At 61.5% G+C, this 112,203-nt stretch carries 105 protein-coding genes, 1 pseudogene and 1 riboswitch (2 of these 107 running past the window's edge); of the genes and pseudogenes, 44 read left to right on the top strand and 62 right to left on the bottom strand.

The window, feature by feature from the left end; all coding sequences use genetic code 11:
- Both H7H48_RS19370 and H7H48_RS19365 read right to left on the bottom strand, forming a co-directional pair.
- Positions 1-1,238, bottom strand: partial view of a sugar ABC transporter ATP-binding protein gene (locus tag H7H48_RS19370; protein ID WP_229450786.1) — the 5' portion only. 337 nt of this gene lie to the left of the window's left edge; the window shows 1,238 of its 1,575 coding nt (coding positions 1-1,238); the start codon lies at positions 1,236-1,238; its stop codon lies off the left edge, out of view.
- Positions 1,239-1,248: 10 nt separating this feature from the next.
- On the bottom strand, positions 1,249-1,998 hold the full coding sequence (locus tag H7H48_RS19365) for an SDR family oxidoreductase (RefSeq protein ID WP_229450785.1): 750 nt from the start codon (positions 1,996-1,998) through the stop codon (positions 1,249-1,251).
- Positions 1,999-2,140: 142 nt separating this feature from the next.
- On the opposite strand from H7H48_RS19365, the gene H7H48_RS19360 reads away from it, so the two are divergent.
- The 5 genes from H7H48_RS19360 (at position 2,141) to H7H48_RS19340 (ending at position 7,287) form a co-directional block, all read left to right on the top strand.
- Positions 2,141-2,905 (top strand): IclR family transcriptional regulator, encoded by a 765-nt coding sequence (locus tag H7H48_RS19360; protein ID WP_229450784.1) that lies wholly within the window; start codon positions 2,141-2,143, stop codon positions 2,903-2,905.
- A gap of 113 nt (positions 2,906-3,018) precedes the next feature.
- Positions 3,019-4,143, top strand: coding sequence for an extracellular solute-binding protein (locus H7H48_RS19355; protein WP_229450783.1), 1,125 nt, complete (start codon positions 3,019-3,021; stop codon positions 4,141-4,143).
- A 199-nt stretch (positions 4,144-4,342) separates the two neighbouring features.
- Complete coding sequence (locus H7H48_RS19350) at positions 4,343-5,407, top strand: ABC transporter ATP-binding protein (protein WP_229450782.1); 1,065 nt, start codon at positions 4,343-4,345, stop codon at positions 5,405-5,407.
- Positions 5,400-6,281, top strand: coding sequence for an ABC transporter permease (locus tag H7H48_RS19345; protein WP_229450781.1), 882 nt, complete (start codon positions 5,400-5,402; stop codon positions 6,279-6,281). Before H7H48_RS19350 ends, H7H48_RS19345 begins: the two co-directional genes overlap by 8 nt.
- 190 nt (positions 6,282-6,471) lie before the next feature.
- Entirely contained in the window at positions 6,472-7,287 is an 816-nt protein-coding gene (locus tag H7H48_RS19340) for an ABC transporter permease (RefSeq protein ID WP_229450780.1), read from the top strand.
- Positions 7,288-7,581: 294 nt separating this feature from the next.
- Here H7H48_RS19340 and H7H48_RS19335 read toward each other — a convergent pair whose 3' ends face one another.
- On the bottom strand, positions 7,582-8,013 hold the full coding sequence (locus H7H48_RS19335) for an Lrp/AsnC family transcriptional regulator (protein ID WP_229450779.1): 432 nt from the start codon (positions 8,011-8,013) through the stop codon (positions 7,582-7,584).
- A 150-nt stretch (positions 8,014-8,163) separates the two neighbouring features.
- Here H7H48_RS19335 and H7H48_RS19330 point away from each other — a divergent pair, with 150 nt between their 5' ends.
- Together H7H48_RS19330 and H7H48_RS19325 are read left to right on the top strand one after the other, a co-directional pair.
- Positions 8,164-9,267: a saccharopine dehydrogenase family protein gene (locus H7H48_RS19330; protein ID WP_229450778.1), complete on the top strand. Its 1,104-nt coding sequence runs from the start codon at positions 8,164-8,166 to the stop codon at positions 9,265-9,267.
- A 96-nt stretch (positions 9,268-9,363) separates the two neighbouring features.
- Positions 9,364-10,299, top strand: a complete 936-nt coding sequence (locus tag H7H48_RS19325; RefSeq protein WP_229450777.1) for a DMT family transporter — start codon at positions 9,364-9,366, stop codon at positions 10,297-10,299.
- 14 nt (positions 10,300-10,313) lie between these two features.
- Here the strand turns inward: H7H48_RS19325 and H7H48_RS19320 are convergent, their stop codons facing one another.
- The 8 genes from H7H48_RS19320 to H7H48_RS19285 form a co-directional block, all read right to left on the bottom strand.
- Positions 10,314-11,342, bottom strand: coding sequence for a histone deacetylase family protein (locus H7H48_RS19320; RefSeq protein WP_229450776.1), 1,029 nt, complete (start codon positions 11,340-11,342; stop codon positions 10,314-10,316).
- 9 nt (positions 11,343-11,351) lie between these two features.
- Positions 11,352-12,317, bottom strand: coding sequence for an NAD(P)-dependent oxidoreductase (locus tag H7H48_RS19315; RefSeq protein ID WP_229450775.1), 966 nt, complete (start codon positions 12,315-12,317; stop codon positions 11,352-11,354).
- A complete protein-coding gene (locus H7H48_RS19310) occupies positions 12,310-13,611 on the bottom strand; it encodes an ArgE/DapE family deacylase (RefSeq protein ID WP_229450774.1) in 1,302 nt (433 codons plus the stop codon). The genes H7H48_RS19315 and H7H48_RS19310 overlap by 8 nt, the downstream gene beginning before the upstream one ends.
- Positions 13,612-13,963: 352 nt before the next feature.
- A complete protein-coding gene (locus H7H48_RS19305) occupies positions 13,964-15,586 on the bottom strand; it encodes an ABC transporter ATP-binding protein (RefSeq protein WP_229450773.1) in 1,623 nt (540 codons plus the stop codon).
- A 9-nt stretch (positions 15,587-15,595) separates the two neighbouring features.
- Complete coding sequence (locus tag H7H48_RS19300; protein WP_229450772.1) at positions 15,596-16,435, bottom strand: ABC transporter permease; 840 nt, start codon at positions 16,433-16,435, stop codon at positions 15,596-15,598.
- The gene (locus H7H48_RS19295; RefSeq protein WP_229450771.1) at positions 16,435-17,403 is read right to left on the bottom strand and encodes an ABC transporter permease; all 969 of its coding nucleotides are present in this window, start codon (positions 17,401-17,403) and stop codon (positions 16,435-16,437) included. The genes H7H48_RS19300 and H7H48_RS19295 overlap by 1 nt, the downstream gene beginning before the upstream one ends.
- A 76-nt stretch (positions 17,404-17,479) precedes the next feature.
- A complete protein-coding gene (locus tag H7H48_RS19290; protein ID WP_229450770.1) occupies positions 17,480-19,027 on the bottom strand; it encodes an ABC transporter substrate-binding protein in 1,548 nt (515 codons plus the stop codon).
- A gap of 85 nt (positions 19,028-19,112) precedes the next feature.
- Complete coding sequence (locus H7H48_RS19285; RefSeq protein WP_229450769.1) at positions 19,113-19,892, bottom strand: class II aldolase/adducin family protein; 780 nt, start codon at positions 19,890-19,892, stop codon at positions 19,113-19,115.
- Positions 19,893-20,106: 214 nt separating this feature from the next.
- On the opposite strand from H7H48_RS19285, the gene H7H48_RS19280 reads away from it, so the two are divergent.
- Positions 20,107-20,781 (top strand): GntR family transcriptional regulator, encoded by a 675-nt coding sequence (locus H7H48_RS19280; RefSeq protein WP_229450768.1) that lies wholly within the window; start codon positions 20,107-20,109, stop codon positions 20,779-20,781.
- 22 nt (positions 20,782-20,803) lie between these two features.
- Here H7H48_RS19280 and H7H48_RS19275 read toward each other — a convergent pair whose 3' ends face one another.
- The 3 genes from H7H48_RS19275 to H7H48_RS19265 all read right to left on the bottom strand — a co-directional run bounded on the left by H7H48_RS19275 (position 20,804) and on the right by H7H48_RS19265 (position 25,714).
- Complete coding sequence (locus H7H48_RS19275; protein ID WP_229450767.1) at positions 20,804-21,214, bottom strand: DUF4168 domain-containing protein; 411 nt, start codon at positions 21,212-21,214, stop codon at positions 20,804-20,806.
- 214 nt (positions 21,215-21,428) lie between these two features.
- Positions 21,429-24,515, bottom strand: coding sequence for an efflux RND transporter permease subunit (locus H7H48_RS19270; RefSeq protein WP_229450766.1), 3,087 nt, complete (start codon positions 24,513-24,515; stop codon positions 21,429-21,431).
- Positions 24,512-25,714, bottom strand: coding sequence for an efflux RND transporter periplasmic adaptor subunit (locus H7H48_RS19265; RefSeq protein ID WP_229450765.1), 1,203 nt, complete (start codon positions 25,712-25,714; stop codon positions 24,512-24,514). Before H7H48_RS19265 ends, H7H48_RS19270 begins: the two co-directional genes overlap by 4 nt.
- A gap of 169 nt (positions 25,715-25,883) precedes the next feature.
- On the opposite strand from H7H48_RS19265, the gene H7H48_RS19260 reads away from it, so the two are divergent.
- Positions 25,884-26,444 (top strand): TetR/AcrR family transcriptional regulator, encoded by a 561-nt coding sequence (locus H7H48_RS19260; RefSeq protein ID WP_229450764.1) that lies wholly within the window; start codon positions 25,884-25,886, stop codon positions 26,442-26,444.
- A 6-nt stretch (positions 26,445-26,450) separates the two neighbouring features.
- Here the strand turns inward: H7H48_RS19260 and H7H48_RS19255 are convergent, their stop codons facing one another.
- Positions 26,451-27,503 carry a LacI family transcriptional regulator gene (locus tag H7H48_RS19255; RefSeq protein WP_229450763.1) on the bottom strand — a complete coding sequence of 351 codons (1,053 nt, stop codon included), beginning with the start codon at positions 27,501-27,503 and terminating at the stop codon, positions 26,451-26,453.
- 249 nt (positions 27,504-27,752) lie between these two features.
- Here H7H48_RS19255 and H7H48_RS19250 point away from each other — a divergent pair, with 249 nt between their 5' ends.
- The 4 genes from H7H48_RS19250 (at position 27,753) to H7H48_RS19235 (ending at position 32,108) form a co-directional block, all read left to right on the top strand.
- Complete coding sequence (locus H7H48_RS19250) at positions 27,753-29,009, top strand: ABC transporter substrate-binding protein (protein WP_229450762.1); 1,257 nt, start codon at positions 27,753-27,755, stop codon at positions 29,007-29,009.
- A 225-nt stretch (positions 29,010-29,234) separates the two neighbouring features.
- Positions 29,235-30,113, top strand: a complete 879-nt coding sequence (locus tag H7H48_RS19245) for a carbohydrate ABC transporter permease (protein WP_229450761.1) — start codon at positions 29,235-29,237, stop codon at positions 30,111-30,113.
- Complete coding sequence (locus H7H48_RS19240; protein ID WP_229450760.1) at positions 30,110-30,988, top strand: carbohydrate ABC transporter permease; 879 nt, start codon at positions 30,110-30,112, stop codon at positions 30,986-30,988. The genes H7H48_RS19245 and H7H48_RS19240 overlap by 4 nt, the downstream gene beginning before the upstream one ends.
- A gap of 4 nt (positions 30,989-30,992) precedes the next feature.
- Positions 30,993-32,108 (top strand): ABC transporter ATP-binding protein, encoded by a 1,116-nt coding sequence (locus H7H48_RS19235; RefSeq protein ID WP_229450759.1) that lies wholly within the window; start codon positions 30,993-30,995, stop codon positions 32,106-32,108.
- A 12-nt stretch (positions 32,109-32,120) separates the two neighbouring features.
- On the opposite strand, the gene H7H48_RS19230 is transcribed toward H7H48_RS19235, so the two are convergent.
- The 7 genes from H7H48_RS19230 to H7H48_RS19200 all read right to left on the bottom strand — a co-directional run bounded on the left by H7H48_RS19230 (position 32,121) and on the right by H7H48_RS19200 (position 40,045).
- Positions 32,121-34,133: a S9 family peptidase gene (locus tag H7H48_RS19230; protein WP_229450758.1), complete on the bottom strand. Its 2,013-nt coding sequence runs from the start codon at positions 34,131-34,133 to the stop codon at positions 32,121-32,123.
- A 334-nt stretch (positions 34,134-34,467) separates the two neighbouring features.
- Positions 34,468-35,289 (bottom strand): carbohydrate ABC transporter permease, encoded by an 822-nt coding sequence (locus H7H48_RS19225; protein ID WP_229450757.1) that lies wholly within the window; start codon positions 35,287-35,289, stop codon positions 34,468-34,470.
- Positions 35,289-36,155, bottom strand: a complete 867-nt coding sequence (locus tag H7H48_RS19220) for a carbohydrate ABC transporter permease (RefSeq protein ID WP_229450756.1) — start codon at positions 36,153-36,155, stop codon at positions 35,289-35,291. The genes H7H48_RS19225 and H7H48_RS19220 overlap by 1 nt, the downstream gene beginning before the upstream one ends.
- Positions 36,156-36,327: 172 nt before the next feature.
- The gene (locus H7H48_RS19215; protein ID WP_229450755.1) at positions 36,328-37,659 is read right to left on the bottom strand and encodes an extracellular solute-binding protein; all 1,332 of its coding nucleotides are present in this window, start codon (positions 37,657-37,659) and stop codon (positions 36,328-36,330) included.
- A gap of 14 nt (positions 37,660-37,673) precedes the next feature.
- Positions 37,674-38,543 carry an ROK family protein gene (locus tag H7H48_RS19210; protein ID WP_229450754.1) on the bottom strand — a complete coding sequence of 290 codons (870 nt, stop codon included), beginning with the start codon at positions 38,541-38,543 and terminating at the stop codon, positions 37,674-37,676.
- The gene (locus tag H7H48_RS19205) at positions 38,540-39,223 is read right to left on the bottom strand and encodes a putative N-acetylmannosamine-6-phosphate 2-epimerase (protein WP_229450753.1); all 684 of its coding nucleotides are present in this window, start codon (positions 39,221-39,223) and stop codon (positions 38,540-38,542) included. The genes H7H48_RS19210 and H7H48_RS19205 overlap by 4 nt, the downstream gene beginning before the upstream one ends.
- A gap of 72 nt (positions 39,224-39,295) precedes the next feature.
- Positions 39,296-40,045 carry a GntR family transcriptional regulator gene (locus tag H7H48_RS19200; protein WP_229450752.1) on the bottom strand — a complete coding sequence of 250 codons (750 nt, stop codon included), beginning with the start codon at positions 40,043-40,045 and terminating at the stop codon, positions 39,296-39,298.
- A gap of 201 nt (positions 40,046-40,246) precedes the next feature.
- Here H7H48_RS19200 and H7H48_RS19195 point away from each other — a divergent pair, with 201 nt between their 5' ends.
- The 4 genes from H7H48_RS19195 (at position 40,247) to H7H48_RS19180 (ending at position 42,030) form a co-directional block, all read left to right on the top strand.
- Positions 40,247-40,660: an MbcA/ParS/Xre antitoxin family protein gene (locus tag H7H48_RS19195; RefSeq protein ID WP_065817894.1), complete on the top strand. Its 414-nt coding sequence runs from the start codon at positions 40,247-40,249 to the stop codon at positions 40,658-40,660.
- A complete protein-coding gene (locus tag H7H48_RS19190; protein WP_229450751.1) occupies positions 40,657-41,364 on the top strand; it encodes an RES family NAD+ phosphorylase in 708 nt (235 codons plus the stop codon). The genes H7H48_RS19195 and H7H48_RS19190 overlap by 4 nt, the downstream gene beginning before the upstream one ends.
- 61 nt (positions 41,365-41,425) lie before the next feature.
- Positions 41,426-41,713: a hypothetical protein gene (locus H7H48_RS19185; RefSeq protein WP_229450750.1), complete on the top strand. Its 288-nt coding sequence runs from the start codon at positions 41,426-41,428 to the stop codon at positions 41,711-41,713.
- Positions 41,704-42,030 (top strand): type II toxin-antitoxin system PemK/MazF family toxin, encoded by a 327-nt coding sequence (locus H7H48_RS19180; protein WP_223006497.1) that lies wholly within the window; start codon positions 41,704-41,706, stop codon positions 42,028-42,030. The genes H7H48_RS19185 and H7H48_RS19180 overlap by 10 nt, the downstream gene beginning before the upstream one ends.
- 12 nt (positions 42,031-42,042) lie before the next feature.
- On the opposite strand, the gene H7H48_RS19175 is transcribed toward H7H48_RS19180, so the two are convergent.
- Entirely contained in the window at positions 42,043-43,056 is a 1,014-nt protein-coding gene (locus tag H7H48_RS19175; protein ID WP_223006496.1) for a 1-aminocyclopropane-1-carboxylate deaminase, read from the bottom strand.
- A 144-nt stretch (positions 43,057-43,200) separates the two neighbouring features.
- On the opposite strand from H7H48_RS19175, the gene H7H48_RS19170 reads away from it, so the two are divergent.
- The gene (locus tag H7H48_RS19170; protein WP_229450748.1) at positions 43,201-43,680 is read left to right on the top strand and encodes an Lrp/AsnC family transcriptional regulator; all 480 of its coding nucleotides are present in this window, start codon (positions 43,201-43,203) and stop codon (positions 43,678-43,680) included.
- 23 nt (positions 43,681-43,703) lie between these two features.
- On the opposite strand, the gene bla is transcribed toward H7H48_RS19170, so the two are convergent.
- On the bottom strand, positions 43,704-44,588 hold the full coding sequence (gene bla / locus H7H48_RS19165; protein WP_229450747.1) for a class A beta-lactamase: 885 nt from the start codon (positions 44,586-44,588) through the stop codon (positions 43,704-43,706).
- Between the two features lie 167 nt (positions 44,589-44,755).
- Here bla and H7H48_RS19160 point away from each other — a divergent pair, with 167 nt between their 5' ends.
- Positions 44,756-45,631, top strand: a complete 876-nt coding sequence (locus H7H48_RS19160) for a LysR family transcriptional regulator (protein WP_229450899.1) — start codon at positions 44,756-44,758, stop codon at positions 45,629-45,631.
- Positions 45,632-45,640: 9 nt separating this feature from the next.
- Here H7H48_RS19160 and H7H48_RS19155 read toward each other — a convergent pair whose 3' ends face one another.
- Positions 45,641-46,435, bottom strand: a complete 795-nt coding sequence (locus tag H7H48_RS19155; RefSeq protein WP_229450746.1) for a crotonase/enoyl-CoA hydratase family protein — start codon at positions 46,433-46,435, stop codon at positions 45,641-45,643.
- 87 nt (positions 46,436-46,522) lie between these two features.
- Between H7H48_RS19155 and H7H48_RS19150 the strand changes: the two genes are divergently transcribed.
- Positions 46,523-47,125, top strand: coding sequence for a TetR/AcrR family transcriptional regulator (locus tag H7H48_RS19150; protein ID WP_229450745.1), 603 nt, complete (start codon positions 46,523-46,525; stop codon positions 47,123-47,125).
- On the opposite strand, the gene H7H48_RS19145 is transcribed toward H7H48_RS19150, so the two are convergent.
- The 7 genes from H7H48_RS19145 to H7H48_RS19115 form a co-directional block, all read right to left on the bottom strand.
- A complete protein-coding gene (locus tag H7H48_RS19145; protein WP_229450744.1) occupies positions 47,094-48,224 on the bottom strand; it encodes a M20/M25/M40 family metallo-hydrolase in 1,131 nt (376 codons plus the stop codon). The two genes, H7H48_RS19150 and H7H48_RS19145, sit on opposite strands and share 32 nt — an antisense overlap.
- Positions 48,225-48,344: 120 nt before the next feature.
- Entirely contained in the window at positions 48,345-49,508 is a 1,164-nt protein-coding gene (locus H7H48_RS19140; protein ID WP_229450743.1) for a M20 aminoacylase family protein, read from the bottom strand.
- A gap of 384 nt (positions 49,509-49,892) precedes the next feature.
- Positions 49,893-51,554 (bottom strand): ABC transporter ATP-binding protein, encoded by a 1,662-nt coding sequence (locus H7H48_RS19135; RefSeq protein ID WP_229450742.1) that lies wholly within the window; start codon positions 51,552-51,554, stop codon positions 49,893-49,895.
- Positions 51,555-51,860: 306 nt separating this feature from the next.
- Positions 51,861-52,715, bottom strand: coding sequence for an ABC transporter permease (locus H7H48_RS19130; RefSeq protein ID WP_229450898.1), 855 nt, complete (start codon positions 52,713-52,715; stop codon positions 51,861-51,863).
- 29 nt (positions 52,716-52,744) lie between these two features.
- On the bottom strand, positions 52,745-53,686 hold the full coding sequence (locus H7H48_RS19125) for an ABC transporter permease (protein ID WP_229450741.1): 942 nt from the start codon (positions 53,684-53,686) through the stop codon (positions 52,745-52,747).
- Between the two features lie 152 nt (positions 53,687-53,838).
- Positions 53,839-55,464: an ABC transporter substrate-binding protein gene (locus tag H7H48_RS19120; protein ID WP_229450740.1), complete on the bottom strand. Its 1,626-nt coding sequence runs from the start codon at positions 55,462-55,464 to the stop codon at positions 53,839-53,841.
- 87 nt (positions 55,465-55,551) lie between these two features.
- Entirely contained in the window at positions 55,552-57,084 is a 1,533-nt protein-coding gene (locus H7H48_RS19115) for a M81 family metallopeptidase (RefSeq protein ID WP_229450739.1), read from the bottom strand.
- A 212-nt stretch (positions 57,085-57,296) separates the two neighbouring features.
- Here H7H48_RS19115 and H7H48_RS19110 point away from each other — a divergent pair, with 212 nt between their 5' ends.
- From H7H48_RS19110 to H7H48_RS19085, 6 genes are all read left to right on the top strand, one after another.
- Positions 57,297-58,106 carry an IclR family transcriptional regulator gene (locus H7H48_RS19110; RefSeq protein WP_229450738.1) on the top strand — a complete coding sequence of 270 codons (810 nt, stop codon included), beginning with the start codon at positions 57,297-57,299 and terminating at the stop codon, positions 58,104-58,106.
- 716 nt (positions 58,107-58,822) lie between these two features.
- Entirely contained in the window at positions 58,823-60,073 is a 1,251-nt protein-coding gene (repA, locus tag H7H48_RS19105) for a plasmid partitioning protein RepA (RefSeq protein WP_229450897.1), read from the top strand.
- Positions 60,070-61,146: a plasmid partitioning protein RepB gene (gene repB, locus H7H48_RS19100; RefSeq protein ID WP_229450737.1), complete on the top strand. Its 1,077-nt coding sequence runs from the start codon at positions 60,070-60,072 to the stop codon at positions 61,144-61,146. The genes repA and repB overlap by 4 nt, the downstream gene beginning before the upstream one ends.
- 232 nt (positions 61,147-61,378) lie before the next feature.
- Positions 61,379-62,740, top strand: a complete 1,362-nt coding sequence (repC, locus tag H7H48_RS19095) for a plasmid replication protein RepC (protein WP_229450736.1) — start codon at positions 61,379-61,381, stop codon at positions 62,738-62,740.
- Positions 62,741-62,839: 99 nt separating this feature from the next.
- On the top strand, positions 62,840-63,211 hold the full coding sequence (locus H7H48_RS19090; protein WP_223006480.1) for an antitoxin Xre/MbcA/ParS toxin-binding domain-containing protein: 372 nt from the start codon (positions 62,840-62,842) through the stop codon (positions 63,209-63,211).
- A complete protein-coding gene (locus tag H7H48_RS19085; protein WP_229450735.1) occupies positions 63,204-63,716 on the top strand; it encodes an RES family NAD+ phosphorylase in 513 nt (170 codons plus the stop codon). The genes H7H48_RS19090 and H7H48_RS19085 overlap by 8 nt, the downstream gene beginning before the upstream one ends.
- Here the strand turns inward: H7H48_RS19085 and H7H48_RS19080 are convergent, their stop codons facing one another.
- Positions 63,717-63,953 (bottom strand): WGR domain-containing protein, encoded by a 237-nt coding sequence (locus H7H48_RS19080; RefSeq protein WP_229450734.1) that lies wholly within the window; start codon positions 63,951-63,953, stop codon positions 63,717-63,719.
- An 85-nt stretch (positions 63,954-64,038) separates the two neighbouring features.
- Complete coding sequence (locus H7H48_RS19075) at positions 64,039-65,211, bottom strand: tyrosine-type recombinase/integrase (protein ID WP_229450733.1); 1,173 nt, start codon at positions 65,209-65,211, stop codon at positions 64,039-64,041.
- A gap of 178 nt (positions 65,212-65,389) precedes the next feature.
- On the opposite strand from H7H48_RS19075, the gene H7H48_RS19070 reads away from it, so the two are divergent.
- The 5 genes from H7H48_RS19070 (at position 65,390) to H7H48_RS19050 (ending at position 69,611) form a co-directional block, all read left to right on the top strand.
- Positions 65,390-66,277 (top strand): DUF1403 family protein, encoded by an 888-nt coding sequence (locus H7H48_RS19070; RefSeq protein ID WP_229450732.1) that lies wholly within the window; start codon positions 65,390-65,392, stop codon positions 66,275-66,277.
- An 88-nt stretch (positions 66,278-66,365) separates the two neighbouring features.
- A riboswitch (TPP riboswitch) is annotated at positions 66,366-66,478 on the top strand.
- Complete coding sequence (locus H7H48_RS19065) at positions 66,472-67,080, top strand: Ykof family thiamine-binding protein (protein WP_229450731.1); 609 nt, start codon at positions 66,472-66,474, stop codon at positions 67,078-67,080. Its footprint overlaps the riboswitch before it by 7 nt.
- Positions 67,081-67,084: 4 nt before the next feature.
- Entirely contained in the window at positions 67,085-67,873 is a 789-nt protein-coding gene (locus H7H48_RS19060) for an ABC transporter permease (protein WP_229450730.1), read from the top strand.
- Entirely contained in the window at positions 67,870-68,619 is a 750-nt protein-coding gene (locus H7H48_RS19055) for an ABC transporter ATP-binding protein (RefSeq protein WP_229450729.1), read from the top strand. Before H7H48_RS19060 ends, H7H48_RS19055 begins: the two co-directional genes overlap by 4 nt.
- 2 nt (positions 68,620-68,621) lie before the next feature.
- Positions 68,622-69,611 (top strand): ABC transporter substrate-binding protein, encoded by a 990-nt coding sequence (locus H7H48_RS19050; RefSeq protein WP_229450728.1) that lies wholly within the window; start codon positions 68,622-68,624, stop codon positions 69,609-69,611.
- 115 nt (positions 69,612-69,726) lie between these two features.
- Here H7H48_RS19050 and H7H48_RS19045 read toward each other — a convergent pair whose 3' ends face one another.
- The gene (locus H7H48_RS19045; RefSeq protein ID WP_229450727.1) at positions 69,727-70,881 is read right to left on the bottom strand and encodes an ABC transporter substrate-binding protein; all 1,155 of its coding nucleotides are present in this window, start codon (positions 70,879-70,881) and stop codon (positions 69,727-69,729) included.
- 191 nt (positions 70,882-71,072) lie between these two features.
- Here H7H48_RS19045 and H7H48_RS19040 point away from each other — a divergent pair, with 191 nt between their 5' ends.
- Positions 71,073-71,960: a MurR/RpiR family transcriptional regulator gene (locus H7H48_RS19040; RefSeq protein ID WP_229450726.1), complete on the top strand. Its 888-nt coding sequence runs from the start codon at positions 71,073-71,075 to the stop codon at positions 71,958-71,960.
- 8 nt (positions 71,961-71,968) lie between these two features.
- Positions 71,969-73,285: a glutamine synthetase family protein gene (locus H7H48_RS19035; protein WP_229450725.1), complete on the top strand. Its 1,317-nt coding sequence runs from the start codon at positions 71,969-71,971 to the stop codon at positions 73,283-73,285.
- Between the two features lie 67 nt (positions 73,286-73,352).
- Here the strand turns inward: H7H48_RS19035 and H7H48_RS19030 are convergent, their stop codons facing one another.
- The 5 genes from H7H48_RS19030 to H7H48_RS19010 are packed head-to-tail and all read right to left on the bottom strand — an operon-like array spanning position 73,353 to position 77,429.
- Complete coding sequence (locus tag H7H48_RS19030; RefSeq protein WP_229450724.1) at positions 73,353-73,991, bottom strand: cysteine hydrolase family protein; 639 nt, start codon at positions 73,989-73,991, stop codon at positions 73,353-73,355.
- Complete coding sequence (locus H7H48_RS19025; RefSeq protein WP_229450723.1) at positions 73,988-75,043, bottom strand: branched-chain amino acid ABC transporter permease; 1,056 nt, start codon at positions 75,041-75,043, stop codon at positions 73,988-73,990. The genes H7H48_RS19030 and H7H48_RS19025 overlap by 4 nt, the downstream gene beginning before the upstream one ends.
- Before the next feature lies 1 nt (position 75,044).
- Positions 75,045-75,935, bottom strand: coding sequence for a branched-chain amino acid ABC transporter permease (locus H7H48_RS19020; protein ID WP_229450722.1), 891 nt, complete (start codon positions 75,933-75,935; stop codon positions 75,045-75,047).
- A complete protein-coding gene (locus H7H48_RS19015) occupies positions 75,932-76,654 on the bottom strand; it encodes an ABC transporter ATP-binding protein (protein WP_229450721.1) in 723 nt (240 codons plus the stop codon). Before H7H48_RS19015 ends, H7H48_RS19020 begins: the two co-directional genes overlap by 4 nt.
- Positions 76,647-77,429: an ABC transporter ATP-binding protein gene (locus H7H48_RS19010; RefSeq protein WP_229450896.1), complete on the bottom strand. Its 783-nt coding sequence runs from the start codon at positions 77,427-77,429 to the stop codon at positions 76,647-76,649. The genes H7H48_RS19015 and H7H48_RS19010 overlap by 8 nt, the downstream gene beginning before the upstream one ends.
- 141 nt (positions 77,430-77,570) lie before the next feature.
- Between H7H48_RS19010 and H7H48_RS19005 the strand changes: the two genes are divergently transcribed.
- The gene (locus H7H48_RS19005; RefSeq protein ID WP_229450720.1) at positions 77,571-78,356 is read left to right on the top strand and encodes an N-formylglutamate amidohydrolase; all 786 of its coding nucleotides are present in this window, start codon (positions 77,571-77,573) and stop codon (positions 78,354-78,356) included.
- Positions 78,357-78,385: 29 nt separating this feature from the next.
- Here H7H48_RS19005 and H7H48_RS19000 read toward each other — a convergent pair whose 3' ends face one another.
- Entirely contained in the window at positions 78,386-79,429 is a 1,044-nt protein-coding gene (locus H7H48_RS19000; protein WP_229450719.1) for a class I SAM-dependent methyltransferase, read from the bottom strand.
- 259 nt (positions 79,430-79,688) lie between these two features.
- Here H7H48_RS19000 and H7H48_RS18995 point away from each other — a divergent pair, with 259 nt between their 5' ends.
- Both H7H48_RS18995 and H7H48_RS18990 read left to right on the top strand, forming a co-directional pair.
- The gene (locus tag H7H48_RS18995; RefSeq protein WP_229450718.1) at positions 79,689-81,668 is read left to right on the top strand and encodes a bifunctional diguanylate cyclase/phosphodiesterase; all 1,980 of its coding nucleotides are present in this window, start codon (positions 79,689-79,691) and stop codon (positions 81,666-81,668) included.
- 116 nt (positions 81,669-81,784) lie between these two features.
- The gene (locus H7H48_RS18990; protein ID WP_229450717.1) at positions 81,785-83,263 is read left to right on the top strand and encodes a serine hydrolase; all 1,479 of its coding nucleotides are present in this window, start codon (positions 81,785-81,787) and stop codon (positions 83,261-83,263) included.
- Here H7H48_RS18990 and rbsK read toward each other — a convergent pair.
- The 6 genes from rbsK to H7H48_RS18960 all read right to left on the bottom strand — a co-directional run bounded on the left by rbsK (position 83,260) and on the right by H7H48_RS18960 (position 89,969).
- Positions 83,260-84,204, bottom strand: coding sequence for a ribokinase (gene rbsK / locus H7H48_RS18985; RefSeq protein ID WP_229450716.1), 945 nt, complete (start codon positions 84,202-84,204; stop codon positions 83,260-83,262). The two genes, H7H48_RS18990 and rbsK, sit on opposite strands and share 4 nt — an antisense overlap.
- A gap of 3 nt (positions 84,205-84,207) precedes the next feature.
- A complete protein-coding gene (locus tag H7H48_RS18980; RefSeq protein WP_229450715.1) occupies positions 84,208-85,314 on the bottom strand; it encodes an aldose 1-epimerase family protein in 1,107 nt (368 codons plus the stop codon).
- Positions 85,311-86,321 (bottom strand): ABC transporter permease, encoded by a 1,011-nt coding sequence (locus H7H48_RS18975; RefSeq protein ID WP_229450714.1) that lies wholly within the window; start codon positions 86,319-86,321, stop codon positions 85,311-85,313. Before H7H48_RS18975 ends, H7H48_RS18980 begins: the two co-directional genes overlap by 4 nt.
- A gap of 13 nt (positions 86,322-86,334) precedes the next feature.
- Positions 86,335-87,312: an ABC transporter permease gene (locus H7H48_RS18970; RefSeq protein WP_065817863.1), complete on the bottom strand. Its 978-nt coding sequence runs from the start codon at positions 87,310-87,312 to the stop codon at positions 86,335-86,337.
- 9 nt (positions 87,313-87,321) lie between these two features.
- The gene (locus tag H7H48_RS18965; RefSeq protein ID WP_229450713.1) at positions 87,322-88,818 is read right to left on the bottom strand and encodes a sugar ABC transporter ATP-binding protein; all 1,497 of its coding nucleotides are present in this window, start codon (positions 88,816-88,818) and stop codon (positions 87,322-87,324) included.
- 104 nt (positions 88,819-88,922) lie between these two features.
- Positions 88,923-89,969 (bottom strand): autoinducer 2 ABC transporter substrate-binding protein, encoded by a 1,047-nt coding sequence (locus H7H48_RS18960; RefSeq protein ID WP_229450712.1) that lies wholly within the window; start codon positions 89,967-89,969, stop codon positions 88,923-88,925.
- A 221-nt stretch (positions 89,970-90,190) separates the two neighbouring features.
- Here H7H48_RS18960 and H7H48_RS18955 point away from each other — a divergent pair, with 221 nt between their 5' ends.
- Positions 90,191-90,907 carry a DeoR/GlpR family DNA-binding transcription regulator gene (locus H7H48_RS18955; protein ID WP_229450711.1) on the top strand — a complete coding sequence of 239 codons (717 nt, stop codon included), beginning with the start codon at positions 90,191-90,193 and terminating at the stop codon, positions 90,905-90,907.
- Positions 90,908-90,937: 30 nt separating this feature from the next.
- Here the strand turns inward: H7H48_RS18955 and H7H48_RS18950 are convergent, their stop codons facing one another.
- The 10 genes from H7H48_RS18950 to H7H48_RS18905 all read right to left on the bottom strand — a co-directional run bounded on the left by H7H48_RS18950 (position 90,938) and on the right by H7H48_RS18905 (position 101,258).
- Positions 90,938-92,026 carry an ABC transporter ATP-binding protein gene (locus H7H48_RS18950; RefSeq protein WP_229450710.1) on the bottom strand — a complete coding sequence of 363 codons (1,089 nt, stop codon included), beginning with the start codon at positions 92,024-92,026 and terminating at the stop codon, positions 90,938-90,940.
- Positions 92,027-92,028: 2 nt separating this feature from the next.
- Positions 92,029-92,814 carry an ABC transporter permease gene (locus H7H48_RS18945; protein ID WP_223022786.1) on the bottom strand — a complete coding sequence of 262 codons (786 nt, stop codon included), beginning with the start codon at positions 92,812-92,814 and terminating at the stop codon, positions 92,029-92,031.
- Complete coding sequence (locus H7H48_RS18940) at positions 92,811-93,797, bottom strand: ABC transporter permease (RefSeq protein WP_229450709.1); 987 nt, start codon at positions 93,795-93,797, stop codon at positions 92,811-92,813. The genes H7H48_RS18945 and H7H48_RS18940 overlap by 4 nt, the downstream gene beginning before the upstream one ends.
- A gap of 106 nt (positions 93,798-93,903) precedes the next feature.
- A complete protein-coding gene (locus tag H7H48_RS18935) occupies positions 93,904-95,013 on the bottom strand; it encodes a PotD/PotF family extracellular solute-binding protein (RefSeq protein WP_229450708.1) in 1,110 nt (369 codons plus the stop codon).
- Between the two features lie 89 nt (positions 95,014-95,102).
- Positions 95,103-96,194 carry an NAD/NADP octopine/nopaline dehydrogenase family protein gene (locus H7H48_RS18930; RefSeq protein ID WP_229450895.1) on the bottom strand — a complete coding sequence of 364 codons (1,092 nt, stop codon included), beginning with the start codon at positions 96,192-96,194 and terminating at the stop codon, positions 95,103-95,105.
- A 41-nt stretch (positions 96,195-96,235) separates the two neighbouring features.
- Entirely contained in the window at positions 96,236-96,811 is a 576-nt protein-coding gene (locus H7H48_RS18925) for a peroxidase-related enzyme (RefSeq protein WP_229450707.1), read from the bottom strand.
- Positions 96,808-97,314 carry a CMD domain-containing protein gene (locus tag H7H48_RS18920; RefSeq protein WP_229450706.1) on the bottom strand — a complete coding sequence of 169 codons (507 nt, stop codon included), beginning with the start codon at positions 97,312-97,314 and terminating at the stop codon, positions 96,808-96,810. Before H7H48_RS18920 ends, H7H48_RS18925 begins: the two co-directional genes overlap by 4 nt.
- A 7-nt stretch (positions 97,315-97,321) precedes the next feature.
- Entirely contained in the window at positions 97,322-98,833 is a 1,512-nt protein-coding gene (locus H7H48_RS18915; RefSeq protein WP_229450705.1) for an NAD(P)-binding domain-containing protein, read from the bottom strand.
- Positions 98,830-99,807, bottom strand: a complete 978-nt coding sequence (locus H7H48_RS18910) for a LysR family transcriptional regulator (RefSeq protein ID WP_229450704.1) — start codon at positions 99,805-99,807, stop codon at positions 98,830-98,832. The genes H7H48_RS18915 and H7H48_RS18910 overlap by 4 nt, the downstream gene beginning before the upstream one ends.
- A gap of 110 nt (positions 99,808-99,917) precedes the next feature.
- Positions 99,918-101,258: a sodium-dependent transporter gene (locus H7H48_RS18905; RefSeq protein WP_255664153.1), complete on the bottom strand. Its 1,341-nt coding sequence runs from the start codon at positions 101,256-101,258 to the stop codon at positions 99,918-99,920.
- 516 nt (positions 101,259-101,774) lie between these two features.
- Here H7H48_RS18905 and H7H48_RS18900 point away from each other — a divergent pair.
- From H7H48_RS18900 to H7H48_RS18870, 7 genes and pseudogenes are all read left to right on the top strand, one after another.
- Positions 101,775-102,443, top strand: a complete 669-nt coding sequence (locus H7H48_RS18900; protein ID WP_229450702.1) for an SMC-Scp complex subunit ScpB — start codon at positions 101,775-101,777, stop codon at positions 102,441-102,443.
- A gap of 204 nt (positions 102,444-102,647) precedes the next feature.
- Positions 102,648-103,712, top strand: coding sequence for an ABC transporter ATP-binding protein (locus tag H7H48_RS18895; RefSeq protein WP_229450701.1), 1,065 nt, complete (start codon positions 102,648-102,650; stop codon positions 103,710-103,712).
- Between the two features lie 124 nt (positions 103,713-103,836).
- Positions 103,837-105,153 carry an ABC transporter substrate-binding protein gene (locus H7H48_RS18890; RefSeq protein ID WP_229450700.1) on the top strand — a complete coding sequence of 439 codons (1,317 nt, stop codon included), beginning with the start codon at positions 103,837-103,839 and terminating at the stop codon, positions 105,151-105,153.
- Between the two features lie 74 nt (positions 105,154-105,227).
- On the top strand, positions 105,228-106,157 hold the full coding sequence (locus H7H48_RS18885; protein WP_229450699.1) for a carbohydrate ABC transporter permease: 930 nt from the start codon (positions 105,228-105,230) through the stop codon (positions 106,155-106,157).
- A gap of 11 nt (positions 106,158-106,168) precedes the next feature.
- Complete coding sequence (locus H7H48_RS18880) at positions 106,169-107,071, top strand: carbohydrate ABC transporter permease (protein WP_229450698.1); 903 nt, start codon at positions 106,169-106,171, stop codon at positions 107,069-107,071.
- Between the two features lie 25 nt (positions 107,072-107,096).
- Positions 107,097-107,996: pseudogene (gene ltnD / locus H7H48_RS18875) on the top strand (L-threonate dehydrogenase).
- A 128-nt stretch (positions 107,997-108,124) separates the two neighbouring features.
- Positions 108,125-108,565 (top strand): PACE efflux transporter, encoded by a 441-nt coding sequence (locus H7H48_RS18870; protein ID WP_229450697.1) that lies wholly within the window; start codon positions 108,125-108,127, stop codon positions 108,563-108,565.
- Between the two features lie 3 nt (positions 108,566-108,568).
- On the opposite strand, the gene H7H48_RS18865 is transcribed toward H7H48_RS18870, so the two are convergent.
- The 5 genes from H7H48_RS18865 to denD form a co-directional block, all read right to left on the bottom strand.
- Complete coding sequence (locus tag H7H48_RS18865) at positions 108,569-109,516, bottom strand: NAD(P)-dependent oxidoreductase (protein ID WP_229450894.1); 948 nt, start codon at positions 109,514-109,516, stop codon at positions 108,569-108,571.
- Positions 109,513-110,355 (bottom strand): fumarylacetoacetate hydrolase family protein, encoded by an 843-nt coding sequence (locus tag H7H48_RS18860; protein WP_229450696.1) that lies wholly within the window; start codon positions 110,353-110,355, stop codon positions 109,513-109,515. The genes H7H48_RS18865 and H7H48_RS18860 overlap by 4 nt, the downstream gene beginning before the upstream one ends.
- Before the next feature lie 25 nt (positions 110,356-110,380).
- Positions 110,381-111,115 carry an SDR family NAD(P)-dependent oxidoreductase gene (locus tag H7H48_RS18855; RefSeq protein WP_229450695.1) on the bottom strand — a complete coding sequence of 245 codons (735 nt, stop codon included), beginning with the start codon at positions 111,113-111,115 and terminating at the stop codon, positions 110,381-110,383.
- A 120-nt stretch (positions 111,116-111,235) separates the two neighbouring features.
- Complete coding sequence (locus tag H7H48_RS18850) at positions 111,236-111,895, bottom strand: GntR family transcriptional regulator (protein ID WP_229450694.1); 660 nt, start codon at positions 111,893-111,895, stop codon at positions 111,236-111,238.
- A 254-nt stretch (positions 111,896-112,149) separates the two neighbouring features.
- Positions 112,150-112,203: the end of a D-erythronate dehydrogenase gene (gene denD / locus H7H48_RS18845; RefSeq protein ID WP_229450693.1), read on the bottom strand. The gene runs 942 nt beyond the window's last position; the window shows 54 of its 996 coding nt (coding positions 943-996); its start codon lies beyond the right edge, outside the window — the gene reads right to left on this strand; it ends in the stop codon at positions 112,150-112,152.

Raw genomic sequence — 112,203 nt, 5'->3', positions numbered from 1 at the left:
AGGCGCACCTCCTGCCGGTCGGAAGGGGTGCGGATGTCGAGCTGCTGGATATAGCCGCGCGCAGCATCGCGCATGCCCGCCTCGTCGAGCGCGCCGAGCCTGCCGGTAAAGCGCTCCAGGCTCGCCATGGCGACATTGGCGCGGACATCCATGCCCACCGCAAGGCCGAAATGCTTGCGGTCTTCGGAGAGGTAGCCAATGCCGGCGGCGACCGCATCGGCGGGCGTGCGGATATCAACCGGTGTGCCGTTGACGATGATCTCACCGGCCTCACGCGGGTCAGCGCCGAAGATCGCCCGCGCCACTTCCGTGCGGCCTGCCCCCATCAACCCGGCAAAGCCGAGGATCTCTCCCTGGCGAACCGAGAAACTGACTTTGCGGATTTCGCGTCCGCGCGTGAGCCCCTTCACTTCCAGCGCGACAGGTGCGTCTTCAAGGTCGGGCACCTTGAGGGCACTGTCGGTCAGCGCCCGCCCCACCATCATGGAAATGATCTCGCTCACCGGTGTGTCGGTGGCGGAAACCGTGTCCACATATTGCCCGTCGCGCATCACCGTCACCCGGTCGGCAATGCGTTTCAGCTCATCCATCTTGTGCGAAATGTAGATGATGCCGACACCTTCCGCCTTCAGCCGGCGGATGATGACGAACAGTTCCTCGATCTCGGCATTGTTCAGGGCGGCTGTCGGCTCGTCCATGATCAGCACGCGCGAATGGAAGGAGAGCGCCTTGGCAATCTCCACCATCTGCTGTTTGGCGATGGTAAGCCCGCCCACCTGCACCCTTGGGTCGAGCTTCAGGTTCATGGAGGCGAAGATTTCCGCCGTCTGGCGATTGAGTGCGGTCTCGTCCAGCCTGCCGAAGCGCAGGCGCGGCTCGCGGCCGATGAAGATGTTCTGGGCCGCGGTCAGATCATTCATCAGGCTGAGTTCCTGATGAATGATGCTGATGCCCAGATCCTGCGCGGCGCGCGGGCTCTCGATCTCGACCGGCTGGCCGTCGATCAGCACCTCGCCCTCATCCTTCGGGTAGATGCCGGAGAGAATTTTCATCAGCGTGGACTTTCCCGCGCCATTCTCTCCCATCAGCGCGTGGACCTCACCGGGCATCAGCTCGAAGCGCACATCCCTGAGCGCATGCACGCCTGGAAAGCGCTTTTCGATGCCGCGCATGGAAACGACCGGCCGGATTTCATTTTTGCCGGCTTCGGTCGTCATGCTCGTGGACGCCGTTGCCATCGCGCGATCCTCAGATCGTCACGCCGCCATCGACGAGCATCGCCTGCCCGGTGACAAAGCGGCTTTCATCCGAAAGGAGATAGAGCACCATCGGTGTCATGTCGTCCACAGTGGCGAGCCGCCCCATGGGCTGGCGCGCGATGAAATCCTTTTCCGCCTGCACCGGATCGGGGGCGGAGGCGATGCGCCCGCGCAGCGAGGGCGTGTCGACCGTGCCGGGGCAGAGCGCATTGCAGCGCACCCCCTGCTTCACGAAATCGGCGGCGATCGACTTGGTCAGTCCGATCACGGCTGCCTTGGTCGCGCCATAGACGGCCCGGTTGACGAAGCCTTTGATGGAAGAGGCCATGGAGGCCATGTTGAGAACGGAAACGCTGCCCGTCTCCTCTGCCCTTTCCAGCATGCCGGGCAGGAAAGCCTGTGTCATGCGATACATGGAGGTGATGTTGAGGTCGGTGCTGAAGGCCCAGTCCTCTTCCGTCACGTCGAGGATCGTTCCGTGGTGAACAAAGCCGGCGCAATTGAAAAGCCCGTCGAGCTTTCCTGCTTTCTGAGCCAGCGCATCGATGGTGGTGCGGTCGCACACATCCAGCCGGTGCGTCTCTATGGCGCTGTTTTCAGCAGCCAGCGAGGCAAGCCCCTTTTCATTGATGTCGACGGCGATGACCGACGCTCCTTCGGCGGCACAGGCAAGCGCGCTGGCACGACCAATACCCTGAGCGGCGGCGGATATCAGAATCCGCTTTCCTTCAAGTCGCATACGATGACCTCCTCCCTATTGAGCCACAGCTCCATCATCGTTTATATACGAATAGTCTATTCATATATGAAAGATCATTGCAATATCAAAGTTGACAAGAGAGACGATTCCCCGTCAATGCACCGGACCGGAGGGCGAGAAGGTGAGCAGCAGGAAGACCACGGAAGAGCGCTACCGCGCCCCTGCGCTGGACAAGGGGCTCGATATTCTCGAACTGCTTTCCCGCCAGCCCAACGGACTGACCCGCGCCGAGATTGTCAAGGAAATGGGCCGCGGCCCAAGCGAGATTTACCGCATGCTCGAGCGCCTGGTGGCGCGCGACTATGTGAGCCGCTCCATCGAGGGTGATCGCTATGCGCTGACGATGAAGCTGTTCATGCTCGGCAGCCAGCATCCGCCGCTGCGTCGGCTTGCCGCCCGTGCCTTGCCACTGATGGACGGCTTTGCGCGCAGGACGCATCAGTCGGTGCATCTCGTGGCGCCGGAGCGCGGCTATGCCATCGTCGTGGCGCAGGCCAGCAGCCCCGCCAACTGGGAGTTTCGGCTGCGCCCGGGCGCCCAACTCGATCTGCTCAACACAGGTTCGGGCCAGACCCTGCTTGCATTCCAGAGCCCGGACCGGCGCAACGAGACGCTTGCCATCTGGGGCGGTGCAGACCGGGTGCGCCATCTCACGGCCATGGAGCCTTCTCTGGACGATGTGCGCACACGCGGATACCGTATCGGCGACAGTCTTCAGCTCGTTGGGGTTCGAGATATTTCCGTGCCGGTTTTCGGCCCCTCCGGCGATGCCATGGCGGTGCTCACCTGCCCCTATTTCGAACAGTTGGAAGACACGCAGGCCGCGGATGTGGAAACCGCGCTTGCGGCTCTAAAGGAGGTCGCGGAGAGCCTCTCGATCTCCTGATTTTTGGCATCCTCAACGTTTTCGACGTTTTTTGTTGCCGCCCGGTCATCGCGCTGTAACATAGCGGGAATAACGCCTGCGATCTCAACGCAGAAATCAGGGGAGTGCTTTCCATGACATTGATCAAACGCCGCAACTTCATCAAGGGCGCTGCCTCGATGGCTGGCCTTTCGCTGGCCGCGCCGTTCATTTCGCGCAGCTATGCGCAGGGCTCCTCCGGCTCGGTGAACATCTTCGCCTGGGCCGGCTATCTGAACGACGAGATGCTCGCCGCCTTCGAAAAAGAGACCGGCATCAAGGCGAATTACACGCCCTACGGCACCAATGACGAGCTCTTGAACCAGCTCCGCGCCAACAATGGGGGCGGGTTCGACATCATCTGGCCGACGGTCGACCGCGTGCCCAACTATGTCGAGTTCGAGCTCGTGCAGCCCATCGACGAGAGCAAGGTTAACGTCGACAACTGCCTGCCGAGCGCCTGGACGAATTCCGCAAACCTTGGCGCGGTGATCGACGGCAAGCGCTATCAGGTGCCCACCGACTGGGGCACGGAAGCCGTTTCCTTCGACAAGGATCAGGCGCCGCTCGAATATGGCACCGCATCCTATGGCGACATCTGGAAGCCGGAAATGAAGAGCAAGGCCACGGTGCGCGGCCATTCGGGCCTCGTTGGCCTTGGCCTCTGGCTCGAAGGCGAGGGCAAGCTGCCCATGCCGATGACCGATGCCTTCAAATCCGAAGAGAACATGGTCAAGATCTACGACGTGATTCTCGAGGAGGCGATTGCCCGCAAGGCCAACATCGCGCAGTTCTGGTCCAACGAGAACGAGGCGCAGGGTGCCTTCCGCGTCAATGGCTGCGCCATCGGCCAGACCTGGGATTCAACCGCCGCAGCGCTTTCCAAGGAAGGCCTGCCCATCGGCTTCATCGCGCCGAAGGAAGGCGCGCTGGCGTGGATGGAAGGCGTGGCGATCCCGAAGGGTGCGGAAAACCTCGACCAGGCCTATGCCTTCATCAACTGGTTCCTGACGCCGGAAGCCGGCGCCATGTACACCAACGCGACCTCGATCAACTCCACCGCCGTGGGTGCCGCCGACATGACATCCGACGACGCCAAGGCATTCTTCGCCGCCGCCTATCCGGGCGACGCGCTGGACAAGCTGTGGTGGTGGCCGATCCAGGAAAGCTGGTTCGTCGCCAAGCGCAACGAATATCAGGACCGTTTCCTCTCGGCCTGAGGAAACTGGATGAACTGACGGCGCTCGCCCCTCACCCTTACCCTCTCCCCGCACGCGGGGAGAGGGGGCATAGACGTTGCGGCCATCTTCCTTCTCCCCGCTTGCGCGGAGAAGGTGCCGGCAGGCGGATGAGGGGCGGGCGCCGCCGGACAATCCTTGCGAAAGCCCACAAAACACCGGGGGATCCCGGGGGAGGACCATGTCACATTCCGTAGAGCTCGATCATGTCGGCGTTACATTCGGCACCACCCGCGCTGTGGACGATGTCTCCTTCACGGTTGAAGGCGGGGAGTTCTTCTCCATTCTCGGGCCATCCGGCTGTGGCAAGACCACGCTCCTGCGCGTCATTGCCGGTTTCCTGAACCCGACCGAAGGCCGCATCCTGATCGGCGGGCAGGACATGACACCGCTGGGGCCAAACCAGCGCCCGACGGCGATGATCTTTCAGTCGCTTGCGCTCTTTCCCCTGATGCCCGTGTGGGAAAACATCGCCTTCGGGCTGGAGGCGCGCGGCGTCTCGAAGGCCGAGCGCCGCAAGAAGGCCGACGAACTCCTGAAGCTGATCGCGCTTGAAGGCTATGGCGACCGTATGCCCGGCGAACTTTCCGGCGGCCAGCGCCAGCGCGTTGCCATTGCCCGCGCGCTCGCGGTCGAGCCGCAGGTGCTGCTGCTCGATGAGCCCTTATCGGCGCTCGATTTGAAGCTGCGCCAGCACATGCGCGCAGAGCTTCGCGCCCTGCAAAAGCGCACCGGCGTCACCTTCATCTACATCACGCACGACCAGTCCGAGGCGCTCGCCATGTCGGACCGCGTTGCGGTGATGAGCGCCGGCGTGGTTCAGCAGGTGGGCGCACCGCGCGAGCTTTACGACAATCCGGCCACGCCCTTCGTCGCCACCTTCGTTGGCGAAACAAATGCGCTCTCCTGCACGGTGAAGGGCATCGACAACGGCATCGCCACGGTGGAAACCGCCCATGGAACCTTGACCGGCCGCGCCGGTGACGGGCTTACAGGCGGTGTGGCGGCAAAGCTTTATGTGCGGCCCGAAGCGCTGAAACCGAAGGGCGGGGCGAACCGGCTTGCCGCCACCATCGAGCGCATCGATTTCGAGGGCGCTTTTGCGCTGGCGCACGGCGTTGCCGAAGACGGCACGCCATTGGTGGCTTCAATCGCCAGCACCGAACTTGCGAGCGCTCCCGCCATCGGCGAAAAATCCGGCTTCGGCTTTGAAAGCACAAACGCGGTGGTCCTGCCCGATGTCTGAGCTCTACAGGCGTTTCGGCGGTGGCCTCGGCACGCTGTTTCTGGCGCTGGTCGGCGTGTGGCTCGCCGGCATGGTGCTCGCGCCCAATGTGATGATGATCGACTACGCGCTGCGGCCCAACCTGCCGCCCTCGCAGCTTGGCGGGCCGGAGGATGTCTATTCACTCGACAACATTCTCTATCTGGCCAATGAGGGCGTTCACCGCGCGATCTTCTTCAAGACCGTGTGGGCGAGCGCGCTTGTCGCTTTCATCACCTTTCTGGTGTGTTATCCGATGGCGTTCTGGCTTGCCCAGCACGCGACGGTGAACCAGACGGCGGTTGTGCTTCTGGCACTCACCATTCCGTTCTGGATCAACGAGGTCTTGCGCACGCTCGCCTGGTATATCCTGCTCGCGTTTCGCGGCCCGCTGAATGCCTTCCTGCTTTCGCTCGGCATCATAGACGAGCCGGTGCGCTGGTATGGCGATGGCGGCGTGCTGGCCGGCATGACCTATGCCTACATCCTGTTCATGCTGTTCCCGATCTACAACGCCATCGAATCGCTCGACAAATCGCAGATCGAGGCCGCGCGCGATCTCGGCGCTTCCACCTGGCGCATTCATTGGCGGGTGGTCATCCCGCACGCCAAGGCGGGCATCGCCACGGGCTGCGTCTTCACCTTCATGCTCGCCGCCGGCAGCTATGTCGCGCCTGCCCTTCTCGGCGCGCCGGGCAGCCGCTGGTTCACCGAGATCATCTACAACTGGTTCTTCGAGGGCGGCGACTGGAACCGCGGTGCCGCTTATGCGCTGGTGCTTCTGGTTCTGTGCCTTGCAGTGGTGCTCGTCACGCTGCGCATTGCCCGCGTGAGCCTGACGGAGGTGGCGAAATGAGTGCCGTGGCCATCTACAAGCGTGGGCGCTGCCCCTCATCCGCCCTTCGGGCACCTTCTCCCCGCGCACGGGGAGAAGGCAACGCGCCGAGATGCCCATTGCCTTTCCTCGCCCCGTTTACGGGGAGAGGATGCCGGCAGGCAGGTGAGGGGCAGCACCGGCCTCTCCGGCCAGCCCCGGAGGGTCGTGCATGAGTGCCGCCGACCGCATCGCCCGCGCCTTGTTCGGCTTCTACATGGTGGCGTTCTTTCTCTACCTGTTCGCGCCGCTCGCCATCATGGGCATCGCCACGTTCAACACGAGCCGCTTCCCGACCGTGACGCCATGGCGCGGCACGACGCTGCAATGGTTCGACGCGCTGTGGAGCGACAGCGGCATGTGGCAGTCGCTGTGGACCTCCTTCATCGTCGCTTTCTTCGTGGTCATCACCGTCCTGCCCATCGGCACTGCGGCGGCTCTCGTTCTCACCAGCCTGCATGCGCGCGCCCGCAGCTTCATGTATGCGGTCATGGTGTCGCCGCTGCTCACGCCCGGCGTGGTCATCGGCATCGCCACGTTGGTTCTCTGGCGGCAGCTTGGCGTCGGGGGCGGTGTTTTCCTGATCGTGGTGGCGCAGGCAAGCTTCATCATCTGCTATGTGATGCTGATGATCACGGCGCGCCTCCAGCGTTTCGATCCTACGCAGGAAGAGGCGGCCCTTGGCCTCGGCGCGTCGAAATTCATGGTCTTCCGCCGCGTGCTTTTGCCCTTCCTGAAGCCGGCGCTCATCGCCGCCGGCTTCCTTGCCGTTCTCCAATCCATCGAGAACTACAACACCACGCTCTTCGTGCGCGGTTTCGACACGCCGCTCACGGTCTACATCGCCACCAAGGTGCGCACCGGCCTGACGCCCGCCGTCAATGCGCTGGCGCTCATCATGATCGCGATCACCGTGTTCGGAGCCATCGCCTACGAGATTGCCCGCAGGCGCGGCGCGGATGGCGGTGGAGTAGCAGTGCAACTTTGACGTCATCCCGGCCGACCGGAGGGAGAGCCGGGACCCATTGAGCGGCAAGGCCGATCTCCGCAGAAGTCGCCACCGGCATCCATCCAGCCGGACCACTGCCGGGCCGCGCTCCATGGCGTTCTTCCAATGGGTCCCGGATAGCCCTTCGGACTTCCGGGATGACGGTTTCGCGTCAGCGGATCACTGAAGCTCTTAGAGCGCTTCCGCTTTTCGTTGAATCGCGAAAACGCTCTAACTTATTGTTTTTCAGCAATTCCGGACGGAAAACCGGTTCCCACTTTTCCTGGAATTGCTCTAACGGTCGATTCTCGTCGACAGGATGATCGAGCTCATCGTCCGGTCAACGCCCTTCAGCGCGCCGATCGTGTCGATCACCGCGTCGAGCTCGGCCACCGAAGGCGCTTCGACGATGATGATCATGTCGAACGACCCGCTCACCGAGTGAACCGTGCGCACGGCGGGCATCTTCTCCATCGCCGTAATCACGTCGCCGGAAAGCTTTGGCGACACCGTCACGAGAAGATGCGCGCGGATTTGTGCTGCATCATATTCCCCCGAAAGCCGCACCATATAGCCGGCAATCGTTCCGCTGCGCTCAAGCCGCTCCAGCCTGCTCTGCGCGGTGGAGCGCGAGACACCCAGCCGCCGGGCAATCTCCGACACCGGCATGCGCGCATTCTCACGCAACAGCGCAATCACCGACCGGTCTGCGTCCGTTTTCGTCATATTGCTAATTCCATTCGTCGATATGCATAAAATCGTGAGTGAAATTACCCGGAATGATACTTCGATTCAACGTCGATCAAAGCCAGACTGGACAAACATCCAGGCAGAATCGCCAGATACAATCGCCAGACAAATTCGAAAGGGAGCGGGATGAAAGAAATCGTTGTCACGGGAGCCGGGCGCATTGGATCCGCCATCGCAGACATGCTGGTCGCCTCGGGCGATTACACGGTCACGGTCGCCGACCGGTCGGCTGAGCAGCTTGCGGTCCTGCCCTCTCACCCGCAGATCTCCGGCGTGGAAGTCGACCTCTCCGACACGAAGGCCCTTGCCGCCGTGCTCAAGGGCAAGTTCGCCCTGCTCAACGCCGCGCCCTATCACCTCACGGTGCCCATCGCCGAGGCGGCTGCCGAAGCGGGCGTTCACTATCTCGACCTCACCGAGGACGTGAAAAGCACGCGCCGCGTGAAGGAAATCGCTGCTTCCGCCGAGAGGGCCTTCATCCCGCAATGCGGGCTGGCACCGGGCTTCATCACCATCGCCGCCAATTCGCTGGCCAAGCGTTTCGACACGCTGCGCGATGTGCGCATGCGGGTCGGCGCGCTGCCGCAGTTTCCGGCCAATGCGCTCAACTACAATCTCACCTGGTCGCCGGAAGGCGTCATCAACGAATATTGCGAGCCTTGCGAGGCCATCGTCGATGGCGAGATGAAGGAGGTCGCGCCGCTTGAGGGGCACGAGGAGTTCTCGCTCGATGGCGTGCGCTACGAGGCCTTCAACACCTCCGGCGGGCTCGGCTCCATCTGCGAATCGCTCAAGGGTCGTGTGCGCAATCTCAACTACCGCACGATCCGCTATCCGGGTCATGCCTCGGTCATGAAAATGCTCTTGAACGATCTGCGCCTCAGCGAACGCCGCGATCTTCTGAAAGAGATTTTCGAGCACGCGCTGCCCACCACCATGCAGGATGTGGTCGTGATCTTCGTCACCATCACCGGCCTGAAAAATGGCCGGCTGGTGCAGGAAAGCTATGCCAACAGCGTGTTTGCCGACCCGGCCGGGCCAACTGCCCGCAGCGCCATCCAGAAGACCACCGCCGCCGGCATCTGCACCGTGCTCGACCTGCTCGCCAACGGCAACCTGCCGTCCAAGGGCTTTGTCCAGCAGGAAGACATCGCGCTCGAGGATTTTCTGGCAAACCGCTTCGGTCGCACCTACCAGCCCGAGACCGGCCCGAAGGCACAGGCCGCATAAGGCCAGCTCGGCCAGCGCAGGATTTCCCTCGCTGGCCGTACCATTTCGCCGCCATGTGACATTGCGCGGCGCGGCTTCGCTCCATAGGGTCGCGCAATGTCAAACGACCGGCCGCTTGTCGGCATCCTCTTGATGATCGGGTTCTGCGCGGTCGCCCCTCTGGGCGACTCGATCGCAAAACTGTTGGGCGAGACCATTCCGCTGTTCGAGCTGCTGGTGGTGCGTTTTGCCGCGCAGGTGGTGTTTCTTATGCCGGTCGTGTGGTGGAGCGGCAAGTCGCTGCTTCTTTCTCCCCGCGTCATGCGCCTCACCGTGCTGCGCACGGCGCTCCACATTGCCGGCATCGGCGCGATGTTCATGTCGCTGCGCTATCTGCCGCTGGCCGATGCCGTGGCCATCGCCTTCGTCATGCCCTTCATCATGCTGGCTTTTGGAAAATTCTTTCTGGGCGAGGATGTGGGGCCAAGGCGGCTTGCCGCCTGTTCGGTCGGCTTCGTCGGCACCATGCTCGTTGTGCAGCCGAGCTTCCTGACCGTCGGTGCGCCAGCACTTCTGCCGCTTCTCGTGGCGGTCGCCTTCTCCGGCTATATGCTGGTGACGCGCCAGATCTCGCGCGATGCCGACCCCATCGCGCTTCAGGTGGTGAGCGGCATCTATGCCATGATCGGCTTTGGTTTCTTGGCCATGCTAAACCTGGGGTTCGACCTGCCGCAACTGCGCATGGTGCAGCCCGACATGCGGGAAATGCTGCTTCTTATCGCCTCCGGCTTCTTCGGCACATTCGGCCACCTTCTCATGACGTGGTCGCTGCGCTTTGCGCCATCGGCCACCGTGGCGCCGATCCAGTATCTGGAGATCCCGTTCGCCACGGTCATTGGCTGGCTCATCTTCCGCGATCTGCCCAATGGGCTGGCCGCACTCGGCATCGCCATCACCATGGGTGCGGGGCTCTACATCGTGTTCCGTGAGCGGGCGCTGGCAAGGCCGGTCACTCCGGTTCAGCCAGCACCCGATCCGCAAAGCGTGCAATGACGCCGTGAGCTGTCTCAGCCCGCCAGTGCTTCGCGGCTGGCAGTGAGGAAGATCTCCGCATTTCTCGAAAGCGACGGGCCCAGATAACCGCCTTCCTGGATCAGCGCCGTTGGTAGCCCCAGAGCCGCGATCTCGCGCGCCATGGTGGCAAAGCCGTCGCCCGTGAGCTTCACCTCCGAGAGCGGATCGTCCGCCGCCATGTCGAGCCCGAGCGAGATCACCAGCGCCTCCGCGCCAAAGGCGGTGATGGCCGAAAGCCCCTCGCGGAAGCGGCCAAGGATCGTTTCCGTATCCGATCCGGGTTTCAGGCAGAGATTGAGCGTCGCCCCCTCGCCTTCGCCCTCGCCGCGCTCGTCCTCATAGCCGAGATAATAGGTCGGGTAGAGGTCCGGGTCCGTGTGCAGCGAGCAGACGAAAACGTCGCCGCGATCATAGAAGATGTCGAGCGTGCCATTGCCCGTATGCGTGTCGATGTCGAGCACCGCCACCTTGCCGAAGCGTTCGCGCAGGCTTTGCGCTGCGATGGCCGCGTTGTTGAACAGGCAGAAGCCGTTCGACGCATTGGAAAGCGCATGGTGTCCCGGCGGGCGGCACAGGCCATAGACCATGCGTTCGCCTTCCTTCACGCGCTCGGCGGTCTCAAGCGCCGTCTGCGCCGACCAGTAGACGGCATCCCACGTGCCTTCCGTCAGCGGAACCGACGTGTCGGTCGCCCACCAGCCGAGCTGGCCGAAAACGGATGAGGAAGGCCGCCCCCGGCGCGGACCGGGGTGGCAGTTGGGGATCGGTTCCTGATCCGGCGCCTCCGCGCGCCAGCGTTGGTAGGCGTCCTTCCAGAAATCCACATAGTCCGGATCGTGCACCGCCTTGATCGGCCCGTCGCCGAAATCGCGGGGTTTCTCGATGGGGAATTCGTTTTTAATCAGCATGTCGCGGATCAGGATCGCGCGTTCAGCCTGTTCGGGATGGGGCATATAGGCCCCGCGCCGGAAATAGCGCTCCGGCGTGTGCCGCAACTGGCGTTCGTCGAAAATGGCTTTCATTGTCGTCCTTCAATATCCGTTGGATCTGTCGACCACCGTTTCCGGTATGTCTCCCGCCACCACTGCCTGTGCGGCGCTGGCAAGCTGTTCGGCCATCGTGTGCGGCGAGCAATCGCCCGCCTGATGCGGCGTGACGAGAATGCGCTCATCCGCCCAGAAGGGGTGCTCTTTGGGCAGCGGCTCCACGTCGAAAACGTCGAGCGAGGCGGAGGCAATGCGCCCGCTGTCGAGCGCGCGCAGGAGATCGGCCTCGACCAGATGTTCGCCCCGCCCAAGCTGGATGAGTGCGGCGCCTTCCGGCATGCGGTTGAAGAAATCGAGATTAAGCAGCCCGCGCGTCTCTCCCGTCAGCGGCAGAACGTTGATCAGGATGGCGGCCTGTTCCGCAACGCGCTGGGCGGCTCCTTCCCCGCTCTCGAAGTGCACGCCGGGCACATCTTCCGCCGGCGCGTTTCGCGCGGCGGCCACCACCGGAAACCCCATGGCCGTCACCGCGCGGGCGATGGCCCGCCCCATCAGGCCGAAACCCAGAATGCCCACCGGCGTTTCACGCGGCGGCTTCATGATGGACGGGATGAGCCGCGCCCATTCGTGCTTTGCCTCATGCACGATGTGATGGCGCATGTTGCGATGATGCCAGATCACATGCCATGCCGCGAAGCCTGCCAGCATGTCGCCCTGGTCCGGGTCGCGCACGCGCGCCACCAGCGCATCCTTTGGCAGGCTCGGGCAGTTGATGATGCTGTCGACACCCGCCGCAATGGAATGTGCAAGCCGCAGATTCGGATAAGGGTCAAAGGCATCATCCGCCGGCCGCCAGCTGAGGGCAAAACGGATTTCCTCCGGATTGTCGATCTCATGCGGATGGCGCAGGCGTATCGTGCCTGCATGCGGTGCCAGCGCATGGCCATAAAGCGCGTGCAGATCGAAGGCGGTGCTCAGATAAACCCCCTCGATCACCCGTCCGTCAGCCATTTGCGGCCTCCGCATCGATGGGTTCCACGCCGCACCAGTCGGCGATGAAAAGCGCGATCGCGCCCGTCACCCGCTTGATGGAGGAAAGGCTCACGCGCTCGTCGAACCCGTGGATGTTCTCGGTGATCGGACCATAGACGAGGCACGGCATGCCCGCATAGATCACGAACACCCGCGCATCGAGATAGCCCGGCGTGACGAAACTTTTCAGTTCGCTCGCGGTCGCCGCGCGGTGCGCTTCGGCCAGCGCCTTTTCGGCATCGGTCCCTTCCTCCAGCACATAGCCGCGCGCGAAAAATCCGTTCCAGATCACCTCGGGCGGGCGATTGCCAAGAAAGGGATCATCGGCCAGTTCGCGGGCCAGATGCGCCTCGATCTGCGCTGCCCGATCCTTCGGGTCGTCATCGGGATAGATGGCGATGCGGCAGGAGAGCTTGCACCAGGCCGCCACGGTGGAGGCCCAGTCTCCACCCTCGATCTTGCCGACATTGAAATTGATCGGGTGATCGAGCTCCTCGAAATAGGGATAGTTCGCCTTCTCGGCGTTCCAATCCGCGGTCAGGCGTTTCAGGCTTTCGATCACGCGGAAGCTCGCCTCGATGGCGTTGGCCCCCGTGCCCGCCTCGCGCACATGCACGGGGTGGCCCGACACATTCACCTCGAACCACAAAACGCCGGTGTTGGCGCGCACCAGCATTTCGTCTTCCGGCTCGGGAATGATGGCGGCATCCGCCGTATAGCCTTCCACCAGGCAGGCGAGCGCGCCATTGCCGGTGCATTCTTCCTCCACCACGCTCTGCACATGCACTTTCGCCGCCGGTTGCAGGCCGATGCGGCGCAGCGCGTCGAGCGCGAAAATGTTGGCCGCGATGCCGGCCTTCATGTCACCGCCGCCGCGCCCATAAAGCCAGTCGCCCTCGCGCTTCGGCTCATAGGGTGCCGAAACCTCCCACATATCGTGCGGGCCTTCCGGCACCACATCCATATGGCCGTTGAGGATCAGCGACCGGCCTCTGTTTTCACGCGGCTCGTGGGTGGCGATCACGTTCACCGCGTCGGAATAATCGACGGCCACGGGCGAAAAGCCCGGATGATCCTTGATCTTGTCTTCATCGATATGGAAGGTTTCGACCGCGTAGCCACGCGCTTCAAGCGCCTTGTGAACGAATTCCTGTGCGGGCTTTTCCTTTCCGCGCAGCGAGGGAAAGCGGATCAGGTCTTCGGTAAAGCCGATCTGTTCTTCAAAGCCTTCCTCGACCGCTGCGAGGATCTTCTGTGCCAGTTGTTCGTCCACGTCGGTGGTTCCTGCAGATTAGTGTTGAGAGTGGTGAGCGATGGCGCGCATCATCCCGCCCTCGCCCTTCGACAGGCTCAGGATGAGGGCTTGTGGAGGTGCGAACTGGATGAGTGCTAACAGTGGATGCGCGAGCGTTTGTATATGCGATACTACAGACGCCAGCCTCTCCATGCCCCTCCCCTCATCCTGAGCCTGTCGAAGGGCGAGGGGACGGGCACGCACCACCCAACCACAGCAAGACGCCGCCACAGACGTCAGCCTCTCCATGCCCGTTCCCTCATCCTGAGCTTGTCGAAGGGCGAGGGAATGGGCACGCACCGCGCTGAAGTGAGCTCCAGTCGTCACCGCGTCACCCCGCCGCCGCCAGCTCCTTCTCGCGGCCGGGAATGGCCTCGATCAGGGTGCGCGTATAGTCGCTCTGTGGATTGTTGAAGATGGCATGCGCCGGCCCCATCTCGACCACCCTGCCCTTCTGCATCACGGCGATGCGGTCGCAGATCTGGGCCGCAACCCGCAGATCGTGCGTAATGAAGATCAGCGCCAGATTGAGCCGCTCCTTCAGCTCCGCCAGAAGATCGAGCACCTGCGCCTGAATGGAAACATCCAGCGCCGAAACCGCCTCGTCAGCAATGATCACGCGCGGCTCCAGCGCCAGCGCGCGGGCAATGCCGATGCGCTGGCGCTGCCCGCCGGAAAACTCGTGCGGATAGCGGTCGATGGCGAGCGCATCGAGGTCCACCAGTTCCAGAAGTTTCACCGCGCGCGCATAGGCTTCCTGCTTGGAAACCCCATGCGCCATCGGCCCCTCGGCGATGATGCGGCCAACCTTGGAGCGCGGGTTGAGCGAGGCGTAAGGGTCCTGAAAGATCATCTGGATCGATTTGCGCGCCTCGCGCAGCGCCTCGCCGGAGAGCTGCGCCATGTCGTGTCCGGCGAGCTTCACCGTGCCGGAATCGGGCTGCATCAGCCGCACGAGGCAGCGCCCGACGCTCGATTTGCCGGAGCCGGATTCGCCGACAATGCCCAGTGTCTCGCCCTCGCTGAGCGTCAGGTTCACATCGTTGACCGCGTGAACGATACGCGGCTTGGAAAAGAGCAGACCACCGCCGGTCACATAGGTCTTGTTGAGCCCTTCCACTTCGAGGATCGGCGTCTTTCCCGCCGTTTCCTCGCCCGCCTCGGCGGCAAGCTTCGGGATCGCCGCGATCAGCTTTTGCGTATATTCATGCTGCGGGTTGTCCAAAACCTCGTCGGCGGTGCCCGCCTCGACGATCTTGCCATATTGCATCACCGCCACGCGGTCGGCGATCTCGGCCACCACGCCGAAATCATGGGTGATGAACATCACGGCCATGCCGTGCTTTTCCTGCAGATTGCGGATCAGCTCCAGGATCTGCGCCTGCGTGGTCACGTCGAGCGCGGTGGTCGGCTCGTCGGCGATCAGCATGCGCGGTTCGAGCGCCAATGCCATGGCGATCATGACGCGCTGCCGCTGCCCGCCGGAAAGCTGGAACGGATAGGCCCGCGCCGCCTTTTCCGGATCGGGAATGCCCACTTCCGTCAGGAGTTCGATGGCGCGCGCTGCACGCTCCTTCGGCGTCAGCAGACCATGCGCCTCGAACACTTCGGCGATCTGGTCTTCCACCCGCATCAGCGGGTTGAGCGCCGACATGGGCTCCTGAAAGATCATGGCGATCTTCTTGCCGCGCAGGTCCATCATCTCGGTTTCCGAGAGTTTCAGAAGGTCCATGCCCTCGAAGAGGATTTCGCCGCCCACCGGTCGCACCAGATCGGGCAGAAGCCCCATGGCCGCATTGGCCGACATGGATTTGCCGGAACCCGATTCCCCGACAATGCAGAGAATTTCACCGGCATGAAGATCATAGGAAACATCGTTGACGGCAAAGTCTCGGTCGGCACCCTCCGGCAGCGCGATCTTCAGGTTTCTGATTTTGAGAACGGGCTCTGTCATCGCGCCCTCCTATTTGCCGCGCCGCGCAAGGCGCGGGTTGAGCGCATCGTTCAGCCCTTCGCCGATCAGGTTCAGCGCCAGAACGGTGAGCAGAATGGCAACGCCGGGGAAGAAGGAAAGCCACCAGGCCTGCCGGATCACCGTGCGCGCCGCGCCGATCATGTAGCCCCACGACATGAGGTTGGGGTCGCCGAGCCCAAGGAAGGAGAGCGAGGATTCCAGAAGGATCGCCGTTGCCACCATCAGCGAGGCAAGCACGATGATGGGCGAGATCGTGTTGGGCAGAACCTGCCGCAGAATGATCGTCAGGCTCGTCTGGCCCGAAAGAATGGCCGCTTCCACATATTCGCGCGAGCGCAGCGATAGCACCTCGCCGCGCACGAGGCGCGCGACCGGCGGCCAGCTTACGATGGCGATTGCCGCGATGATCGATTCGATCGAGGGTTGGAAGATCGCCACCAGAACGATGGCGAGCGCAAAGCTCGGCACGGTCTGGAAGAATTCGGTAAAGCGCATCAGCGCGTCGTCCACCCAGCCGCCGAAATAGCCCGCAAGCGCGCCGATGGGGATGCCGATCAGAAGGGCGGCGACCGTCGAGACGAGACCGACCAGAAGCGAGACCTGCGCCCCATAGGCAAGGCCCGAGATCACGTCACGGCCAAGCGCGTCGGTTCCCAACGGATACTGGTCCATGGCAAACGGCGGCAGGAAGGGCCGCTGCACCATGCGCCACGGCGATTGCGGGAAGATCAGCGGCGCAAGCAGCGCCACCAGAATGACGATGGCGAGGATCGCAAGGCCGATCACGGCGCCACGATTGCGGGAGAAGCGTTTCCAGAAATCAGCCATCATGCCACCCGGATTCTTGGGTCAACGAACCGATAGAGAATGTCGGTGATGAGGTTGAACAGGAGCACCATGGCGGCGGACACGAAGAACACGCCAAGAAGCAGATTGTAGTCGCGCTGGGCGAGCGCCTCGAACATCAGACGCCCGATGCCGGGCCATGCGAACACGGTTTCGGTCAGCACCGCGCCGCCCACGAGCTGACCCGCCTGAAGACCGGCAAGCGTCACCACCGGCAGCATGGCATTGCGGAAGATGTGGCGGCGCTGGATGATGCCGGGCTTCAGCCCCTTGGCCCGCGCAGTCTTGACGAAATCGAGTTGGCTGACTTCGAGCATGGAGGCGCGCGTCATGCGCATATAGACCGCCATGAAGAAGAGGCCGAGCGTGGTCGCGGGCAGGATGAGATGCTGGCCGATGTCGAGCGCGCGGCGCAAGCCGGTGTAGTTCGCCCCCACCGTCTCATAACCGAAACCCGGCAGCCAGTTGAAATAAACGGAGAACAGAAGCACCGCCATCAGCGCCGCCCAGTAGAGCGGCGTGGCGTAGAAAAGCAGCGCCAGGGTGGAGATCGCCGTGTCCGACCATTTGCCGACACGCGCGGAGGCGAGAACGCCTGCCAGAGTGCCCAGGACCAGCGAGATGACGAAGGCCGTCATGGTCAGAAGCAGCGTGGCGGGCAGCCGGTCGAGAATGAGATCGGCCACCGGCATCTGCTGGCGATAGGAAAAGCCGAGATCGAACTGCAGCACGCCCTTGAGGTAAATCCCGAGCTGGGTCAGCAGCGGTTTGTCGAGGCCGAACTGCTCGCGAAGCTGCGCGATGAACTTCGCGTCGGCGGCCCCCGCCTCGCCTGCCATCACCGCAGCGGGATCGCCGGGCGCGGCATGGATCAGGAAGAAGTTGAGCGTCAGGATGGCGATCAGGATGATCGCCGCCTTGCCCAGGCGCATGAGTATGAAGCGTAGCATCGGGCCCCTGCAGGATCGGACTCAAGGTGAGGATGCGCGGGCGGTTTGCCCGCGCATTCCCGGATCGGGCAGTCGCCTATTTTTCGATATAGGCGTCCTTGAAGCCGTCATTCACGCCAATGGCCGTGGTGACGAGATCCTTCACATTGCAACGATAGATCGTCGGGAAACCGAGTTCGAGCAGCCAGGCAACCGGCACGTCGTCCACCAGTTTCTGCTGCACTTCGGTGTAGAGCTCCTGGCGCTCTTCCGCCGTCACGGCCACCGCGGCCTTGGCAAAGAGATCGTCGACCTCCTTGTTCTCGTAGCCTTCCACATTGTTCCACTGCGAGCCCTTGGCAATGTTCGTGGAAATATAGGTGCGGGCCACGCCCAGTGCCGGATCACCATACTGGTAGAGATAGGTGAAGGCCATGTCGTAGTCCCACTCGGCCAGTTTCTGGTTCCAGCCGGCCACATCGGTGGAGACGATCTCGACATTGATGCCCACTTCGCCGAGATTCTGCTTCACGGCCTCGGCCCAGCGCTGCCAGGTTTCGCCATAGGGCAGTGGCAGAAGGCGCACGGTCTCGCCGTCATAGCCCATCTCTTCGAGCAGGGCCTTGGCCTTCTCCGGGTCGTGGTCATATGCGGTCACGTCGTCGGTGAAGAAACGCGTCGACGAGGACACCGGGCCTTTGGCAACCTTGCCGAGGCCGTTCCACAGCGCGTCGCGGGCGAAGTCGCGGTCCATCGCATACATGACCGCCTGGCGGAAGCGCTTGTCGGCCGTCGGGCCTTCGCGGTTGTTGAGCCACATCCACGAGAGCGGACCGAAATACTCCCAGCCCTTGTCGGTGATGCAGGTGTTCTCCATATCAGCGATCCGCTGGACGTCGAAATTCTCCACCGAGCCGCCGGGCAAAATGTCCACCACGCCCGTCTCATAGGCAACCGCGCGCGAAGCCGCGTCCGGGATCACATGCCAGTAGATCTCGTCGAGATAGGGTTTGCCCTCCTCATAGTAATCCTCGAACTTGGTGAGCAGGATATGCGAACCCTTCACCCACTCTTCGAACTTGAAAGGCCCGGTGCCGATCGGCGTGTTGTTGGCCGGGTTGTTCTTGTAATCCGTGCCTTCATAGATGTGCTTGGGCACCATCGGCATCGTGCCGGCCTCGAAAATGCCGAGAAACGGGCCGAAGGGCTGCTTCAGCTTGAAGACGACCGTGGTGTCGTCGGGTGCGGTGATGGATTCCACATGCTCCAGCGAGGTGCGCAGGCGCGCATGGGTTTCACGCAGGAAGACATCGGCGGAGAACACCACGTCGGCAGAGGTGAACGGCTCGCCGTCATGCCATTTCACATTGTCGTGCAGCTTGAACGTATAGGTCAGGCCGTCCTCGGAAACTTCCCACGATTTCGCAAGCTGCGGCATGGGCTGCAGCTTCTCGTCGTAGCGCAGCAGACCCTCATAGATCTGGCCGGCGACCATTTGTGTCGGGCCGTTCTGGACCAGACCCATCATAAGGCTTGGCGGTTCGGGCTGGATCACGACATTGGCGCGCCCGCCCGAGACGGGCTCTGCATGGAGCGCCGTCGAGACCAGCATGGCGGCGGCAAGTGTGGTCAGTCGTTTCAGCATGGCTTTCGTTCCCCTTGTTGCTCGCCCGGCGAAAGATCGTTCTCCCTTGATCGTGTCGGGCAATTGGCTTTGCGTCAGTCCGGCCTCACTCCACGAGGTCGGGATAGTGCTTGATGGCGAGGCGCTGGAAGGCCTCCCATTGCGGGTCAGGCTTGTTACCGGTGTGATGGGTGTCCCAGCCCTCATATTGGCGCGCCGTTTTCTCGGCCAGTTCCTCGGCAATGCGGATCTGCTTTCCGCCCGAAGACATGATGGCGAGCTGGGCGCGGCAGGCGCGCTCCATGTTGAACATCAGCGCAAAGGCTTCGCCCACCGTGCGCCCGCAGGTCAGAAGCCCGTGATTGCGCAGGATCATGACATTGCGGTCGCCGAGGTCGGCCACAAGCCGCTCGCGCTCGCCGAGATCGAGCGCAATGCCCTCATAATCGTGGAAGGCAAGGCGGTTGTGAAACTGCAGCGACCACTGGTTCAGCGGCAGGATGCCCTCTTCCATTGAGGAGATGGCCACACCCGCCACCGTATGCGTGTGAAGCACACAATGCACATCGGGCCGCGCGGCATGGACGGCGCTGTGAATGGTGAAGCCGGCCTTGTTGATGCCCGCGCCATGATTGTCGCGCAGGATGTCGCCATTGATGTCGACGGTCACGAGGCTCGATGCCGTCACCTCGTCGAAACGCAGGCCGAACGGGTTGATCAGGAAGGCGTGCTCACCCTCCTCTGCCGGCGCCCGAGCCGAAATGTGGGTGAAAATGCTGTCATCCAGGTGATAATGCGCGATCAGGCGGTAGGCCGCAGCCAGCTCGACCCGCTCGCGCGGCTGCCCCGTGTCTGCGGCTGAAACCGGTTGGGATTGTACGTTCATCAACATCTCCCTCGCGCAAACCGTCCGGTCACGAACGGTGGTCATGTGTTGTCGCGCGGCTCCCCTCAGAGCCGTTTTGTTGATCGACAGGCAAGCACAGGTTCGGGCAGAGTGTCAATTGTCGACAATCGTCATTTTGCCTGTCATAGTGGCGGGACATACGCCGCGCCTGCGCTGCGATGCCATTGGGAGGGGAAGTTTTGGGAAAACGGCGGTGAGCGTGTTTTCGGAAGTATCCACAACGGATCTGGTGACGCAGATAGCCCGGCAGATCACCGAGGCGATTGTCACCGGGCATCTTAAGCCCGGCGAACGGCTGACGGAGCTTCAGCTTTCGCGCGAGTTCGGCACCAGCCGCGCCCCTGTCCGCGAGGCGGCCCGGCTTCTGGAAAGCCAGGGTCTTGTCACCTTCTCACCGCGGCGCGGTTTTTTCGTTCGCACCTTCAGCGCCAGCGAGATGCGCGACATTTACGAGCTGCGCATCGGCCTTGAACTGCATGCAGGCTGTCTTGCGGTGGAGCGCGCTACCGAGGCCGATCTCGCCGCTCTCGAAAAGCAGCTTGGACGTCTCTACGGCACGGCCGGTCAGGCGTCTATCGAGACACAGATTTTCGAGGATTTCGCCTTTCATCGCATGATCTGCAAGGCGAGCGGCAATGCGCGTCTGATCCGGGTCTATGACGAACTGGCGACCGAGATGCGCGCCGGTATCACCTTGATCGGCAAAATTTACGATGACCCGCAGCGCATGGCCGAGACTCATGAGCCGATCATGGAAGCGTTGAGAAAGCGCGATGAGGAACAGCTGCGTGGTGCACTGCGCTATCACATAGCCGTGGCGCAGGATGCTGTTGTCGCTCTGTTCGAGGAGCTGGAAAAGGGCGCCTGACGACGCCCCTTCCCGCATTTGCTTATTTCTGCGACTTTGCAGCCTCTCCGATCATGCCGTTGAGCTTCTGAGCCAATGCCTCATCGGTCTGGGCTGTCTGGATGATCTGATTGTATTCGTCCACCGAGATGCCGTCCGTCTGGTCGACGGCCTGTTCCATCTGCTGTGTGGCCTCGACCTGAACTTTCTGCTTCTCGTCATCCGAGGGAGCCTGCCGGAAGCGCTCCGTGTATTGTTCCTTCACATCGCTGACTGCGAGGAAGGCGACCGTAAAGGCCTGCAGCTTCTGGTCGTCGAACGATTCGGTCTGCGCCTGCGGCGCAGGAGAAGGTGACGGTACGGCATCTTGCGCCAGCGCCGGTGAGATCGCGGCGGCACTGGTGGTGAAGGCGAATGCGGCAGCGGCCAAGCGCAATTTGCTGCGTAGTATCATGAGGAACTCCTTCCTTACGGGTGTCACCCCTTCGCGGGGTTTCGAAATGCCCGACCCCGGGTTCATCCCGAGGGCCACTTTCGTGAAGAATGTGGCGAGAAGAAAAGTTGCTCTGCAGCGTTCCAATCAAATCGGGTTGCCGCAGAAAACAAAAAATGAGCCGGCCGTTTGCCATCAAAAAAAGACCCCGCCGAAGCGGGGCCTGGATTTTCGTTTATTCACCCGCCGGAGCCGGTTGTGCGGCCGATCCCGGGTGATCGTCTTCCTCGGCTTCAAGCTTTTCCTTGGCAATGAAGGTGTAGAACATGGGGACCACGAACAGGGTGAACGAGGTTCCGATGATCAGGCCGGTGAAAATGACGAGCCCCATCGAATAACGCGCCGCGGCACCCGCACCTGCCGCCATGATCAGCGGCACCACACCGAGCGCCATGGCGGCCGTGGTCATGAGGATCGGCCGCAGGCGCACCTTGGCGGACGCGACGATGGCCTCAACGCGTGACAGGCCATGCTCCTCCCGCTGCTGGTTGGCGAACTCCACCATCAGGATGCCGTGTTTGGTGATCAGGCCTATGAGCGTGATCAGTCCGACCTGGGTGTAGATGTTCAGCGTCGACAGTCCCAGATTGAGCGGCAGGATCGCGCCGAAGATCGACAGCGGCACCGTCATCATGATGATGAGCGGATCGCGGAAGCTCTCGAACTGCGCCGCAAGCACCAGATAGATCACCACCACGGCGAGCGTGAAGGCGATCAGGATCGTGTTGCCCTGCTCCACTTCAAGCCGCGACTGGCCGGAATACTCGATGAAGAACCCGTCCGGGATGGTGTTTTTGGCAATGTCCTCGATCACGGCGAGGCCGTCACCGGTTGAAACACCGGGCACCGGCAGGGCCGAGATCGTCGCCGAGTTCAACTGGTTGAACTGCTCGATCGCAGCCGCGGCAACATCGGTCGACACCGTGATCACCGCCGAAAGCGGCACCATTTCGCCCGTGGCGCTGCGTACGAAGAAATCGCCCAGCCTTTCGGGGTTGTCACGATACTCCTGCGGCACCTGCATGATGATGTCGTAGCTGTTTGAATCGCGGTCGAACTGCGCGATCGAACCGCTCCCGACAAGCAGGCTGAGTGTCGTGCCGACATCGGAAACCGGAAGGTTCAACGCCGCGGCCCGGTCACGGTCGACCGTCACCACAACCTGCTGGGCATTGTAGGCAAGCGAGTTCTGCACGACGATGAAGCGGCCTGAGGCCTGCGCCTCTTCCTTGATCTTCTCGGCCACCTCGAACACACGTGCCGAATCGCTTGTCGACTGGATGACGAGCGAGATCGGCAGCCCGCCTCCGGCCCCCGGCAGCGAAGGCGGCGCAAAGACGAGTGCCTCGACGCCGGAGATCTTGGAGAGCCTTGCCTGGATGTCCTGCTGGATCTCCTTTTGCGACCTCTCGCGATCCGCCCAGTCCTTGAAGGCCCAGAGCGCGATGCCCGAATTGGTCTGTCCGCCGAAGCCGACAATGGAGAAGTTGGCTTTCAGTTCAGGCAGATCCTTGGTCAGCTCGCGCATCTGCGTCGTGTAAAGCGAGGTGTAGTCCGAGGTTGCATAGGACGGCGCGGTGATCAGCGAAAACAGCGCACCCTCGTCTTCTTCGGGCGCCAGCTCGCTGGAGGTGTTCATGAACATGAAACCGGTCAGCCCGAGAAGGACCAGAACCACCAGCATCGTGACGGGGCGGTAGTTGAGCGAACCGCTCACCATCCGTTCGTAGAAATTCGCAAGCCTGTCAAAGGTGGTGTCGACAATAACCTGGAACCGGCTGTGATTGCCACGCTTGAGAATGCGCGCTGACATCATGGGGGTGATGGTCAGAGCGACGATGCCGGAAATGACCACCGCACCTGCGAGCGTCATGGCAAACTCGCGGAACAGCGAGCCTGTCAGACCGCCGGTGAACGCCAGAGGCGCGAACACCGCAGCAAGCGTGATCGTCATGGCGACAACCGGGCCGGTGATTTCCTTCATGCCGACAAAGGCCGCGCGGCGCGGCGAGAGGCCTTCCTCGATATGCCGGTGAATGTTCTCCACCACAACGATGGCGTCATCCACCACGAGGCCGATGGCCAGCACCATGGCCAGCAGCGACAGGAGGTTGATCGAGTATCCGAGCGCAAACAGGATGAAGCAGACGCCGATCAGCGAAAGCGGAATCGTCACGATCGGCATCAGCACGGAGCGGAACGAGCCGAGGAACAGGAGGATGATGACGATAACGATCAGCACCGCTTCCATGATGGTCTTGAAGACCTCGTCAATGGACGCACTGATGGATTCCGTCGCGTCGTAAAGAACCTCGATGCTCATGCCTTCAGGCAGGCTTGCCTGGATGGACGGCAGCTCCTCCGTCACGGCACCCGCCATGTCGAGCGGGTTTGCGCCTGGCGTCGGGAAGACGCCGATAAACGTGCCCGGCTGGCCGTTGAAGCTCACCACCATGTCGGTGCTTTCAGCGGCAAGCTCGATATCGGCGACATCGCGCAGGCGCACCACGTCGTCACCTGTCGCCCTCAATGGCAGAGCACCAAAGGCTTCGGGTGTCTGAAGCGTGGATTCCATCGAGATCGCGTAGGCGACATATTCGTTTTCGGTCTTGCCGGGCGCGGCAAGGAAATTCGATGCCTTGATGCCGGCTAACACCTCGGCCGCGGTAAGCTGGCGCGCCGCCAGCCGAACCGGATCGATCCAAACACGCATTGAATAATTCGCCGCACCGATGATCTGCACCTCGGCAACGCCGGGGATGGTCGACATGCGTGGGCGAATGACGCGTTCGATGTATTCGGTGAGCTGTTCGCTCGACATGTTGGGGTTCTGCATCGCCAGATACATGGTGGCGAACTGCATGCCCGTGCCCTTGACGATGGTCGGGTCCTTGGCGTCTGCAGGCAGTTCACTGCGCACCTGCTGCACCTTGGACATGACCTCCGTCAGCGCGACGTCCGGATCGGAGCCAAGCCGCATCTGCACGCTGACCGTGCTGGCCGAAGGGCGGCTTTGCGACGTGACGTAGTCCACGTTTTCCGTGGTCGCCACGGCGCGGGCAATGGGGGCCGTGATAAAACCCTGGATCAGGTCAGCGCTGGCGCCGGGATAGATTGTGGTGACGGTAATCACCGTCTCCTCGACCTCCGGATACTGACGAACCTGCAGGTTGAACAGTCCCTGGAAGCCAAGCAGCAGGATCAGCAGTCCGAGGACGGTCGAGAGGACCGGCCTGCGGATGAAGATATCGGAAAAACTCATTGGGCTGCCGCCTCTTCCGTCTTGGGATCGTCGCCTGCCGGTTCCTGATCGGGCTCGGATGCCGTTGCGCCGTCGGACGTGGGTGACTTCGGCGAACCCGGGTTGATCGTGTTGTCGATCGCAACCGGCGTGCCGTTCGAAAGACGGTTCTGTCCGGCCGTCACGACGATGCCGCCAGGTTCGATGCCCGAACGGATCTCCACCTGGTTCCCGGAACGGCGGCCCACCTGGACGAATACCTGGCGTGCTTCCAGTTTCTCCTGACCGTCTTCGCTTTGCTCAGCCTTTTCAGGCTTGCGTGCGGCAAACACATAGTCACCATACAGGCTGGTGACGACGGCTGTCTGCGGCAGCGAAATGATGCCTTCCTCTTCCGGAAGGATGACCTTCACCTGAACGAACTGGCCGGGGGTGAGCTTGCCAGAGGTGTTGTCGATGCGCGCGCGCACCGAGACAAGGCGGCTCGACGGGTCGACCTTCGGATCGATACCGGTGATCTCGCCTTCAAACTCTTCACTGTCATTGTTGAGCGAGAGGCGCACGGGCTGGCCGATCTCCAGATTGCCGAGCTGCTGCTCGGGAACGGTGAAGTCGGCGCGCATCGTTTCGATGTCCTGCAGCGTGGCGACGATGGTGCCGGGGGAAAGATACTGGCCTTTGTCGACGCGCGGAATACCAATCGTCCCCGAGAAGGGCGCGCGCAACTGCCGCTGCTGCAACACGGCTTCTGCCTTTTGCACCTGAGCTGCGGATGCCTGTGCTGCCGCTTCCGCATTGTCGAGCGACACGCCCGAGCTCACACCGCGGTTGCGCAGCTCACGGGCGCGATCGAGCGCCTGCTGATCCAGAGCCGCCTGCGTGCGCGAAGCGCTCAGATCGGCCTGCTGGATATTGTCCTCAAGCTGGAGAAGAACATCGCCGGCATTGACCTGCTGGTTCGCCTCGAAACGGATGTCGGTGACGATGCCGGTGGTCTCGACTGTCAGATCCACGCCCTGGTTTGCGTTGACCGTGCCGATGGCCTCGATCGTTGGCGTCCACTTTCCCTCTTCAGCCTCCACGGTCGAGACCGTGACTGTGGGAACGGGCATGTTGGCGAAAAACTGCTGGATCGCCTGATCGCGGAACATGTTGAAGCCGATTATGCCGCCCGCGACAATTGCGAGCAGGACAATGGCGATGAGAAGACGCTTGATCATGTCGTCGGACCCCGGAGGCGTTCGTAATAATATCGATTAACTTACATAAGAGTGGCGCAGATAGCGACGCCGTTTGCCGTGGGCAAGAGCGGATCGCGAACTTGGCTTGCCAAATGTCGGCGCTTTACTGTACCGTCTGGACGGTATTGTCAAGCTTCAGGATGTCAGGATGGTGAGACCGAGTTCCGGCGCACGGGAGAAAATTCTCGATGCGGCCGCAGAGATCGTGCGTGAGGCGGGCGCTGCCAGCATGTCGCTGGATGCGGTCGCTGCGCGCGCCGGGGTCTCAAAAGGGGGGCTTCTTTATCACTTCTCCAGCAAGGCAAAGCTGTTTGAGGCGCTCGTCGAGGGCTTCATCGGGGAGGAGTACGAGAAGTTTGAGCAACGCAAACAAGCGCATGAGAAGAGCCCCAACGGCATTGTGCAAGCCTATATCGACCTGTTTGTCGAGGAGCGAAAAAAGTGCCAGCCGCCGCCTTCGGGCCTGCTGGCTGCCCTGGCCGAGAATCCGGATTTCCTGAAGCCGGTGCAGACATATGAGCGCCAGGTTCTCGACCAGATGAAGGCCAGCGCAAGCGACCCGTCCCTTGCCGTTATCGCTCTTCTGGTGGTGCATGGCGTGCGTGCGATGGAGCTGCTTTCCATCAATGTGGTCAACGACCAGGAGGTCGCCGATATGCTAAGCGCTTTCCGCGGCCTTCTGGAAGCCGGCGCCTTGCGGAGCTCGTGAGCTGACTTACGCCGACTGCCGTGCGCCGATGGCCGTCCGGGTTCCCTGGCCGCGATCGGTGAAGCGCGGCACCGGCTCTTGCAGAAACTGCAGCGCAGACGGCCTTTCGCCGGCTATCCGGCGGATAAGCAGTTTTCCAAGTGTCTCACCGGCTTGCGAGATGTCCTCGTAGACCGCGTCGATCCGCGGGCGGACTTCGTCGTAAAGCAGCGAGGTCTGCTTGACGACCAGGTCGAAGTCACTGCCCACGGTCAGGCCTTGATCGCTCAGAGCGGCCATGAGCGAAAGCGCCGAAACTTCACCGGCACACACCATGCCGTCCGGCGGATCCGGCTGCCTCAGCCGCCAGGTAAGCCACGCATATAAGTCGGCTGCGTCGCTGTCGAGATTGATATCTCCCGGCAATTCCGATGCGACGCCGGCCCTCTCCACCGCCTCCTGAAATCCGTCGCGCAGATGACGACGAAACATGAACCGGTCTGGCGGGAGGATCAGCGCCAGCCGCCGCCGCCCCTTTGAAACAAGGCGCTCCACCGCCATCCGTGCAAAAGCCGCATTGTCATAGTCGACAAAGGCATGCTCGATGCCGAGATCCGTGCGGCCATGAGACACGAAGGGAAAATCGTTTTCCATCAGCAGCTTGACGCGCGGGTCCTTGGGTTCGGTTCTCGAGAAGACGACGCCGTCGGCCATGCGGTTGCGCAGGATGTATTCGATCGGGTCGAGCGTTGGAGCCTCGGCGAAATGCGGTGTGATCACCAGATGGTATTGCGTGTCACGCAGGGCGCGCGTCAGGCCGCTGATCATCGAGGTACTGAAGCCCAGCAATTCGTCATGCGGATCGAGCACGAAACTGATGACATTGGTACGCCCCGTGCGCAGGTGCCGCGCCGCGCGATCGGGCTGGTAGCCGATCTCGCGCGCGACCCGCTGGACGCGCTGCCGCGTTTCCAGCGCGATCTGCGGTGCATCGAGCAATGCGCGCGAAACGGTGGTGACGGCAAGGCCGGTCATCTCTGCAATTGTCCGCAATGTGGGGCGGTCCGATCGGCGCGCCATGTCATCTCCTCCCGGTTGCCTGTGCACGGCTCTGGATGGCGCCGGATTCGCCAAAAACCGCAATTTCAATCGATATAAATTTATGTTTACAGGCAGAAAAGCTGAAAAACGAGAAAAAATTCCCCTTGGTTTTCAATGTTTTATCTCCTCCCTTCAATCAGACAAGAATCTGATTGACCTCCATGGGATTTATAACGTTATAAATAGATAGATCGCAAAGGAGCAAGCGATCCCATTGGGAGGATTATCATGACCATTCGCAAATTCGCCGCGCTTGCGGCGGGAACAGCCCTTCTTACCCTCGCTGCCGGCAGCAATGCCATGGCAGAAGATAGCGTTGAAGTGTTGCATTGGTGGACCTCGGGTGGCGAGGCCGCCGCGCTCAACGTTCTCAAGGAAGATCTGGAATCCAAGGGCGTCACATGGCAGGACATGCCGGTCGCCGGTGGCGGCGGTGAGGCTGCCATGACGGCGCTGCGCGCCCGCGTCACCGCAGGCAATGCGCCGACCGCCGTGCAGATGCTCGGCTTCGACATCATCGACTGGGCCGAGCAGGGCGTCGTCGCGAACCTGAACGATGTGGCCGAGGAAGAAGGCTGGGCCGACGTTGTGCCGGCGGCCCTCCAGAACTTCTCCAAATATGATGGCAACTGGATTGCCTCGCCGGTGAATGTCCACTCCACCAACTGGGTGTGGATCAACAAGGCCGCGCTCGATGCCGCCGGCGGCAAGGCGCCTGAAAGCTGGGAAGAGCTCGTCGCCGTTCTGGACAAGATGAAGGAAAACGGCATCACCCCGCTCGCCCATGGCGGCCAGCCCTGGCAGGATGCCACGGTGTTCGAGGCCGTCGTTCTCTCGCTCGGCAATGATTTCTACAAGGCCGCACTCAACGATCTCGACCCCGAGGCGCTCGGCTCCGACAAGATGAAGGAAGCCTTCGACCGCATGGCGAAGCTGCGCACCTATGTCGACGACAATTTCTCCGGCCGTGACTGGAACCTGGCCTCGGCCATGGTCATCGAGGGCACCGGCGGCATGCAGATGATGGGCGATTGGGCCAAGGGCGAGTTCCTCAAGGCAGGCAAGAAGCCGGGCGAGGATTTCGTCTGCATCCGCTTCCCCGGGACGCAGGGTTCTGTGACCTTCAATTCCGACCAGTTCGTCATGTTCCAGGTCGGCGAAGACAAGCAGAAGGCTCAGAAAATGATGGCTTCCGCCGTCATGAACCCGGAATTCCAGTCGGCCTTCAACGTGGTCAAGGGTTCGGTGCCTGCCCGTACCGACGTGCCGAACGACGCGTTTGACGATTGCGGCAAGAAGGGCATGGCCGATCTGGCCGAAGCCAATTCGAGCGGCTCGCTCTTCGGCTCCATGGCTCATGGCCATGGCGCACCGGCTGCCGTGAAGAACGCGGTGAACGATGTGGTCACGCAGCACTTCAACGGTGAGCTGACCTCGGAAGAAGCCGTCGAAGAGCTGAAGAACGCCGTCGCTGCGGCGCAGTAAGGGCGGCAGCGTCAGGGGCTCAGAGAAGCGAGGGGCTCAACGCCCCTCCGGTCTAAAGCCCATCTCCCCTCCACAGAGGAGATGGGCTGACATAGCCGCCGGGCCTCTTGCCAGCCGATGGGTCACCGAAACCGGCCCCACCGCGTGCTCTCCCCCTTGAGGGGGAGATGCCTGGCAAGGCAGAGGGGATACCCCACGCCACACCGTTAAAAACGGAAAACCAGAATGAACCGCAATCGCCTGCAGGAGATCATACCGCGCCTGGTGCTCAGCCCGAGCATGGCGCTGATCCTGATCTTCGTCTACGCCTTCATCCTCTACACGTTCTACCTGTCGATGACGGATTCGCGCATGCTGCCGTCCTACGGGTTTGTCGGGTTCGAGAATTACGCCAAACTGTGGGATCTGCGTCACTGGTGGCGGGCGCTCACCAATCTGGCGATCTTCGGTTCGCTCTACATCATCATCTGTTCCGTACTGGGGCTCTTTCTGGCGATCCTGCTCGACCAGAAGATCCGTGGCGAAGGCTTTCTGCGGCCCATCTATCTCTATCCGATGGCGCTCTCCTTCATCGTCACGGGCACGGCGTGGAAATGGTTTCTCGATCCCGGCATCGGGCTTGAAAACACCATGCATCAATGGGGCTGGGCAAGCTTCGAATTTGCCTGGATCAAGGACCGCACGCTGGCGATCTACACGGTGGTCATCGCCGCCGTCTGGCAGTCGTCCGGCTTTGTCATGGCCATGTTTCTTGCGGGCCTTCGCGGCGTCGACAGCGAGATCATCAAGGCTGCGCAGATGGATGGCGCGTCCAATGTCACCATCTATCGCCGCATCATCATTCCCATGATGCGCCCGGTCTTCCTGTCCGCCTTCGTGGTGCTCGCGCATCTGGCCATCAAGTCCTATGACCTCGTCATCGCGCTCACCGGCGGCGGCCCCGGTCAGGCCACCGAACTGCCGGCCACCTTCATGTATTCCTACACCTTTACCCGAAACCAGATGGGCATTGGCGCGTCGTCGGCCATCATCATGCTGGTGATGATCTTCTCGATCATCATTCCCTATCTCTATTCCGAACTGAAACCGGGGAGGCAGAGATGAGCGCTGAAAAAACCGCTGGCGTCAGCGGCAACAAGCTTGCCCGCGCCGCAATCTATTCCGTCCTCATCGTCTTTGCGGTCTACTATCTCCTGCCGCTCTACGTGATGCTGGTCAATTCGGTGAAACCGCTCGAAGAAATCCGCCAGGGCAACATGCTCGCCCTGCCCGATGTCTTCACCTTCGAGCCATGGACCAAGGCATGGTCGAGCGCGCAGGTGGGCGTGCAGCCAACGGGTCTGAAGCCCTATTTCTTCAACTCCATCCTCATGGTGGTGCCCGCCGTGGCCATCTCCACCATTCTGGGCGCGCTCAATGGTTACGTGCTCACCAAATGGCGCTTCCGGGGCGATGACATCGTCTTCGGGCTCATTCTTCTGTCCTGCTTCATCCCCTTCCAGATCGCGCTCATTCCTGCCGCACGTATTCTGGGCATGCTGGGCATTGCCGGCACGACACAGGGGCTGGTTCTGATCCACGTGGTCTATGGCCTCGGCTTCACCACGCTGTTCTTCCGCAATTATTACGCCGCCTTCCCCACGGAGCTGATCCGCGCGGCGCAGATCGACGGCGCGGGCTTCTTCCAGATTTTCAGGCGCATTCTCCTGCCCTCCTCCGCCCCCATCATCGTGGTCACGGTTATCTGGCAGTTCACCAATATCTGGAACGACTTCCTGTTCGGCGTTTCCTTCGGCGACTTCGATTCCCAGCCCATGACGGTTGCGCTCAACAATCTCGTGTCCTCGTCGGGCGGCGTGAAGGAATACAATGTCCATTTCGCCGGCGCGATCCTCGCCGCCCTGCCCACCCTGATCGTCTACATCGTCTCCGGACGCTATTTCGTGCGCGGCCTCATGGCCGGCGCCGTCAAAGGATAAGCCCATGGCCTTTCTCAAGATCGACAATCTCAGAAAATCCTTCGGCAAGGTGGATGTGCTGAAGGGCATCGACCTCGAAATCGAAGAGGGCGGCTTCCTGGTGCTCGTCGGCCCGTCCGGCTGCGGCAAGTCCACCCTGCTCAACACCATTGCCGGGCTTGAAGCCATCACCAGCGGCGAGATCAGCATCAATGGCAAGGTGGTCAACGATCTCCACCCCTCGCAGCGCGACATCGCCATGGTGTTCCAGTCCTATGCGCTTTATCCAAACATGACCGTGGCCGAGAACATCGGCTTCGGCATGGAAATCCGCGGCATTCCAAAAGCGGAGCGCGACGCGGCGATTGCCAGGGTTGCCGAAACGCTGCAGATCGGCGCGCTGCTCGACCGCAAGCCGAGCCAGCTTTCCGGTGGTCAGCGCCAGCGTGTCGCCATGGGCCGGGCGCTCGTGCGCGATCCGATGGTGTTCCTGTTCGACGAGCCGCTCTCCAATCTCGATGCCAAGCTGCGTGTCGACATGCGCACCGAGATCAAGCGCCTGCACCAGCGCATGGGCACCACCATCGTCTATGTCACGCATGACCAGATCGAGGCGATGACACTGGCCACCAAGATCGCGGTCCTGAAGGACGGCGTTCTCCAGCAGTTCGGCACCCCGGCCGAGATCTACAACCGGCCCAACAATCTTTTTGTGGCCGATTTCATGGGCTCGCCTTCCATGAACCTCATTCCGGCAAAGGTGAAAGCCGATGGCAGCGATGTCGCCATCGTCATGGAGCGCGAGGATGGCGCACCCCTGACCCTGCCCATGGCTGAGGCCAATGGCGCGCTTGCAGGCCGCGATGGCAAGGAGGTGGTGTTCGGCATCCGCCCTGAAGCGCTGACAGACCCCGACAGCGCCGACCGCAATGCCAGCCGCATCAGCGAACTCGACTGCGAGATCGAGGTGATCGAACCTGCCGGTTCCGACACATTCGCGGTCACCCGGCTCGGCGGGCGTGAGATCGTCGCCCGCCTGCGCGCCGATGCGCCCATCTCCGCCGGCCAGACCGCCCGCCTCGCCTTCAATCTCGACAAGGCGGTGCTGTTCGACCCGCAGACGCAAGAGCGCATCGGGTAATCTGAGCGCCGGTCAGTTAAACCAGCCGGGGAACCGGGTTGGCGAGGCGGGTTTCTCCACGTCGCCTCCCAGTTGTTCGGCCAGGAAGGACTCGATCGCCCTCGCCCGCTTCAACAGCGCTTCAGGATCTATCACGCTGTGGGCTTCGTCCTCATGGTAGAGTGCCTGCACGGACTTCCCTGCCTGTTTCAAAGCGCGCTCGAACGCTTCGCTCTGCTCGAAGCCAACCACCGTATCCCTCTTTCCTGCCATCAGAAGGATCGCGCCTTCGGTGCGACTGGCCTGTGTCAGGGGGGAACGGCGCCACATCTCCTCCAGTTCGGCTTCATCGTCCGGATTGCCGAAATATCGTTCCAGTTCATCTCTTCCGAGAGCCCAGGAAAACGGATTGTTCTGCATTTGGTATCGCAGATCCAGGACGGCGGATTCCACGATAGCCGCCTTGAACAGACCTGGATCGCGGGTCATTGCGAGCGCGGCCGAGTAACCGCCATAGCTTCCTCCCATTACGGCCATGCGGTTCGGGTCGGCTGTTCCATTTTCTACCAGCCACTTCGCTGCATCGACAATATCGTCTTGCATGGCTCGGCCGGCCTCTCCGTAGCCAGCAGCCCGAAATGCTTTGCCATATCCGGTGGAACCGCGAAAGTTGACCTGTAGAACGGCGTAACCGCGGTTGGCGAGCATCTGGACGTCCGCGTCGAAACCATAGCGGTAATGGCTCGCTGGCCCCCCATGTATCATGACAACGGCGGGGAGTTTCTCGGGAGGACGGTTTTTGGGTAGCGTGAGGAAGGCAGGTAGCTTTAGACCATCCCTTGCGTGGATCGTTTTCGGGATCATCGGCGAGAGGTAGCGAGCCCATTTTTTCAACGGTGTTGAACCCAGCTCCTCTTTCGTTCCGCTCTGCACATCAAGCAGAAAGAAAGTAAGTGCCTCCGCGCTGTTTTGCTCTGCGATGGTGAGAATACGCCCGTCGGCAGATTGGCCTATCACACCTCCACCCGGTTGACGCTCGCGCGTATCAACCAGATTCTTGAGCCGATTGCCTTCCGGGGTCAGCGGTTCGATAAACGGATATCCATTCTTTGGGTAGGTCACCAGATCGGGGAGATTTTTCGACTTATTGAGGAAAAAGGCGGAAACAATGTCCACGTCCTCGTCCCGCGCAATGACCTCTTCGAGGCCATCCGCAAGGTTCACCCTGACAAGAGCGATCGTATCCCTTCCGCGATTGGACAGAGCGTATAGTTCCGTGTCGATGTTCTGAGGGCGCAGAATCTCGAAGTCATCTCGCTTTTCGATGTCGAGAACAGGCTTCCATTCTTCCTCGTTGGGTCTGCGATGCAGAACCCTTCTGTTTCCGTTCGGAAGCTCGTCCAGACGCACGACAGGGTTCAGATCGGCGTTGAACCACCATCCAAATGTGTTGCCTTCGTTTTCCTCAAGCAGTGTCTTGCCACTGCCATCGGTACGCAGCGTGTAAAGGTCGGAAAAGGCGGGGTTTCGATCGGTTGATGAGACAACGAGCTCGCCGGAGGCATCCTTTGGCCAGCGCAAGATACTCGCGTTCAAAAATCCTCGGGGGGTTACATCGATCCACTTCTCGAGGCGCGTTGTTTCGGCTGGGATCTGCCAAAGTCTTCCGTTCTTGTTCACCACCAGAGCATTGAGAAAGGGATGCCAGTTGAAATCACTGATTTCTGAGGCATCGATTTCCTCATAGGAGCTTTTCTCAGAGCGTCGACGAAGGCGTATTGTTTTTTTTGCCCCTTCCTCCATGAAAGACGCAATGATTGACCCATCGAAAGATGGGATGAAGCCTCTTTCCGATGTCTCAGAGGCTTGGTACAGAGCCGAGAGGGGGATATATGACCTTTCCTCTTCAGTATATAGAAGCGAATTTTTTCCGACGAAAAAGAAATATGACAGAATCGAAAACGTAATTATAAGCAGTGAAATTATATAAAAGTATCTTTTCATATATTTGATGCCAATATCAGATTCAGAAAACCGAAACGGCAATAACCAAACATACTATATTCGGTCAATTGGCATGGCATTTAATTTTAAATAATAGTTTTGACGATATTTAATAATAAAATGCATTATATAAAATAATATTTATTTTGTAATTCCCAATTCTCTGAAGATGCGGGATACTATCGGAAATACGCCTTACTTTGCATCGAGTGAAAAATGGCTTTGCCCGGCGCTTGGCCTTTGTCCGAACTCTCTTGGCGTATGGCAGATGAGAGAGTGTGAACGTTCTTGGGGAATGCAAATCCGCTCACGGCCCGCGCACGGCTAAGCCGATGTTCTTGTCGCCACAATCGGGCTGAAAAATTGGAGCATGACTCTACCCCTTCACCGCCCCGGCCATCATCGTGCCGCTGATCTTGCGATACATGAGAAGCCCCAGCAGCATGGGCGGCAGCGCGCCCACCATCATCACCGCCGCTGCCACGCCCCATTGAACGCCGCCGCCCGACGCCGCGAAAAAGAACGACGCGCCGACCGTCACCGGAACCGCCTTCGAGGTGGTCAGCATCAGGCCGAACAGGAACTCGTTCCATGCGGTGATGAAGCCGAAGATCATGCTCGTCACAAGGGCCGGCCGGCACACGGGGCCGACGATCTTGAACAGAATGCCCGTGCGGCTCACCCCGTCGATCATCGCCGCCTCGTCCAGTTCGAACGGCACGTCCGAAATGGCGTTGACGAGGATGATCAGCACCAGCGGAATGTTGACGATGGTCATCACCAGCCCAAGGCCGAAGCGCGTGTCGAGCAGGCCCATGAACTGGAACATCATGTAGATGGGAATGGCGAAGATGACGAGCGGCACCGCCCGCAGATTCACGATCAGCGGCAGGAGCGTCTTTTCACCAAACCGCCCGCGCACGATCGCATAGGCCGCCGGCAGCGCCAGCGCCACGGCCAGAAGCGTGCCCATGGCCGCCACGGCAAAGCTGTTGGCAAGGTATAGGAAAATATTCAGGCGGTCGGAAACCGTCAGCACCGTCGCATAGTTTTCCAGCGTCGGCGCGTTGATCCAGAGCCCCGGATTGGTCGAAATCTCGCGCGCGCTCTTGAACGAGGTCACAAGCGTGACAATGAGCGGAAAGTTCATCGCAAAGGCGGCAAGGGCAAACACGGCCCAGCGGATCGCGTTGAGCATCATCGTCTCCTGCGCCTTGCAAGGCGGTTCAGGCCGTAAAGCACGGCAAACGACGCGGCAAAGAGGATCACCGATGCCGCCACCGCCTTGCCGATGGCCGCCTGCTTGAAGAAGGCTTCATAGATGTAGATCGAGAGCGAGGTGGTGGAGCCGCCTGCCCCGCTTCCGGCCAGCACATAGACATTGTCGAACACGCGAAACCCGTCGATGAAACGGATCAGAAGCGCCGCCGCCAGCGTCGGCAGCATCAAGGGCAGTTCGATGCGCCAGAACCGGGCAAGGCCCGTCGCGCCGTCGATCGAAGCCGCCTCCCTTAGCTCCTCCGGGATCGCCTGATAGGCCATGTGAAAAAGCAGGAACGCAAACGGCGTCCATTGCAGCGTCTCGACCACAATCAGCGTCCAGAAGGCCGAGTTCGGTCCCAGAAACGCCGGGCTGTTGCCGAACCACGCCCACAGATAATGCGGCACCGGTCCGGCGAATTCATGCAACACAAGCCTATACATCAGCCCCATCAGCGCCGGCGCCACCATCAGCGGCAGCATCAAAATGGCAATCGGCCAGCTACGGTCCTTGAAGAGCGGCGCGAGGAAAACCGCAAGCCCGAGCCCGATCAGGCATTCGAGAATGGCCGTCAGAAGACCGAAGCGAAGCGAAAACCAGTTGGCCCGCCAGAAACCGCTGTCGGTCAGCACTGCGGCAAAATTGCCGAAACCGGAAATCTCGGGGCTGCGCAACGTCTCGAAGCTGATGTCGGAGACGGAGTAGATCAGGTTCACGATGGCCGGAAAGCCGAGACACACCAGCAGAAACATCATCAGCGGTGTGGCAAGCAGCGTCCATTCGAGGCGATGGGTCGTTTCCATTGGGTTTCTTGGTCTGGTTTCCGGATCGGTTTAGCGGTTGGCACCCGCCCCTCATCCGCCTGCCGGCACCTTCTCCCCGCTCACGGGAAGAAGGAAGAAGCGGCGACGTCTATGTCCCCTTCTCCCCGCTAGCGGGGAGAAGGTGAGGATGAGGGGCCAGCACCAGCCAGTGTTACTTCAGGAGATCCGCCATGCCCTTCTCGACATTGGCCAACGCCGTGTCGAGATCCTGCTGGCCCGACCAGTAACCGGTGAACTCCTTCGCCTGCAATTCGTAGATCGCAAGCGCATTGGCCGAAGCCCCGCCATTCATGACATAGCCATAGGCCCCGGCATATTCGCCAAGCTGCACGAGATCGGGTCGCTCTTCCGCAACCGCCGAAACCGCGTCCGCCGAAAGCGCCGGCGCTCCGCCCGCGCGCGCATAGATCAGGGCCGCCTCCTCCGTCGAGAGCCATTTCAGAAAAGCCTTCGCGCCTTCCTTGTTTTCGGCACTCTTGTTGAGGCCAAGCCCCAGGCCATGGATATGCGTGGCGCGCGCCTCAGGGCCCGCTGGCGGCGCAATCGTCGCCGTCACCTCGCCCACGGCGGGCGATTTCTCCGCATTGGTCAGGTCGGCTGCCGCCGCATTCCACTGCACCATGGCCGCCACCTGGCCCGCCGCATAGGCGGCATTCGCCTCGGCAAATTCGTAGGAAAGGGAATCGCGCGGCGTCGCACCGGCATCATAGAGCTTCTTGTAGAGCTCCAGCCCTTTGCGGAAGGCCTCCGAGTCGACCGTGATCTTGCCATCGGCATCCATCCAGTCGCCGCCATAAGAGCGCGCGGTGGACTGCCACACCATGATGTTGAAGAGCAGGTTCTTCATCTGCAGCACCGTGCCATAGCGCGTCGGGCTGTCGGGGTTCACCGCCTTGGTGAAATAGAGCGCGGTCGCGGCATAGTCGTCCCAGGTCCATTCGTCCGGGTTCTTCGGCTCCATCGCCGTGCCCAGATGCTCCTCGCTGATGTCCGCATAGCGCGCCCTGGCGTCGTCATCGCTCATCAGCGCGTCGATCAGGTCCTTGCGGTAATACATGAAATGCAGCGAAAGGTCGGTCGGCACGCCATACTGTTTGCCGTCGAACTGCATGGTTGAAAGCACCGCATCGCCATAAAGCGCCTGCGCCTCGTCCGAAAGCTCCACCGGCTCCATGAAGGGCGCGTAGCGGCCGATGGAATAGGTGGCGAGCAGGTTCAGGTCGAACGCGTCCGAGCCTGCGGCAAGGTCCGCCTGCAACTTGTCCCAGAAGCCGTCGCGGTTGAAGAACAGAAGCTCGACCTTGTTCTCCTCGCTCACATCATCCTTGGCGTTATAGGCGTCAGCGGCAGCCCGCAGCGCCGTTTCTTCCGGGCCGCCCGGCCAGCCGAGCACGGTCACTTCCGCATTGGCCGCACCGGCATAAAGGCCGGCGGCAAAAACGCTGCCCAGAAGGGCGGCTGCAAATCGTGCAACAGGTTTCATGGTCATTCTCCCATTTATTGGTTTGTCTGGTTTTGGGTCTTGGTTTCACGTGCCAGGTCGGCGATCCCCACCACGCCGGCCTTGTCGCCGAGCCTCGCCGGCACAAGCCGGGGCCTCAGCCTTTCGGGCACATCGTCAAGATGCGCCTCGATGCGCGCCCGGTAGCCCGGCGCCAGCCCGATGCCACCGCCGATCACAATGCGCGCCGGGTCGAAGGTCAGTTTTATGTTGCGGCACAGAATGGCCGTCCGCCGCGCCGAAAGATCGAGAATGGCATCGGCCCAGCACTCGCCCTTCTCCGCTGCCGCAAAAACCTCGCGCGCACTCGAGCCCGGCTGATGCACTGCCGCCTCGGCGGCGATGAAATTGCCCGAGACGTGATCCTCAAGCGCGCCGTCGAAATCCTGCCCCTGCGTCAAGCCGAAATGGCCGGCGAGCCCCGCCCGCAATTTGCCATCCAGAACCACACCGCCACCAATGCCGGTAGAGATCGTCAGGAAAACCAGATCCCCCTCACCGTCACCATATCGATATTCGCCCCATGCGGCGGCCTGCGCATCATTGGCGGCGATGGCCGGCTTTTCTGAAAGACCCATCACCGTCTGCAACAGCGGAAACCGCTCTGGAATGTCGAGTGTCCTGCGGTTGAGAGGCGACCACAGCCCGTCATCGACAATGCCCGTCACCGCCACGCCAACACTCTCGTAGGTTCCCTGCCAGTGCGCGATTCTGGCAAACAGCGCTTCCAGCCATTCGGCCGGGCCGCCGTCTCCTTTCGGGGTCGGCATGGTCAGGCTGTCGGCAACGGTCTCGCCGCGCACCAGGGCAGCGAGCATTTTCGTCCCTCCGATATCGAGCGCCAGAACCGTTTTCTCCCCGCTCATGCGTGCGCTCCCACCACCTCATCCATCTCTTCACGAAACCAGGAGGTGATGTGCTCAGGCCGCGTGATCGCCGAACCGACCACCACCAGCCGCGCGCCGGCCTGGAGCGCGGCGCTCGCATGGTGCGGTTGGCGGATGCAGCCTTCAGCGACCACATAGGGGGTCAGCGCGCGCATGGCGCTTATCAGGTCGAGATCGGGTTCTGTCGGCTCCGGCCCGCCCGTATAGCCCGAAAGCGTGGAGCCCACCATCTCGGCACCTTCATCCAGCGCCTGCCGCGCATCGGAAATGACGGAACAGTCGGCCATGGCGAGCTTTCCCGCCGCGTGAATGCGGCTCACGAGCTCATTCGTTGGCACCGGCCGCGCGCGCTGTGTCGCGTCATAGGCGATGACATCCGCCCCCGCCGCCGCCAGCGCCTCCACATCCTCGATCCACGGCGTGATCCGCACAGGGGAGGCGTCGAGGTCCCGTTTCACGAGCCCGATGATCGGCGCGTCGGTCGCCGCCCGCACGGCCTTCACATAGTCTGCAGATTCAATCCGCAATCCCTGCGCGCCGCCGGCAAGGGCGGCCAGCGCGAACGCGACGACGATCGGCGCCGTGTCCATCGGCCCACCGGTCACCGGCTGACAGGAGACGATCAGGCCGTTCTCAAGCGATTGAATGCTGTCTGTCACGCTTGTTCCCCCGTTTGAAGAGGGCATCATAGGCAGATCAAATACCAGAGTACAACCAGTTTTAAACTGGTATTATCGGTGCAGCTCGATCACGAAATCATAGACGTCGCCGCGATATTTGGTCTGCGTGAATTCCACGATCTGCCCGTCTTCCAGAAAACACCGGCGCTCCACCACCAGCAGGCTGGTGTCGGAAGGCGCTTCAAGCAGGCGCGCCTCTTCCGGCGTTATCGGGGTCGACTGCATGCGCTGCACCGCGCGCACCGGCATGGCTCCGCGCGCCTCCAGCGCCTGGTAGAGCGATGCGCCAACCGCTGCGGGTTTGGGCAGAAACCGCACGGGCAGTGCCGCCGTCTCGATGGCGATCGGCATGTCGTCGGCGGTGCGGATGCGCTTCAGGCGCGCGATCTGGTCGCCGCCCGAAATGCCCAGCGCCATCATCTCGGCAGGAGAAGGGCGCGCGGTTTCCTTGGAAATCCAGATACAGCCGGGCTCCAGCCCGCGCGAGCGCATGTCTTCGGAAAAGCTGGTCATGGTGGAGAGCGACTTTTCCAGCCGTGAGGAAACCACCGTCTTCGCCCCGTGCCGCCGGTGTAAAAGCCCCTCCCGTTCCAGGTCCTCGATGGCGCGGCGTATGGTGACGCGCGACATGGAAAGGGCAGCACACAGCGTCCGCTCGCTGGGGATCACCGCCCCGCGCTTCAGCCGCGAGGAATGAATGGCTTCCGCCAGCGCCATCTCCACCCTTCGATAGAGCGGTTCGGCGCTGTTGCCGCGCGCGATGTGTGCGCGCATGAAATCAAGAAGTGCCGCTTCTTCCATCTCTGTTCCTCTGCCCTGTGCTTGCCAGATGATCATGGCAAATTTTTCACAGGTTTTGAACTGGTATTATTTTTTGCTCGTCCGGCGATGTCGTCCCACCGGGCGCATGGGGCTCGTGCGGTCCATGTGGTTGGCGTGTTTCTATCGGAAAAGTTGCCAAATGGCATTATACGTACTATTTAATGCCAAAAGGAGAGAAGCATGGCGCAGTTGCAGCCGGTCGATACCCGAAGCCAGGAGTTCCGTCCCGCACCGATAACCGATGACGAGGCAGCGGCGATGTTTCGTGCGACGGTCAATCTCTTCCGGCTGTGGGAGATCACCGACGAACAAGCGGCCATCCTGCTCGATCTGCCATTGCGCACCTATCGGCGCTGGAAGGCAGAGGGGCCTGGCCGCATCGACCGCGATGGCCGGGCGCGGCTCTCAAACCTGATGGGCATCCACAAGGCGCTGCGTCTCATCTTCCGCGAGCCCCAGCGCGCCTATCGCTGGATCTTCCGGCCCAATGAAGCCTTCGCCGGCCACACCGCACTCGACATCATGCTGGGCGGCGAACTCACCGATCTGATGCGCGTGCGCCGCTATCTCGATGCCGAGCGGGGTGGCTGGTGACCGGCAGTGACACGCCGCCCCTCGCCTCCATCGACTGGCGTGGCGCGGTGCGCATCATCCGCAGCATCTATCCCCCGATCGATCTTTTCGAGGATATTGCCGATCCAGCCGACTGGCCGCTGCTCATTTCCGCCGAGCAGAAGACCAATCCGCGCATCATGGAAACAATCGGCAATCTGGATCTCGTGCCGCCTGCGCGGCGTGTGTCGGGGCCGGGTGCCTCCTTTCTGATGGCGCCCTTCACCCATGTCAGTCCGGATCGCCCGAGCCGCTTCAGCGATGGACGTTTTGGCGTCCTCTATGTAGCGGCCTCTTTCGAGACCGCGCTGTTCGAAACCATCCACCACCATGCCCGCTTCATGGCGGCAACGGGCGAGCCCGCCGGCTGGACCTCCCAGTTCCGCGAGATCGTGCTCGACGTGAAGGCAGAGCTCCACGATCTGCGTGGTGGCGGTTTTGATGCAGCACTCGCCCCTGACGACTATGCCGAGGCACAGGCGCTTGCCCTCGGCCTGCGCGCAGCCGGCTCCGAAGGCATTGCCTATCCAAGTGTGCGCCATCCGGGCGGCGAATGTGTCGGCCTCTTTTATCCCGACAGCGCGGCCAACCCCGTGCAGGGCCGTCACATCGACTATCACTGGAATGGCGAGCGTGTGGATTTCTACCGCGATGCCGGCAGTGGTGCAGTGTTCCGGATTGTTTGAAAAGTACGCAAAAATGTCTTACATCTTGCAAGATCAAATGTCCTGACCCTAGGGACGTGCCATGCCGCGAATGCAAAACCAGAAAGAAGAGTCGATCACCTTCCGCATTGATGGTGAGACGAAGAATGCGCTTGCGCGTCTTGCCAGAAAAGACCGGAAATCTCTCGGTGCGCTGATGCGCGGTCTCGCTCTCGAGAAGATCGAAGAGGACAGGCGCCGCCGGTTTGAGGAGGAGGCCGCGCGGCAGGCACGTGAAGCCGCCGCTGCCAGCCGGGTCTCGTCCGACGAGGCGGCGGTCATGCGTGAGCTGGAAGACGATCTATCTTCCTTTGGTGACGAATGGAAATAAGGCGCGGGGATCTGGTGACCATCCCTGTCGCCGGCGATTATGGCAAGCCGCGCCCCGCGCTTGTCGTGCAGGACGATGCCTTTGCCGAATTGCCGTCTGTGGTGGTTTTGCGGATCACCAGCGATGTGCATGAATGGCCGCTTTTCCGCATCACCGTCGCGCCCTCGCAGGAAAACGGCCTCAGGGCCGTCTCGCAGATCATGGTCGACAAGCCCGCGGCCGTGCCGGTGGCGAAGCTCGGACGCCGCATAGGCCATATCGAGACACCATTGCTGGCGGAGGTGGATCAGGCGCTTGCGCGTTTTCTGGGGGTATAATCCCCTCTCCCCTCACCCGTTGCGAAAGGCATAGCTGTAGCCATTGATGGCCGGCACGCCACCGAGATGCGCATAGAGCACTTTTGAGCCTTCGGGAAAGAAGCCTTTCTTCACCAGGTCGATCATGCCCTGCATGGATTTGCCCTCATAGACCGGGTCGGTCATCATGCCTTCAAGCCGCGCGCAAAGCCGGATTGCGTCCTTCGTCTCTTCCGAGGGCACGCCATAGGCGGGGTAGGCATAATCCTCGATCAGCACCAGATCGTCATCGGCAATCTCGCGGCCAAGTTCCACCAGCTTCGCCGTGTTGCGCGCGATCTCCAGCACCTGCGCGCGGGTCTGGTCCGGTGTGCCGGACGCATCGATGCCGATCACCTTGCGCGCCCGCCCGTCAGCGGCAAAACCGACCAGCATGCCGGCATGAGTGGAGCCCGTCACGGTGCAGACGACAATATAGTCGAAGGTGAAGCCGAGCTCTTTCTCCTGCGCGCGCACCTCTTCGGCAAAACCCACATAGCCGAGGCCGCCATATTTATGCACCGAGGCGCCGGCGGGGATCGCATAGGGCTTTCCGCCTTTCGCTTCCACATCTTTCAGCGCGTTTTCCCAGCTTTCGCGAATGCCGATGTCGAACCCTTCGTCCACCATTTCGACATCCGCACCCATCACGCGGCTTAAGAGAATATTGCCGACCCGGTCGTAGACGGCATCTTCATGCGGCACCCAGCTTTCCTGCACGAGCCGGCATTTGAAGCCGATCTTCGCCGCCGTCGCCGCCACCATGCGGGTGTGGTTCGATTGCACGCCGCCGATCGAAACCAGCGTGTCGGCACCTGAAGCAATCGCATCGGGCACGATATATTCCAGCTTGCGCAGCTTGTTGCCGCCGAAGGCGAGGCCGGAATTGCAGTCCTCCCGCTTGGCATAGAGCGAAACCCCGCCGCCCAGATGCGCGGAAAGGCGCTCCAGCTTCTCGATGGGCGTGGGGCCGAAAGTGAGCGGATAGCGTTCGAATTTTTCCAGCATGGCAGGCCTTTCGATGATGTCTGATCTGCGGCGAGCCTAGCCGAGAAATTGCGGAATGTGCTTTCAGATTTAAGCAGCAGATTGCTTATGAAATGCAGACATGACCTAATAACTGATCCATTTTCCAATTCGATAGGATTCTGAATGGAAGAATCTTCCACCGAGAGCAATCTTGACCGCACCGACATGCGCATTCTCCGGCATCTGCAGCGCGATGGCCGGCTGAGCAATGCCGATCTGGCAAAGCTTGTCGGCGTCAGTGCCGCCACCTGCCACCGCCGCACCGAGCGGCTTTTCAGGGAAGGCTATGTGCGCGGCGTACATGCGGCGGTCGCACCAAAGCATGTCGGGCGCGGGGCTCTGGTCATGGTCGGTGTGGTGCTCGACCGTTCCACGCCGGAGAGCTTTTCCGCCTTCGAAGCGGCGATCCGCAAATTGCCCTTCATTCTCGATTGCCATCTGGTGGCTGGCGATTTCGACTATTTTCTCAAGATCCGGGTGCGCGACATGGCCGATTTCAACCGGCTGCATGGCAGCCAGTTGATCGCCCTGCCCGGCGTGCGCCAGACGCGCACCTTTTTCGTCATGAAGGAGGTGGTGGACGGCGCTGCACTCGATTTCTGAGCGCAGCACCGTCCGTATCGTTCCTATCGGCTTTTCAGCACGTTCACGATGGCTGCACTGACATCCTTCAGCGCCCCATTGCGCGTTTCAAAATCCACATCCGTGTCGGAAATGAAGATCGAGACGAGGAAGGGTGCGCGGCCGGGTGGCGTCACCATGGCCACCAGATTGCGCGTGTGGCTTCCCGCGCCGGACTTGTCGGAGATCGCCCAGTCTTTGGGCAGGGAGGCGCGCATCAGGGCGCCGGTCACGCCGCCATGGCTCATCCATTCGATGAGTTGCGTGCGCGAGGCGGGTTTCAGCACATCGCCCAGAAGCAGGGCATGCCAGGTTTCGGTCATGGCTGCCGGCGTGGTCGTGTCGCGCGGGTCACCGGGCGCGAAGGCGTTGAGCTTCGGCTCCAGCCGGTCGAGGCGGCTGACGGGATCGCCGATATCGCGCAGAAACGCGGTGACCGCCTTCGGTCCGCCCAGCCGCCCGATCAGGAGGTTCGCTGCCGCATTGTCGCTCATGTCCAGTGTGGCAAGGCAAAGATCTGCGATCGACATGGCCTTGCCCACTTGCTTCTGGGTCACCGGCGAATAGGAAACGATATCGAACTGGCGAATGGGCAGGGCATCTTCGAGAGCGAGCGCCCCGGCATCGGCCTTCGCAAGCACGCCGCCGCAAATCAGCGCCTTCACCGTGCTGTTCATCAGAAACCGTTCTTCCGCGCGGTGGCTCCAGCGCCAGTCCGAACCGGTGTCGCGGATCACGATGCCCACCCGTGCGCCAAGCGTGCTTTCAATTCGCTCGACTGTCTGGGAGAGCGTCGCAGCGCCCTCGTCTGCGCTGGCGGGGCCGAAAAGCGACAGGCCGAGGGCGAGCCCTGCCGCGAAGCGCGACAGAACAGATGTCAGTTTACGCATGTCTTGTTCCTTGTTCATGCCGGCTGGCGTTTGCCTCTCAGCCGGCGGAGAAGCCCCGCTATGCCCTTGCATGACATCAGTCAATGTCATGACAATCCTATATTTCGGCTTGTGTTCGCGCCGCAAACGACAAATGATCAGGGGCATCATTAGATAAAGTAATGCCTATGGACAGAGCCGATATTCCGCTCAATGCGCTGCGCGTGTTCGAAGTCGCCATGCGGCAGGGCAGTTTCACCAGGGCGGCGGAGGAGTTGCGGGTCACGCAGGCCGCCGTCAGCCACCAGATCGCCCGGCTGGAGGATAGGCTCGGTGTCGCCCTGTTCCTGCGGGCGTCCGGCGGGCTGGTGCCGACCGATGAGGGGAGGCTCCTCTATCCCGTGCTGGAACACGGGCTCGACGGCATTGCCCGCACGCTGTCCCGCATCACCGGGCGGCGCGATGTGGAGCTCCTGAAGATCGGCGTGAACACCACCTTCGCGCTCGGCTGGCTGTTGCCCAGGCTTGCCGCCTTCGAGAACGCCCATCCGGAGGTCGACCTGCGCATCTCCACAAACAACAACCGCGTCGACATTCTGCGTGAAGGGCTCGACATGGCGATCCGCTTCGGCAATGGAAGCTGGACCGGAAATGATGCGGTCCCGCTTGTCGCAGCACCCATGGCGCCGCTCTGCGCGCCGTCCCTCGCGCTGCGTCTATCGGAGCCTGCGGATCTGGCCCAGATGGTTCTCTTAAGAAGCTATCGCAGTGCTGAATGGCCCGGCTGGTTCGAGGCGGCGGGCACACCCTGCCCGCCCGTCACCGGCCCGGTGCTGGATTCCTCCATCGCCCTGGCGCAGCTTGCCGCTGAGGGCGCGGGCGTCGCGCTTCTGCCGGTTGCCATGTTTGCGCGTCAGGTCGCCGAGGGACGGTTGACCCAGCCCTTTGGCACCACGGTCTCTGTCGGGCGTTATTACCTCACCTGGCACTCGGACCGGCCACAGACAAACGCGATGGCGCGTTTCCGGCAATGGATCATCACCGAGTCTTCCCGCGCCACCTGAACCGCGGCATCACCGCCCCTCATAGCGCGGCGTCCGCCGCTCGATCCACGCACCGAGCCCCTCATGCACGTCGCGGGTCACAGCCATTCTGGCAAACTGTTCACTCTCGATCAGCAGCCCCTCCGCAATGGTGGTGTTGAGCCCGCGCGTCACCGCATGGAGGATACGGGCGCTCGCCAGCGGGGAATGACGCGTGATGCGTTCGGCCAGTTCGAAGGCGGCATCGAGAAGTTTTCCATGCGGCACGACCCGGTTGACGATGCCCATCTCGCAGGCCCGGTCAGGGCTGAAGGGATCGCCCGTCAGCAGATATTCAAGCGCCCGCTTGCGCCCGGCCAGTCTTGGCAGGCGCTGCGTGCCGCCGAAGGTGGGCGGGATGCCAATGTTGATCTCCGGCTTGGCAAAGAGCGCCCGCTCGCTTGCGATTGCCAGATGCACGGCCTCGGTGATCTCGCAGCCGCCGCCGAAGGCAAGCCCGTTCACCGCCGCGATGATGGGCTTCGGAAACGCCTCCATGCGCGACGTCATCGCCTGCCCGCGCCGCACGAAATCGCGCATCGCCACATCCACGCCGTCCCTGATGCTTTGCGTAAATTCATGAATGTCGCCGCCGGCCGAGAAGGCCCGATCCCCCGCCCCTGTCAGGATCACCGCCTTGATGGTCTCATCCTGCTCGATCTGATCCAGCAGCTCCAGGAGCCTGTCATTGGTCGCGTAGTTCAGGGCGTTGAGCTTTTGTGGCCGGTTGAGCGTCAGCAGCGCGATCTGGCTGCGCTTCTCAAAAAGCACTGTGCTGGTCGACATGTCATCCTCCGATGCCTTTGCAGAAACCTGCATCCGGGCTAACATCAGACGCCAATTATATAAACTCACTAGTGAGTGTAGATTGCCATGCCCAGAGACGTCGCACAAACCCGGGAAAAAATCGTCAAAACGGCCAGCCGCCTGTTTTATGGCAAGGGCGTTCGCGCCGTCAGCATGGATACGGTGGCGGAGAAGGCGGGCCTCACCAAGAAGACGCTCTACTATCATTTCCGCAGCAAGGACGATCTGGTCACCGCCTATCTCGCCTCCCGCGACCAGCCCAATCTCGACCTCTTCGCCGAATGGTTTGCGCAGGCGGAGGGTCCGCTTTCCGAGCGCATCCGCGCCATTTTCGAGAACATCGCCAAGGGTGCAGCAAGCCGCCGCTGGAAGGGCTGCGGTTTCCTGCGCACGGCGGCCGAGCTGGTCGAGACACCGGGCCACCCGGCGGTGAAGCAGGCCTCGGCCCACAAGAAGCGGCTTGAGGCCTGGCTTGCCGGGGTGATCGCTATCGAACACCCCGACCACGCGCCGCAGCTCGCGCGCCATGTCCTGCTTCTGCTCGACGGCGCCTTTTCCACCATGCTCGTGCATCACGACACGGCCTATATCCGCAGCGCCGGCGAGGCGGCTGCGGCGTTGCTGCGCGGAAAGGGTTTTATGTCAGCCGCGTCAAAAGCCCTGCCATGAGCTGCGCGCGCTCCACCAGGCTGTCGGTCTCGATATATTCGCCGAGCGTATGCAGCCCCGCCCCGCGCACGCCGATGGAATCGAGCGTGGGGATGCCGAGCGCGCCGGTGAAATTGCCATCCGAGCCGCCGCCGGCGCTGGCATGGGTCAGCTCGAAGCCGATTTCGCCGGCAATGCCGCGCGCCAGTTCATAAACCGCCATCGTACCCGCATCCGGCTCCCACACGGGCCGCGTCACGCCGCGCGTCACCTCGATCACCACGTCGTTTTCCTCGCCCGAAAGCGCCAGCATGCGCTCCACGCCATGGTCGAGATCGGCCTGGCGTTTGGCCATGGAAAGCACCTCCGCATCGCAGGTGGACGACACGCAGTTCACCCATTGCCCGGCATGGATCACGCCCACCGAGAAGGTGCAGTCCTCCCCGGTCATGCTTTCGATCTCCAGCACCTTGCGCGCCATGGCGGCGATGGCGGAGCGGCCATCCTTGAGCGCCCAGCCCGCATGGCTCGGCCGGCCTGCCGTCTTCACGTTGAAGCGCGCAATGGCATAGCGGCCCGTCACCGCGCCGCCGTCGGGGCGCGCGGGTTCGGGCACCAGCACCACCTTGTTCTTGCGCGCCTCCATCTCGATCAGCTCGCGCGTTGAAGGCGTCCCCACCTCCTCGTCGGGCGTGAAGAGAACGGTGATCGGCAGCGGCGTCTCGATGCCGACGCGGATCAACTGGCGGATCGCCTCAAGGCTCACATAATTGCCGCCCTTCATGTCCTGAATGCCGGGGCCATAGCAGCGCCCGTCCTCGATGCGCCACGGGTTCTTCTCCAGCGTGCCGATGGGATGCACCGTGTCGAGATGGCCGGAGATGAGAATGCCCGGCTTGCCGAAATCCTTGTGCGGAAAGCGTGCCCGCACGGAGCCGCCAAAGCCCATCCGGCCCGGAATGCGCTCGATCTCCGCGCCGATTGCGGCGAGCTCGTAGGCCGCAAGATCCATCATGCGGTCCACGGCAGCCGCGTCGAATGTGGGGCTTTCGCAGAGGATCCACGGCTTGAGCCCGGCCAGCATCGTTTCGGTGTCGAAGGGCAGGTCTTTGATGTTCATGATGTGTGTCCTGAACTGGAGCAATTCCAGGAAAAGTGGAAACCGGTTTCCGTCCTGAATTGCGCAAAACAATGGGTTGGAGCGTTTTCGCATTTCAGCGAAAACGCTGTCGTGTCTGGCTCAGAGCGGAAGGCGCTTTTCGACGATCCGCGCCATGATGCTCGCGCCCACGGGCAGCATGTCGTCGTCGAGAATGAAGCCGGGATTGTGCACCGGGATCGAGCCCTTGTGCCCAAGCGTGCAATAGGCGCCGGGGACAGCCTTCAGCATGTCGGCGAAATCCTCGCTTCCGGTGACCAGCTCTTTGGTGATGGTCGCGTTCTCCTCGCCGACAATCTCTGCCGCCGCCTCGCGATAGGCCTCCGAAAGGTCGGCATCGTTCATCAGCACGTCGAAGACGGGCCGCAGGTCCGGCACGATCTCCACCTCATAGCTCGCCGCAAAGCCGGCACAGAGCTTTGCCACCCGGTCGTGGATCAGGTCGCGCACCTCGTCGGAGAAATAGCGGATCGTGCCGGAGATCACCGCCTTGTCTGGCACCACATTATAGGCCGAGCCGGAATGGATCTGCGTCACCGAAAGCACCGCCGGCTGCGTCGGCTGCACATTGCGGCTGACGATCGATTGCAGGTTCTGCACCAGCGCCGTAGCAATCACGATCGGGTCGCGCGCGTGATGCGGCATCGCGCCATGGCTGCCGACGCCATTGATGGTGATGTCGAAAAAGGTCGCCCCCGCCATGGCCGGCCCCGGCTTGACGCCGAACTTGTTCGGCTCCGCAAGCGGGTTGTTGTGCATGCCGTAGATTTCGTCGCAGGGAAACTTGTCGAACAGCCCTTCGGCCAGCATGGCGCGCGCACCGCCTAGCCCCTCTTCCGCCGGCTGGAAGATCATGATCGCGCGGCCCGCGAAGTCGCGCGTTTCGGCCAGATAGCGCGCCGCACCCAGAAGCATGGTCGTGTGGCTGTCGTGTCCGCAGCCATGGAAGGCGCCGGGGTTCTTGGACGCGTAGGGCAGATTGGTCATCTCATCCATGGGAAGCGCGTCCATGTCGGCCCGCAGGCCCACAGTGCGGCCGCCCTCCTTCTTGCCCTTGATCACGCCGATCACACCGGTCTTGCCGAGCCCGGTGTGGATCTCGTCCACGCCCCATTTTTTCAGAAGCTCCGCGACGATCCCGGAGGTGCGCACTTCCTCGAAGCCGATCTCGGGATGCTGGTGGAAGTCGCGGCGGATCTCGGTGAGCTCATCCGCATAGTCGGCGATTTTGGGTAGTACGGGCATGGTAGTCTCCGGTGTTGAATGAAAACTGACGGGCAAGGCGCAAGCCCCTCATCCGCCTGCCGGCACCTTCTCCCCGCCTGCGGGGAGAAGGACGCGGTGGGGAAACGGGCACACAGCCGTTCGAAGCGCAAGCAACAGCGCCGACGCCCCCTCTCCCCGCGTGCGGGGAGAGGGTAAGGGTGAGGGGCGGGCGCCCGGTGCTTTGTGGCGTGAGCCGGCAGGCGGCGAGAAGAGCATGGACGTCGCCCTTTTCGGCCCCGCGCCGACTGAATGAAGCCATGGCGCCAGCGCCGACACCCCCTCTCCCCGCGAGCGGGGAGAGGGTAAGGGGGAGGGGCGGGCGGAGGCGGGGGAGCGGCTGCAGCATCGGTCACGAAACACGCTTCACACACTTTCCAGCTCGCGGAAATTGGCGAAATCCCACTGGCGCCCCGGCGCCGCTTCGATCAGCGCGCGTGTGTAAGCGTGCTTCGGCGCGGCGAGCACATTGGCCGCGCTGTCATGCTCGACCACGCGGCCATGCTGCATCACCACCACCTCGTCGCAGATCTGCGCCGCAACGCGCAAATCATGGGTGATGAACAATATGGCGATGCCGAGTTTCTTCTGAAGCTCGTCGAGCAGGTCGAGCACCTGCGCCTGCACCGAAACATCGAGCGCGGACACCGCTTCGTCCGCCACCAGAACATCGGGCTCCATGGCGATGGCGCGCGCGATCGCAATGCGCTGTCGCTGGCCACCTGAAAACTGGTGCGGATAGCGGTCCACCGCATCATCGGGCAGGCCGACCAGCTTCAGGAGTTCGCGAGCGCGTTCAAGTGCCGCCTTTCTGTCCGTCCCCATGTTCAGCGGTCCCTCGACAAGGCTCCGCCCGATCGTCCAGCGCGGGTTCAGAGATCGGAACGGGTCCTGAAACACGATCTGGATGTGACGGCGCAGAGGCCGGAGCGCCCGGCGCGAAAGCGTGGCGATTTCCTGGTCGGCCACGCGGATCTCGCCCTTGGTCGGGTCGATCAGCCGCATGATGCAGCGCGCGACGGTGGATTTTCCGGAGCCGCTTTCTCCGACAATACCCAGCGTGCGCCCGCGCGGGATGGTGAAGTTCACATCGGTAGCCGCTTTCGTCGGCTCCGTGCGCTTGAAGACCCCGTGCGCGCCATAGATCTTCTGCAGGCTGTTGACCGAGAGCACGGGCGCGCCTTCCGGCGTATCGCGTGCGGCGCGCGGGGTCAGGCTTGGCACGGCCTGCAGAAGCTGGCGCGTATACTCTTCCCTTGGCCGGCGCAGGAGCTCTTCCACCGGGGCATGCTCGACAATCCGGCCAAGTTTCATCACGTGGACAGTGTCGGCAATCTCCGCCACCACGCCCATATCGTGCGTGATGAAGAGCACGGCGGTTCCATGCTTTTCCTGCAGTTCGGCGATCAGGCTCAAAATCTGCTGCTGCGTCGTCACGTCGAGCGCGGTCGTCGGCTCGTCGGCGATCAGAAGCTGCGGTTCGAGGATCAGCGCCATGGCGATCATGATGCGCTGGCGCTGGCCGCCGGAAAGCTGGTGTGGATAGGAACGGTAGATGCGCTCCACATCCGGCAGGTGCACCTGGTTCATGATGTCGAGCACACGCGCCTTTTTCTCCCGGGCGGAGAGTTTGGTGTGCGTGTTGAGCACCTCCTCGATCTGTTCACCCACGCGCATCACCGGGTTGAGTGCTGTCATCGGCTCCTGGAAGATCATGGAGATTTTCTGCGCGCGCATGTCGCGCATGGCCTGCGGCCCGAGCTCGAGCAGGTTCCTGCCCTCAAGCCCGATCCGCCCGCCCGTCGCCTCCAGGGCGCCACGCGGCAGAAGCCCCATCACGGAGAGCGATGTGACGGATTTTCCCGAGCCGGATTCTCCGACAAGGCAAACGGTTTCGCCTTGCCTGATCGTGAGCGACACGCCGTCGAGCACGGGTGCCGCCTTCTCGTTGCCTGAGAGGCGCACGGTGAGGTTTTCGATTTCCAGAACATTCGGCGCATCGTCGAAAGTGCGGGCCTTGAATTTCATATTGCGTGCTCCGGGATGTGATGCTTGGAGCGCTGGAGGGAGTCACCTCCCGTTTCCGTCATCCCGGCCGACCGAAGGAAGAGCCGGGACCCATTGAGAGGCACGGCCGACCTCTGCAGAAGGTGCGGGTGATGCCAGTTCGCGTTCAAACCGGAGCCGGGCCGTGCTCCACGATGTTCTTCCAATGGGTCCCGGACAGCCCTTCGGGCTTCCGGGATGACGCCGTTTGCAAGACAACACAACGAGATGCGGTTGCCGATTGCGGCGGGACTGTTCGTAAGCTGGGTATACAACAGTACTGTCATTTCACCCCTCCCGCTTCTTGAGGCGCGGGTCCAGCATGTCGCGCGCGGTGTCGCCCAGAAGGTTGATCGACAGGATGCACAGCGAAAGCATCAGACCGGGCCAGAAGATCAGCGACGGCTTCAGCTGGAAGTACACGCGGCCTTCGGCCATGATGTTGCCCCATGTGGGAATTTCGGTCGAAACACCCGCCCCCAGAAAGGAGAGGATCGCTTCGGTGAGGATGGCTGACGCGCAGATATAGGTGCCCTGCACGATGAGCGGCGCGAGCGTGTTCGGCATCAAATGCTGCCACAGGATTTTCGGCATGGAGGAACCGAGCGCGATGGCCGCTTCCACATAGGGTTCCTCGCGCGCCGAAAGCACCACCGAACGCACCAGCCGCACGACACGCGGTATCTCGGGAATGGTGATCGCGCCCATCACCGACCAGATGCTCGGCCCGTTGAGCGCCACCAGCGCAATGGCAAGCAGGATGGAGGGAATGGCCATCAGACTGTCCATGATGCGCATGATGATCGCGTCCGCCAGCCGGAAGAATCCGGAGACAAGGCCGATCAGAAGGCCGATCAGCACACTGACAATCGCCGCTGAAATGCCGATGAACAGCGACACCTGTCCGCCTGTGATGACACGCGAAAGCACGTCACGGCCATAGGCGTCGGTGCCGAGCGGATAGGTTTCGCTCGGTCCCTTGAGGCGCTGGAGCGCGTCGATGGCCATGGGATCATGCGGCACGATCAGCGGCGCGAAAGCTGCCAGAAGAATAATGATGACAAGCACGATGGCAGCAATGATCGGGCCGGCACCGAGCCGCCAACCTTGCGGCAGGGCAATGGCGCCGAAGAGCCATTGCATGCGGGATGCGGGTTGCGGGGAAGCGGCCATCAGTAGCGGATCCTCGGATCGAAGAATGTGTAGGAAAGATCGATGAGCAGGTTGATCAGAACATAGAGACCGCTCGTCAGAAGGATCATGCCCTGGATGACGGGATAGTCGCGGGCCAGAATGGCATCGACGGTCAGGCGGCCGATGCCGGGAATGTTGAACACGCTTTCCGTCACCACCACGCCGCCGATCAGGAGCGCGAAACCGGTGCCGATGATCGTCATGATCGGCACGGCGGCGTTGGAAAGCGCGTGGCGGAAAAGAACCACCGTTTCCTTCACGCCCTTGGCGCGCGCGGTGCGGATATAGTCCTCGCCCAGCACCTCGAGCATGGAGGCGCGTGTCATGCGGGCGATCAGCGCCACATAGATGGTGGCAAGCGTCAGGCATGGCAGAATGGCGCGCGAGAGGAATTTTCCAAAATCCTCCGACGGCGCGACATAGCCCTGAACGGGAAACCAGCGCAGCTCGATCGAGAAGATCTTTATGAAGATGTAGCCGATCACAAAGACGGGAATGGAAAAGCCCAGAACCGAGAAGGTCATCACCGCATAGTCGACCCAGGTGCGGTGCCGCCAGGCGGCAAGCACACCCATGGGCACGGCGATCAGCACCGAAAGCAGGATCGTCAGCACGGCGATGTTGACCGTCGGCCAGATGCGTTGCCCGATCATCTGGGTGACGGGCGTGCTGGAGATGAGCGATGTTCCAAGCTCGCCCTGAAGAAGCAGCCCCACCCATGTGATGAACTGTTCATGCAGGGGGTCGGCGAGGCCAAGCGAGGTGCGGATGCGCTCAAGCTGGGCAGGTGTGGCCATGTCGCCGGCAATGATCGCCGCCGGGTCACCCGGGGTGAGCCGCAGCAGGAGGAAAACGAAGATGGCGACAATGGTCATGACCGGGATGACGGCCAGGATGCGTCTGGTGATGTAGCCTAACATCGAAACGTGATGTCCTTTGACACGCGCTTTGAATATAAAAAACGGAGCGCGCGATCCCCATCAGGGAGATCGAGGAAACCGCGCCGGGCAAGAGCCCGAATGCCCCGGAGGTGACCCCGCCCGGCAACCAGGCGGGGCGGGTTCTCAGGCGATCACTCCGCCTTTTCGATGTTCCAGAACACTGGTACCGGCGACGGGATCATGCCGGTCAGCTTGTTGCTGCGCGCCTGTGGCATGATGTACTGGCCAAGCGGCACGTAGAGGACGTTCTCCAGCGTGTGCTTCTGGATTTCGACCGCCACTTCCTTCTGCTTTTCCGGCGTGTCGGCGGCGATGAAGGCGGCGCGCAGTTCTTCCACCTTCTCGTCTTCCGGCCAGCCGAACCATGCGGCATCGCCACGGCCGTTCAGCATGGGGCTGATGAGGGGCGAGTTGATCTCCGGCACCATCCAGTTGGTGAAGAAGATGTTCCAGCCGCCTTCGGAAGGTTTCGACTGGCTGGCGCGGCGGGTGACGAGCGTCTGCCAGTCCATCGCCTGCATGTCGACATTGAAGCCGGCCTCGCGCATGGCCTGTGCGGCCACCACGGGCTGCGCCGTCAGGCTCACCACATCGGTCGGCTGCATCAGGACAATCGGCGTGCCGTCATAGCCGGCCTCTTCGAGCAGTTTCTTCGCACCCTCGATGTCGCCGCCCGAGGTCAGCGTGTCGGATCCGGTCTCGTCGCCCAGCGGCGTGCCGCAGCCGAAGATCGCGCCGCAAACCTTGTAGTAGTCGGGATTGCCGATCAGCGTGGCAAGCACAGCTTCCTGGCTGAGCGCCATCTGCGCTGCTTGGCGGATCTTCACATTGTCGAAGGGCGGGTGTTTGAAGTTCATGCGCCCGATCGTCTGGTAGCCCAGGTCGTCGCGCGTCTCGACCGTCACGTCCTCGCTGGTTTCAAGCAGCGGCAGAAGGTCGATCTGCACCTGCTCGATATAGTCGATCTCACCGGACAGGAGCGCGTTGATGCCGGTCTGCGCGTCGGGCATCGTCACCCATTTCACCACGTCGACCTTCACGTTCTTGCCGCCGGCCATCCAGCTCGCCTCGCCCTCGCGCGGGACATAATCCTCGAACTTGCGATAGGTGACGGAAACGCCCGGCTGATACTCATCCGCCACGAACACGAAGGGGCCGGAGCCGGTGTAATCGGTGATCGCCTCGTCGGCGGAGCCGCTCGCCACGCGCTCGGGCATGATGAAGGGCGGCACGGCCGATTGTTTGCCCACCGTGTCGAGCAATGCCGGGAACGGGGTCTTGAGCTTCCAGACAATCGTCTTGTCGTCGGTCGCCTCGAGGCTCTCCGTCACGTCGAAGATGAGCTGGCCGCCCGAGTCCCGCTTGCCCCAGCGCTGAAGCGAAGCCACCGCATCGGCTGCCGTCACCGGCGCGCCGTCATGGAATTTCAGCCCGTCGCGCAGGGTGAACGTGTAGGTGAGATTGTCGTCGGAAATGGTCCAGTCGGCCATCTGCGGCTGTGGCTCAAAGTTCTCGTCCACCGCCACCAGCACGTCATAGACCATGTAGCCATGGTTGCGGGTGATGTGGGCGGTGGTGATGATCGGGTCGAGCACGCGCAGGCCCGAATGCATGACGGCGGTGATCGTCTTGTCCTGGGCGAGCGCCGGCGTGGCTGCGCCAAGTCCGGCCATGAGCGCGGCACCGGCGGCAAGGCCGAGCGACACGCCGCGGGCGTGGTTCCGTAAGTGCTTTAGTCTATCCTGAAGACGCGACATGATGTTCCCTCTTTTGTTGAGAATGATGTTGTGTTCGTCGTGACGTCTTGAACGCGGTTCTCCCGCCGCGCTGATTTATGTCTCCCGCTATCCCTCCATCGCCAGCGCTTCGCCCGCCGCACGGCGGAAAACCGGTCCGTTGGGCGAAAGGCGCATTCCCTCGGCAAGCTTCGTCCACGGCAGGTCCGCCGGGTCGAGCGGCATCGGCCCCGGTGCCGTACACACCAGAACCGTCTCGGCGATGGGATCGAAATCGGCGCGAAAATGCACCGAGCTCTTGTTGACCAGAATGGCCATTTCCGTCGGCTCGATGCCGACGAAACGATACATGGCAAGGTCTGCCATCTGCGCCTTGTGCGTGGCGACGACGATCTTCACGCCGTCGATGGCAAGGCAGGCGGACGGTCCCACATTCATATGCGTGCCGCCATAATAGGGGCCGGTCGCATGCAGGTCGCCATTGGAAAGTTTCTCTACACGGAACGTGCCTGTGAAAGGCTCGTCGCCGGGAATGCCCGACTGCCCGCCGAGCGGGATCGTGATCTCGGCCCCCTCCCCCGCCGCATGGGCGGCGCGTGCGGCCTGCGGATCGACGATCATGCCGATCGCGGCGCGTTCCGCGCCGTTTCGCAAGAGCGCACGCAGCATGCCCGTCGTGTTGGAATCGCCCCCCGCTCCCGGATTGTCCTGCGTGTCGGCGATCACCACCGGGCGCGTCGCCGTCTGCGCAATGCGCATGGCCTCGCGCACGCCCTCATCGGGGCCGTAGGCGCGGCCGGCAAAGGCTGCTTCCGCGTCCATGATGCTCTGATAAAGCCGGTCGGCGGCCCGGTCCGCCTCTGCCTGCGTCTCCGCATAGGCGATCACCGTTTGCCCGCAGTCTGCAATGTCGGCAGCCGGAAAACCCATCCAGTAGGAGACGCTCGCAACATCGCCCGTCTCGAGCGCCGCCACCTCCTCATAGAGGCTCCTTGCCGGCTCGATGAAGGTGCATTGCCATGGAATGGAGGTCAGATAGGGCAGCCTGCGAAAGGCGTGCGCAAACGGTCTGCCGCGCGCCATCAGCCGGTCGAGCCCTTCGGCGGCGCGCCTTCCCGTCTCGGCCATGTCCACATGCGGATAGGTGCGAAAGGCGACGAGAAGATCGGCCTCGTCCACCATGCGCTCACTGGTGTTGCCGTGCAGGTCGAGGCTGACGGCGATCGGCACGTCCGGCCCCACCACAGCGCGCACCCGGGCGATCAGTTCCCCCTCCCCGTCGTCCAGATGCTCGGCCACCATTGCGCCATGCAGATCCAGACAAACGCCATCGAGCGGCCCGGCCCTGGCAATCCCATCGACAATCTCGCCGGCAATCCGCTCATAGGCATCGCGTGTGACATGCGCCGAGGGGATGGCGCCCGTCCACAGGATGGGCACCATCTCCCAGCCCGCCTTCTGCCCATGGGCCACAGCGCCCGAAACACCCAGATTGACACCCGGGCAGCGCTTCAGGATTTCGTCGCCGCGCGAGATGGGAAGATACCCTCCTCCCTGTTCGAAATTTGCGTAACTGGCGCGTGAGGGCGCGAACGTGTTGGTCTCGTGCAGGAAACCGGCGAGCGCGACCCTTTTGCTCATGCCGCTTCCGCCTTGGTCGAACTGCCAGCCCAGATAGAACGCCGCATTTTCACGCCCCGCTTCTCAACGACTGCATTTTCGGGTCGACGCCCGGAAAATGCGTGATAGGGTGGGAGACAATGTATCGCTGTACGATACACTCGTATCGTTATTACGATAAATGTGCAGCGGTTGAGGAGTCAAACGAATTTTGGCGAAACCGGAGGCCGGGCGTGCGGTATATTCAGAAGGCGGAATATGGGGTGCCGCCGAGCACCAGCATCGATGAGAGCGATCCTCTCTTCGTGCAGGCCATTGCCCGCGCCATGCAGGTGCTTTCCACGTTTCACGAGGCGGGCAAGCCGCTGACCCTCAATGAAATCGCTGCCGCGGGCGGCATGGGAAAAAGCGCTGCCCAGCGGGTTGTCCACACGCTGCGTCAGCTTGGCTATATCGACCGGGATGCGGATGATCGCGGCTATGTGCCTGGCATCCGCATTCTCGATCACACGCGCGACTATCTGCGGATGAACCCCCTGGTCGCCCGCGCCTCGCCGGTGTTGATGGAACTGCGCCGGAATGTGCGCGAGCGTGTGGACCTCAGCCTTCGCGACGGGCTCAGGCTTGTCTATGCCGCGCGTCTTCAAAGCAAGCGCGAGACCTTTTTCGCCACGCTGGTCGGGCAGAGCGTGCCGATCTACTGCACTTCGGGTGGCCGCGCTGTCATGGCACATATGAGCGATGCCGAAGTGGACGAGATCATCGAACGTTCGGTGCGCCGCGAGATCACGCCCAAGACGATCACGGATCCCGCCGCGATCCGGGCGAAGGTCCAGGAGGCGCGTGAGAATGGCTATGCGCTGGCGCTTGAAGAGGTTCTGCAGGGCGAGATCGCGATCGCCACAGCATTGGTGGCGCCCGACGGAACGCCGCTTGGCGCCATCCACATAGCCGGCTCATTGAGCGAGTGGGACGCCGACAGTTTCTGCCGCCGTTTTGCTCCGCTGGCTGGTGAGGCCGCTGGCGCGATCAACAGGTTTTAACTGCCTTGGAAGCTCCTCCCCTCCCCTCTCTCCCCTTGGGGGCAAGCGCGGACATTTGATTGTTAAGGGGGGCTGTGCCTGGCAATCCGGTTTGCCTTCCGATTCTACCACCGGTCTGCAAGTGCCTTCCCGCGGGCCGGCTTTTTCAAAGCGGCCTTCGTCTCACAGATAAAAATTCGCCGGGGAAAGGAAGCCACTCCGGCCGTCACTTTCTCGCGGGTTGGTGCGTAAGTCACGGTAAGTGCGGCGATATTCGGCGCGCTGGCGCGCCCGTCAGGCAATCACACGCGTGGCGTTAACCCTTTGTTAACCAAAAACTTCTTGACGCCGCCGCCGCTTCTCATGGCATTAGTAACGGTATTGAAGGCGATTGTTTGAAATCGGCGTAACCGTGATGCGGTTCTGTTAATAGCGGTTATTTCCGGTTTCAGGCAAAGTCGTAGCGCGTCTGCTTTTTCAGCGTATCTTGGCTCCCAGCCGTAGGCCACTCGCCCAGCGGCTGCGAATCGGGTTACGTTGCGCGATGAGTTCCCGTGTTCGGGTTCCGGCGTCGGGGGCAGGATTGAGCATAGCGCGCTGCAGTCGCCAGTGAAATGCCTCCCGTTGACAGCTGTCAACGATGGCGGACCTGAAAGATTGACGAGGAGCAGCGCGGCATGGATATCGCCAGCGACCATGAAGGAGTGCGGGAGTTGGACAAGGTGGCGGAGGCAGCGATGGGAGGCACGGAGGGGCGCGATGCGCTCGCGGCCGATGAGGCCATCGCGGCAGATGCCGCCCGTCTTTCCGAGCAGTTGCGCGTCATGCGCGACCGGCTCTTTCCGCCGGCTGCGCAAAAGACGCTTCGCACATTTTCAAGCGGTGAGGCAGCGAAGCTCATCGGTGTGTCCGATGGCTATCTGCGTCAGCTCTCAATCGCCGGCGAAGGGCCGCAGCCCGAAACCGGCGCGGGCGGCAGGCGCTATTATTCGCTGGCCGACATCAATGCGCTGCGCCATCATCTGGCGGCTCAGGCCCGTGCCAAGGGCAATCTGGCCAAGGCGCGATCCTATGTGAAATGGCGTGATCCGGAACGCGAGCACCTTCAGGTCATTTCCGTCACCAACTTCAAGGGCGGCTCGGGCAAGACGACGACAAGCGCCCATATGGCGCAGCATCTTGCCTTGTCGGGTTATCGCGTGCTCGCGGTCGATCTCGATCCGCAGGCCTCACTCTCGGCCCTCTTCGGCTATCAGCCGGAGATCGATCTTTCGGGCAATGACACGCTCTATGGCGCGATCCGCTATGACGAGGAGCGTCGCCCGCTCTCCCAGATCATCCGCAAGACCTATTTCGACGGTCTCGATCTGGTGCCCGGCAATCTCGAGCTTCATGAATTCGAGCACACGACCCCGCGCATGCTGGCGGAGCGGCAGGCCGGTGGGGGCGCCGATGATTTCTTCTTCGCGCGCATCCAGTCTGCCCTCGCCTCGGTCGCCGATGATTACGACGTGGTGGTGATCGACTGCCCACCGCAGCTCGGCTTCCTGACCCTTTCGGCGCTTTGTGCATCCACATCGGTGATCGTCACCGTGCATCCGCAGATGCTTGACGTCGCCTCCATGAGCCAGTTTCTCTACATGACGGCGGATCTCCTGTCGGTGGTGCGCGAGGCGGGCGGATCGCTCAATTTCGATTTCCTCCGCTATCTGGTCACACGCTACGAGCCGAATGACGGCCCGCAGACACAGATCGTCGGTTTTCTGCGGTCGCAGTTTGGCGAGCGGGTGTTGACTGCGCCCATGGTCAAGTCAACGGCCATTTCCGATGCCGGTCTCACCAAGCAGACGCTCTATGAGGTCGGTCGGGACAATTTCACACGCTCCACCTATGACCGCGCCATGGAAGCGTTGACATCTGTCAACGCCGAGGTTGAGGCGCTGGTGGAAGCGGCCTGGGGCCGCAACGCGGCGGGAGAGGCCGCATGAGCAAGCGCAAGGATCATCTGAAGGCGCTGTTCGGCGGCTCGGGCGAGGGCAACGCACCCTCGCCTGCACCCGAACCGAAATCCATGCCGCGCGCACCCGAAACGAAATCAGCTCCCACGCCGGTCAAGGCGGACCCTGTGCCGCGCAGCTCGTCCGGTGCGGTGAAGGCGATGGGGCTTACGCTCTCATCCATGACCCGCGAAGTGGAGGATGCCCGCGCCATCCGCGAGAGCCTGGCGAAGGGTGAGCGCATCGTCGAGGTCGATCCGGAGCTGATCGATCCCTCGCTCGTGCGCGATCGCCTGAGCCGTGAGGATGATGGCGACGAGGATTTCAATGCTCTTGTCGAAAGCGTGCGGGAAAACGGCCAGCAGGTGCCGGTTCTCTTGCGCCCTCACCCGACCGAAAGCGGACGCTTTCAGGTGGCTTATGGCCATCGGCGCGTTCGCGCCGCCGCGCGTCTCAAGCGTCCGGTGCAGGCCATTGTGCGCACGCTCAACGATGACGAATTGGTGCTTGCGCAGGGCAAGGAAAACACGGAGCGGCGCAATCTTTCCTTCATCGAGCGGGCCTTTTTCGCCGATGCATTGATGCGTCATGGCTTCGACCGCGGTGTCGTCCAGCGCGCATTGTCATTGCACAAGGCGGAGATGACCCGTCTGCTCCAGGTGGCCGAAGCCGTCCCCCCGCAGATCGCCAACGCCATTGGCCCTGCTCCCAAAGCCGGCAGGCCACGCTGGATGGCGCTTGCGGAGTTTTTGAAGCGTGAGGCTGCCGTCGTCATCGCGCAGGATGAAATCACGTCCGTGGCGTTTCGGGCTGCCGATTCCGATGAACGCTTTCGCAGGCTCTATGAGCGACTTGCCAAGCGTGCAGCAGCGCGCGGCAAGAAGGCGGACAGGACCCGTGCCATCGAGGACGGGAAGGGGCGGACGCTTGCGCGTGTGACGCTCGGTGCCAAACCCCGTTTCGATTTCGATGAAAAGGCCCTTCCGGGCTTTGCAGACTATCTGGCCGAGCACCTGCCGGAGCTGGCCGAGCGCTTCGACAAGGAGCGAGCAAAAGAGACATAGCCGATCAGCCGCCCCCGGGCGGCGAGACCATCCCGGCCAAACAAAGCCGGATCACGAGGAGCAAAGAGGACTGAGCTAGAGGAAAAACCGCAAGAAAAAAGGCCCCCAGAACGTTGCCATTCCGGAAGCCCCTTTCGATGTAGCAATCTGAAAGAATCACTTCCGTCGTGCAAAGTCAAGCATCGGAGCGTTCCGGTGAGCGTCTTTTTCTTGCCTGAAGCAAGGTGAGACAATGACGGACAGATTTGCAATCTCGCCATTCGGCGGGAAAGGGTTGGCGCGTGCCCAATTCCTGGTTAACGAACAGGTGCGGCGGGCGCGAAAAGCCCTGAATGGGCATTCCGCAGAGGCGCAATCTCCATCGGAATACGCGGTAGACAAGTGGCAATTGCTGCGGGCCGTGACCGAGGCCCGGCTGGTGCTCGGGCTTTCGGACAGAACCATCGTTGTGCTGGAGGCGCTCGCAAGCTTCACCACGGAGCGCCAGCTCGATCCAGCTGGTGATCTGGTGGTGTTTCCCTCGAATGCCGAGCTTTCCCTCCGCGCACGCGGCATGGCGCCGGCGACGCTGCGGCGGCATCTGGCGGCGCTCGTGAAGGCCGGGCTCATCCTGCGGCGCGACAGTGCCAATGGAAAGCGCTATGCGCGGCGCAGCGAAGAGGGGCAGATCGAGGAGGCCTTCGGATTCGATCTCGCACCGCTCGTCATGCGCGCTTCCGAGATCGAGACCCATGCGGCCGAGGCACGGCGTCTGGCGCGCGCCATCCGGGCGCTCAGAAGCGAAATCACCATCCATCTGCGCGACATTGCCGCGATCGTCGAGGCGGCTGCTGAAGAGGGCAGGGGACGTTCATTCGCGCCCTATGCAGAGCGCCTGGCCGCACTCTCCGGCCGGCTTGGCCGCAACACCGACTGGGAAACGCTGAAAGCCCGCCGCGATGCCCTCCTGGCTTTGCGCAACGACGTGGAAAAAGCCTATCTGGAAGGTCTGAGTGAAGCCGATCTGGAGGCCCGTGAAGCAGGCCACACGGTTAATGAAAACATAAATATGAGCGCCAATGACACTCAAAATGAGCGCCATATTCATAATTCAAACCCAGAATCCCAATTTGAAACCTACCAGGAAAAAGTTGAAGCTGGGCCGATGCCGCCTGACCTTGAAACCAAATCGGCGGTTGAAAGCAATCACGACACCGCATCCGGCCAAAGGGGAGGGCGCCGAAAGCCGGAAGCGGAGGGAAGCGGCCAGAAACCACCTGTCGGGTTCGAAACGGTGGCGTCTGCCTGCCCGCAAATGCGCGATTATGCGCCGGACGGGCTGTCAGACTGGCGGGACCTGATGAAAGCGGCCGAAACCGTTCGCTCCATGCTCGGGGTTTCACCGGATGCCTGGGCCGAAGCGCGGGCCGAGATGGGCGACATCAATGCGGCAATCACGATTGCGGCGATGCTGGAGCGCGCGGAGGTCATTCGCTCGCCCGGCGGCTATCTCCGACGGCTGACGGAGCGGGCGAACTCGGGCGCGTTTTCGGTAAAACCGATGCTGAATGCGCTGATTTCAGCCCGGCAAAAGGCGGTTTTGGCGGAAAAATAGCGTTTTGCCGCGTTTCTTGAAAACACATTTTGCGCACATATTTCTTGCTATGAGCTCAATTTGTGTTCATTATGGTGTCAAGATATGGAGGCTGAGGCGATGACAGCGACGGATTTTGATTTCGCGGCGGGGCATTTTGCCGATGAAAAAACACCCTTTCTATCCGCCCGCCGGGTGTCGGAACTGCTCGGCGTGACCATGGTTGAGCTCTCGCGCCTGATCGGTGTGGCGCGCAACACGCTGACGGCGAAATCCGGCCAGCGCAAGGTGGATCAGGCGTTGAGCCCGGTCGTGCGCATTCTCGCCATGGCCACGGAAATGGCCGGCAATGAGCACCGCGCGGTGATCTGGTTCAAGCATCAGCCGATCCCGGGCTGGGCGGGCAAGACCGCCTATGATCTGGTTGGCGAAGGCAAGGCCGACAAGGTTCTCGCCTATCTCGAAGCGGTGCGCGCCGGCGTTTATGCCTGAGGATTTGCGGACTGAAACCCTTTGGCGCGCCTATGTTCCGCGCTGGGCCCATGCACCCCTTTCAGGCGCAGGGGCGGCGCGGTTCGGTGGGCGCTGGAACCCGGTGGGTGCACAGGCGATCTATGCCGCGCGCGAACTTTCAACGGCCTGGGCGGAGTATAATCAGGGCTTTGTGCAGCATCCCGCGCTCATTGCGCAGCTCACGCTCTCCGACGCACGGCTGGCTGATTTGACGAATGCGGCAGTCATGAAGGTGCTTGGTGTTTCGCCGGATATCCATCAATGCGAGTGGCGGGCCGAAATGGATGAGGGCCGTGTGCCTGAAACACATCGTGTGCGCGAAACCCTTATGGAAAAAGGCTTTCACGGGGTCATTTACCCCTCCTACATGTCACCCGGCGGAAGCTGTGTGGCGCTGTGGCAATGGAACGGGGAGGGGAGGCCGGTTCTTTCCGTCACCGACCCCGAGCACAGGCTTCCGAAGGACGCCGCCTCTTGGCTTTAGTTACCTGTAACCGCGGCGCTCCTTGATTGCCCTCAACCGCAGGAGCGCGGCTTCGGCCGACTTGGTGTTGTCGAACAGGTTGATCTTGAACTGCCCGCGCGTGCCGATCCGCCCCCATTGGCGGACAAGCGCGGCGTCGCCGAAAAGGGTCGGCTCGACGGAAAGCGTGTAATAACGCGCCATGTTGCGGGCGGGGTCGACGCGTCTCAGGGAACATTGATGCGGTTTGATAGACATGCCGAGACCGTTGCCCGGAACGGATGCGCAGGTCCAACGCATTTCATGAATCGATTGCCGGCAACCGATTCACGAGACTGATTGATCAGAGCCCGCTGGCTTTGGTCAGATTAACACGAAACCGGTCGCGGCGTCGCTGATAGCGGCGCGTCATTTCCGCACTCGTGTGGCCGAGTTGCTTTTGCACGAAACGCTCATCCACTTCCGCGGAGGAGGCGAGGCCGGCCCGCAGGGAATGGCCCGAAAACAACTTCTCCCGCTCCTTCTCGGGAAGGTCGGCACGCAAACCGGCATCGAATGCGGTGCGCTTGACCAAGCGGGCAATGTGCCTGTCATTAAGCCGGCTTTCTTCAACCGTGCTCTGGCCGCGAATCCTGCGGAAGAGCGGGCCGTGGGCGATGCGCCCGAGCCGCATCCACGTCTTTAGCGCCTCGACCGGACAGGAGCGGTCAGCCGAGCCGCGCCCGATTTCCACCTCGCGCCAGCCCGTCTTGCCGCGCAGGGTGATCAAGGCCCCCTTGTCGAAGATCTCCACCCAGCCACTGCCATCCTCGGTCTGGTCGGGGCCTGTATCGAGCCCGACGATCTCGGAACGGCGCAGACCGCCGGCAAAACCGACAAGCAGGATGGCCCTGTCCCGGAGACCGCGCAGATCGTTGGACAAGGTTTCGATCATGGTGAGGATGTCTTCTGCGAGGAGCGCTTCTTTCTGAACGGGCGGGCGGCCATGCCTGCGGCGGATGCCGGCAAAGACCTCGGTGATGTGCGGATCCTTGCGATCGAGCCTGTCTCCACGCTGCGAATAGTTTTGGGACAGGCCGGAAAGCCTGCGTTCCAACGTGGAAACGGATGGACGCGGATTGCTGGAGGCACAGGCGGAGAGATAAAGGCCAACCACGCGCGGATCAGCGGGAAGCGGAGAATAGCCCGAGCGGCGGCACCAGGAAGCGAAGTGACGCCAGTCGGCCGCATAGGCGCGCTGCGTCGCTTCCGATCGCGCCGCCCGCGCATAATTGCGCGCCGTCTCGACGAGGGGATCACCGGAGGTTGGCGGGGAAGGGGAGGGGCTCTCCTCATCCATCGCGAGCACCAGGTCGACAATGTCGGGCAGGTCTGAATTGTCTATGGCGGCTTTGCGGGATTTTAACGCAAAAGCCTCATCTTCTGACGCGACAGATTCTGAGTCCGCTGGTGCTTCAGACGCTGCAGGCTGGTCCAAGCCCCGCCTTCGCGGATTTTGCTCGTTGTCAGAGGTCATTTTCGGCCTGTTGTCTCTGATGTCTGATAATACAATCTTATCGGACATAAAACGGGGAAGACAAGCTGTGCGGTTTTGTGCGGAATTTCTGGCATAAACTGCTCAACCGCTTTATTCTACAAAGATGGATTCGCCTTCGCCCGCTTCTCCTTCAAGCCTGATCCTGCCCAGGTGGGCAATGCCACGCAAGGCCGCTTCAGGCTTGAGTGATGCCGGATTTGCAGCCGGCATTGCGCTCAAAACACTGGACGATCTGGTGCGCAGCGAACCGGCCTGGGCGGGCTGCTGGCGCGCGCGCCAGGCACTGAAATGCGCCGCGGCGGCGTCGAGGCTCTCGGGACGGGGTGAGGGCGAGAGTGCGCTGCGCGATGCGGTGCTTCTCACAGGGACCGGGGATGACCCGGGCCCTGCCGGCAGGATTTTCCTTGCCTACCGGCGCATGGCGACGCGTCGCTTTGCAATGTCATCGTCTACGATAGCGGAGCTTTCAGACTTGCTCGGCCTTGCGATGGGAGAGGAGGTCGAGGCTTTGTTGGACCACGCGGAAGCGGTGGTTCAGTCGGGTCGGGCCGCGCCCTTTGCTGCTGCAGAACTTGTACAAAGGATATTGACGCTACGCGCGGATGCCGAGCCGCTGGCGTGGGCGCTCGCGGATGGACTGACCGCAACGATGCTTGGCTGGTCTCGGCCCGTTCCGTTGCTCATGGCGGAACGCTATGGAGCGGCTTTCCGCGCGAGTGGCGCAACGGGGCGGATCGATCCGGGTGATCCCGGTTTCGCGACGGCCGTGTGCCTGGCGCTGGTTTCCGGCACAGAAGGTGCGCTCCGCTCGGCTGGTGAAATATCTCGTCGCGCCGGCACATTGGTTTCGGTGTTGCCGAAGCTGCGGACCAAGGGAGCGGGGATGGTCGTGCAGAAGCTGCTCGACGAAGACGCCCTTCCGGCCTCGGTGCCCGGCTGCAATCTCTCCCGCTGGGCCTCGAAACGCCTTTTCGAGCGGCTTGAGCATCTTGGAGCCGTGCGCGAACTCTCCGGCCGGTCATCATTCCGGATTTTCGGACTGTGACTGCCTGTGGATAGCCGGATAATTTTTCACGCCCGCATCTTTTCCTGAACAATCGGCTTGCTTTCCGACACGGGATTTGGTTCGTACCTCACATCCACAGGGGTGCCGCGTATGGCCGCGGCTGAGATGAAGGCGCAAGCCTTCGGGCCCTAGAAGCTGATCTGGGTAATGCCAGCGGAGCAAGGAGGACAATCATGTTCGCAGGTGCGCAGCTTTCCCTTTATCCGATGACCGACGATTTCGTCGATGTCATCATGTCGTCACTCTCGGCATTCGACCCTTGGCGCGATCGTCTGCGGATCGAAACCGACGATATCTCGACGCTGGTTGTCGGCCCGCCCGAAGTGCTCTTTCCGGCCCTGCGCGATTTCTATGTCGCCGCCGCCTCCACACGGCATCACGTCGTCATGCGCGCCACGCTCTCGCGCGGATGCCCCGGAGAGCCGGATGATCCGATCTGCGCGACTTCGGCGCTCGCCAACCCGTCCGAGCCTCTTGCCGACCGACAGAAGGCGGCACTTGCGGCGGTGGCCGATGCCAAGACCACGTCGGAGATCGCACGGGCCCAATTCTCGCTTTATGTGATGGGCGCCGGCGACCACATGGCCGAGATCATGGGCTGCATCGACTTCCTGAAGTCGAGCGGTGTCTTCGATCGCTCAAAGAATTTCTGTTCGCGCCTCATGGGGGACGCGGGGCCGGTTTTTGCGACGCTCGAACAGGCGTTTTGCCGCTTCGGACCGCCCGAGGGGCATGTCACGATCGACCTGACCGTGTCTGCCAACAGCCCTTCCACGGCCTGACCCTATGACGAAAGGTCTGCCCCGCTCAGCGGGTGGACGGTTGATACGCGGTCTGCCCGCACTCGGTAGTGTCGCTGCTGCCATCGTCCTTTGGGAAATCTATGTCCGGTTGTCAGGCATATCGCCGCTCGTTCTGCCGGCGCCCTCGCGCGTGGTGGAACAGATGGCAGCCAATCGGGCATTGCTGTGGGAAAACACGCTGCCGACATTGAGCGCGACGCTCACCGGCTTTGCCTTTTCCGTCAGCATCGCGTTTGCGCTCTCGGTTGCGCTCGATTTCCTGCCGAAATTGCGGCGTGCGCTGTTTCCGATTTTCGTCGTGAGCCAGACCCTGCCGCTGGTGGCCATCGCGCCGCTGGCGGTGCTGTGGTTCGGCTTCGGCCTCACGCCGAAAATCCTCCTCGTGGCTCTTGTCACATTCTTCCCCATGCTGGTCGCTCTGGTGGACGGCTATGAAGCGACCGATCCCGAGATCGAAACGCTGATGCGCTCGATGGGGGCTTCGCGCTGGAAGGTGTTTCGCGCTGCGCGGTTTCCCTCCGCAATGCCCTATTTCTTCGCCGGTCTTCGAATTTCGATCACCTATGCCGTCGTGGCGGCGATTTTTTCCGAGTATGTCGGCGCGCGTGCCGGGCTCGGGATTGTTATTCTCAATGCCAAGAACAGTTTTCGTCCCGATCTCATGCTGGCGGCGGTCGTGGTGAGTTCGACGCTGACGCTTGTCCTGTTCGGTGTGTCTGCCTTGTTGCAGAGGGTGTTGCTGCGCTGGCGCGAAGCGGGGCAGGGACAATGAACGCTCTGGAACTGCGCAATGTGGGTGTCTCGCTTGGCGAGACAGAGGTGCTCGACGACGTGTCGCTGCGGGTCGGGCAGGGTGAGTTTGTTTCCATTCTCGGCCCGTCGGGCGCGGGAAAATCGACGCTTTTTCGCTTGCTCACAGGTGCGCTTGAACCCGATCGCGGTGAAATTCTGCTGGATGGTTCAACGCTCAAGCGCAACGCCACGACCTTTGCCTTCATGCCACAGCGCGATGCGCTGATGCCGTGGCGGCGCATCATCGACAACGTGATTCTCGGGCTCGAGGTGCAGGGTGTGTCGCGCGCCGAGGCCCGCGCACGGGCATTGCCGCTCTTTGCCGAATTCGGACTGGCGGGTTTCGAGGAGCGGTACCCGGCGGAACTGTCGGGCGGGATGCGCCAGCGGGCTGCGTTGCTGCGAACGGTGATACAGGCGCGGCCCGTTCAGCTTCTGGACGAACCCTTCGGCGCGCTCGATGCACTGACGCGCGCGCAGATGCAACGCTGGCTGGAAGATCGATGGCGGGGTGCCCGCTGGACCACGCTGCTTGTCACGCACGATGTGCGCGAAGCGGTCGCGCTTTCGGATCGCATCTATGTGCTGTCGCGTCGTCCTGCCCGTGTGATTTCAGAAGTGGTTGTCCGCGCTCCGAGACCGCGTCTTGGCACGGCCCTGCCGGCTGAAGCGCGCGCGCAGGAGGAGGAACTATTGAACACTTTGCTCAGTCAGACAGGAGAATGACCATGAAAAGCCTGATAGCCGCTGCCCTGATGCTGGGCGCAATGGCGGTGCCGACAACGGCGCAGGAGCGCCTGAGCGTCGCGCTGGACTGGACGCCCAACACCAACCATGTGGGGCTCTACGTCGCCCAGGCGAAAGGCTGGTTCGAGGAAGCGGGCCTCGATGTCGAGATCCTGCCTTACACGGACACCTCGTCCGGCACGCTGGTGGCGACGGGTGTCGCCGAGTTCGGCATTTTGAGCTCCGTCGGGTTCTACAGCCAGCGCGCTACGGGTGCAGACCTGACGGTGGTCATGGCAGTCATGCAGCACGAGACGGGTCGCCTCGTCTTCAATGGAGATCGTGAGGACATTCAGCGTCCGTCCGACCTCGACGGCATGACCTATGCCGGTTTCGGCAGCGCATGGGAGCAGGCTCTCATCTTTACCATTATCCAGAACGATGGCGGCAAGGGCGAATTCGAGACCGTCACGCTTGGCACCTCCGCCTATGAGGCGCTTGCCAATGGCACGGTGGATTTCACGCTCGAGGTGAGCACGTGGGAGGGGGTGAACTCCGTGCTGCTCAACCGGCCACAGCGGGCGTTTCGCTATGCCGATTATGGCGTGCCCGATCAGCACACCACCTATCTGGGGGCAAACGGCACATGGCTGAAAGACAATGCCGAGACCGCGAGAGCTTTTGTGCAGGCGGCACAGCGGGGCTATGCCTTTGCCGCTGAAAATCCGGCGGAGGCCGCCGAAATGCTGATCGCGCAAACCGGTGGCATGCTTTCCAATCCCGAACTGGTGCGAGCGTCGATGAAAGCCATCGTGGATGGCGGCTATCTCCAGGACGAAGGAGAGCCGGTTGGGCTCATCGATACAGAGATGTTCGGCAACATCACAAAGTTCATGTTCGACGCTGGCGTGATGCGCGATGCAGATGGCAAGCGCCTCGAGGAAATGCCGGATGTCTCGACCTGGTTCACCAATGAGTTCTTGAAGCGCTAGCTCACCTGGGTTTTCAGGAAGAGGCAGGCAGTTCCTTGCCTGTCTGGTGTTGCTCGCACAAAGCACAACGAAAAAGCGGGGCCGAAGCCCCGCTTTCCCGCTGCCCCTAACTGGATCAGTTGGTCTCGGGTTCCCAGATTTCCTCGACCGTGTATTTGCCATTGTGAACGCTGATGAGCGACACCGGCTTCGGCGGCACCATGGTCTCGCGCGTGTAGCTGATCTCGCCTGTCACACCCTTGAAGCCGCGTGTCTCGGCAAGGGCATCGCGGATTTTCGCCGGCTCTGCCGAGTCCGCGCGGCGGATCGCGTCTGCGACCAGCATCAGTGCGTCATAGCCAAGCGGCGCAAATGCGTTTTCGGGATCAATCCCGTATTCGGCCTTGTAGTCGGCGATGAACTTCTTCACCTCCTCGCGGTCATCAGCGCGATAGGTGTGGGTGGAGAAATAGACATCGTTGGCGAGCTCAGGGCCTGGCACGGTGGAGACCAGTTCGGTGTCGAAACCATCACCGGACACGATCGGCATGGTGATGCCCTGCTCGCGGATCTGCTTGACTGAGAGGCCGGCCTCCGAGGGGATCGCCGAGACGAAAACCGCATCGGGTGCGGGATCGATGGAGGCAAGACGCGCGATCTGCGCGGAGAAATCCGTATCGCCCATCATGAAGCTGTCGGTGCCGATGATTTCACCGCCGCGCTCTTCAAAGCGCTCGACGAAGAACTTGCTGAGCGCCTTGGTGAAGTCCATGGAATTGTCGGTCCAGACCGCGACCTTGCGGGCGCCGAGCTTGTCATAGGCATAGTCAGCAATGGCGTAGGACTGATCATCGTCGCCGAACGGCGCCATGAACATGTAATCGCCAACCCACTGGGGAAGCTCGGGATGCGTTGCGCCAGACGTGACGAACGGGATGCCTGCTTCCTGGAACAGCGGCGCACCGGCCATGACGAAAGTGGTGTCGGACTCGCCGATGCCGGCCACCACGCCCTCTGAAATGAGGCGCTGGGCGGCCTTCGCCGTCTCCTGCTGATCTGTCTTTCCGTCTGGCGCGATCAGCTCGATCTGCTTCCCAAGAAGACCGCCGTCCGCGTTGATCTGCTTGACGGCGAGTTGTGCGCCCTTGAGCGAGGGGCCGTCGAGTGACGACATCCCGCCGGTTACGTTGTAAAGCGCGCCGATCTTGATGGTTTCCTGCGCGTAGGCGCTGCCCATGGCGGCGCCCGTGACGGCGGCCAGGGCCACCGATGCGGCAATCAGATGTTTCATGGCAATCTCCCTGCTTCTTGTTGAATGTCACCCTCTGACGCAAGGTGCCCCGGGAAGGCTCATGCGTTGGTCATCAGCATGACTCTGCAATTGGAGAACGTCAATCGAATGATACATTTTTTCTTCCAAATGGCAATTTTGTCTGATTTGATACATTCGAGAAATACGCGATGGGAAGCGGAGCGGCAGCTATGAACGTGTTGGAGGATCTGCGGCGGGCCCTGCCCGAACTCAGCAGCCGCGAAGCGCGCGCCGCCCGACATCTGATCGCCAACTATCCGATGGCTGGCCTCACCACCGTTGCCGAATTTGCCGAACAGAGCGGTGTCAGCACGGCAACGGTGCTGCGCCTGGTCAAGCGTCTCGGCTTCCCCGTCTATGCGGAATTTCAGGAAGCGCTGCGAAGCCATATCGAAGAGAGCCTGCAATCGCCGCTTCTGCGTTTCGGCGAACGGAAGGTGCGCGACGAGGCCACCGACAAATCCTACCTCGCACGCACCAGCGACCGTATGGCCGAGTATTTCAGCAGCCTGCCCGACCTTATTCCGGAAAAGGAATTCGATCGGGCGGCAGCGCTTCTGGCAGACCCCAAGCGCGACATTCATCTGCTTGGCGGACGTTATTCCTCCCATGTGGCGCGCTACATGGGCGATCTGCTCTCAGCGATACGCGGGCGTGTTCACCCGGTCAGCGGCCAAACGCAGACCTGGCCGCAGTTCCTGCTCGACATGGGCAGGGGCAGCGTTCTGGTGGTGCTGGATGTGCGTCGCTATCAGGACGATGTGGTGCAGTTCACCCACGCCGCTTCCAGGCGCGGAGCCACAGTCATTCTCCTGACCGATGTCTGGCAATCGCCGGCAGCCCGGTCGGCCGACCTTGTTCTGACATTTCCGGTGGAATCGCCGTCGATCTTCGATGTGCTGACTGTTGGGATGGGGGTTGCCGAAGCGCTCGTGGGCGCTGCGGCCAGCAAGGCGGACACCGCCGGACGAACACGCTTCGAGACACTTGAGGACCTGCGCACCCGGCTTGCGGACGGTACGTTCGGCCAGGAACGGGCCAAATCAAAACGAAAATGAGGGGTTCGATGAAACGCGAAGAAATCATCATGCTGTGCACCGCCGATCTTGCCGGACAGGTTCGCGGCAAGGGCTTTCCGGCCTCAGATCTGGAGACGCGGCTGCGCAAGGGGATCGGGTGGACCCCCACCAACAGCATGATCACCGCGCACGGCCCGATCGCGCCGACGCCATGGGGGCCTTATGGCGATACGGTTCTCACGCCTGACCCGGCCACGCGCGTTCGTGTTGATTTCGGTCCGGATGCGGCTGCGAGCCACTTCATGATGGGCGATATCATGAACCTCGATGGCACGGCCTGGAGTGTGTGTCCGAGGGGATTTCTCAAGCGGATGCTGCGTGAACTGGAGGCGCGACACGGGCTGCGGATCAAGGCGGCTTTTGAGCACGAGTTCATGCTGGAAGGGATGGAGGAGCGCCCGAATGCGAGCTACGCGCTCGATTCCTTCCGCCGCCAGGGGCAATTTGCCGAAACCTATCTGGGCGCGCTCAGGGAAGCGGGTCTGGAGATCGACACGTTCATGCCTGAATACGGACCCATGCAATATGAAGTCACGGTCGGGCCGTCTGATGACGAACGCTCGGCCGATCATGCCGTGGCGGTGCGCGAGATCGCGCGGGCTGTCGCCCAGCATTTTGGCCACCGGGCGAGCTTCACCCCGATCCTGCGGCCGGATGCCGTGGGCAATGGCGTTCACGTTCATTTCGGATTAATCGACGCCGAGACCGGCGCGCCAGTCAACCACGATGCTTCAGCTCCGAATGCGGTGTCTGCGAAAGCGGCCAGCTTCCTGTCGGGTATCCTCGCGCTGATGCCCGCCATCACGGCGGTCACGGCGGCATCAACGATTTCCTATCTGCGCCTGACACCGGACCGCTGGAGTGCGGCCTACAACAATCTCGGCGAACGCGACCGCGAGGCCGGCCTGCGCATCTGCCCCGTGTTTCCCGGCGCGGGTGTCGACGTCGCAAAGCAGTTCCATTTCGAATTCCGTGCAGCAGATGCGGCAGCCAGCCCTTACATGGTGCTGGGAGCGCTGGTAGCCGCCGGCCTTCACGGCCTGGACGAGGCGTTGCCCGCGCCACAGGTCTGTCGCAAGCCGCCTCAGCATATGAGTGAAAGCGAGCGTCAGGCGCTGGGTGTTGTCAGACTGCCGCAATCGCTGCAGGCGGCGCTCGATCTGTTCGAAGGCGAGGCGGCGTTGCGTCCGCTTTTCGGGGAGGAGCTGGTTTCGGCCTATCTCGCCCACAAGCGGTTCGAAGCAGAGCTGATGAAAGACCTCTCGCCAGAAGAACAATGCGCGAAATACCGTCAGGCCTACTGAGGCTCGGGTGTGCGGGGGAGGTGTAGCACACCTCCCTTTTTCGCGGGGCGTTTAATACAAGCCGAACTCAGGCGAAATCGCGTTTCATTGCGGCAATCAGGCTGTCCGTGGTTTCCATGCGGCAATAGCCCTTGAACGCGTTTAGCGCCGCGGCGTGCCGCGCCTGTGTGTCGGTCGCGCAGCCATCGGAAACGCAGATCATGTGAAACCCGCGATCGGCACCGTCGCGGACCGTGTGGTCGACGCACTGGTCGGTCAGGAAGCCGGTCACGATGATCGTGTCGAGCCCGATGTTGCGGATCAGATACTCGAAGTTTGTCGAGTTGAAGAGGCTCGATGAGGTTTTCGGTATAACCATCTCGTCGCCCTGCGGGGCGACCTCATCGATCACCTTTGCATCCAACGATCCCTTGGGGATGAAGAAGTTCGACAGCTTGTAGTCGAGACTGCGGTCGCGCCCGTCTTGGGTGAAGTTTTCCATCACGGTGTAGATCACTTCTACGCCGTGGGTGCGGGACGCATCTATGAGCCTCGCAATGTTGGGAATGACCTGACTTCGGGCAGCGTCGTAGAACTCGGGGCGCGGCTGGCGGTTTGCCTCGTCCATCACCCAGTTCTGGACATCGATGACCAGAAGTCCGACGCGCTCCAGCCGCAGCGGCTGGGCCCGCGTCTCATAGATATCCCTTTGGCGCGGTGCGCTCATTGCGTTTTCCTTCCGCTGAACAGGCGCCGCACGAAAGCGGGTTCGCCGCTGCCGAACAACCCGCCCGGTTTGAGATAGAGCACCACAATCAGGCAGAGCGCCACGATGACCTGGCTCATGCCATAAAGACCGATGCTTTCTTCCACCGGTCGCAGCGCCTCCGAAAGAACCGTGATGGCCGTTGCGGCGACGATCGCCCCGGTGATGCTGCCCGATCCGCCGATCACGACCATCACCACGATGTTGAAGGCCAGCAGGACGGAATAGGTTTTCGGCGTCACGACGCTGATGAGATGGGCGAGCAAAGCACCCGCCATGGCGGCCATGACGGCACCAATTACAAAGGCCAGGATCTTCAATCGAGCGGCATTGATGCCGCTGCAGGAGGCAGCGAGCTCATTCTCGCGCACCGCCATCATGGCACGCCCGAGCGAGGAATATTTGATCCGCCAGGTGATTGCCACAACGATGACAAGAAAGCCCAGAGCCCACCAGATGTTCACGTGACGTGGAAGGCCGCTGAGGCCCGCGCCTCCGCGCGTGATACCATCCCAGTTGGTGGCAAGCCCCTGCACAACGATGATGAGGCCCAGTGTCGCAACCGCGAGATAATGCCCCTTGAGACGCAACACGGCCCAGCCGATGGCCAGCGCCACCAGTCCACCGACAAGGCCCGCGATCAGCAGGGCGGGAAACATGGAAAGTTCCGTCGAAGCCAGCCAGTCTGGCAGTCCCGGCAGCATCGATCCCTTGCGCCGCGCAGAGAAGGTCAGGATCGCGGCCACATAGGCTCCAATCGTCATGAACGCGGGATGCCCGAGCGAGAACAAGCCGGTGAGACCATTGGTCAGTGTCAGGGAGACGGCGAGTGCTGCATTGATGAACAGAAGCGCAAGCAGCGTGACGAGATAGCTGTTCAGCCCCTGCTGTGCGGCCCACACGGCTGCCGCCGCTACAACGATTGTGAGAATGGCGGCCACAAAGCCCCTGCGCGGTGTTGTCGGAGCTGATGCGGTTTCCGCCATGGACGTGGTTTGCGAAGGCGTCTGCATGTCAGGCGCGCTCCTCGGTCTGGCGAACGAACAGGCCGGAGGGTCGAATTAACAGAATCACGATCAACAGCAGGAAGACGAATGTATCCCGATAGCCGGAGAATTCCTGCGGCAGAAGGCCGACGAACAACACTTCGGCAAGGCCGAGAATATACCCGCCCAGCATTGCTCCCCCGATTGAACCTACACCGCCGATCACGCAGGCGACAAAAGCTTTGAGGCCAGGCACGAAGCCCAGCAGCGGATCGATCTGCCCGAATTTGCCGCCCCAGAAGAGGCCCGAAACAGCGGCAAGGGCGCTGCCAATGGCGAAGGCTGCAAGGATGGTTCGGTTCACCGCGACGCCCATCAGACGGGCTGCAGTCAGGTTCTCCGCCGTTGCGCGCATGGCGGTCCCGAGCCGCGTTCGGTAGACCACGAGGAAAAGCCCGCCGATCAGGAGGAGCGTCAGAACGATGATGGCGATGTCCGTCAGGGAAGCGTTCACGCCGCCGAATCCCACGCGCTGGCGCATGAAGGCGGGAAAGAGAAAATTCCGCGGCTGCCCGGAGAGGATCATCAGCGCGCTGTTCTGGATGGCGATTGAAACCGCCAGCGTCGCGATAAACCCTGTCACCTGACTGGCCCCGCGTATCGGGCGGAAGACGATGGTTTCAATGGTCATGCCGGCGATGGCGCCGATGGCCAGAACAAAAACCAGGATCAGCGGCCAGGGCACGCCGGCGGTCACGAGAGCAAGAGTGGAGAACGCACCGATCATAACGAGATCGCCATGCGCGAAATTGATCAGCCGGACGATGCCGTAGATCATCGAAAAGCCGATGGCGACGAGAGCATAGAGACTGCCAAGCGCCAGCCCGTTGATCAATTGCTGAAACAGATACTGGTTCATGCCGTCACCCCCAGATAGGACTGGCGCACCCGATCATTGCTGGCGAGTTCTTTACCGGTTCCCGACAAGACGATGTTTCCGTTTTCCATCACATAGGCGCTGTCGGCAATCTCCAGCGCCATGGCTGCATTCTGTTCGATCAGGAGGATGGTGACGCCGGTCGATTTCAACCGTTGGATCACGTCGAAAATCGTCTCGACAACCAGTGGCGCAAGGCCGAGGGAGGGCTCGTCGAGCAACAGCATTTTCGGCTTGGCAAGGAGCGCCCTGCCGATGGCCACCATCATCTGCTCCCCGCCCGAAAGTGAACCGGCGGCGACATTGGCCCGCTCCGCCAGAATCGGAAACAGCGTGTGCACTTCCTCCATCGTTCGGCGCACCTCTGCGCGGTCACGCTGCGTGTAGGCACCCATATCGAGGTTTTCGGCGACGCTGAGCGACTGAAAAATCTGCCGTCCTTCCGGACAGTGGATCAGACCCGCGCGCACGATCTTCTCCGATGACATCCGGGTGAGATCCAGCGTCTCATTTTCGATGTGGAGCAGAGCGCTGCCCGAACGCGGACGTAAAAGACCCGACAGTGTGAGGAGCGTGGTCGATTTGCCGGCGCCATTGGCGCCGATCAGGGCCGCAAGCTGCCCCTGCCGCACATCGAAGGACACACCTTTCAGCACATGAGTTGCGCCGCGATAGACATTGAGATCGCGCACCTCAAGCATGGGCCTTCTCCTGGCGTCTGGTGCCGAGATAGGCCTCGATGACCGCTGGATCCTTCTGCACCTCCTGCGGCGAGCCCTCTGCAATGAGCTTGCCGCGGTTCAGGACCTGAATGCGGTCGCACAGCCCCATCACCAGATGCATGTCGTGCTCGACGACCAGAACGGCGATGCCGAACTCCTCATTGACCTGGCGAATAAAGGAAACGAGTTCACCCGTTTCGGAAGGGTTCAGGCCCGCAGCGGGCTCATCGAGGAGCAAAGCTGCAGGCTCGCCGGCCAGGGCGCGACCGATCTCCACCCGTCGCTGATCGCCGTAGGAAAGATCGCCGGCACGCTGCTGCGCGAATGCGCTCAGGCCGATCCTGTCGACGATGTCGCGGCTCCGCTGACGCAGCGTCTCTTCCGAACGCCAGAAAGACGGCAGCTGAAACATCGTCGCAAGCGTGCTTGCAGAATGCCGCATGTGGCCACCACACATCACGTTCTCGAGCACGCTCAGATCGTCGAAAAGGCGAATGTTCTGAAACGTTCGCGCGAGTCCGGCACGGGCCATCAGGTGAGGCGGTTGGGCAGTCATGTCCTTTCCAGATACGGAAATGCTGCCGGCTGACGGTTTGAGCACACCGGTCAGAAGATTGAAGGCTGTCGTCTTGCCCGCACCGTTGGGCCCGATCAACCCGACAAGATCGCCCCTGTCGAGACGCAAATCATATCCATCGACGGCCAAGAGCCCGCCAAACCGTTTCGCAAGGCCCAAGGCCTCGATAACCGGCATGTCACTCACGGCAAATTTGCTCCCCTTGTTGTTGGCTCAACGATATGGCGGCCGCGGGACCAGCGTCAACAAAAAGATACATCTTGCAATGAAACAATTGGATTTGTACGATTTCATACAAATCGCTTGGGAGGCATCCGCGTGTCTGATCTGAATGAAACCGCGCTGCATGGGGTCCTTAAGGCGCATGAGCCGCACCCCCTTGAAACATTCAACGAAGACGCGGCATCAGACTACTTCATCATCTGTGAGCATGCGGGGCGGAGGATCCCCGAAAGTCTCGGCACAATGGGGCTTTCCGAAAACGATCTCAGCCGCCATATCGCCTGGGATATCGGTGCGCTTTCAGTCGCAAAAAAGCTTTCTGATCTTCTGGATGCGCCGCTATACACGCAACGCTATTCGCGCCTCGTCTGTGACTGCAACCGGCAACCCGATGCGGAAACCTTCGCGCCTGAAACGAGCGAAGGCACGGTGGTTCCGGCCAACAGAAATCTCTCACCCGATGAGCGCAGAATGCGGGCAGAAGAGATTTTCTGGCCGTTCCACAATGCCGTATCGCAGGCGCTGGATCGGCGGGAAGAGGAGGGGCGCAAGACAAGGCTTGTGACGATCCACTCATTCACGCCTGTCTTTCTGGGCAAGAGCCGTCCTTGGGAAATCGGCATTCTGTTTAACCGGGACAAGACGCTTTCGCCGGCAATGCTCGACTGGTTTCGCAGGAACACGGACCTGTGTGTTGGGAGCAATCAACCCTATGCCGTGAGTGACGCCACGGACTATGCTGTGCCAGTCCATGGCGAAAGGCGCGGCATACCCTGTGTCGAGATCGAGATCCGCAACGATCTCATCGGATCTGAAGAAGACGCAGCCGATTGGGCGGATCTTATTGCCAAAGGTCTGGTGGCGTCCGAGCCCCTGCTCTGACGCTTCAAACCACAGGATGAGAAAGCCGGTCAGTCGGCGTGTTTGCGAATGACGCCGTAGACGATGTTGCGGTTGCTGCCGTAAAAGACCTCGGTATCGGCATGGTTCTTGTCGATCGCGCGGTCGATTATGTCCTGCATGTCCTTGTCCGCGCGCAGGATCAGCGGCCAGTCCATGAAGGTTTCCATGTAGCCATCGGTGGTGATCTCGTCGCTGAAATTGGCAAACAGGAACTCGCCGCCCGGTTTGACCAGTTCCATGGCGCGCTGCGTGAGGCGGATCGCAACAGCACGTGGCAAATAGTCATAGAGCCCTGAGGCATAGACAAGATCGAAGGTGCCGAGCTTGTAGGAGCGGCGGAGAATGCCTTTGACGGAGCCATCAATGGCTTCGACGCCGGTTCCGGCCAGATCACGATTGACCGTTCCGACGCTGATGGGGTCCTGATCGAGCCCGATCCAGCGTTTCAGTTTTTTCCCGGCCAGGGCTTTGGACAGTTCCGCTTCGCGGAGGTGGCCGCAGGCTATCGCCAGCACTTCAGGGTTGTCGACACGCTCTGCGGTGGCGTCCACGGTGCGCGCAAGTATATCGCGCCTTTCGCGGCCAGCCACAGAGCTCGCTGCTTCACTTGTGTAGGCGTAGATTTCGCGGCCGAGTTCCGTGGAGGAGGCCACGATCTCGTCGGCGCTGGGATGCTTGTAGTAAATGTCGAGCAGGCTGGCATCGCCGGAATAACCGCGCGGCTTTTCAAAGGACCAGCGCGTAAAAGGATCCTGTTTGAGGAACTCGGAGACAGGGTGCTCCTGAGCCAGGGGAATAAGCTGTTGCCAAACGGCGGGTGATGCCTGGTTGCGCAGTTCGTGGAGACGGCCTGCAAGCCGGTCAACGACTTGTCCCGCTGGCGTGCCTGCTTCGAAACCCTGGCGGGCCAGATCGAGAATCAGGGCTAGCTGAGCAATCTTCTCTTTCAGCTCTGTGGAATCGGCGACATCAGACGTTGTCGCGTGCTTCTTGATGAGCCGAGATGTAATCAAACTCTGCTCGTCAAGCTTCAAATGAGAGGCTTGTGCCACGTGTTCGTCCCCTTGGCTGGTCCCGATCACTATACCCGCACCGGGTCAGATGCGAAAGAATTTAATCAATTTGGACTAAAACTTATGCGGGTCAGGATTGTCCTGATAAGCCGGCGAGCGAGACCGCAGGAAGAGAGGTCATTTACGTATTGTTAATGTAAAATGGCGTTTCCAGCGAAGGGGCGATGCCCAGAACGTCAAGTTAAGACATCCTAATCGTTTGCCGTGTAATAAAGATATGTTGCAAAGGAAGGTCACGATGCAACTATCTGCGGATATTGCACGAAAGCTTATGGAAGCGCTTTCGAGCCCTCGTTCGGGACTGGTAGATCCCAAACTGATGCGATTGCTGTTCCAGCACGACGCTGCTCAGCAGCGTCTGGTGGTTCGTTGGGGCATGTGGGCTGCTGTGCTCAGTTACATGGCATACGGCGTTTTCGACTGGATTCTCTTCCCTGACATTGCGGGGCAGCTGGTGTTTGCCCGGTGCGCCATCGGCATCTCATTTTTGGCGGTAATTGAATTTGGGATTCGTCGTGGCGCTTCACTTGCTGCCATGCATCTTGTCGCTGCCGCAGCCATAGTCATCGGAGCGGTGGGCTGGTTGCTTCTTGCGCTTGTCACGGCGCATCAGCAGGCACTTTCGCATTTTATCGTCTTCGGCATCGTGTTCGTGCTTGGGGCGAATCTGTTCTTCAATTTCCGCTTCATTTTGTCGGCCATCTCGTCGACGATCATTGCCACTGTCTTCGTGGCGGCGACCTTGCTCGTGCTCGAGATCGATTTTACGGCCCGCCTCGTGATCGCGGCACTTTTCATCAACTGCCTCGTCTTTTCTCTGTATCTTTCGTGGCGGCTGGGCGTGGAGCGGTACTGGACGTTCCTTGAGGCTCTTCAGGCCAAATCGCAGGCTCATGCCGCGACCAAAAAGGGTGACGAACTTCACAGGATCGCAAACACGGATCCGCTGACGGGGCTTCGCAACCGCCGTGCGATCACCAGCGCTTTTTCCGAACTCTACGAAGCATGCGCTGGGGAAGAGGACGAGATCGGTGTGGTGCTCATCGATGTGGACCACTTCAAGAAGTTCAACGACCGGCTCGGGCATCAGGCAGGCGACGATTGTCTCATACGAGTGGCGCAGACGCTGGAGGAGACGGCCGAGGCCAACGGCTCCATCGTGGGGCGCTATGGCGGCGAGGAATTCCTGGTGCTGAGCCGGATAGCCGGGCCGGACGAATTACGAAGCCTGGCGGAAGAATTCTGTCGTGTGGTGGAAAACCTCGAGATCCATCATCCAGACAGGGGGGACGGTGTTGAGATTGTGACGATCAGCGCCGGCGCGTCCCAGACATCGCCCAGTGGAGGCAGCGAGTTGCAGGACGTCCTGCAGGAAGCAGACCGCGCGCTCTACATCTCGAAATTCACTGGTCGCTCCCGGGTGACCATCTACGATCCGCAGATCATCGATGCGGATCATTCGGGCGAGAGTCTGGCCGGACTGCTGGCCCACGCCATCGAGAGACAGTGCATATCGGTCGTCTACCAGCCGATCATTCAACTCGGCACCGAAGAGATCATCGGCTACGAGACCCTGATGCGGCTGAAGGGCAGCAATGGTCGGCTGGTGAAGCCCGACATTTTCATACCGGTTGCAGAGCAGAACGGAGCGATTGTCGAACTGGGCGCATGGGTCTTCGAGCAAGCCTGTGCTGACGTGGCGCGCTACAAGCTTGACGGTGTTATTGCCGTGAACATCTCTGCGGTTCAGCTCAAGGCTCCCGGCTTTGCGCTCCGTGTTGCGGAGATGCTCGCGCGTCACGGGCTGGCACCGGCTCAGTTCGCGCTCGAACTCTCCGAAAGAGGCGACATTCTGGGGCAGTCGCAGGCTGCGCAGACAGTCGAGCAGCTTCGAAGCCTTGGCGTACAGATATGGCTTGATGATTTCGGAACCGGTTACGCCGGTATCGATTGTCTGCGCCGTTTTGAACTGGATATCGTCAAGATCGATCGCAGCTTTCTGCCTGAAGGCCGGCACCCGCGGGATGTCCGCATGCTTACGGGCATGATCCAGCTTCTGCGAAGCCTCGGGCGCACGGTTCTCGTCGAAGGCGTGGAAACCGTGGAACAGAAGAAGCTGCTCGAGGACCTTGGTGTCGATTTCGCCCAAGGCTATCTGATTGGCCGGCCCCAGCCTGTGAGTGAGATCATTGGGGATCAGAAGTCCGAAGTTGCCTGAGGGGCGGCGGTCATCGCGCGCCGGCAAACCACAATCTTCATTGACATGGAAACTTGAACACGGCGCCGCCCGGCAATGACCTTTGGCCGGATTGTGTCGGTGGATGGGAGCGGGGAATGGTGAAACGCGACTGGTCGGCTGCCGAAGCGGTTGCGCATGAATGGCTCGGCGCCTGGTCGAGCAACGAGCCGGGAGGGGTGGTCCTCGGAATGCAGAACGGCGCGCCGAAACTGATCGCAGCCGCCGGGCATTGCGGGGCAGGGCTTGGCCCCATCGGGGCGGATACGGTGTTTCGCTGGGCTTCCATCACGAAGCACGTATTTGCCACCTGTCTTCTGGAATCTAAGACCTTCGCTCTCGAGATGCCCTTGGGCGAGGCACTTCCCGAGCTGGCCACCACGCCTGCGGCGGTGACGGTCGGCCAGGCGCTGGCCATGCAGGGCGGGTTGCCGGATCCGCGCGAGTGCCTGACCCTGCTCGGTGTGGGAACCCATGAACGCACCGAGGCGGACGCGCTGTATCGATGGATGGCCGGGTGCGACTGGCTCAATGCGCTGCCGGGCACAGAAGTCGCCTATTCGAATGGCGGCTATCGCCTGTTGGAAGTGGCAATGGCGCGCCGGGGCTTTGTTTTCTCCGAGATGGTTGCGGCCCATGCGAAGCGGCTCGGGACCGGCATGCGGGCTTCGGAATACTGGACTGATCCGGTACCGGGTCTGGTGCCCGGGCATGTGCCCGAGGCCAATGGCTGGTCAGAGGGCTTTCAGGGGATGCATCTTTCGGCTGCCGGCTCGCTTTCCGGATCGGCGATGGACCTCGCACGCTGGCTCGGTGATCTGATGCCGCGCATGATCTTCGACCGGATTGCACGACCGCTGCCGCTCGGCTCGGGAGAGGCAACGGGCTACGGGCTTGGAATAAGCCTGGCGCGAATTGGCGGTATGGCGGTACCGGGCCATGGCGGGGCCCAGGCGGGTTATCGCGCGGGTTTTCTTTGTGACCCCGCGGATGGAACTGCGCTCGTGGCGCTCACCAACCGAGATGATGCTGACGCCACCGGGCTGGTTGCCCGTGTATGGGCGGGGCTTTGCGGGGTTGCGCCGGGCACCTTGCCGAAGCCTGCGGGCGAATGGGCTCCTCCGGGTCTCTATGTGGCTGAGCAGGGTGCGCTATGGGCCGAGGTGAGGCCAGGCTCGATCGTCGTCCGCGACGCGGAGGAAAAGCTTTTCGAGGGCGATGACGGCTGGCTCGTCTCCAATGCGGCTCAATCGCGCATGCGCCTGCGGTATGAGGATGGTGCACTGACCGGAGAGCTCTTTCACCGTCCAGTCAGGCTGTTGCCCGCGAAGGACGACGCGGCGATGCCCGGTCTCGAAGGCGACTGGATTTGCAATGGTGCGTTTCTTCAGATCGAGGGGCGGACGCTCAACTGGGGTGCGGGGCCACGCAGAAGCGCAGCACCCATGAGCCCGCTTGGGAATGGGCGATGGCTGTTTGCTGCCAATGGTCGGCGCATCTGCCTTGAGCGTCTTTCGGAGAGCCGGCTGCGGCTCTCACTTGCAAGGGCGCGGGGGATGGAATACCAGCGGCTTTAGCTGGCAACCTCCTTGCAGAACCTCTCGAACTCGGCTGCTGAAGCATAGGATTTCTGTGTGCCGCGGCGGCCGACAGAATAGGCCGCGTAGCGCGCCGCGCGATTGAGCGCCTCTTCCGTGTCTCCCGTCGCTGCGAGGAAATGCGCGAAGGAGCCGATGAAGGCATCACCCGCACCGGTCGTGTCTACCGGGGTTACGCGAACCGGCTCGATGGAAGCGAAACGGTCGGCGGTAACGAGACGCGCGCCACGCGCACCGAGCGTGACGATGATCGTGCCGATGCCTTTTGCGATGAGGCTGCGGGCAGCGGCAAGGATTTCATCTTCGGTGCCGGTCGGCATGCCTGAAAGAAGCGAAAGCTCGCTCTCATTGGGCACGAGGAATCCGAGGCTTTTGAGATCGGCGACGCTCAGCTCTTTCGTGGCCGGGGCCGGATTGAGGATGGTCGGCACGCCCCATTCGGCGGCACGGCGCACGGTGTGGTAGATGGTCTCGAGCGGAATCTCGAGCTGCATGAGGATCAGGTCCGCTTCACGCAGGGTTTCCTCGGCGGCATCGACATCGGCGGGCAGAAGGTCCGCATTCGCACCCTTGACGATCAGGATCGAGTTTTCTCCGGACTCTTCCACGAAGATGGGCGCAACTCCGGACGATTTTCCAACCACTTTGGCGACATGGCGCGTATCGATGCCGTGGTCGGAGAAGTTGCGGATCGTGTTGTCGCCGAAAAGGTCATCGCCGACTTTCGTGACCATGCTGACGGCGGAGCCGAGTTTTGCGGCCGCAACCGCCTGGTTGGCGCCCTTGCCGCCGCAGCCGCTCTCGAAGCTGGGCGCTTCCAGCGTTTCGCCCGGCTCGGGCATCCGGTCGATATAGGTGATCAGATCAACCATGTTGGAGCCGACAACGGCGATGCGTCCGGCCTTTTCGGGTGAAGCCATGGGTCAGTCCTTGCTCATGTCGTTGACATCCGAGATCGCGGCAGGTGCTTCCTGCGCGCTCAGATAGCCGAGGGTAACGGGGAAGCGCGCGGTCTCGCCGGGCGAAAGCATGCGAACATGCCCCTTGGCCTTCTCTGCGGTGTAGCCCTCGGGCTCGCAAGTGGAAGGCAGGGCGAAGGCCGCGACCTGGGCATCGCCATCGTTCAGGATCCAGCGGACGCAGTGAGGAAAATCTGCCGGGTCGTAGCTGACGGAAAAGCCGTCGCCCTCGGGCAGTTCCATGACGAGCCGTGTGCGGCCTGTCTGATCCCGGCCGAGATCACGTAGATAGAAAACCTGCTCCGGGCTGTAGAGCTTGGGTTCATCCAGCCTGCGCATGCGCGCCGGGTTGATGGCGAGATCTTCCAAGAGAGCCTTGAAGGCCGGCGATGGCGTCACGTGGCCGGGGATTGCCTTGCGGACAACGGTGGATTCCGGAGAAAAACCGGTTGGCTGGTGGATTTCTGCGCCGGCGATGAAGTCGAAATTGGCATGCAGCATGTACATGAGCTCCATCGGGTGCGCCGACAGGTTCTTGACCTCCATGTCCACATGGATCAGGCCGCTTTCCGCATGCAGGCGCACACAGGGCCGGGCGACGTAATGCGGCCCGAACCCCATGACATGTTCCACATGACCACCGACTTCGGCAAACGCACCCCGATCGTCTTCTCCGAAACGAATATGAGCGCTGTCCATGGCTGCAACCGGCATTTCACCGTGCAGCGGATGGTCATCCGCGGGGCCGGGGGTTCCGTTGCGGAGAACGCCGGCGTGGTAGGCGAAAGCACCATAGGTTTCGAGGATGGAAGAACCGCGCCGCGGGTAGGGAAAGACATTGCCCATGGTGAGACGCCGCCCATCGAACACGGCATCCCAGATCATCTGGCCGAGATAGGGCAGAACGGTCACCTGTCCGCGCGCGTTTTCAATGCGCAAGCCCTCAACGGATGAGGGGAAGCGGAAGGCCGTGATGGTGAAGGCGCCATGAGTTGCCAGAACGCGTTCGCCGCGGTCCGGAAACAGATCCGGTGAAAGATGGACAATGGTGTCGTTTTCGGAAGCGCTCATTTGCCGGACCTCAGATAGTTGATGGCGATCACCAGCACCAGGAAAGCGCCCCAGACCGCATCGATCATGAAGTTGGATGCCCGCATCATCTGCATGCCGGAAGACAGGAACATGAGTGCGACGAGTGCCAGCAGGACACCAAGGACGCGGCCCTTGCCCCCGGCCGGATTGGTGCCGCCGAGAACGGCGATCAGCACTGCCTGCAACAGATAGGAGGCGCCGAAATCGGCCTTGGCCGAATTGGTGCGCCCGGACAGGAGGATGCCGGCAATGGCGGCCATGACGCCCGTCAGGGCATAGCTGTAGAGGATCATGCGTGAACTGCGGATGCCGGCGAAGACAGCGGCGCGGGCATTGGTGCCGATCAGCATCAGGTTCACGCCGAGGTGCGTGCGTCGAAGCAGGACGGCGACCACCAGGGCGACGAGGATCAACACCCAGAACGGGGCCGCAACGCCGAGCAGTTTCCCCGTGCCGATCCAGTTCCAGGTTTCGGGGTAGCCGACAATGGCCGGACCGCCGGTCAAGACGAGCGCCAGACCCGCGAACACCTGACCTGTGCCGAGTGTCGCCAGAATGGGAATGATGCGCAGGCGCGATATCAGAAGCCCGTTGACGAGCCCTGCCGCCAGGCCGACAAGAAGTGCGATCATCACCCCCATGGCGGTGTGCAGGACAAGGCCGAGACCACCCGCATCGAGCGCCTCGGCAACCATGGGATGGCGGAAATAGACACCCGCCGTGATGGCCGCCAGATTGGCAATCGCCACGATGGAAAGGTCGATGCCGCCTGTGAGCATGGCGACCATCATCGCGATGCACAGGATGCCGAGCTCCGGCATGATGTAGGTGATGGATTCGAAATTATAGTAACGCAGGAACTTGTCGGGGTTCATCGCCGCCATCAGGACAAAGATGACCACCGTGATCACGGCGAGCTGCGCGATGGAGGCATCGCTGCCAAGCAGGCGACGGACGAGGGATTTTTCTTCGGCTTTAGCGCTCATCTTGTGCTCCCCCTCAGGCCAGTTTCTTGCGGTCGCGCCACGCGGTGATCGCCGTCGCTGCAATGATGATCAGGCCGACGACAACGCGCTGCCAAGTGGTGTCCACCTTCATCAGGATCAGCGAATTCTTGACCATGACCAGCGTGAACACGCCGATCATGGTGCCGAGCACCGATCCGCGCCCGCCGAAGATCGAAGCGCCGCCGAGCACCACGGCTGCGATGACATCGAGCTCCAGGCCGATGAAATCGCGCGGGTTCGCCTGCCAGATCATGGAACTGTGCAGGAGGCCGGCAAAGCCCGCCAGGAGCCCTGCGGTGCAGTAGACGAAGAAGATCGTACGGCGGGTGTTGACGCCGGCGCGGCGGGCCGATTCCGGATCGCCGCCATAGGCGTAGACGGAACGGCCGGTCATCGTGTGGCGGAGGATGATATGGATCACGAGCGCGATGGCCAGATAGACCAGGATCATCGCAGTCAGACCGACCGTAGCGCCGTTCTGGGCCGTTACGGTTGCCAGATCCTGTTTGCCGAATGCGATCAGCGCGTCGGGCATCTTGTTGATATTGACGATGGATGTTCCCAGGAGGCCGAGGACGAGGCCGCGTATGATAGAGGCGGTGCCGAGGGTGACGATCAGCGGGATCATCTTGAAGCGGTCGATGATGAAGGCGTTGAATGCGCCGAGCAGAACGCCGATCACGGAGGCGGCGATGAAGGGCAGAAGCACGCCGTCATAGTCGAGTGCGACCATGGTGCGCACCGTGATATAGAGCGCGGCCGCGGAAATGGCGGGGAACGACACATCGATGCCGCCCGAAATCATGATCAGCAGCACGCCGAGCGCCATGATGCCGATCACGACGTTGGCCTTGGCCAGGCTGAAGAGATTGGCGACCCCCCAGAAGGCCGGATTGACGAGGCCGATCAGAACCATCACCGCCAGGAGGACGAGGGCAATCACGGTCTCCGTGGATTGGAACCTTTTCATCTCACCGCCTTACTTCAATGCCTTGAGGCTGTCGTTGATCGCATCTTCGGTCATGTCGGCACCGGCGAATTCGGCCACGAAACGGCCGTCATGCATGACATGGATGCGGTTGCAGTTTCCGGTCAGTTCCGGCACGTCGTCCGAGATCATCAGCACGGCGACGCCCTCCTTGCGGGCAAGGTCGCGGATGATGTGGTGGATCTTGGCTTTGGAACCGACATCGACGCCCACGGTCGGGCCATTGAGAATGAGCACTTTTGCTCCCGTCAGGAGCCAGCGCCCGAGCATGACGCGTTGTGCATTGCCGCCGGAAAGATTGCCGACAGCCGTTTCCGGCGACGGAGCGGCGATCTGCATGGAGGCGAACATATCCTCGGTCTTTTGGCGCATGGCGTCGCGGTCCAGAAAGAGGCCGCGCCGCAGGCGGTCGAGAATGCTCACCACCATGTTGCGTTCGATGGACTGGGTGAGAAAGAGACCTTCGCTCAACCGGTCTTCGGGCACATAGGCAATGCCAAGCGCAATGGCCTCCTGCACCGAATGGGGGAAGGCATCCTGTCCGGCGATGCGGAAGGATCTGGCTGTGGCGCTCTCCATGCCGAAGAGCGCCTGCGCGAGCTCGGTTCGGCCGGAGCCAATCAGCCCCGAAACACCGACGATCTCGCCCGGACGCAGCGAAAGGCTGACATTGTCGACGCTTCCCGGCACGCTCAGGCTCTCGACCTCCAGGGCCGGTGGCGTGTCTGGCGCAATGTCGGGTGCGTAGGGCTCGTCGTCGAGCTCGAGCCCGGTCATGGCATGGGTGATTGCGGGTTCGTCGAAGTCGCTCATCGCGCCTTCGGCGACCTTCTTTCCGTTTCGGAACACGGTCAGGCGTTCGGAAATTTCCAGCATCTCGCGCATTTTGTGGCTGACGAACAGAACGGCGATGCCCTGCGCCTGCAGATCGCGAACTATGGCGAAGAGCGCATCGACCTCGTGCCCGGTAAGCGCGGTGGTCGGCTCGTCCATGACGATGAGCCGGGCCTTGGCGAGAATGGCGCGGGCAATGGCGACGATCTGCTTGCCGGAGGTGGGAAGGGTTTCCACCTCGGCGTCGACATCGATCTCAACATCGAGACGGGTCAAAACCTCTCGCGCCATCCTGCGGGCGCGTGGCCAGTCCATGCGCCCACGCCCTTCAAGCAGGTAGGTGTTGAGGGCGAGGTTCTCGGCCACGGTCAGGTTCCCGAAAAGGGAAAAATCCTGATAGATCACCTGCACGCCCTTGTGTACGGCGGTGATCGGGTCCAGTCGGCTGACGGGTTTGCCGTCAAACAGGATTTCACCCTCGTCGGGCGTGTAGATGCCCGACATGACCTTGATGATGGTGGATTTTCCAGAACCGTTCTCGCCGGCGAGGCAGTGAATCTCACCGGGCCGAATGCCCATGGAGACGCCGTCAAGTGCGTGAACGCCACCGAAGCGCTTGCTGATGTTCTTCAGCTCGATCAGATACTCGGACATGATTTTTCCGGCAGGCTGAATGGAAAGACCCGGCCACGCAGATATGGACGGCCAGATGCGGTCCTGAGCCGGCGCACACGAGGGTGCGCCGGAGGTCTTCAGGATCAGAAGTCGTATTTGTCCATGTTCTCGGCGGTGACGCCGACCCAGCCGGCTCCGTAGAGCAGGTTCGGACGATCTTCATTCGGCGTGATCAGAGATTCATAGCCGGTGAGGCCAAGATTAAGGCCTGCCTTGATCTGATCGCCTTTGCCTTCGAGCGCGGCGACGGCGAGCATGTTCATGGCATAGCCGGCAACGGCCGGATCCCAGAACTGGATGTACTGGATGTCGCCATTGGCGAGATATTCACCCGCCACGGAGGGGAGGCCCGTGCCGGCAAAGAAGACCTTGTCCTTCAGGCCGCCTTCGGCGATCAGGCGACCGGCGCCGGCCGAGGTCGGCATCGGAGCGCCGAGAATGCCGGTGATGTCCGGATAGGTGGTCATCGCCTCTTTGAGCTTGGTGTAGTCGGTGGCCGCATCGTCATAGGTTTCAAGACGGTCGCCGACCATTTCCATGTCCGGGAAGTGCTCTTTCTGATAGGCGACGGCGCCGTCCACCCACTCCATCTGGCTCTTGGAGGTCAGCGAGCCGACGGTGGCGACATATTTGCCCTTGCCGCCCGTGAACTTGCCGAGTTCCTTCATCAGGTTTGCGCCATAGGCGAGGTTGTCGAAGGCCTCGAGATCGTAGTCGGTGTTTTCGAGGTTCGAGGCCTCGTGCGAGATGACGACGATACCGCGGTCGCGCGCTTTCTTGAGCACCGGCTCGACAGCTTCCACCGAAAACGGAACGACGGCGATGGCGTCGACGCCCTGCGCGATCAGGTTTTCGATGATCTGGACCTGGGCGGCTGCATCAGCCTGGCTGGGGCCAACCATCCAGACATCGTGTCCGGTATCGGCCTTGAACTGCTCGACACCGTCGCGCATGCGGTCGAACCAGGCGATGCCGTCGACCTTCACGACGGTCGCGATCGTGTATTTCTTGTCGTCTTTCGTGGCGATCAGCTCTTTGTTGAGCTTGGATGTATCCACGATCTGTTCCGCGAGCGCGGACGTGCCCAAAAGGGACAGGGCGATAGATGCTGCGGTGAGCAGAGCTTTCATTGACGTATCCTCCTCCTCGGTTCCGAGAACGCGCGGAAAACCTGCGGCTCGGGACTCATATTGAACGAATTATCTCAATACCTTGTCGGAATATTGATCAATTCACTTCAATATGATCATATCCTATCATAACCTGCAACCCTTGTAAGTGGATGACCACACTTGCACACAAGTGGCCTGGCGATGGAGTATCGCTCAAACTGAATGGCCTGGAGAATCATGTGGCGAGACCTTCCGGACGAGTGGCGCGTATCGAAGCGCTCAAGAAGCTCTGTGCCTCTGGCACGATTTTGCACATCGCCGAAGCCGCGCAGGAGCTCAACACCTCCGAGATAACGATCCGGCGTGATCTGGGGGATGGCGAGAATGGCATTTTGTGCCTGGGCGGCTACATCATGTCGGCCAATGAGAATGGCGAACGCTATTCGCTGTCTCATGCTCAGGGGACGAACACCCAGGCCAAGACGCAGGTGGCGCGCCGGGCAGCGGCTTTGGTCGAAGCGGAAGACACGATCTTCGTGGACTGCGGGTCGACGCTGCAATATCTCGCTGCGAGCCTGCCGCAGAACGCGAATGTCACGGTCGTGACGCAGGCGATGAACATCGCCGAAATGGTCTCCCGGCTGGATGGCGTGACCCTGATCCTGCTGGCCGGAATCTATCATCCCGAGAGCGGAAGCTTCAGCTCCGACACCGCGCTTGGCATGCTGCAGGAAATCAACATCACCAAGGGCTTTTTCTCCGCTGCCGGTATCCATGAAAGCGAAGGCGTGACCTGCTTTCACTTTCACGAGGTTGCCGTCAAACGCGCGGCGATGGCGCGGTCGCAGCGGAGGTTTCTGGTTTCCGATGCATCCAAATGGGGAAAGCTGCGCCCGGCAACTTTCGCCCAGCTCAATGAGTTTGAGACATGGATCGGGCAACCCGAAACCGAATGAGGGGCGCCGCTTCATCACGGCGCCACAAATTCAGTCGCGCAGAACGGTAAGCCGTTCAGGCTCCCAGCTGATCCAGAGCTGGTCATCGGCGATTTCAGCGGCCTTGCCGGCGTCCATATAGGCGCGGATGACACTGTCCTCGCGCTCGCCGACGCGGATGTCCAGCGAGGTCCGGCTGCCCTTGAAGAGCTTGCTCACAACCCTGCCTTCGACCGCGTTCTGATTGGCCGGCTTCTTGTTGTGGCAGTTCACATTCTCCAGGCGCAGCGAGGCGGTGACGTTTTCGCCAGCAGCGGGCCGGTGACCATGGCCCGAACCGCGGATGGAAAGGCCGTTCCAGTCGAGGATGACAGCGCTGTCTTCCACGCCGCGCACGGTGCCATTGATCAGGTTCGTTTCGCCGATGAACTCGGCGACGAAACGGCTTTCGGGTCGGAAATAGAGATCTTCAGGCGTACCGTCCTGTTCCACGCGGCCCGCATTCATGACGACGATGCGGTCGGACATGGTCAGCGCTTCTTCCTGATCGTGGGTGACGAAGAAGAAGGTTTTGCCCGTACGCTTCTGAATGTCTTTCAGCTCGATCTGCACCTGGCCACGCAGCTTTGCATCGAGCGCGCCGAGTGGCTCGTCGAGAAGCAGGAGTTTGGGGTCCGGGGCAAGCGCGCGGGCAAGCGCGACGCGCTGACGCTGACCGCCGGAAAGCTGGTCGGGCGTGCGGTCGCGGAAGCCGGAAAGCTGCAGGAAGTCGAGCAGTTCCGTCATGCGGCGTTCGATCTCTGGGCGCGATTTGCCCTTGAGTTCGAGCCCGAAGGAGACGTTCTGGCCCACGGTCATGTGCGGGAAGAGCGCATAGTCCTGAAACACCATGTTGACGTCGCGCCGGTTGGGCGGCTGGCTTGTCACATCGACGCCGTCGAGCACGATCCGGCCCTCGGTGGGGTTTTCGAAGCCGCCCAGCATGCGCAGGGTCGTCGACTTGCCGCAGCCGGAGGGGCCGAGGAAGGTGACGAATTCGCCGGCCATGATTTTCATGTCCAGTTGATCCACCGCGACGACACTGCCGAAGCGCTTGGTGACGTTGTCGATATGGACGATGGTGTCCTTTTCGCCGGTCATGGTCAGGAACCTTTGTTCAGGCGCCGCATGGAACGCTCGGCCCACAGGCCAAGGATCGCGGTCATGATGAGAACGATGGTGGAAATGGCGTTGATCTCGGGCGACATGCCCGAACGCAGCTTGGCGAAGATCAGCACCGGAAGCGTCGGCTGGTAGCCGCCGAGGAAGAAGGCGCGCACGAAATCGTCAAAGGACAGGAGCATGCAGAAGATGCCGGCTCCGATCAGCGCGGGCTTCAGATAGGGCAGCGTGACGCGGAAGAAAGCGACGATGCTGTCGGCTCCCAGATCGCGCGCGGCCTCGATATGGCTTTTCGGCTGGGTCGAAAGGCGGGCCATCACCACCAGAGCCACGAAGGGCACATTGTGCACCGTGTGGCCCAGAATGATGGCGAACATGCCGGGTTCGATGTCGATCAGGCGGGCGAAGATGCGCAGCGCGATGGCCGAGATGATGCCGGGGATGACCGCCGGCAGGCAGGCGAGCGCAAAGATGATCGCCTTGCCCCGGAACTGGTTGGGGCCAAGAAACACAGCCACCCATGTGCCGATGATGAGGGACAGGATCGTGGTCGCAATGGCGATGGTCATCGAATAGCCGAAGACCGACAGGACCTCCGTGTCCTGAATGACGGTGGCGTACCAGTCGAGTGTCCAGGAACGGATCGGGAAACCGATGAACTTCGAATCCTTGAAGCCCATGGTCACCATAAGCGCGAGCGGCACGAAGAGATAGACGATGAAGGCCCAGTAGATGACCGACATCAGAATGCGTGTGTTACGGGTCATCGCATCATCCCCTTTCCGTCACGGCCCATCAGCTTGAGGAAAAGGCCGGTTACGCCGAGCGTTGCGATCAGCATGATCGAGGAGAAGGCCGCGCCCATAGGCCACTGATCGCCGGCGACGTGGAAGAAGCCGGCAATGGTTTCCGCAAAGACGGTCGAGCGTGGCCCGCCGAGCAGCACCGGCGTTGCGTAGTAGCCTGTCGAAATCAGGAAGACGAGCGTACAGCCCGACGCGATGCCTTCCCTGGAAAGCGGCAGCGTGATGCGGCGGAAGCGCGTCCACGCGCCCGCACCGAGATCGGCAGCCGCTTCGAGATAATTGTCTGGCAGCTTTTCCAGCGCCGAGTAGAGCGGAAGGAGCATGTAAAGCGCGGTCAGATAGATGATGCCGACACCGAGCGAGAAGCCCGTATACATGAACGGTATAGGTCGATCGATGAGCCCGAGCGATTTGAGCGCCAGATTGACCGCGCCATTGTTGCCGAGCAGGATCATGATCGCGTAGGTGCGCACGATCTCGCCCACCCAGAACGGGATAAGCAGGAGCAGCAGGAAGAGAAGCTGGTTCTTGCGGCTCACATGCTTGGCCAGAAAATAGGCCACCGGATAGGTGATGAGCAGCGTGATCGCGGTGAAGATGAAGGAAAAGGCGAGCGTGCGGAAGAACGGGATGATGAAGACCCGGTCCTGAAAGAACGCGGCCCAGTTGGCGAGCGTGAACTGCGGCTCATGGCCCACTTTGGGAGGATAGGAGTCCAGAAACCCGATCCAGAACATCTCGAGGATGGGGCCGAGATTGGCAAAGAATATCCAGAAGAGCGGCACGCTCGCCAGAATCCAGAACTGACGGCGCTGCGACTTGAACAGCGTGGTGGAAACGGACTGATAAACGCCGTTTCTCATGAGCGCGCCCCAGAATGTCATCCTGCCGTCCGGCGTCGATGGTTCCTGAAGGTCTGCCCTTTGGGTCTCTGCTTGGGCCATGAATGCGGTTGCTCGTGCTTTTCACGCATGGGCTCGGGGGCCCGTCGGCGCGTTTGGGGGACATAACGGCAGCCGGGCAAAATGCTTCCGCCCGGCTGCCAGTGCATCAGGCGGCCTTGATCTGCTCCACGGCCGGGTCAACGAGCTTGTATTTCATCTCATTGGCCTCGGCGCGGAAGAACTGCAGACCTGCGAGCTCTTCCTCGGTGAAGGACGATGCCTTTTTCTCAATGTCCGAGAGATATTGATCGGCACCCTTGTAGGTGGAGATGAAGCCTGACGACTTGGTCATCTCTGCGCCCACTTCGGGGTTGGCCAGAAGCGCATCGAGAAGCGCATAGGCATTGTCTGCATTGGGAGCATTGTTGGCAACGTTCAGCGTGTAAACGAAACCATACGTGCCCTCCTTCGGAATGGTCATGTCGACCGGGAAGCCATCGGTGATGAGCTTGGCAATCGGGCCGTTCCAGGCGTGAGCAAGGACGATGTCCTGATTGATGAACATCTGCTGCACTTCGGCGCCTGCATCGTAGTATTTGCGCACGAGCGGCTTCTTCTCGATCAGGAAGTCGCGTGCTTCCGCAACGATCTCCGCAGCCTTCTCCGGATCGTCCATATAGGCGACCATGTTGCCGTCATAGCCCTTGTAGAGCATGACGACGGACATCATGTCCTGAATGGTGTAGGCCGTCTGGCCGCTGTACTTATCCGAGAAAAGAACGTCCCAGCTCTTCACTTCGTCTTCGCTGACGACTTCGGTGTTGTAGGCGAGGATTTCGGCACCCGAAAGGATGGGCGCGCCCCATTTGTTGCCGTTGATCGTGGCCCAGTCGCTTTCCGAGTAGATCGGGTTGATGTTGCCCCAGTTCTTGAGGCGGTCCGTGTCGAGCGGAGCCAGAAGATCGGAAGAGATGAACTGAAGGAAACGGTGCCCGGCGACCGTGACGATGTCGGCGGTCGGGTTCGGTGCTTCGGCGGCGAGCAGGTTGAACTGCTTGCCCTGATCGTCGACGAGGCGGATCCGGATTTCGATACCCGTGTCCTTCTCGAACTCGGCCTTGAAATCATCGGGAATGAAGTTGGCATAGGTCCACACATTGACCACGCCCGAGGCGCGCGCTGCTGTGGAGCGGAGATAGGCAGGGGCAGCCACAAGGGCGGCGCCGGCGGCGCTGCTCTTGATGAATTGCCTGCGGTTGGTGATGAATTTGGTCATCGTTCTAACCCTCTTTCGGTTGGTGTCTGTTCGTCGCGTACTCAATCGTTTTGTCGGAGCTCTTGGCGGCCCCTGTTGCCGCCCTGTGTTTATGCGGGTTGCGTCTGCGAAGCATAGCCCTCACGGCACAGGGTCTTCAGGTCATCGAGTGTCATCGTGTCTATCGCCAGGGCGTTGAGAAGCTCGTTCTCAGCGAAGAAATCACGCCCATACATGGCGGAGAATATTTCCACGCCGGCGCGATGCAGTCTGGCGTCACACCCGGTCAGCTCACCGAGTTTCACGGTCATGAGCAGGCCATAAGGCACGTCTTCGGTGACGTAGCGGCTGTCTGCCGTGGCAGGACCGGTGCCGCCGCGGCCTTCCTCATGCATTTTCTGGTTCATGGCCGAGACGGTGTCCTGCGGCACGTGGAACGACAGATGAAAATGCTCGAATATGGTGCGCACCGAAAGGCCAAGCGCCTCAGCGATGGCCAGACGCTCACGGTCGAGCGCTTCGAGAAGCCGCCCCACATTGGGTGTGACGTTGAAACCCTGGCTCCAGGTTTCGCCATGCTCCATGCGGGTCATGTTGCACAGGGCGATGCCCATATGGTTTTGCGGGTTGAGATTGCTGAGCCCGATGGCCAGCAGTCCGTCGCGCTCCACAAAGCGATCGCCGAAAAGACGCTGGCAAAGCTCCAGTCCTTCGCTGGCCCGGCTTTCAGGAACCGTGCAGAGATCGATCTTGCTGCGCACGGTGTTGACGCTGGCCTCGACCAGGCTCGGCTGGCGGCCTGTCGTGGCGGTGGTGCCCCATGCGACGATGGGGACTGTGATGCCGCGCTCGGCCAGAAGCTTTGACAGGTAGAGCGCGCCAAACGAGGCGTGCGAGGAAATGATCACCGCCTGATCGGAGCGGATATGCGGTGCGATCGCGTCGAAGACGTGCTTGTGGCCGTAGCCGGGCAGGGCAATCAGGATCACGTCTGCATCGGCGACGAGGGCTTCGGCCGATGGCGCAACGCCCGGATGGAACGTGCCCTCGACGGCGCCGGTGGCGACCAGCGGTTCGCCCGCTGCCAGTCTCTTCGTGCGTTCGCCCGAGGGCGACCAGAGAACCGGGCTGTGGCCCGACTGCTCAAGAAAGGCGGCGGCACCGAAGGCGATGGCGCCGGCCCCGGCGATGCCTACACGCAGATTGTCTTTCACTTTACTCAAAACATCAGCCCCAAAAGTTTTTACTCGACCACCGGATCGCCCAGCGTGTGCATCAGCCGGTTTGCCCAGCCGAACAGCGATGCGGACAGAATGAGATCGAGAATCTCGTCGTCCTTGAGCCCGGCATCGCGCAGCGCCTGCATGTCTTCTTCGGTCGCCTCGCTCGGCGCCTTGGACAGCTTTGCCGCAAACAGGAAGATCGCCTTCTGGCGCTCATCAAGTTCCGCTTCCTCGCCATTGGCGAAGATGGCCTGCATCACCTGCTCATTCTTGGTGAGCTGGTTGTACCGGCTCGCATGGACGGCGGCGCAATAGACGCAACGATTGACCACCGAGGCGCCAACGGCGCTCAACTCACGCTCCGCACGGCCCATGCCACCGCGATTATACATGATCGCGTTGAAAAGCGGGGTGCGGACTTTCAGCGTCTCGACATCGTTGGCGAGCACCAGAACATAGTCGGAGACCTTCGTGTTGGAAGGCGTGACCTTCAGAGCGTCGAGCTGCTCGGGCGTGGCCTCGTCCAGCTTGATGGGCTGAACGCGCGGGCGCCAGCCGGGGATCTTCGTGGTGAACTCGTGGATGATCGTGCTCATGCTGTCGCCTTCATCAGCTTGAGGCCAGCGATCACACGGATCTGATAGGCCAGGAATGCGTTCAGTTCGGAAAGCCGGACAATGTCGGCGTCGGAAATGCCGGCGCTCTTCAGGGCTTCGATGTCTTCCGGTGTCGTGTCGCGCGGATGCGTGGAAACGAGATCGGTGTAGGCGAGAAGGGCGGCCCGGCGGGCATCCCCTTCGCCGTCATGGGCCGGGTCGGCCATGGCCGCGACCGCTTCGTCAGCACCAGCTTCTTCGAGCAGTGTCATGTAGTGCGCGGCAAGGGCCTCGTCTTCGTTGAGCCGGGCGACCCGCGCGGCGAGTGCGGCGCGTTCTCCATGGGAGAGGCCGCCCGGGTCGCTGGGCTTCAGGGCAGCATCATGCGTTGCCTGCGTCATGGCCATGATGTCCGCACGGCCTTCGAGCGCTTCGCGAACGGAGCCGTTTGCGCCGATCCCGGCCTGTGCGATGACGATGTCGTTGGGCGAAAGGTCGCTCATGCGGTGTTCAGCCTCCAGTCTGATAGGTCGGTTCGCGCGCGCCCATGGCGGCACAGTCTTCAAGCTCGGTTTCGGTCCATTCGTCGCCAAGCAGTTCGGGTTTGTCGTAGTTGAGCATCGCCTGCCAGTGGGTCTCGACGTCTTCGCCATAAAGCGTTGCGGCGAGGGAATAGGCGAGCCAGCGTGCGCCGTCGCTGATGCCGGGAATGTCGCCGGAAACCTTGCCGAGGCTCGCGGAAGCACCGTAGTTGAAACAGTAGATGCTGGAGAGCCAAGGGGCCGCACCGGGCGTGCGCTCGCGGAAAGAGAAGTCGGCGTTCAGGTAGGGGAAGTTCGCCAGTTCGCGGCTTTCCTCGCCGGCCGGCGGCGTATAGCGGTCGCGCCAAAGCAGGATCTCGCCAGCGGCATCGCCGAGCTCGGCGCGGGCCAGCGGATCGACGGTGAAACCGGTGCCGAGGATGAGATAGTCGGTGCGTACGGTCTTGCCGGCGGTGGTTTCGATGACCACCTCGTCGCCGTCGTTCCAGACGCGTTCTATGCCCTGCCCGAAATGGAAGAAGGCATTCTCATGCCGGCTGACGCGCATGGTCGAACCGCGTGGCGAGGGCGTCTGCGTGGCGAAGGAATACTGCATGAAGCGCCAGCGCCATTCGTCCGGCAGTGCGGCATAGCCCGATGTGAAGCCGAAGGAGCCGATGCCCATCATCTTGTTGATGGTGGGCATTTCGCGGCGGCGGATGAGGTGGCGCACTTCCTTTGCGCCAGCTTCCAGCGCTTCGGCCGAATTGTCCACCGCCGAGGCGCCGACGCCGATCACGACCACGCGCTTGCCCTTGAGCGAAGGGAAATCGATGTCTTCGGAGGAGTGGGCCCAGAGATGTTTCGGCAGGCCGGAAACGAAATCGGGAATGTTGGGGTGGCCGGTGCCGTCGCGGCCTGTTGCCATGACGAATTTGCGGGTGAGGACGGAACTTTCCTTTGCGCCCGCGCCGCGCAGCTCCAGCCGCAGGAATTCACCCTCCGGCGTGACACGGGTGACCTCCACCTCGTTTTCGACGGGGAGATCGAGCACGTTCCGGTACCAGATGAGATACTCCATCCACATGGGACGGGGGATCTTGTCGAGCCGTTCCCAGGCGTCCGCGCCATGCTGTGCCTCGTACCATGCGCGGAAGGTGAGCGCGCCCATCCCAAAGGCCGGACCGGGCAGCGTTTTGGGCGAACGGAGGGTTTCCATGCGGGCATAGGTGAGCCACGGACCTTCCAGCCCTTCCGGGTTGCGGTCGAAGATGCGCATGTTGCGGATGCCACTGGTGCGAAGCGCAAAGCTTGCGACGAGGCCGCACATGCCACCGCCGATGACCACCACATCATTCACCGTCTCGCCCTTTTCGGTCCGCCGCTCGGGCACCCAGTTGGGCGATGGGAGGTTGAGACAGTCGAGATCGAAGCGGATGCGCTTTGCCAGGGCATCCAGACTGTTCGCGGCGCCGGGCGTGGTGTGGGGCTGACTGGTCATTCTGATCCTCGGTGGGAGACCGGGCAATCCGAAACATGCCGGTCTATGGTCTGCGCACTGCGTGCAGGGTCGAGTATCTGCAGGTCGGGAATGAGACGAAGCGCTTCTGCTTCGACGGCTTCGATCATCTGGGTGACGAGCGGGCGCAGCGGGCGTGATGATGCGGTGACGGCGCCCCAGTAAAACGGCACGGCAACATCGATCGGCCGTATCACCACGCCGGGGAGTTGGACGCCGTATGCGCTGACCGGGTCGATGATGGAGACGACGCCGGTTTTTTGCACAAGGCGGAGTGCGGAATAGGACACATTGGTGCGGATCAGCGGACCGGGTGTGACGCCGCGCGCTTCCATCGTCTGCGAAACCTGTCGCTGGAAGCGGCCCGGATCGAGCATGGTCACGAACCTGCGACCGGCAAAGGCCGAAAGAGGGACCACATCATAGTCGGCAAGCGGATCGCCCTCCGGCAGGGCGGCAACGTCGTTGGCGCAATAAAGGCGCACGACCTCGAGACCGGGTACATCCAGCGGCATGCTGGAAAAGCCAAGCTCGGCGCCGCCGGATCCCACTTCCTGTGCAACCCTGTTAGGCAGATATTGTGCGATCTGGATTTCAGGCGGCAGTTTTTCGACGGCGAATTGGGAGAGTGCGGCGGGGATGACGCCGGTCGCAATCGCGGATGTCGCCGCCACCTGCAATGTGCGACCGCGGCCTGAGGCGATCGCGCGGGCGCGCGCGGCCAGTCCGGTCAGGGAATTGAGAACGCGCCGGGCTTCCTCTTCAAAGGCAATGCCTTCATCGGACAGCATGACACGCCGGCCGGCGCGCTGGAGAAGTGAGAAGCCGAGCTTTGCTTCAAGCTCCTGGATGGTGCGGGTGACAGACGGCTGAGAACGTTCCAGCAGCACCGCCGCTTTGGTGATGCTTCCTGTTTCGGCAACAGCCAGAAAGGTCTGAAGGTCCCGCGTCTCCATCCTTTATATGCTATATGAATGATTTCAAATAATCTATCCAAAATTGACATATATCAATGCGCGCTTGAAAAGGCGGATGCAGCCGCGGGTTGTCTCCTTGCTCCTCGACTTCAAATGAGGCCGAGGCCGGCCACCAGTATCATCAGGATAGCGACGGGCGCGATATAGCGGATAATCAGCCGCCACGCTCCCACCAGAGCTGGAGCCAGAGCCGAGCCGTCTTGGAGTTCCTCTACGCCTTTTTGCTTCATGACCCAGCCGAGGAACAAGGCAACCAGAAGCCCACCGAGGGGAAGGGTGACGTTGTTGGTAAGGTAATCCAGTGCATCGAAAAGCACTTTTCCACCGATGGTAAAACCGGACATCACGCCGAGGCTGAGAGATGCTGGCACGGCCAGCGCAAAGGTCGCTACGCCTGTGGTTACTGCCACTTTCTTTCTGTTGGCGCCGCCTTCATCCATGAAATAGGCGATGACCACCTCAAGCAGGGCCACCGCACTCGTCAGGGCGGCGATGGCCAGCAGAAAGAAGAACAGGGTCGCAAAGAGAAACCCATAGGGCATCTGTGCGAAAATCGAGGGCAGGGTGATGAAGGTGAGCCCGGGCCCTGCCGTCGGTGCCGCTCCGAAAGCGAAGACCGCCGGGAGAATGACCAAACCGGACAACACGGCGACGAGTGCATCCAGAACCGTAACGGCAACGGCCGAGCCGGCAATGTCGTCATGGCGCTGCATGTACGAGCCATAGGTGATCATCGCGCCCATGCCGAGTGAGAGGGAGAAGAAGGCCTGCCCCAGAGCAGCCAGCAAAGTGCCCCATGTCACCTTGGAGAAATCAGGTTGGAGAAAGAAGGCAATACCTTCCCCGGCGCCGTCCAACGTAACGGAGCGTGCGACAAGGATGAGGAGGATGGCAAACAATGCCGGCATGAGAATACGCGCTGCGCGCTCGATCCCGCTGGCGACGCCGCCGAGCGCAACAAACACGGTCAGTCCGATAAACAGGGCGGTGTATAAGACCGGCTCGACCGGATCGGTGATGAAGGCATCGAACACACCACCGATATCCTCGGAGCTTGCCGTCAGGATCGATCCCGTGATCGATTTGATCATGTAGGCGAGGGTCCACCCGGCGATCACACAATAGAATGACAGGATCACAAAAGCCGTAAGAATGCTCATATAGCCGACGAGCGGCCAGGCACCGCCGGCAAGCTTCCTGAAGGCGCCAGCCGGATCGAGTTGTGTCGCCCGGCCGATGATCAGCTCAGCGATCAGGACAGAAACGCCAATTGAGAAGACGATCGCGAGATAGATCAGCAAAAACGCTCCGCCGCCATTCTCTCCGGTGACATAGGGGAAGCGCCAGACATTGCCCAGGCCAACAGCCGAGCCGGCGGCAGCCAGAATGAACCCCATTCTGGAGGTCCAGTGTTCGCGAATTGGATTCATCATTTCAGGGAATTGCTATCTTGAGGAATATATTTGCCTGAAAGGGAACGACCCCTCCCATTGTAAAGTTCGGCAGGTTCAGCAACGTCGACGCATCGATCGCATCTCTCCATGAATCACTGACAAAGGGCCATTGACAGCAGGGAGGCGGCTGTACCTGCTGGCGTGTATGGTCAATCATGCAGCGGTGCCAAATCACTTTGGCCATCGGAACGCAATATTTGATGATCCGCAAATAGACTGTTCTGGGAGCTACTTTCACCTTCCGCCATGGCGGTTGCTGTGTCAGCGTGAAAATTGTCGATGGCAGACGGCCATGGATGCTCTTTCGTTGAAAGACCGATCAGGCTTCATCATGGTGGTGTCATGATTCGAATTGCGCCACAAACAGCCGGAAAACGCCGCCCCCGAACATGTGGCAGCGCGGTGTGTTCACGATGCCCGGTCTCATTGCGTGAGATGTTCGAAGTTCTTGGTCTGGTGGATTTAGACCGCCATTTTTGGGACGGCTGACCCATGGCAAACCACGGTCGGCGCAAGGATGATGCGGGCGTGGACACGCCTCTGTTCGACCGCGAGCTCGAGCACCTGCCGCCGGCGCTGCGCTGGCGGGAATGGATGGCACGCGTGGAAGCCGTCATTTTCGCCGCTCCTGAACCGGTCGCGCGCGAGACATTGCTTCGTGTGGTCGGGCGTGACTGCAATCTCGATCTGTTGATCGAGGATATCCGTGCAGAACTCGCAGACCGACCGTACGAACTGGTGCGAGTAGCGGGCGGGTGGCAGCATCGAACTCGCGCCTCACTTGCCGAGGCAATTCGTGCGGCATTCGACATCGTGCAGCGCGGAGAAAATCTGAGCGACACCGATGCGCTGGTGCTGATGGCCATCGCTTACTTTCAACCGATCACGCGCGCAGAGCTCTCCAGATTTTTTGCGCGCGAAGTCTCACGGGATGTGATCGGCAAGCTGCGTCGTGCGGACTTCATCGCTTCGGGGCCACGCAGCCCTCAGCCTGGCGCGCCGTATACCTATGTGACGACACCGGCCTTCCTTGCCCATTTCGGATTTGAAACGCTTCGGGATCTTCCTGATTTCGAAAAGCTGGAGGATGCGGGTCTTTTGACCAAGGAGCATTTGCTGGAGGACATCCCAGGCGTTGTGAGCCACAGGCCGGAGGGATAACTCCTCTTTGCACAAACCTTGGTGTTTCAGAGTTCCGGTCCTTCAAATTCCAGCGCGGCGGCCAAGGAGCCGCTTCGGTGCATACGTTGTTTGAAGTTTTCTGAATCTTTCTCCCAACTCCGATTTCCTTGTTTTGCCTGTTGCGCTTGCTGCGTAATGCAGCCACTATGCATTAATGAATACATTAAGGAGGGAGGAGCCTTAATGGCCACAGTGAAATTTCGCGATGTCCGCAAGGCGTTCGGGCAGGTGGAGGTTCTCCATGGCGTCTCAGTGGATATCGAGGAAGGACAGTTCGTCGTTCTGGTCGGGCCGTCCGGCTGTGGGAAGTCGACCTTGTTGCGTATGCTCGCAGGCCTTGAGCACATCACGTCGGGAGAGATCGTGATCGGCGACCGGGTGGTGAACGCGCTTCCGCCCAAGGAGCGCGACATTGCCATGGTGTTTCAGAACTATGCGCTCTATCCGCATATCACGGTGGCCGAGAACATGGGCTTCTCGCTCATGCTCAAGGGCGCATCCAAATCCGACATCGAGGCGAAGGTGCGCCCGGCGGCCGAGATCCTTGGTCTAACGCATCTGCTCGACCGCTATCCGCGCCAGCTATCCGGCGGCCAGCGCCAGCGTGTCGCCATGGGGCGCGCGATCGTGCGCAACCCGCAGGTGTTTCTCTTCGACGAGCCGCTCTCGAATCTGGATGCGAAGCTGCGCGTTTCCATGCGCTCGGAAATCAAGAACCTGCACCAGCGGCTGAAAACCACAACAGTCTATGTGACCCATGACCAGATCGAAGCCATGACCATGGCCGACAAGATCGTGGTCATGCATGACGGCATTGTCGAGCAGGTGGGCGAACCGCTGGAGCTTTATGACCGGCCGGCCAATCTTTTTGTCGCAGGCTTCATCGGATCGCCGGCGATGAACATGACACCGGGCATGCTGGCCGAGGGTGAGCCCGGCATGTTCGTGACCGGGCAGGGGCAACGCATTGCGGTTGCCAATGCCGGAACGGCAAAGCCCGGTCAGAAGCTCATCTGCGGAATCAGGCCCGAGGCAATCCATCTGCGTGGCGATGTCGCCCTGCGGGTGAAGGTGGTGGAGCCGACGGGCTCTGAGACCCACGTCGTCGCCGAGCTCGACGGCAATGAAATGACCTGTGTTTTCCGTGAGCGCATCAAGGCCGGACCCGGGGACGAGTTGAAGGTCTCCATCGATCCGGAGGCAATCCATCTTTTCGATGCGGAGGGAGGACAAAGGCTCTCAGCATGATCGGATTGGCGCTGCCGGGGAGGGCGGCGTCAGGACGGGGCGTTTCGGCGTCCGGCGTTAATGCGGCAGTCAACCGCTTTGCGGCATCGGGAGGATGCCAGCAAATTTGAGGAGGAGACGTGCAATGACGATCAATCGCAGGAGATTTCTATCAGGCACGGCGGGTCTTGCCGCCGGTGGCCTTTTGGCGGGAACGCTGGGAACACGGCATGCGCTGGCGCAGGCATCGGCATCGATGTTTACGCCGGAAGAAGGCGCCACGCTGCGCCTTTTGCGCTGGGTGCCTTTCGTGACAGGCGAAGAGGAGGCCTGGAACGCCAACACCGCCGCTTTCACAGAAGCGACGGGCGTGGAGGTGCGGATCGACCAGGAAAGCTGGGAGGATGTGCGTCCGAAAGCGGCGGTGGCGGCCAATGTCGGGTCTGGCCCGGACATGGTGATGAGCTGGTTCGACGACCCGTTCCAGTATCCCGACAAGCTGGTGGATGTGACGGATCTGGCCAATGCGCTCGGCGAGGAACACGGCGGCTGGTATGAGGGTCTTGAAGGCTATGCCCGGCAGGGCGACAAGTTCATCGCCATTCCGCTCTGCGCCATCGGCAATGCCGTCTGCTATCGCGACAGCCACATGAAGGCGGCCGGGTTCAGCGAGTTCCCGCAGGACACGGATGGGTTCCTCGAACTGTGCAAGGCGTTGAAGGCCAATGGCACGCCGGCGGGCTTCCCGCACGGCAAGGCGGTGGGTGACGGCAACAACTACGCCCACTGGCTTCTGTGGAGCCATGGCGGCATGACGGTGGATGAAAGCGGGGCGGTGGCGATCAACAGCCCCGAGACGAAAGCGGCCATCGACTATGCGAAGGCGCTCTATGAGACCTTCATTCCGGGCACGGAAAGCTGGCTCGACATCAACAACAACCGCGCCTTCCTTGCCGGCGAGGTGTCGCTCACGGCCAATGGCGTTTCGCTCTACTATGCGGCGACCAAGGACGAGGCCCTGAAGGAAATCGCCGAGGACATCCGCACCACCAATCTGCCGATTGGCCCGGTGGGCAAATCGGTGGAGCTGCACCAGACCTCGACGCTCTCGATCTTCAATCATTGCAAATATCCGCAGGCGGCAAAGGCCTATATTGCCTTCATGTATCAGGCAGACCGGATGAATGCGTGGCTGGAGGGCGCGAGTGCTTATTGCTGTCAGGCGCTCAAGGGCTTCGAGAACAACCCGGTGTGGACCTCGAACCCGGTTCACGCGCCCTATGCCAAGGCTTCGGCTTCGCTGCGGCCCAATGGCTATGCAGGCCCGCTCGGACCGGCATCGGCAGGCGTCATGGCCGACTATGTGCTGGTCGACATGTTTGCCGAGGCGGTGACGGGACAACGCACGCCCGAAGAGGCCATTGCCAACGCGGAGCGGCGCATCGCGCGCTACTACCGCTGATGGACAGGCGGCGCCGGCCAATCGCCGGCGCTGCTTCTTCTTGCAGGTCAGTATCAAGAAAGGCAGGATGACCCATGCAGGCCAGGCCCGCGCGTTCCTTTTCGATCCTGGGATGGCTTCTGGAAAGCCGCAACGGGCTCGGCTTTCTGTTCATGCTTCCGGCGGCGGTGTTTCTTCTGTGCTTTCTCACCTATCCGCTGGGGCTGGGCGTGTGGCTCGGTTTCACGGATGCGCGGATCGGACGCGAGGGCATTTTCGTCGGGCTCGAAAACTATATCTGGCTGTTCGACGATCCGGTCTTCTGGCTCTCCGTCTTCAACACCATGCTCTACACCGTGGTGGCTTCAATACTGAAATTCGCGCTGGGGCTCTGGCTGGCGCTGATCCTCAACCAGCATCTGCCGTTCAAGACGTTTTTTCGCGCCATCATCCTTCTGCCCTGGGTGGTGCCGACCGTGCTTTCGGCGCTGGCGTTCTGGTGGATTTACGATTCCCAGTTCTCGATCATTTCCTATGTGCTGATGAATCTCGGTCTCATCAGCGAGCCGATCAATTTTCTTGGCGATCCGGGTATGGCGCGGGCTTCGGTGATCGCAGCGAATGTCTGGCGCGGCATACCGTTTGTGGCGATTTCGCTGCTCGCCGGCCTGCAGACCATTCCGCAATCGCTCAATGAGGCGGCGGCGCTGGACGGCGCGACCTCGTGGCAGCGTTTCACAAAGATCACGCTGCCGCTGCTGACCCCGATCATCGCCGTGGTGATGACGTTTTCGGTGCTGTTCACCTTCACCGACTTTCAGCTCATCTATGTGCTGACGCGCGGCGGGCCGGTCAACGCCACCCATCTGATGGCAACGCTTTCCTTCCAGCGCGCCATTCCCGGCGGGCAACTGGGCGAGGGCGCGGCGATTGCCGTGGCGATGATCCCGTTCCTGCTCGCGGCGATCCTGTTCTCCTTCTTCGGATTGCAGCGCCGCAAATGGCAGCAGGGCGGCGGCGACTGAGGAGGACGGCCATGAGCGAGATCACCCAGAACACAAAACAGGCCGGCCTTCACGACGATTCCGAAGGCATGGAACAGTTCAACACGCTGCCGCGGCGGATCGTGACGGTCTATCTGCCGCTGGCGGTGTTCGTTTTCGTGCTGCTGTTTCCGTTCTACTGGATGGCGATCACCGCCATCAAGCCGGATTATCAGCTTACCGACTACAAGAATTACAGCCCCTTCTGGGTAATCGAGCCGACGCTCGAGCATGTGAAATTCCTGCTGTTTGAGACGTCCTATCCGGGCTGGTTGTGGAACACGATGCTGGTGTCCTTTGCCTCGACCTTCATCTCGCTCGCAGCGTCGGTCTTCGCCGCCTACGCGATCGAGCGGGTACGGTTCACGGGCGCGCGGGTGACGGGACTGATGATCTTTCTTTCCTATCTCGTGCCGCCATCCATCCTGTTCATTCCGCTGGCCTTCATCGTGTTCAAGGTGGGGATCTTCGATTCACGTCTTGCGCTGATCCTGACCTATCCGACCTTTCTGATCCCGTTCTGCACCTGGCTTCTGATGGGGTACTTCCGCAGCATTCCCTTCGAGCTGGAGGAAAGCGCGCTGGTGGACGGGGCGACGCGCTGGCAGATCCTCACCAAGGTGATCCTGCCTCTGGCCGTGCCCGGTCTCATCTCGGCCGGCATTTTCGCGTTCACGCTGTCGTGGAACGAGTTCATCTATGCGCTGACCTTCATCTCCTCATCGGAAAACAAGACGGTGCCCGTCGGTGTGCTGACGGAGCTGGTGCGCGGCGACATCTATGAATGGGGGGCGCTGATGTCGGGCGCGTTGCTTGGCTCCCTGCCGGTGGTGATCCTCTATTCTTTCTTCGTCGACTACTACGTCTCGTCCATGACGGGGGCGGTGAAGGAATAAGAATTCTCTTTTTCAGGAGCAGGTGATGCGGGTGATGGTGATCGGCCTCGGGTCGATGGGCATGGGAGCAGCACTCTCGCTTGTGCGTGCCGGGCACGAGGTTTTCGGCGTGGATCCACGCGGTGAAGCCTGTGCTGAGCTGTCCAATGCAGGGGCTAGAGAGACTGGCCCGCAAGGGTTGGATTTTGCCTCTCAGGTGGAAGCGGTTGTGATCCTGACTGTCAACGCGGAGCAGGTGGAAAGCGTGCTCTTCGACAAGGAGGGAATTTCCGGCAAGCTGCCGGCCGGAACGCCGGTGATGATTTCTTCAACTGTCTCGGCAGATGATGCCCGGCGCTTTGGCCGGGAGCTCGAAAAGGCGGGGCACATCATGCTCGATGCACCGGTGTAAGGTGGGCCGGTCAAGGCGCGTGAGGGCGGGATGACCGTGATGGCGGCCGGGCGGGAGGAGGCGTTCGAGCGGCTTGCACCGGTTCTGGATGCGGTGGCGGAACGCGTTTTTCGCATTTCCGACCGGGTCGGCGATGGGGCAGCGGTGAAGGTTATCCACCAGCTTCTGGCCGGTGTGCATATCGCCGCAGGCGCAGAAGCCATGGCGCTGGCCGCGCGAGCCGGCATTCCGCTCGACACCGTGTATGAGGTGGTGACCAATGCGGCGGGCAATTCATGGATGTTCGAAAACCGCATGCGGCATGTGGTGGACGGCGATTATACGCCGCGGTCGATGGTCGATATTTTTGTCAAGGATCTTGGATTGGTGACAGACACGGGACGCGCGCTTAAATTTCCCCTGCCGCTCGCCTCGACGGCCTACACCATGTTTGCCTCCGCCAGCACGGCAGGATACGGCCAATGGGATGACAGCGCTGTGATCAAGGTGTTTCCGGGCATCACGCTGCCGGGTCAGGGGTCCGAGAAAGAGTAGCTACGGGATATCCATCACCTCCCCTTGCGATGGGGGCCATCACACCTATATTGCCACCGAAAGCGAGGACGACCTCCCCCATTCCGGGAACCATGTCGGGACGGCCCGAGAAACAGACGGGGAGCAGAATGCGCACCGCTGCAGATCGTATTCGTCATGCCATCAGCTTTGAGCTGATCGCGCTTTTGATTGTCACACCAGCCGCTTCCTGGTTGTTCGGAAAGCCCATGTTCGAGATGGGCGTTGTCGTGGTGGTGAGCGCCACAGTCGCGACATTGTGGAATTATCTTTACAATCTGGGTTTCGATCACGCCCTGCGCCAGCTGACCGGAAGCGTCCGCAAAAGCGTGATGATGCGCGTTGTTCACGCGGTTCTGTTTGAAGGTGGGCTGCTGGTGGTTCTGATGCCGTTCACGGCATTCTTTCTGGGCGTTTCGGCGCTCGACGCGCTGTTCGTCAACGCGTCTTTCGCCATTTTCTATCTGGTCTACGCTTTCGTGTTTAACTGGGTATATGACGTGATTTTTCCAATACCGGAGGCCTCCGCCACTGCCAAGCGCAGCGCCTGATCGCTATGTCTTGAGCGGTGGGGCGCTCGTCTCGCCGCTGCCCAGCCGCTTGCCCGGATTGATGGCTTCGAGCCAGAGAAGATAGGCAGCGTGATCGTGACGACCCATCTTCATCTCGTGCGCCAGCGTGTGAAATGCGTCGCGCGTTTTTTCGGTGAGCGGAAGTGATAGTCCGGCACTGCGGGCCACTTCAAGCGCATTTTCCAGATCCTTGAGCTGCAATTCGAGCGGGCCGCCGGGAACGAAATTGCGTTCCACCATCCGTTCGCCGTGCAGTTCCAGAATGCGGGAGGTGGCAAAACCGCCCATCAGCGCGTCGCGCAGCGCGGCGGGGTCGCAGCCGCCTTCCTGCGCGAGAAGCATTGCCTCCGACACCGCACCGATGGTCACGGCGACGATCACCTGATTGGCGAGCTTGGCGACCTGACCCGCGCCATGGACACCCACATGCGTGGCCCGGCCCATGGCGGAGAGAAGCGGCTTGGCTTGTGCAAAGTCGGGGGCTTCACCGCCGGCCATGATGGCAAGTGTCGCCTCGATCGCGCCTTTCTCGCCGCCTGATACCGGCGCGTCGATATGACGGTGCCCGGACTTCGAAAGCGCCTCTGCATGGTCGCGCGCGACCGCAGGCTGGATGGAGGACATGTCGATAAAAAGCGCACCGTTCGGCGCGGCTTCCACAATGCCGTTTTGGCCGAAATAGATTTCGGTCACGATGGGCGAATTGTCGACCATGGTCACAATGGCATCGGCGCTGGCAACTGCCGAGCGGGGATCGTCGGCCACCGTCGCGATATCGGAAAGAGCCTCCGCCTTGGCGCGGGTGCGGTTCCAGACCGTGAGATTGAAGCCCGCCCCGGCAATGTTTCGTGCCATCGGGGCACCCATGATGCCGGTGCCGATGACGGTGACGTTCCTGATGCTCATGGCGGGCTCCGTTTTTCGATTCAGACCTGAACGACGGTCTGGCGCTGCTCGCCAAGTCCGGCGATGGAGAGCGTCATGACATCGCCGGCCTTGAGATATTGCGGCGGCTTCATGCCCATGCCGACGCCGGGCGGCGTTCCGGTGGAGATCACGTCACCGGGCATGAGTGTCATGAACTGCGAGAGATAGGAGACCACGTGCGGCACGTTGAAGATCAGCGTGTTGGTGTTGCCGGTCTGGCGACGCTCGCCATTCACATCGAGCCACATATCCAGATTGTGCGGGTCGGCCACTTCATCGCGGGTGACGAGCCAGGGGCCGAGCGGGCCGAATGTGTCGTGGCTCTTGCCCTTGGTCCACTGGCCGGAGCGCTTTGTCTGGAAATCGCGTTCGGAAACATCATTCATGATGGCGAAGCCCGCGACATGATCCATCGCGTCGGCCTCGCTGACATATTTGGTCTTCGAGCCGATGATGATGGCAAGCTCGACTTCCCAGTCGAGCGCCTTGGAGCCACGCGGCAGTTCCACATCGTCATTGGGACCGCAAAGGGCATTCAGCGCCTTGGCGAAAACGATGGGCTCTTCCGGCGGTTCGGCACCCGTTTCGGCAGCATGGTCGGAATAGTTGAGGCCGATGCACACGATCTTCTGAAGGCCCGCAACACAGGGCCCAAGGCGGGGGTTGCCGTCGACGGCAGGAAGGGTCTGCGGATCGATCGCGCGCAGCTTGTCCAGCCCCGCCGGCGAAATGACATCGCCGGCAATATCGTCAACCACTCCGGAAAGATCGCGCAGGGTGCCATCAGCGGCGAGCATGCCTGGTTTTTCCTGGCCCGCCGGACCGAAACGCAACAACTTCATGTTCTTTTCCTCTGTGTTTTTACAATCAATAGACGGCGCGGCCGCCCGAGATATCGAAGACACCGCCTGTCGTGAACGAGCACTCCTCCGACGCCAGCCAGGCGATCATTGCCGCGGCTTCGGCCGGTTCGAGGAAACGCTCAAGCGGAATTTTGGAGAGCATGTAGTCGATATGCTCCTGGCTCATCTGATCGAAGATCGGCGTGCGGGCCGCTGCCGGGGTGAGGCAGTTGACGATCACGCCGGTTTTCGCGAGCTCCTTGCCGAGCGACTTGGTCAGCCCGATCAAACCGGCCTTGGATGCGGAGTAATGCGAGGCGTTCGGATTGCCTTCTTTGCCGGCTATTGACGCGATGTTGACGATGCGGCCATAGCCGCGCTCGATCATGCCCGGCACCAGTGCACGGCAGGTGAGATAGGGCGCCACGAGGTTGACCTCGACAGTGCGGCGCCACACATCCGGCTTTAATTCCCAGGTCTTGCCATTGCCGCCAGTGATACCGGCATTGTTGACGAGAATGTCGATTGCACCGGCGTCCCGCGCGGCGTCACTCACCGCATCTTCGTCCGTCAGTTCCACGACACGCCCGCTTGCCTTCGCACCAAGCTTTTCTGACGCTTTTTCGAGAGTCTGGGCATTGATATCCCATAGGACCACCTCGGCGCCGCTCGCCACGAAGCGCTCTGCCGTGGCAAGTCCGATGCCCTGCGCTCCGCCGGTGATAATTGCGCGCCGCCCGGTCAGGTCAATATGATTCATCGAAGCCCCTCCTCATTCTCCACCCGTCGTCTTAATTGCACAGTCGTTGCAAAAGCTCAATGTATACATTGTGGAATGGCCTGCGGCCGGCATGTCCTGGCTGGGGGATAGCTGCCTGTCTCATTCTCGTGTCGGGAACGTCGTTTTCTGGCGTAGCAGGGAAACCAATTGTTCGTCTGCGCGATCTCTGTGTTGCTGATGAAGATGGGCGGCCTCCTCCTCGTTGCCGGCTGCTATGGCGGCGAGGATGGCGCGGTGCTCGCGATCCGAAACGATGGGCAGGGGGCGCAGTTTTATGATCGCGCGACGCGCGTGATATTGCAGATCCCAGAGTTGACGCAGCATGGCCTGCAGGCGCGGGTTGCCGCACAGGCCAACCAGCTCTGAATGGAATTCGTCATCGAGCTCGGACCACGCCTCGATATCTCCCCGTTTCGAGGCGCGTTCCATCTGGGTCAGAATGTCGTCCAGGCGCTCATGGTCTGCTGCCGTGATGCCACGCCGGGCCGTCAGTTGCGCTGCCTTGACCTCGAGTGTCGAAAAAACCTGATAGATCTGTTCGATCTCGTCGACCGACAGGGCCTTCACGGTTATGCCGTGGCGTGGGCGCACATCCACAAGCCCGTCTTCCTCAAGCCGGATGAGCGCCTCCCGCACAGGGGTGCGGCTGAGCGACAGGAGGCTGGCGACTTCCGTTTCGAGAAGCGTTGTGCCCGGCGGCAACCGGCCTTCCAGAATGCGAAACTTGAGCTCGTGATAGGCACGATCGCGCGCAGGCATTTTGGCAATGCCCTGCAGGCTGGGCCGCGGGCGTGAAGCCGCCTGCGCCTCAACGCTTCTGCTACCCGGCTTTCGCCTTCCGGCTCCCACCTTTCTGCGCTCGTTCGTGCTCAGCACCCCCTCCATTCCTGACCGGTGCATTTCACCACCATCGATGATGGTTGGCAGATATCCACTGCCATGTCCAAGTGCCTGGTGCTCGTCATGCTGGTTCTTCACAGGGAAGGACAGTGTCCGCCTGCCTGCATTGGATATCAACTGCGGGTCTTGCGCTTCTCCTCGTCGGCGATGTGGGCGCGGATGATGGC

Origin of the sequence: Nitratireductor sp. B36 (assembly GCF_020833685.1) — a bacterium.
Lineage (GTDB): Bacteria > Pseudomonadota > Alphaproteobacteria > Rhizobiales > Rhizobiaceae > Nitratireductor.
This window is presented reverse-complemented; position numbering and strand designations above follow the sequence as displayed.

What these genes read in the sequence shown, in the direction of transcription:
- H7H48_RS18855 (WP_229450695.1), bottom strand. Translation starts at nt 111,115, where the DNA reads ATGAATCATATTGACCTGACCGGGCGGCGCGCAATTATCACCGGCGGA.
- H7H48_RS19180 (WP_223006497.1), top strand. Translation starts at nt 41,704, where the DNA reads ATGGAAATAAGGCGCGGGGATCTGGTGACCATCCCTGTCGCCGGCGAT.
- H7H48_RS19340 (WP_229450780.1), top strand. Translation starts at nt 6,472, where the DNA reads ATGAGTGCCGCCGACCGCATCGCCCGCGCCTTGTTCGGCTTCTACATG.
- H7H48_RS18890 (WP_229450700.1), top strand. Translation starts at nt 103,837, where the DNA reads ATGACGATCAATCGCAGGAGATTTCTATCAGGCACGGCGGGTCTTGCC.
- H7H48_RS19040 (WP_229450726.1), top strand. Translation starts at nt 71,073, where the DNA reads ATGAACGTGTTGGAGGATCTGCGGCGGGCCCTGCCCGAACTCAGCAGC.
- H7H48_RS19295 (WP_229450771.1), bottom strand. Translation starts at nt 17,403, where the DNA reads ATGCTACGCTTCATACTCATGCGCCTGGGCAAGGCGGCGATCATCCTG.
- H7H48_RS19335 (WP_229450779.1), bottom strand. Translation starts at nt 8,013, where the DNA reads ATGACGAAAACGGACGCAGACCGGTCGGTGATTGCGCTGTTGCGTGAG.
- H7H48_RS19030 (WP_229450724.1), bottom strand. Translation starts at nt 73,991, where the DNA reads ATGAGCGCACCGCGCCAAAGGGATATCTATGAGACGCGGGCCCAGCCG.
- H7H48_RS18980 (WP_229450715.1), bottom strand. Translation starts at nt 85,314, where the DNA reads ATGAGCGCTTCCGAAAACGACACCATTGTCCATCTTTCACCGGATCTG.
- H7H48_RS19090 (WP_223006480.1), top strand. Translation starts at nt 62,840, where the DNA reads ATGACAGCGACGGATTTTGATTTCGCGGCGGGGCATTTTGCCGATGAA.
- H7H48_RS18880 (WP_229450698.1), top strand. Translation starts at nt 106,169, where the DNA reads ATGAGCGAGATCACCCAGAACACAAAACAGGCCGGCCTTCACGACGAT.
- H7H48_RS19085 (WP_229450735.1), top strand. Translation starts at nt 63,204, where the DNA reads ATGCCTGAGGATTTGCGGACTGAAACCCTTTGGCGCGCCTATGTTCCG.
- H7H48_RS19200 (WP_229450752.1), bottom strand. Translation starts at nt 40,045, where the DNA reads ATGGAAGAAGCGGCACTTCTTGATTTCATGCGCGCACACATCGCGCGC.
- H7H48_RS19285 (WP_229450769.1), bottom strand. Translation starts at nt 19,892, where the DNA reads ATGAACGTACAATCCCAACCGGTTTCAGCCGCAGACACGGGGCAGCCG.
- H7H48_RS18860 (WP_229450696.1), bottom strand. Translation starts at nt 110,355, where the DNA reads ATGAAGTTGTTGCGTTTCGGTCCGGCGGGCCAGGAAAAACCAGGCATG.
- repB (WP_229450737.1), top strand. Translation starts at nt 60,070, where the DNA reads ATGAGCAAGCGCAAGGATCATCTGAAGGCGCTGTTCGGCGGCTCGGGC.
- H7H48_RS19055 (WP_229450729.1), top strand. Translation starts at nt 67,870, where the DNA reads ATGAACGCTCTGGAACTGCGCAATGTGGGTGTCTCGCTTGGCGAGACA.
- H7H48_RS19125 (WP_229450741.1), bottom strand. Translation starts at nt 53,686, where the DNA reads ATGTTAGGCTACATCACCAGACGCATCCTGGCCGTCATCCCGGTCATG.
- H7H48_RS18945 (WP_223022786.1), bottom strand. Translation starts at nt 92,814, where the DNA reads ATGACCCGTAACACACGCATTCTGATGTCGGTCATCTACTGGGCCTTC.
- H7H48_RS19115 (WP_229450739.1), bottom strand. Translation starts at nt 57,084, where the DNA reads ATGAGCAAAAGGGTCGCGCTCGCCGGTTTCCTGCACGAGACCAACACG.
- H7H48_RS19135 (WP_229450742.1), bottom strand. Translation starts at nt 51,554, where the DNA reads ATGAAATTCAAGGCCCGCACTTTCGACGATGCGCCGAATGTTCTGGAA.
- H7H48_RS18990 (WP_229450717.1), top strand. Translation starts at nt 81,785, where the DNA reads ATGGTGAAACGCGACTGGTCGGCTGCCGAAGCGGTTGCGCATGAATGG.
- H7H48_RS19220 (WP_229450756.1), bottom strand. Translation starts at nt 36,155, where the DNA reads ATGGAAACGACCCATCGCCTCGAATGGACGCTGCTTGCCACACCGCTG.
- H7H48_RS19320 (WP_229450776.1), bottom strand. Translation starts at nt 11,342, where the DNA reads ATGAAAGCCATTTTCGACGAACGCCAGTTGCGGCACACGCCGGAGCGC.
- repA (WP_229450897.1), top strand. Translation starts at nt 58,823, where the DNA reads ATGGGAGGCACGGAGGGGCGCGATGCGCTCGCGGCCGATGAGGCCATC.
- H7H48_RS19015 (WP_229450721.1), bottom strand. Translation starts at nt 76,654, where the DNA reads ATGCTTGAGGTGCGCGATCTCAATGTCTATCGCGGCGCAACTCATGTG.
- repC (WP_229450736.1), top strand. Translation starts at nt 61,379, where the DNA reads ATGACGGACAGATTTGCAATCTCGCCATTCGGCGGGAAAGGGTTGGCG.
- H7H48_RS19300 (WP_229450772.1), bottom strand. Translation starts at nt 16,435, where the DNA reads ATGGCTGATTTCTGGAAACGCTTCTCCCGCAATCGTGGCGCCGTGATC.
- H7H48_RS19045 (WP_229450727.1), bottom strand. Translation starts at nt 70,881, where the DNA reads ATGAAACATCTGATTGCCGCATCGGTGGCCCTGGCCGCCGTCACGGGC.
- H7H48_RS19260 (WP_229450764.1), top strand. Translation starts at nt 25,884, where the DNA reads ATGGTGAGACCGAGTTCCGGCGCACGGGAGAAAATTCTCGATGCGGCC.
- H7H48_RS19145 (WP_229450744.1), bottom strand. Translation starts at nt 48,224, where the DNA reads ATGAACATCAAAGACCTGCCCTTCGACACCGAAACGATGCTGGCCGGG.
- H7H48_RS18970 (WP_065817863.1), bottom strand. Translation starts at nt 87,312, where the DNA reads ATGAAAAGGTTCCAATCCACGGAGACCGTGATTGCCCTCGTCCTCCTG.
- H7H48_RS19210 (WP_229450754.1), bottom strand. Translation starts at nt 38,543, where the DNA reads ATGAGCGGGGAGAAAACGGTTCTGGCGCTCGATATCGGAGGGACGAAA.
- H7H48_RS19050 (WP_229450728.1), top strand. Translation starts at nt 68,622, where the DNA reads ATGAAAAGCCTGATAGCCGCTGCCCTGATGCTGGGCGCAATGGCGGTG.
- H7H48_RS19020 (WP_229450722.1), bottom strand. Translation starts at nt 75,935, where the DNA reads ATGAACCAGTATCTGTTTCAGCAATTGATCAACGGGCTGGCGCTTGGC.
- H7H48_RS19065 (WP_229450731.1), top strand. Translation starts at nt 66,472, where the DNA reads ATGTTCGCAGGTGCGCAGCTTTCCCTTTATCCGATGACCGACGATTTC.
- H7H48_RS18915 (WP_229450705.1), bottom strand. Translation starts at nt 98,833, where the DNA reads ATGACCAGTCAGCCCCACACCACGCCCGGCGCCGCGAACAGTCTGGAT.
- H7H48_RS19035 (WP_229450725.1), top strand. Translation starts at nt 71,969, where the DNA reads ATGAAACGCGAAGAAATCATCATGCTGTGCACCGCCGATCTTGCCGGA.
- H7H48_RS18925 (WP_229450707.1), bottom strand. Translation starts at nt 96,811, where the DNA reads ATGAGCACGATCATCCACGAGTTCACCACGAAGATCCCCGGCTGGCGC.
- H7H48_RS18910 (WP_229450704.1), bottom strand. Translation starts at nt 99,807, where the DNA reads ATGGAGACGCGGGACCTTCAGACCTTTCTGGCTGTTGCCGAAACAGGA.
- H7H48_RS19010 (WP_229450896.1), bottom strand. Translation starts at nt 77,429, where the DNA reads ATGCCGGTTATCGAGGCCTTGGGCCTTGCGAAACGGTTTGGCGGGCTC.
- H7H48_RS18850 (WP_229450694.1), bottom strand. Translation starts at nt 111,895, where the DNA reads ATGCCTGCGCGCGATCGTGCCTATCACGAGCTCAAGTTTCGCATTCTG.
- H7H48_RS19270 (WP_229450766.1), bottom strand. Translation starts at nt 24,515, where the DNA reads ATGAGTTTTTCCGATATCTTCATCCGCAGGCCGGTCCTCTCGACCGTC.
- rbsK (WP_229450716.1), bottom strand. Translation starts at nt 84,204, where the DNA reads ATGGCTTCACCCGAAAAGGCCGGACGCATCGCCGTTGTCGGCTCCAAC.
- H7H48_RS19215 (WP_229450755.1), bottom strand. Translation starts at nt 37,659, where the DNA reads ATGAAACCTGTTGCACGATTTGCAGCCGCCCTTCTGGGCAGCGTTTTT.
- H7H48_RS18940 (WP_229450709.1), bottom strand. Translation starts at nt 93,797, where the DNA reads ATGGCCCAAGCAGAGACCCAAAGGGCAGACCTTCAGGAACCATCGACG.
- H7H48_RS19245 (WP_229450761.1), top strand. Translation starts at nt 29,235, where the DNA reads ATGAACCGCAATCGCCTGCAGGAGATCATACCGCGCCTGGTGCTCAGC.
- H7H48_RS19075 (WP_229450733.1), bottom strand. Translation starts at nt 65,211, where the DNA reads ATGACCTCTGACAACGAGCAAAATCCGCGAAGGCGGGGCTTGGACCAG.
- H7H48_RS19225 (WP_229450757.1), bottom strand. Translation starts at nt 35,289, where the DNA reads ATGCTCAACGCGATCCGCTGGGCCGTGTTTGCCCTTGCCGCCTTTGCG.
- H7H48_RS19160 (WP_229450899.1), top strand. Translation starts at nt 44,756, where the DNA reads ATGGACAGAGCCGATATTCCGCTCAATGCGCTGCGCGTGTTCGAAGTC.
- H7H48_RS18995 (WP_229450718.1), top strand. Translation starts at nt 79,689, where the DNA reads ATGCAACTATCTGCGGATATTGCACGAAAGCTTATGGAAGCGCTTTCG.
- H7H48_RS18885 (WP_229450699.1), top strand. Translation starts at nt 105,228, where the DNA reads ATGCAGGCCAGGCCCGCGCGTTCCTTTTCGATCCTGGGATGGCTTCTG.
- H7H48_RS18895 (WP_229450701.1), top strand. Translation starts at nt 102,648, where the DNA reads ATGGCCACAGTGAAATTTCGCGATGTCCGCAAGGCGTTCGGGCAGGTG.
- bla (WP_229450747.1), bottom strand. Translation starts at nt 44,588, where the DNA reads ATGCGTAAACTGACATCTGTTCTGTCGCGCTTCGCGGCAGGGCTCGCC.
- H7H48_RS19350 (WP_229450782.1), top strand. Translation starts at nt 4,343, where the DNA reads ATGTCACATTCCGTAGAGCTCGATCATGTCGGCGTTACATTCGGCACC.
- H7H48_RS18900 (WP_229450702.1), top strand. Translation starts at nt 101,775, where the DNA reads ATGGCAAACCACGGTCGGCGCAAGGATGATGCGGGCGTGGACACGCCT.
- H7H48_RS19195 (WP_065817894.1), top strand. Translation starts at nt 40,247, where the DNA reads ATGGCGCAGTTGCAGCCGGTCGATACCCGAAGCCAGGAGTTCCGTCCC.
- H7H48_RS18975 (WP_229450714.1), bottom strand. Translation starts at nt 86,321, where the DNA reads ATGAGCGCTAAAGCCGAAGAAAAATCCCTCGTCCGTCGCCTGCTTGGC.
- H7H48_RS19140 (WP_229450743.1), bottom strand. Translation starts at nt 49,508, where the DNA reads ATGCCCGTACTACCCAAAATCGCCGACTATGCGGATGAGCTCACCGAG.
- H7H48_RS19130 (WP_229450898.1), bottom strand. Translation starts at nt 52,715, where the DNA reads ATGCAATGGCTCTTCGGCGCCATTGCCCTGCCGCAAGGTTGGCGGCTC.
- H7H48_RS19330 (WP_229450778.1), top strand. Translation starts at nt 8,164, where the DNA reads ATGAAAGAAATCGTTGTCACGGGAGCCGGGCGCATTGGATCCGCCATC.
- H7H48_RS19170 (WP_229450748.1), top strand. Translation starts at nt 43,201, where the DNA reads ATGGAAGAATCTTCCACCGAGAGCAATCTTGACCGCACCGACATGCGC.
- H7H48_RS19080 (WP_229450734.1), bottom strand. Translation starts at nt 63,953, where the DNA reads ATGTCTATCAAACCGCATCAATGTTCCCTGAGACGCGTCGACCCCGCC.
- H7H48_RS19290 (WP_229450770.1), bottom strand. Translation starts at nt 19,027, where the DNA reads ATGCTGAAACGACTGACCACACTTGCCGCCGCCATGCTGGTCTCGACG.
- H7H48_RS19275 (WP_229450767.1), bottom strand. Translation starts at nt 21,214, where the DNA reads ATGATACTACGCAGCAAATTGCGCTTGGCCGCTGCCGCATTCGCCTTC.
- H7H48_RS19255 (WP_229450763.1), bottom strand. Translation starts at nt 27,503, where the DNA reads ATGGCGCGCCGATCGGACCGCCCCACATTGCGGACAATTGCAGAGATG.
- H7H48_RS18920 (WP_229450706.1), bottom strand. Translation starts at nt 97,314, where the DNA reads ATGAGCGACCTTTCGCCCAACGACATCGTCATCGCACAGGCCGGGATC.
- H7H48_RS18935 (WP_229450708.1), bottom strand. Translation starts at nt 95,013, where the DNA reads ATGACCAAATTCATCACCAACCGCAGGCAATTCATCAAGAGCAGCGCC.
- H7H48_RS18965 (WP_229450713.1), bottom strand. Translation starts at nt 88,818, where the DNA reads ATGTCCGAGTATCTGATCGAGCTGAAGAACATCAGCAAGCGCTTCGGT.
- H7H48_RS18905 (WP_255664153.1), bottom strand. Translation starts at nt 101,258, where the DNA reads ATGAATCCAATTCGCGAACACTGGACCTCCAGAATGGGGTTCATTCTG.
- H7H48_RS19155 (WP_229450746.1), bottom strand. Translation starts at nt 46,435, where the DNA reads ATGTCGACCAGCACAGTGCTTTTTGAGAAGCGCAGCCAGATCGCGCTG.
- H7H48_RS19305 (WP_229450773.1), bottom strand. Translation starts at nt 15,586, where the DNA reads ATGACAGAGCCCGTTCTCAAAATCAGAAACCTGAAGATCGCGCTGCCG.
- H7H48_RS19240 (WP_229450760.1), top strand. Translation starts at nt 30,110, where the DNA reads ATGAGCGCTGAAAAAACCGCTGGCGTCAGCGGCAACAAGCTTGCCCGC.
- H7H48_RS19120 (WP_229450740.1), bottom strand. Translation starts at nt 55,464, where the DNA reads ATGTCGCGTCTTCAGGATAGACTAAAGCACTTACGGAACCACGCCCGC.
- H7H48_RS19235 (WP_229450759.1), top strand. Translation starts at nt 30,993, where the DNA reads ATGGCCTTTCTCAAGATCGACAATCTCAGAAAATCCTTCGGCAAGGTG.
- H7H48_RS19185 (WP_229450750.1), top strand. Translation starts at nt 41,426, where the DNA reads ATGCCGCGAATGCAAAACCAGAAAGAAGAGTCGATCACCTTCCGCATT.
- H7H48_RS19025 (WP_229450723.1), bottom strand. Translation starts at nt 75,043, where the DNA reads ATGCAGACGCCTTCGCAAACCACGTCCATGGCGGAAACCGCATCAGCT.
- H7H48_RS19365 (WP_229450785.1), bottom strand. Translation starts at nt 1,998, where the DNA reads ATGCGACTTGAAGGAAAGCGGATTCTGATATCCGCCGCCGCTCAGGGT.
- H7H48_RS19060 (WP_229450730.1), top strand. Translation starts at nt 67,085, where the DNA reads ATGACGAAAGGTCTGCCCCGCTCAGCGGGTGGACGGTTGATACGCGGT.
- H7H48_RS19315 (WP_229450775.1), bottom strand. Translation starts at nt 12,317, where the DNA reads ATGGCTGACGGACGGGTGATCGAGGGGGTTTATCTGAGCACCGCCTTC.
- H7H48_RS18870 (WP_229450697.1), top strand. Translation starts at nt 108,125, where the DNA reads ATGCGCACCGCTGCAGATCGTATTCGTCATGCCATCAGCTTTGAGCTG.
- H7H48_RS19265 (WP_229450765.1), bottom strand. Translation starts at nt 25,714, where the DNA reads ATGATCAAGCGTCTTCTCATCGCCATTGTCCTGCTCGCAATTGTCGCG.
- H7H48_RS18960 (WP_229450712.1), bottom strand. Translation starts at nt 89,969, where the DNA reads ATGAAAGCTCTGCTCACCGCAGCATCTATCGCCCTGTCCCTTTTGGGC.
- H7H48_RS19150 (WP_229450745.1), top strand. Translation starts at nt 46,523, where the DNA reads ATGCCCAGAGACGTCGCACAAACCCGGGAAAAAATCGTCAAAACGGCC.
- H7H48_RS19345 (WP_229450781.1), top strand. Translation starts at nt 5,400, where the DNA reads ATGTCTGAGCTCTACAGGCGTTTCGGCGGTGGCCTCGGCACGCTGTTT.
- H7H48_RS19250 (WP_229450762.1), top strand. Translation starts at nt 27,753, where the DNA reads ATGACCATTCGCAAATTCGCCGCGCTTGCGGCGGGAACAGCCCTTCTT.
- H7H48_RS19175 (WP_223006496.1), bottom strand. Translation starts at nt 43,056, where the DNA reads ATGCTGGAAAAATTCGAACGCTATCCGCTCACTTTCGGCCCCACGCCC.
- H7H48_RS18950 (WP_229450710.1), bottom strand. Translation starts at nt 92,026, where the DNA reads ATGACCGGCGAAAAGGACACCATCGTCCATATCGACAACGTCACCAAG.
- H7H48_RS19355 (WP_229450783.1), top strand. Translation starts at nt 3,019, where the DNA reads ATGACATTGATCAAACGCCGCAACTTCATCAAGGGCGCTGCCTCGATG.
- H7H48_RS19070 (WP_229450732.1), top strand. Translation starts at nt 65,390, where the DNA reads ATGCCACGCAAGGCCGCTTCAGGCTTGAGTGATGCCGGATTTGCAGCC.
- H7H48_RS19325 (WP_229450777.1), top strand. Translation starts at nt 9,364, where the DNA reads ATGTCAAACGACCGGCCGCTTGTCGGCATCCTCTTGATGATCGGGTTC.